109 protein-coding genes and 1 riboswitch (2 of these 110 running past the window's edge) are annotated in these 113065 nt (G+C 72.5%); of the genes, 51 read left to right on the top strand and 58 right to left on the bottom strand.

Going from position 1 to position 113065, the window contains the following annotated elements:
- Positions 1-457: the 3' end of a glycoside hydrolase family 15 protein gene (locus F1615_RS23905; protein WP_149551115.1), read on the top strand. It extends 1325 nt beyond the left edge of the window; 457 of the gene's 1782 nt are visible here — the last part of the coding sequence; the start codon falls outside the window, past its left edge; the stop codon is at positions 455-457.
- A 4-nt stretch (positions 458-461) separates the two neighbouring features.
- On the top strand, positions 462-1217 hold the full coding sequence (locus F1615_RS23900; protein ID WP_149551114.1) for an SDR family oxidoreductase: 756 nt from the start codon (positions 462-464) through the stop codon (positions 1215-1217).
- An 8-nt stretch (positions 1218-1225) separates the two neighbouring features.
- Here the strand turns inward: F1615_RS23900 and amaP are convergent, their stop codons facing one another.
- The 5 genes from amaP to F1615_RS23875 are packed head-to-tail and all read right to left on the bottom strand — an operon-like array spanning position 1226 to position 3518.
- A complete protein-coding gene (gene amaP, locus F1615_RS23895) occupies positions 1226-1804 on the bottom strand; it encodes an alkaline shock response membrane anchor protein AmaP (RefSeq protein ID WP_208818388.1) in 579 nt (192 codons plus the stop codon).
- A gap of 2 nt (positions 1805-1806) precedes the next feature.
- Positions 1807-2436, bottom strand: a complete 630-nt coding sequence (locus F1615_RS23890; RefSeq protein ID WP_149551112.1) for a DUF6286 domain-containing protein — start codon at positions 2434-2436, stop codon at positions 1807-1809.
- Positions 2433-2816 carry a hypothetical protein gene (locus tag F1615_RS23885; protein WP_149551111.1) on the bottom strand — a complete coding sequence of 128 codons (384 nt, stop codon included), beginning with the start codon at positions 2814-2816 and terminating at the stop codon, positions 2433-2435. The genes F1615_RS23890 and F1615_RS23885 overlap by 4 nt, the downstream gene beginning before the upstream one ends.
- Positions 2813-2998, bottom strand: a complete 186-nt coding sequence (locus F1615_RS23880) for a hypothetical protein (protein WP_149551110.1) — start codon at positions 2996-2998, stop codon at positions 2813-2815. Before F1615_RS23880 ends, F1615_RS23885 begins: the two co-directional genes overlap by 4 nt.
- Before the next feature lie 25 nt (positions 2999-3023).
- A complete protein-coding gene (locus tag F1615_RS23875) occupies positions 3024-3518 on the bottom strand; it encodes an Asp23/Gls24 family envelope stress response protein (RefSeq protein WP_149551109.1) in 495 nt (164 codons plus the stop codon).
- Between the two features lie 86 nt (positions 3519-3604).
- Here F1615_RS23875 and F1615_RS23870 point away from each other — a divergent pair, with 86 nt between their 5' ends.
- Positions 3605-4327: a nucleopolyhedrovirus P10 family protein gene (locus F1615_RS23870; protein WP_149551108.1), complete on the top strand. Its 723-nt coding sequence runs from the start codon at positions 3605-3607 to the stop codon at positions 4325-4327.
- A 258-nt stretch (positions 4328-4585) separates the two neighbouring features.
- Here the strand turns inward: F1615_RS23870 and F1615_RS23865 are convergent, their stop codons facing one another.
- From F1615_RS23865 to F1615_RS23855, 3 genes are all read right to left on the bottom strand, one after another.
- Entirely contained in the window at positions 4586-5389 is an 804-nt protein-coding gene (locus F1615_RS23865; protein WP_149551107.1) for an enoyl-CoA hydratase/isomerase family protein, read from the bottom strand.
- A gap of 106 nt (positions 5390-5495) precedes the next feature.
- Complete coding sequence (locus F1615_RS23860; protein WP_029385158.1) at positions 5496-5717, bottom strand: helix-turn-helix domain-containing protein; 222 nt, start codon at positions 5715-5717, stop codon at positions 5496-5498.
- A gap of 362 nt (positions 5718-6079) precedes the next feature.
- Entirely contained in the window at positions 6080-7678 is a 1599-nt protein-coding gene (locus F1615_RS23855) for an ABC-F family ATP-binding cassette domain-containing protein (protein ID WP_149551106.1), read from the bottom strand.
- Between the two features lie 214 nt (positions 7679-7892).
- Here F1615_RS23855 and F1615_RS23850 point away from each other — a divergent pair, with 214 nt between their 5' ends.
- Positions 7893-8306 (top strand): VOC family protein, encoded by a 414-nt coding sequence (locus tag F1615_RS23850; protein ID WP_149551105.1) that lies wholly within the window; start codon positions 7893-7895, stop codon positions 8304-8306.
- Between the two features lie 18 nt (positions 8307-8324).
- Here F1615_RS23850 and F1615_RS23845 read toward each other — a convergent pair whose 3' ends face one another.
- The 3 genes from F1615_RS23845 to F1615_RS23835 form a co-directional block, all read right to left on the bottom strand.
- Positions 8325-9785: a hypothetical protein gene (locus F1615_RS23845; protein WP_167533835.1), complete on the bottom strand. Its 1461-nt coding sequence runs from the start codon at positions 9783-9785 to the stop codon at positions 8325-8327.
- 147 nt (positions 9786-9932) lie between these two features.
- On the bottom strand, positions 9933-11060 hold the full coding sequence (locus F1615_RS23840) for an alpha/beta hydrolase (protein WP_167533834.1): 1128 nt from the start codon (positions 11058-11060) through the stop codon (positions 9933-9935).
- A 121-nt stretch (positions 11061-11181) separates the two neighbouring features.
- A complete protein-coding gene (locus F1615_RS23835; protein WP_244328822.1) occupies positions 11182-11913 on the bottom strand; it encodes a class II aldolase/adducin family protein in 732 nt (243 codons plus the stop codon).
- 229 nt (positions 11914-12142) lie between these two features.
- On the opposite strand from F1615_RS23835, the gene F1615_RS23830 reads away from it, so the two are divergent.
- The 9 genes from F1615_RS23830 (at position 12143) to cobI (ending at position 25014) form a co-directional block, all read left to right on the top strand.
- Positions 12143-13387 carry an inorganic phosphate transporter gene (locus F1615_RS23830; protein ID WP_149551103.1) on the top strand — a complete coding sequence of 415 codons (1245 nt, stop codon included), beginning with the start codon at positions 12143-12145 and terminating at the stop codon, positions 13385-13387.
- Between the two features lie 34 nt (positions 13388-13421).
- A complete protein-coding gene (locus F1615_RS23825; protein WP_037938007.1) occupies positions 13422-13643 on the top strand; it encodes a hypothetical protein in 222 nt (73 codons plus the stop codon).
- 146 nt (positions 13644-13789) lie between these two features.
- Positions 13790-13927, top strand: a riboswitch (cobalamin riboswitch).
- A 122-nt stretch (positions 13928-14049) separates the two neighbouring features.
- Positions 14050-14991 carry a cobalamin biosynthesis protein gene (locus F1615_RS23820; protein WP_149551102.1) on the top strand — a complete coding sequence of 314 codons (942 nt, stop codon included), beginning with the start codon at positions 14050-14052 and terminating at the stop codon, positions 14989-14991.
- Positions 14988-16523 carry a cobyric acid synthase gene (locus F1615_RS23815; protein WP_149551101.1) on the top strand — a complete coding sequence of 512 codons (1536 nt, stop codon included), beginning with the start codon at positions 14988-14990 and terminating at the stop codon, positions 16521-16523. Before F1615_RS23820 ends, F1615_RS23815 begins: the two co-directional genes overlap by 4 nt.
- Positions 16520-20173 (top strand): cobaltochelatase subunit CobN, encoded by a 3654-nt coding sequence (gene cobN, locus F1615_RS23810; RefSeq protein WP_149551100.1) that lies wholly within the window; start codon positions 16520-16522, stop codon positions 20171-20173. Before F1615_RS23815 ends, cobN begins: the two co-directional genes overlap by 4 nt.
- Positions 20170-22197, top strand: a complete 2028-nt coding sequence (locus F1615_RS23805) for a putative cobaltochelatase (protein ID WP_149551099.1) — start codon at positions 20170-20172, stop codon at positions 22195-22197. Before cobN ends, F1615_RS23805 begins: the two co-directional genes overlap by 4 nt.
- Entirely contained in the window at positions 22197-22796 is a 600-nt protein-coding gene (gene cobO, locus F1615_RS23800) for a cob(I)yrinic acid a,c-diamide adenosyltransferase (RefSeq protein WP_149551098.1), read from the top strand. The genes F1615_RS23805 and cobO overlap by 1 nt, the downstream gene beginning before the upstream one ends.
- Positions 22790-24286, top strand: coding sequence for a cobyrinate a,c-diamide synthase (locus F1615_RS23795; RefSeq protein WP_149551097.1), 1497 nt, complete (start codon positions 22790-22792; stop codon positions 24284-24286). The genes cobO and F1615_RS23795 overlap by 7 nt, the downstream gene beginning before the upstream one ends.
- On the top strand, positions 24283-25014 hold the full coding sequence (cobI, locus tag F1615_RS23790; RefSeq protein ID WP_149551096.1) for a precorrin-2 C(20)-methyltransferase: 732 nt from the start codon (positions 24283-24285) through the stop codon (positions 25012-25014). Before F1615_RS23795 ends, cobI begins: the two co-directional genes overlap by 4 nt.
- Before the next feature lie 17 nt (positions 25015-25031).
- Here the strand turns inward: cobI and F1615_RS23785 are convergent, their stop codons facing one another.
- Positions 25032-25799 (bottom strand): ZIP family metal transporter, encoded by a 768-nt coding sequence (locus tag F1615_RS23785; protein ID WP_149551095.1) that lies wholly within the window; start codon positions 25797-25799, stop codon positions 25032-25034.
- Between the two features lie 95 nt (positions 25800-25894).
- Here F1615_RS23785 and cobM point away from each other — a divergent pair, with 95 nt between their 5' ends.
- From cobM to cobC, 6 genes are read left to right on the top strand one after another with little or no spacing between them, the layout of a single operon-like run.
- Complete coding sequence (gene cobM, locus F1615_RS23780; RefSeq protein WP_149551094.1) at positions 25895-26713, top strand: precorrin-4 C(11)-methyltransferase; 819 nt, start codon at positions 25895-25897, stop codon at positions 26711-26713.
- Complete coding sequence (gene cbiE, locus F1615_RS23775; RefSeq protein ID WP_149551093.1) at positions 26710-27945, top strand: precorrin-6y C5,15-methyltransferase (decarboxylating) subunit CbiE; 1236 nt, start codon at positions 26710-26712, stop codon at positions 27943-27945. The genes cobM and cbiE overlap by 4 nt, the downstream gene beginning before the upstream one ends.
- Complete coding sequence (gene cobJ / locus F1615_RS23770) at positions 27942-29624, top strand: precorrin-3B C(17)-methyltransferase (RefSeq protein ID WP_149551092.1); 1683 nt, start codon at positions 27942-27944, stop codon at positions 29622-29624. Before cbiE ends, cobJ begins: the two co-directional genes overlap by 4 nt.
- Entirely contained in the window at positions 29621-30208 is a 588-nt protein-coding gene (locus tag F1615_RS23765; protein ID WP_149551091.1) for a precorrin-8X methylmutase, read from the top strand. Before cobJ ends, F1615_RS23765 begins: the two co-directional genes overlap by 4 nt.
- Positions 30205-31110: a sirohydrochlorin chelatase gene (locus F1615_RS23760; RefSeq protein ID WP_149551090.1), complete on the top strand. Its 906-nt coding sequence runs from the start codon at positions 30205-30207 to the stop codon at positions 31108-31110. Before F1615_RS23765 ends, F1615_RS23760 begins: the two co-directional genes overlap by 4 nt.
- Positions 31100-32164: an Rv2231c family pyridoxal phosphate-dependent protein CobC gene (gene cobC, locus F1615_RS23755; protein WP_149551089.1), complete on the top strand. Its 1065-nt coding sequence runs from the start codon at positions 31100-31102 to the stop codon at positions 32162-32164. Before F1615_RS23760 ends, cobC begins: the two co-directional genes overlap by 11 nt.
- Before the next feature lie 21 nt (positions 32165-32185).
- On the opposite strand, the gene F1615_RS23750 is transcribed toward cobC, so the two are convergent.
- The 5 genes from F1615_RS23750 to F1615_RS23730 form a co-directional block, all read right to left on the bottom strand.
- Complete coding sequence (locus F1615_RS23750) at positions 32186-33124, bottom strand: SCO1860 family LAETG-anchored protein (RefSeq protein ID WP_149551088.1); 939 nt, start codon at positions 33122-33124, stop codon at positions 32186-32188.
- Between the two features lie 164 nt (positions 33125-33288).
- Positions 33289-34380, bottom strand: a complete 1092-nt coding sequence (locus tag F1615_RS23745; RefSeq protein ID WP_149551087.1) for an amidohydrolase family protein — start codon at positions 34378-34380, stop codon at positions 33289-33291.
- Between the two features lie 21 nt (positions 34381-34401).
- Entirely contained in the window at positions 34402-35193 is a 792-nt protein-coding gene (locus F1615_RS23740) for an amino acid ABC transporter ATP-binding protein (RefSeq protein WP_149551086.1), read from the bottom strand.
- A complete protein-coding gene (locus F1615_RS23735; RefSeq protein WP_149551085.1) occupies positions 35190-36026 on the bottom strand; it encodes an amino acid ABC transporter permease in 837 nt (278 codons plus the stop codon). The genes F1615_RS23740 and F1615_RS23735 overlap by 4 nt, the downstream gene beginning before the upstream one ends.
- Before the next feature lie 4 nt (positions 36027-36030).
- Positions 36031-36882 carry an ABC transporter substrate-binding protein gene (locus F1615_RS23730; protein ID WP_149551084.1) on the bottom strand — a complete coding sequence of 284 codons (852 nt, stop codon included), beginning with the start codon at positions 36880-36882 and terminating at the stop codon, positions 36031-36033.
- Positions 36883-37068: 186 nt separating this feature from the next.
- On the opposite strand from F1615_RS23730, the gene F1615_RS23725 reads away from it, so the two are divergent.
- From F1615_RS23725 to thpD, 5 genes are all read left to right on the top strand, one after another.
- Positions 37069-38169, top strand: coding sequence for an aminotransferase class V-fold PLP-dependent enzyme (locus tag F1615_RS23725; protein ID WP_149551083.1), 1101 nt, complete (start codon positions 37069-37071; stop codon positions 38167-38169).
- Positions 38170-38575: 406 nt separating this feature from the next.
- Entirely contained in the window at positions 38576-39082 is a 507-nt protein-coding gene (gene ectA, locus F1615_RS23720) for a diaminobutyrate acetyltransferase (RefSeq protein ID WP_149551082.1), read from the top strand.
- A 70-nt stretch (positions 39083-39152) separates the two neighbouring features.
- The gene (gene ectB, locus F1615_RS23715; protein ID WP_149551081.1) at positions 39153-40424 is read left to right on the top strand and encodes a diaminobutyrate--2-oxoglutarate transaminase; all 1272 of its coding nucleotides are present in this window, start codon (positions 39153-39155) and stop codon (positions 40422-40424) included.
- Positions 40425-40459: 35 nt separating this feature from the next.
- Positions 40460-40858, top strand: coding sequence for an ectoine synthase (locus F1615_RS23710; protein ID WP_149551080.1), 399 nt, complete (start codon positions 40460-40462; stop codon positions 40856-40858).
- Between the two features lie 6 nt (positions 40859-40864).
- Positions 40865-41764 carry an ectoine hydroxylase gene (thpD, locus tag F1615_RS23705; RefSeq protein ID WP_208818387.1) on the top strand — a complete coding sequence of 300 codons (900 nt, stop codon included), beginning with the start codon at positions 40865-40867 and terminating at the stop codon, positions 41762-41764.
- 80 nt (positions 41765-41844) lie between these two features.
- Here the strand turns inward: thpD and F1615_RS23700 are convergent, their stop codons facing one another.
- From F1615_RS23700 to F1615_RS23690, 3 genes are all read right to left on the bottom strand, one after another.
- Complete coding sequence (locus F1615_RS23700) at positions 41845-42897, bottom strand: aminotransferase class V-fold PLP-dependent enzyme (protein ID WP_149551079.1); 1053 nt, start codon at positions 42895-42897, stop codon at positions 41845-41847.
- Positions 42898-42993: 96 nt separating this feature from the next.
- Entirely contained in the window at positions 42994-43710 is a 717-nt protein-coding gene (locus F1615_RS23695) for a DsbA family oxidoreductase (RefSeq protein WP_149551078.1), read from the bottom strand.
- A gap of 81 nt (positions 43711-43791) precedes the next feature.
- The gene (locus F1615_RS23690) at positions 43792-44400 is read right to left on the bottom strand and encodes a DUF1349 domain-containing protein (protein WP_149551077.1); all 609 of its coding nucleotides are present in this window, start codon (positions 44398-44400) and stop codon (positions 43792-43794) included.
- 374 nt (positions 44401-44774) lie between these two features.
- On the opposite strand from F1615_RS23690, the gene F1615_RS23685 reads away from it, so the two are divergent.
- A complete protein-coding gene (locus tag F1615_RS23685) occupies positions 44775-46499 on the top strand; it encodes a histidine kinase (RefSeq protein ID WP_149551076.1) in 1725 nt (574 codons plus the stop codon).
- 161 nt (positions 46500-46660) lie between these two features.
- A complete protein-coding gene (locus F1615_RS23680) occupies positions 46661-47323 on the top strand; it encodes a response regulator transcription factor (protein WP_149551075.1) in 663 nt (220 codons plus the stop codon).
- 6 nt (positions 47324-47329) lie between these two features.
- Here the strand turns inward: F1615_RS23680 and F1615_RS23675 are convergent, their stop codons facing one another.
- Positions 47330-48859 (bottom strand): aldehyde dehydrogenase (NADP(+)), encoded by a 1530-nt coding sequence (locus tag F1615_RS23675; RefSeq protein ID WP_149551074.1) that lies wholly within the window; start codon positions 48857-48859, stop codon positions 47330-47332.
- Between the two features lie 141 nt (positions 48860-49000).
- Here F1615_RS23675 and F1615_RS23670 point away from each other — a divergent pair, with 141 nt between their 5' ends.
- The 9 genes from F1615_RS23670 to F1615_RS23630 all read left to right on the top strand — a co-directional run bounded on the left by F1615_RS23670 (position 49001) and on the right by F1615_RS23630 (position 57506).
- On the top strand, positions 49001-49774 hold the full coding sequence (locus F1615_RS23670; protein ID WP_149551073.1) for an IclR family transcriptional regulator: 774 nt from the start codon (positions 49001-49003) through the stop codon (positions 49772-49774).
- A gap of 3 nt (positions 49775-49777) precedes the next feature.
- On the top strand, positions 49778-50251 hold the full coding sequence (locus F1615_RS23665) for a GNAT family N-acetyltransferase (protein WP_149551072.1): 474 nt from the start codon (positions 49778-49780) through the stop codon (positions 50249-50251).
- 81 nt (positions 50252-50332) lie between these two features.
- On the top strand, positions 50333-51337 hold the full coding sequence (locus F1615_RS23660) for a hypothetical protein (RefSeq protein ID WP_149551071.1): 1005 nt from the start codon (positions 50333-50335) through the stop codon (positions 51335-51337).
- Positions 51334-52632 carry a sensor histidine kinase gene (locus F1615_RS23655; RefSeq protein ID WP_149551070.1) on the top strand — a complete coding sequence of 433 codons (1299 nt, stop codon included), beginning with the start codon at positions 51334-51336 and terminating at the stop codon, positions 52630-52632. Before F1615_RS23660 ends, F1615_RS23655 begins: the two co-directional genes overlap by 4 nt.
- Complete coding sequence (locus F1615_RS23650) at positions 52629-53291, top strand: response regulator transcription factor (protein WP_149551069.1); 663 nt, start codon at positions 52629-52631, stop codon at positions 53289-53291. Before F1615_RS23655 ends, F1615_RS23650 begins: the two co-directional genes overlap by 4 nt.
- Positions 53292-53384: 93 nt before the next feature.
- Positions 53385-54842, top strand: coding sequence for a penicillin-binding transpeptidase domain-containing protein (locus F1615_RS23645; protein WP_149551068.1), 1458 nt, complete (start codon positions 53385-53387; stop codon positions 54840-54842).
- Positions 54843-55154: 312 nt separating this feature from the next.
- Positions 55155-55730 carry a SigE family RNA polymerase sigma factor gene (locus F1615_RS23640; RefSeq protein WP_149551067.1) on the top strand — a complete coding sequence of 192 codons (576 nt, stop codon included), beginning with the start codon at positions 55155-55157 and terminating at the stop codon, positions 55728-55730.
- Positions 55727-56587 (top strand): hypothetical protein, encoded by an 861-nt coding sequence (locus tag F1615_RS23635; RefSeq protein ID WP_149551066.1) that lies wholly within the window; start codon positions 55727-55729, stop codon positions 56585-56587. The genes F1615_RS23640 and F1615_RS23635 overlap by 4 nt, the downstream gene beginning before the upstream one ends.
- An 85-nt stretch (positions 56588-56672) precedes the next feature.
- Entirely contained in the window at positions 56673-57506 is an 834-nt protein-coding gene (locus tag F1615_RS23630) for a pectate lyase (protein ID WP_149551065.1), read from the top strand.
- A gap of 169 nt (positions 57507-57675) precedes the next feature.
- Here the strand turns inward: F1615_RS23630 and F1615_RS23625 are convergent, their stop codons facing one another.
- The 14 genes from F1615_RS23625 to F1615_RS23560 all read right to left on the bottom strand — a co-directional run bounded on the left by F1615_RS23625 (position 57676) and on the right by F1615_RS23560 (position 73300).
- A complete protein-coding gene (locus F1615_RS23625) occupies positions 57676-58740 on the bottom strand; it encodes a dienelactone hydrolase family protein (RefSeq protein ID WP_149551064.1) in 1065 nt (354 codons plus the stop codon).
- Positions 58737-59849: a pectinesterase family protein gene (locus F1615_RS36415; protein ID WP_149551063.1), complete on the bottom strand. Its 1113-nt coding sequence runs from the start codon at positions 59847-59849 to the stop codon at positions 58737-58739. The genes F1615_RS23625 and F1615_RS36415 overlap by 4 nt, the downstream gene beginning before the upstream one ends.
- An 82-nt stretch (positions 59850-59931) precedes the next feature.
- Positions 59932-61266 carry a pectate lyase family protein gene (locus tag F1615_RS23615; RefSeq protein WP_149551062.1) on the bottom strand — a complete coding sequence of 445 codons (1335 nt, stop codon included), beginning with the start codon at positions 61264-61266 and terminating at the stop codon, positions 59932-59934.
- Positions 61267-61300: 34 nt separating this feature from the next.
- On the bottom strand, positions 61301-62092 hold the full coding sequence (locus F1615_RS23610) for a rhamnogalacturonan acetylesterase (protein ID WP_149551061.1): 792 nt from the start codon (positions 62090-62092) through the stop codon (positions 61301-61303).
- Positions 62093-62233: 141 nt separating this feature from the next.
- Positions 62234-63592 carry an ABC transporter substrate-binding protein gene (locus F1615_RS23605; RefSeq protein WP_149551060.1) on the bottom strand — a complete coding sequence of 453 codons (1359 nt, stop codon included), beginning with the start codon at positions 63590-63592 and terminating at the stop codon, positions 62234-62236.
- A complete protein-coding gene (locus F1615_RS23600; RefSeq protein WP_149551059.1) occupies positions 63589-65127 on the bottom strand; it encodes a glycoside hydrolase family 43 protein in 1539 nt (512 codons plus the stop codon). Before F1615_RS23600 ends, F1615_RS23605 begins: the two co-directional genes overlap by 4 nt.
- Complete coding sequence (locus tag F1615_RS23595) at positions 65124-65969, bottom strand: PmoA family protein (protein ID WP_149551058.1); 846 nt, start codon at positions 65967-65969, stop codon at positions 65124-65126. The genes F1615_RS23600 and F1615_RS23595 overlap by 4 nt, the downstream gene beginning before the upstream one ends.
- A complete protein-coding gene (locus tag F1615_RS23590; RefSeq protein ID WP_149551057.1) occupies positions 65966-67132 on the bottom strand; it encodes a Gfo/Idh/MocA family protein in 1167 nt (388 codons plus the stop codon). Before F1615_RS23590 ends, F1615_RS23595 begins: the two co-directional genes overlap by 4 nt.
- Entirely contained in the window at positions 67129-68025 is an 897-nt protein-coding gene (locus tag F1615_RS23585; RefSeq protein WP_149551056.1) for a carbohydrate ABC transporter permease, read from the bottom strand. The genes F1615_RS23590 and F1615_RS23585 overlap by 4 nt, the downstream gene beginning before the upstream one ends.
- Entirely contained in the window at positions 68022-68954 is a 933-nt protein-coding gene (locus F1615_RS23580; RefSeq protein WP_149551055.1) for a carbohydrate ABC transporter permease, read from the bottom strand. The genes F1615_RS23585 and F1615_RS23580 overlap by 4 nt, the downstream gene beginning before the upstream one ends.
- A gap of 96 nt (positions 68955-69050) precedes the next feature.
- Positions 69051-70781, bottom strand: coding sequence for an L-arabinonate dehydratase (gene araD, locus F1615_RS23575; RefSeq protein ID WP_149551054.1), 1731 nt, complete (start codon positions 70779-70781; stop codon positions 69051-69053).
- The gene (locus F1615_RS23570; protein ID WP_149551053.1) at positions 70769-71677 is read right to left on the bottom strand and encodes a dihydrodipicolinate synthase family protein; all 909 of its coding nucleotides are present in this window, start codon (positions 71675-71677) and stop codon (positions 70769-70771) included. The genes araD and F1615_RS23570 overlap by 13 nt, the downstream gene beginning before the upstream one ends.
- Positions 71674-72354: a GntR family transcriptional regulator gene (locus F1615_RS23565; protein WP_149551052.1), complete on the bottom strand. Its 681-nt coding sequence runs from the start codon at positions 72352-72354 to the stop codon at positions 71674-71676. The genes F1615_RS23570 and F1615_RS23565 overlap by 4 nt, the downstream gene beginning before the upstream one ends.
- A 352-nt stretch (positions 72355-72706) precedes the next feature.
- Complete coding sequence (locus F1615_RS23560; protein ID WP_149551051.1) at positions 72707-73300, bottom strand: TIGR03086 family metal-binding protein; 594 nt, start codon at positions 73298-73300, stop codon at positions 72707-72709.
- 132 nt (positions 73301-73432) lie between these two features.
- Here F1615_RS23560 and F1615_RS23555 point away from each other — a divergent pair, with 132 nt between their 5' ends.
- On the top strand, positions 73433-74668 hold the full coding sequence (locus F1615_RS23555) for an MFS transporter (protein WP_208818386.1): 1236 nt from the start codon (positions 73433-73435) through the stop codon (positions 74666-74668).
- Here the strand turns inward: F1615_RS23555 and F1615_RS23550 are convergent.
- Both F1615_RS23550 and F1615_RS23545 read right to left on the bottom strand, forming a co-directional pair.
- Positions 74605-75768, bottom strand: coding sequence for a hypothetical protein (locus tag F1615_RS23550; RefSeq protein WP_149551050.1), 1164 nt, complete (start codon positions 75766-75768; stop codon positions 74605-74607). The two genes, F1615_RS23555 and F1615_RS23550, sit on opposite strands and share 64 nt — an antisense overlap.
- Positions 75765-76724, bottom strand: a complete 960-nt coding sequence (locus F1615_RS23545; RefSeq protein ID WP_149551049.1) for a 5-dehydro-4-deoxyglucarate dehydratase — start codon at positions 76722-76724, stop codon at positions 75765-75767. Before F1615_RS23545 ends, F1615_RS23550 begins: the two co-directional genes overlap by 4 nt.
- A gap of 224 nt (positions 76725-76948) precedes the next feature.
- Between F1615_RS23545 and F1615_RS23540 the strand changes: the two genes are divergently transcribed.
- The 7 genes from F1615_RS23540 (at position 76949) to F1615_RS23510 (ending at position 84563) form a co-directional block, all read left to right on the top strand.
- Entirely contained in the window at positions 76949-77758 is an 810-nt protein-coding gene (locus tag F1615_RS23540; protein WP_149551048.1) for an NAD-dependent epimerase/dehydratase family protein, read from the top strand.
- A 322-nt stretch (positions 77759-78080) separates the two neighbouring features.
- Positions 78081-78863 (top strand): DeoR/GlpR family DNA-binding transcription regulator, encoded by a 783-nt coding sequence (locus F1615_RS23535; RefSeq protein WP_149551047.1) that lies wholly within the window; start codon positions 78081-78083, stop codon positions 78861-78863.
- A 117-nt stretch (positions 78864-78980) separates the two neighbouring features.
- Positions 78981-80348, top strand: a complete 1368-nt coding sequence (locus F1615_RS23530) for an ABC transporter substrate-binding protein (protein WP_149551046.1) — start codon at positions 78981-78983, stop codon at positions 80346-80348.
- Entirely contained in the window at positions 80345-81289 is a 945-nt protein-coding gene (locus F1615_RS23525) for a carbohydrate ABC transporter permease (protein ID WP_149551045.1), read from the top strand. Before F1615_RS23530 ends, F1615_RS23525 begins: the two co-directional genes overlap by 4 nt.
- Positions 81289-82167: a carbohydrate ABC transporter permease gene (locus F1615_RS23520; RefSeq protein ID WP_208818385.1), complete on the top strand. Its 879-nt coding sequence runs from the start codon at positions 81289-81291 to the stop codon at positions 82165-82167. The genes F1615_RS23525 and F1615_RS23520 overlap by 1 nt, the downstream gene beginning before the upstream one ends.
- A complete protein-coding gene (locus tag F1615_RS23515; protein WP_149551044.1) occupies positions 82164-83153 on the top strand; it encodes a zinc-dependent alcohol dehydrogenase family protein in 990 nt (329 codons plus the stop codon). Before F1615_RS23520 ends, F1615_RS23515 begins: the two co-directional genes overlap by 4 nt.
- Before the next feature lie 201 nt (positions 83154-83354).
- On the top strand, positions 83355-84563 hold the full coding sequence (locus tag F1615_RS23510; RefSeq protein ID WP_149551158.1) for a TerD family protein: 1209 nt from the start codon (positions 83355-83357) through the stop codon (positions 84561-84563).
- 52 nt (positions 84564-84615) lie between these two features.
- Here the strand turns inward: F1615_RS23510 and F1615_RS23505 are convergent, their stop codons facing one another.
- From F1615_RS23505 to F1615_RS23495, 3 genes are all read right to left on the bottom strand, one after another.
- The gene (locus F1615_RS23505; protein WP_149551043.1) at positions 84616-86199 is read right to left on the bottom strand and encodes a TROVE domain-containing protein; all 1584 of its coding nucleotides are present in this window, start codon (positions 86197-86199) and stop codon (positions 84616-84618) included.
- Between the two features lie 479 nt (positions 86200-86678).
- Entirely contained in the window at positions 86679-88118 is a 1440-nt protein-coding gene (locus tag F1615_RS23500) for an alkaline phosphatase PhoX (protein WP_149551042.1), read from the bottom strand.
- Between the two features lie 113 nt (positions 88119-88231).
- Entirely contained in the window at positions 88232-89662 is a 1431-nt protein-coding gene (locus F1615_RS23495; protein WP_149551041.1) for a hypothetical protein, read from the bottom strand.
- 212 nt (positions 89663-89874) lie between these two features.
- Here F1615_RS23495 and F1615_RS23490 point away from each other — a divergent pair, with 212 nt between their 5' ends.
- Positions 89875-91683: an endonuclease/exonuclease/phosphatase family protein gene (locus F1615_RS23490; RefSeq protein WP_149551040.1), complete on the top strand. Its 1809-nt coding sequence runs from the start codon at positions 89875-89877 to the stop codon at positions 91681-91683.
- A gap of 77 nt (positions 91684-91760) precedes the next feature.
- Here the strand turns inward: F1615_RS23490 and F1615_RS23485 are convergent, their stop codons facing one another.
- Both F1615_RS23485 and F1615_RS23480 read right to left on the bottom strand, forming a co-directional pair.
- Complete coding sequence (locus tag F1615_RS23485) at positions 91761-92111, bottom strand: DUF3618 domain-containing protein (RefSeq protein WP_149551039.1); 351 nt, start codon at positions 92109-92111, stop codon at positions 91761-91763.
- Positions 92108-92524, bottom strand: a complete 417-nt coding sequence (locus F1615_RS23480; RefSeq protein ID WP_149551038.1) for a phage holin family protein — start codon at positions 92522-92524, stop codon at positions 92108-92110. The genes F1615_RS23485 and F1615_RS23480 overlap by 4 nt, the downstream gene beginning before the upstream one ends.
- A gap of 131 nt (positions 92525-92655) precedes the next feature.
- Between F1615_RS23480 and dapA the strand changes: the two genes are divergently transcribed.
- Entirely contained in the window at positions 92656-93534 is an 879-nt protein-coding gene (gene dapA / locus F1615_RS23475; RefSeq protein WP_149551037.1) for a 4-hydroxy-tetrahydrodipicolinate synthase, read from the top strand.
- An 84-nt stretch (positions 93535-93618) separates the two neighbouring features.
- Here the strand turns inward: dapA and F1615_RS23470 are convergent, their stop codons facing one another.
- From F1615_RS23470 to F1615_RS23415, 12 genes are all read right to left on the bottom strand, one after another.
- On the bottom strand, positions 93619-93858 hold the full coding sequence (locus F1615_RS23470; RefSeq protein WP_149551036.1) for a hypothetical protein: 240 nt from the start codon (positions 93856-93858) through the stop codon (positions 93619-93621).
- A 124-nt stretch (positions 93859-93982) separates the two neighbouring features.
- Positions 93983-94972 (bottom strand): 2,3,4,5-tetrahydropyridine-2,6-dicarboxylate N-succinyltransferase, encoded by a 990-nt coding sequence (gene dapD, locus F1615_RS23465; RefSeq protein WP_149551035.1) that lies wholly within the window; start codon positions 94970-94972, stop codon positions 93983-93985.
- A gap of 53 nt (positions 94973-95025) precedes the next feature.
- Entirely contained in the window at positions 95026-95604 is a 579-nt protein-coding gene (locus F1615_RS23460) for a TetR/AcrR family transcriptional regulator (RefSeq protein ID WP_149551034.1), read from the bottom strand.
- Positions 95604-95924, bottom strand: a complete 321-nt coding sequence (locus F1615_RS23455; protein ID WP_149551033.1) for a DMT family transporter — start codon at positions 95922-95924, stop codon at positions 95604-95606. The genes F1615_RS23460 and F1615_RS23455 overlap by 1 nt, the downstream gene beginning before the upstream one ends.
- An 84-nt stretch (positions 95925-96008) precedes the next feature.
- The gene (locus F1615_RS23450; RefSeq protein ID WP_004932827.1) at positions 96009-96341 is read right to left on the bottom strand and encodes a metal-sulfur cluster assembly factor; all 333 of its coding nucleotides are present in this window, start codon (positions 96339-96341) and stop codon (positions 96009-96011) included.
- Complete coding sequence (gene sufU / locus F1615_RS23445; protein WP_149551032.1) at positions 96338-96802, bottom strand: Fe-S cluster assembly sulfur transfer protein SufU; 465 nt, start codon at positions 96800-96802, stop codon at positions 96338-96340. Before sufU ends, F1615_RS23450 begins: the two co-directional genes overlap by 4 nt.
- 10 nt (positions 96803-96812) lie before the next feature.
- On the bottom strand, positions 96813-98069 hold the full coding sequence (locus F1615_RS23440) for a cysteine desulfurase (protein ID WP_149551031.1): 1257 nt from the start codon (positions 98067-98069) through the stop codon (positions 96813-96815).
- Complete coding sequence (sufC, locus tag F1615_RS23435; RefSeq protein WP_149551030.1) at positions 98066-98857, bottom strand: Fe-S cluster assembly ATPase SufC; 792 nt, start codon at positions 98855-98857, stop codon at positions 98066-98068. Before sufC ends, F1615_RS23440 begins: the two co-directional genes overlap by 4 nt.
- A 7-nt stretch (positions 98858-98864) precedes the next feature.
- On the bottom strand, positions 98865-99182 hold the full coding sequence (locus F1615_RS23430; protein WP_149551029.1) for a non-heme iron oxygenase ferredoxin subunit: 318 nt from the start codon (positions 99180-99182) through the stop codon (positions 98865-98867).
- A complete protein-coding gene (gene sufD, locus F1615_RS23425; protein WP_149551028.1) occupies positions 99179-100399 on the bottom strand; it encodes a Fe-S cluster assembly protein SufD in 1221 nt (406 codons plus the stop codon). The genes F1615_RS23430 and sufD overlap by 4 nt, the downstream gene beginning before the upstream one ends.
- A 57-nt stretch (positions 100400-100456) precedes the next feature.
- Positions 100457-101878, bottom strand: a complete 1422-nt coding sequence (gene sufB / locus F1615_RS23420) for a Fe-S cluster assembly protein SufB (RefSeq protein ID WP_037938665.1) — start codon at positions 101876-101878, stop codon at positions 100457-100459.
- Positions 101875-102597, bottom strand: a complete 723-nt coding sequence (locus F1615_RS23415; protein WP_149551027.1) for a helix-turn-helix transcriptional regulator — start codon at positions 102595-102597, stop codon at positions 101875-101877. Before F1615_RS23415 ends, sufB begins: the two co-directional genes overlap by 4 nt.
- 426 nt (positions 102598-103023) lie before the next feature.
- On the opposite strand from F1615_RS23415, the gene F1615_RS23410 reads away from it, so the two are divergent.
- The 3 genes from F1615_RS23410 (at position 103024) to F1615_RS23400 (ending at position 105963) form a co-directional block, all read left to right on the top strand.
- Positions 103024-103932 (top strand): ABC transporter ATP-binding protein, encoded by a 909-nt coding sequence (locus F1615_RS23410; protein WP_167533838.1) that lies wholly within the window; start codon positions 103024-103026, stop codon positions 103930-103932.
- A gap of 181 nt (positions 103933-104113) precedes the next feature.
- The gene (locus F1615_RS23405; RefSeq protein WP_149551025.1) at positions 104114-104884 is read left to right on the top strand and encodes an ABC transporter permease; all 771 of its coding nucleotides are present in this window, start codon (positions 104114-104116) and stop codon (positions 104882-104884) included.
- A gap of 53 nt (positions 104885-104937) precedes the next feature.
- A complete protein-coding gene (locus F1615_RS23400; RefSeq protein WP_208818384.1) occupies positions 104938-105963 on the top strand; it encodes a COX15/CtaA family protein in 1026 nt (341 codons plus the stop codon).
- Here the strand turns inward: F1615_RS23400 and F1615_RS23395 are convergent.
- From F1615_RS23395 to F1615_RS23380, 4 genes are all read right to left on the bottom strand, one after another.
- Positions 105921-106655 (bottom strand): nucleotidyltransferase domain-containing protein, encoded by a 735-nt coding sequence (locus tag F1615_RS23395; protein WP_149551023.1) that lies wholly within the window; start codon positions 106653-106655, stop codon positions 105921-105923. The genes F1615_RS23400 and F1615_RS23395 overlap by 43 nt on opposite strands.
- 18 nt (positions 106656-106673) lie before the next feature.
- Positions 106674-107777, bottom strand: coding sequence for an amidohydrolase family protein (locus F1615_RS23390; protein WP_149551022.1), 1104 nt, complete (start codon positions 107775-107777; stop codon positions 106674-106676).
- Positions 107778-107876: 99 nt separating this feature from the next.
- Positions 107877-108197 (bottom strand): hypothetical protein, encoded by a 321-nt coding sequence (locus F1615_RS23385; RefSeq protein WP_167533829.1) that lies wholly within the window; start codon positions 108195-108197, stop codon positions 107877-107879.
- Between the two features lie 93 nt (positions 108198-108290).
- Positions 108291-109244 carry a heme o synthase gene (locus tag F1615_RS23380; protein ID WP_167533828.1) on the bottom strand — a complete coding sequence of 318 codons (954 nt, stop codon included), beginning with the start codon at positions 109242-109244 and terminating at the stop codon, positions 108291-108293.
- A gap of 344 nt (positions 109245-109588) precedes the next feature.
- Here F1615_RS23380 and tkt point away from each other — a divergent pair, with 344 nt between their 5' ends.
- The 3 genes in view from tkt to zwf are tightly spaced (at most 34 nt apart) and all read left to right on the top strand, a layout consistent with a single transcriptional unit that may run on beyond the window.
- Positions 109589-111676, top strand: a complete 2088-nt coding sequence (gene tkt, locus F1615_RS23375; RefSeq protein ID WP_149551019.1) for a transketolase — start codon at positions 109589-109591, stop codon at positions 111674-111676.
- Between the two features lie 34 nt (positions 111677-111710).
- On the top strand, positions 111711-112829 hold the full coding sequence (tal, locus tag F1615_RS23370; RefSeq protein WP_149551018.1) for a transaldolase: 1119 nt from the start codon (positions 111711-111713) through the stop codon (positions 112827-112829).
- Between the two features lie 4 nt (positions 112830-112833).
- Positions 112834-113065, top strand: partial view of a glucose-6-phosphate dehydrogenase gene (zwf, locus tag F1615_RS23365; RefSeq protein WP_149551017.1) — the beginning only. It continues 1292 nt past the right edge of the window; the window shows 232 of its 1524 coding nt (coding positions 1-232); its start codon is at positions 112834-112836; its stop codon lies beyond the right edge, outside the window.

Here is a 113065-nt window from a genome sequence, read left to right as displayed (position 1 = left end):
GAAGGGGTACGACCCCGAGCGGAACACCTTCACGCAGTCCTACGGCTCGCGCGAACTCGACGCCGCGCTGCTGCTGATCCCCCGGGTGGGGTTCCTGCCGCCCGACGATACCCGGGTGCTCGGCACCATCGAGGCGGTCCGTGCGGAACTGGGGCAGGACGGGCTGGTGCGCCGCTACACCACGGACGCCACCGCCGTCGACGGGCTGCCCGGTCAGGAGGGCACGTTCCTGGTGTGCTCCTTCTGGCTGGCGGACGCCCTGCACATGACCGGGCGGACGAAGGAGGCGCGCGATCTGTTCGAACGGCTGCTGGGCCTCGCCAACGACGTGGGTCTGCTGGCGGAGGAGTACGACCCGGTCGGCGGCCGGCTGCTGGGCAACTTCCCGCAGGCGTTCAGTCACATCGGCCTGGTGAACACCGCCCTCGCCCTGTTCGCGGACGAGGAGGCAGGATAGGGACATGGATCTTGGACTGAAGGACCGGGTGTACGTCGTCACCGGGGCGACCCGCGGGCTGGGCCACGCCTCGGCGCGGGAGCTCGTCGCCGACGGCGCGAAGGTGGTCGTCACGGGGCGGGAGGAGGAGGCCGTCGCTCAGGCGGCGTCCGCGCTGGGCCCGGACGCGGTCGGGGTGGCCGTCGACAACGCCGATCCGGAGGCGCCGGCGCTGCTGATCGCGACCGCCCGGGAGCGGTTCGGACGCTTCGACGGCGTCCTCGTCAGCGTCGGCGGGCCGCCGCCGGGCTTCGTCGCCGACACCACGGACGAGCAGTGGCAGTCGGCGTTCGAGACGGTGTTCCTGGGCGCGGTGCGGATGGCCCGGGCGGCCGCGGCGGAGCTGCGCGAGGGAGGTGTCATCGGGTTCGTGCTGTCGGGGTCGGTGCACGAGCCGATCCCCGGGCTGACCATTTCCAACGGGCTGCGGCCCGGGCTGGCCGGGTTCGCCAAGTCGTTGGCGGACGAGCTGGGGCCCCGGGGGGTGCGGGTGGTGGGGCTGCTGCCCGGACGGGTCGACACCGACCGGGTGCGGCAGCTGGACGCGCTGTCCGCGGACCCCGAGGCCACGCGGCAGGCCGCCGAGTCACGCATTCCGCTGCGGCGGTACGGGACGCCGGAGGAGTTCGGGCGGACGGCGGCGTTCCTGCTGTCGCCGGCGGCGTCCTACGTGACCGGCGTGATGCTGCCGGTGGACGGCGGTTTCCGGCACGGGTTCTGATCGGCGGGTCAGCTGACTCGTTCGGGGCGGTGTTTCACCGCGCGCAGCCGGGCCTCGGCCGGGAGGGTGGTCAGGCCCGCCGAGTCCCGGGCGTGGGTCAGGGCACCCGTGGTGAGGCCGTGCAGGGCGGTGCCCGGGTCGACGTGGGGTTCCAGGGTGAGGCGTACCCGGGTTCTCGGACTGCCGCGGCGGCCGGTGAGCAGGACGTGGGCCTGCGCCACGCCGTCCAGCCGGTCCGCCTCCTCGGCGAGGACGTGTTCCAGGGCCCGGCCGCGCACTGCGGCGCCCTCCCCGTCGCCCGTGTCGACCAGGATCTCGGCCAGTCGCCGCCGGCGCAGCACCGCGACCAGCCACCACAGACAGAGCAGGACCAGTACCGCGAGGACGGCGAGGACGACCGGCCACCACCAGCCGTCGTCCCGCCATCGGGTCCGCTCGGCCTCGTTCAGCAGGACGTCGTGCCGCCCGTGGTGCAGCCACCAGGAGGGCGCCGGCGCCCCGAGCCCGATCGCCAGCACGGACCCGCCGAGGGCGATCAGCACCAGGCCCGCGATCGCGAGCAGCACGCGGTTGACACCTCTGAGCACCGCTATCGCCCCTTCCTGCCGGGTCGCCGCACGCGCAGCGACAGTCTGGGCGGCCGGGCCAGGCCCAGCCGTTCGACCGCGTCCTCGAGCACCGTGGTCATGTCCGCCCGTACGTCGTCCAGTTCACGGAAGTGCGCCGCCGCGCGGACGTCGGCGCGGGCGCGCGTCATCCTGACCCGCACCGACTGGACGCCGGCCACCTCCATGGCCCGGTCCCGCAGCACCATCGCGGCGGCGTCGCGGTCCAGTCCGGCGCGTACGTCGGGACGGGTGCGGCGCATCGGGAGCAGGGAACGCAGGCCGGGCGTCACCGCGAGCAGGAACAGCCAGAGTCCGAGCGCGGCGGCGACAGCGGCGCCGGTCAGCACCCAGACGTCGTCCAGGGGCCGTTCGGCCAGTTGCCGGGCCAGTTCCCGGCGCCAGCTCATCCCGGCGCGGTCGGCGCGCACCGCGGCGATGTCGTACAGGAACGCGCCCGCGATCACCAGGGTCACCAGCGCGAGCAGGCCCGCGGGGACCCGGCGGGCCGACCAGAAGCGCCGGTGCCCTCCGTCGCTCCCGCCGGCCCCGTCGGCTCCGTCCCCGACAGGCGGGGGACTCTTCTCCAGGACTGTGCCCCGGGGGTCGCTCATCGCGTCCTCCCGTGCGCCGCGCCGGACGCGGCCGCCAGGTGCAGCCGCTCCACCTGGACGACGACCTCCGGCACGGCCATGCCCGCCAGGGAACGCACCCGGTCGACCACCTGGCGCCGTACCTGTGCGCACCGGCCGCCGATGTCGCCCGGGTAGGCCAGTTCGACGTGCACGCGCACCCGGGCGGTGTCGTGGTGCACGGCCACGCTCGCGTGCGGTGGCGCGGCGCCCGGCGGCAGGGTGCCCACCGCCTCACGGGCGGCCTGCGAGGCGATCTTCGCGACCACCCGGTCGGCGATCCTGGTCGCCCCGCGCCCGCCCGGTGCGACGGCGGCCGGGCTCCCGCCGGGTCCGACGGCCCCCGTGCTCACCGGCGTCACCTCCGCCGCTCGTCACGGGGACGGAAGAAGTCGCCGAGTTCCAGGTCCCCCTCGAGGAACCGTCCAACGACGAAACCGACGGCGCCCAGGGCCGCCACCAGCAGGAAGGCCCCGAATCCGCCGAAGTATCCGGCGAAGCCCAGCGCCATGCCGACGATCATGCCGACCACGGCTGTGTTCATGATGCGCTCCTCCGCTCAGCGAGCCTCACTGGAGGCGGCTCTCCGGCTCCTCGTCCTCCTCGTCGGGGAGCTTCACGTCGCTCACCGCGATGTTGACCTCGACCACTTCCAGGCCGGTCATCCGCTCGACCGCGGCGATCACGTTCTCCCGGACGTCCCTGGCGACGTCGGCGATGGACACGCCGTAGACGACGACGATCTCCAGGTCGAGCGCGGTCTGCACCTCGCCGACCTCGGCCTTCACGCCGCGCGCCACCGACTTGGAGCCGCCGGGCACGCGGTCGCGTACGGCTCCGAAGGTCCGCGACAGCCCGCTGCCCATCGCGTGGACGCCGAACACGTCCCGGGCCGCCAGTCCGGCGATCTTCTCCACCACACCGTCGGAGATGGTGGTGCGGCCGCGGGTGGCGGGGTCACCGCCGCCGCGCCGGGTTCCCTGGCCCTTGCGCGAGGTGGTCTCCACGGGGTTCTTCTCGGCGTCGGGGGCCCGTACCGGGCCTGGCTCGGTCATGTCGGTCATCGCCGTACGTCCCTTCGGTCGTCCTCCTGCGACAACCGTATGCATGGTTGCGCCGCACCGCGCCAGGAATACGGCAGGCTGGAGGAGTGACGGCGGACCGGTGGACGCGAGCGGTACGGCAACAGGTGGGGCTTGGCAGGATCGTGCCCCTGGGGGGACCGCGCGACGGCGCGTGGATCGCGGAGCGGGCAGCGGCTGTGCCGCTGCGCCGCGCGGCGGCGCGGGCCGTGCCCGGCGTACGCCTGGACGGCCTGCGGATCGGGCCGGCGGAAGGCCCGCGGGAGGCGGTGGGCGAGCCGGTCGTACCGGCCCCGCCGAGCGCGCTGCCGCCGGGCCCGCTGCGGCTGGCCGCGGAGTTCGCGGCCACGGCGTCCCGGCCGCTGCCGGTGACGGCGTCGCTGCTGCGTACGGCGCTGGCCGAGGCGGCGGAACGGATCGGCCTGGCCGTCATCCAGGTGGACCTGCGGGTGACGGAGTTGCTGGACACGGAGCCGCCGGCGCGGCCCGGGGCGCCGGCTCGGGAACCCGCCTCCGGGCCGCCGGGGCCCGGCGGCCCGGAGGCCGGCCGGATCGCGGCAGCCGCGCTCGCCGTCCCGGGGGTGACCCGGCTGACGGGGACACCGGGCCGCCCCGTCCACCTGTCCGAGCACCCGGGCGGGGCGGCCCTGCCCCACCGCCACGCGCGCGTGGACCTCGCCGTCCGGTCGGATCACCACCCCCTGGAGGTGGCCCGGGCGGTCCGCACGGCCGTGGCGGCGTCACTGCCGGACCGGCCGACGGTCACCGTCCTGGTGACGGCACTCGACTGACCGGCCGCGCACCGGCACGGGCGAGCGGGGTCGCCGGCCCCACGCGCGTCGGGCGGGCGCCCTGTTCAGCGGGGCGGGTCACGACGTACCGTCCAGGCGACGCCGTGGCCGGCCCCGACCACCAGCCACCCACCCCGCCCCGCCCGCTGCTCTCGTCCGGCCACCGCCGGGATCCGGGCATCCCCGGGTGCCGGTCCGGCCACCGCCGGACATCGGGCACCGCCACGTCCGGTGCCGGGTCCGGGCATCGCCCGTCTGCTATTCGCCCATGCCGGCCAGGTCGCGCAGGCGGCGGGCCTGGGCCGCGCGTTCCGCGGCGCGCTGCTCCTCGTAGGTGCGGTCCTGTGCGCCGCGCAGGAGGGCCTTGGTCTCGATCACGGCGTCCCGGGGCGCCGCCAGCAGCGCCGCGGCGAGGTCCTGGACGGTCGCGTCCAGGTCGGCGGCGGGCACGGCGAGGTTGGCCAGGCCGGTGTTCACGGACTCCTCGGCCGTGACGAAGCGTCCGGTCGCGCAGATCTCCAGGGCGCGGGCGTAGCCGACGAGGCTCACCAAGGGGTGCGTGCCGGTCAGGTCGGGGACGAGGCCGAGGCTGGTCTCGCGCATGGCGAACTGCACATCGTCCGCGACGACGCGCAGGTCACAGGCGAGGGCCAGCTGGAAACCGGCCCCGATGGCGTGTCCCTGCACAGCGGCGATGGACACGATGTCGCTGCGCCGCCACCAGGTGAACGCCTCCTGGTAGACGGCGATGGTGGCGTCCAGCTCGGCGTCGTCACCGCGCGCGAGGTCGATGAACGACGGCTCGCCCTCGATTCCCTGGGGCGTGAGCATCTGCCGGTCGAGCCCGGCGGAGAAGGACTTGCCCTCCCCGCGCAGCACCACGACCCGGACCGAGCCGGGCAGCAGCCGGCCGGCCTCGGTCAGGGCCCGCCACAGAGCGGGGCTCTGCGCGTTGCGCTTGGCCGGATTGGTCAGCGTCACCGTGGCGATCGCGTCGTCGACGGTGAGCCGTACGCCGTCCTTGTCGAGTACCGGACCGAGGTCCTGGGCGGACGAAGCCATGGGGCGCCTCCGATGGGTGCGGTCATCTAAGTGACTGCACAGTAACCACCCGGCCGACCGGTTGTCCGACCGGGTGGCCACCATCGGGGTTCCCGTGGTGCCGGGGTCAGGCCGAAGGGGCCTTTTTGCCCCGTGTCGCCCCGCCACGCCCTCGGAGCGTGACACCCGACTCGCTGAGCATGCGGTGCACAAAGCCATACGAGCGGCCGGTCTCCTCGGCCAACGCCCGGATGCTCGCACCGGCGTCGTACTTCTTCTTCAGGTCTGCCGCGAGCTTGTCGCGCGCGGCGCCGGTCACCCGGCTGCCCTTCTTCAGAGTCTCGGCCACCCGTGCCTCCTCATGGGAAGTGCGCTCTGGTCTCCTCATGATCACCCCTCCCGGCCCTCATGGCCACCCATTCGGCAAGGTCGATGAGACAAGGTTGTGACGACGGGAGTGCGTCCCCACATGCGGAATTGGATATTCCGGCAGGTGCCGCCGATACCTCCAATCGGGTTCCTCCGCGAAGTGCCAGGTCAGAAAGGGGTGGGTGCCGAGCACCGGCCGACCGGGGGCGCGGCCGCGGCATCGGTGTAGGACACACCTCGGGGTGAGGAGATCTCACACGAATGATGGATCACCGATGGGCCGAATGATCCATGCGCAGTGGATCACGCATTCGGTCACCCCCGGCTGACGGCCGCGCCGGTTCAGGCGAGGGCGACCAGGTCCGCGTAGTCGGCGCCCCACAGGTCCTCGACACCGTCCGGCAGCAGGATGATCCGCTCCGGCTGGAGCGCCTCGACCGCGCCCTCGTCGTGGGTGACGAGGACGACCGCGCCCTTGTAGGTGCGCAGGGCGCCGAGGATCTCCTCCCGGCTGGCCGGGTCGAGGTTGTTGGTCGGTTCGTCGAGGAGCAGCACGTTCGCCGAGGACACCACGAGGGTGGCGAGCGCCAGACGGGTCTTCTCACCACCGGAGAGGACACCGGCCGGCTTGTCCACGTCGTCGCCGGAGAACAGGAACGAGCCGAGCACCTTGCGGACCTCGACCAGGTCCATGTCGGGCGCGGCGGAGCGCATGTTCTCCAGGACGGTGCGGTCGGGGTCGAGGGTCTCGTGCTCCTGGGCGTAGTAGCCGAGCTTGAGGCCGTGACCGGGGACGACGGCACCGGTGTCCGGCTGTTCGACACCGCCGAGGAGCCGCAGCAGGGTGGTCTTGCCGGCGCCGTTGAGGCCGAGGATGACGACCCGGGAGCCCTTGTCGATGGCCAGGCTGACGTCGGTGAAGATCTCCAGGGAGCCGTACGACTTCGACAGGCCCTCGGCCATCAGCGGGGTCTTGCCGCAGGGCGAGGGCTCGGGGAAGCGCAGCTTGGCGACCTTGTCGGACTGGCGGACGTCCTCCAGACCGGACAGCAGGCGCTCCGCGCGGCGGGCCATGTTCTGCGCGGCGACCGTCTTGGTGGCCTTGGCGCGCATCTTGTCGGCCTGCGCGTTGAGGGCGGCGGCCTTCTTCTCGGCGTTCTGCCGCTCGCGCCGGCGGCGCTTCTCGTCGGCCTCGCGCTGCTGCTGGTAGAGCTTCCAGCCCATGTTGTAGACGTCGATGGTGGCGCGGTTGGCGTCCAGGTAGAACACCTTGTTGACGACCGTCTCGACCAGGTCCACGTCGTGGGAGATGACGATGAAGCCGCCGCGGTAGGTCTTGAGGTAGTCGCGCAGCCAGACGATCGAGTCGGCGTCGAGGTGGTTGGTCGGCTCGTCGAGGAGCAGGGTGTCCGCGTCGGAGAACAGGATCCTGGCGAGCTCCACCCGGCGCCGCTGACCGCCGGAGAGGGTGTGCAGGGGCTGGCCGAGCACGCGGTCGGGCAGGTTGAGCGCGGCGGCGATCGTGGCGGCCTCGGCCTCGGCGGCGTATCCGCCCTTGGTGAGGAACTCGGTCTCCTGGCGCTCGTACTGCTTGAGCGCCTTCTCCCGCGTGGCACCCTGGCCGCTCGCGATGCGCTGCTCGTTGTCGCGCATCTTGCGGATCAGTACGTCGAGGCCGCGGGCGGAGAGGATGCGGTCGCGGGCGAGAATGTCGAGGTCGCCGGTGCGGGGGTCCTGGGGGAGGTAGCCGACCTCGCCGGAGCGGGTGACGTTGCCGGCGGCGGGGATGCCCTGGCCGGCGAGGACCTTGGTGAGGGTGGTCTTGCCCGCGCCGTTGCGGCCGACCAGGCCGATGCGATCGCCCTTGGCGACGCGGAAGGTGGCGCTTTCGATGAGGACGCGGGCACCGGCGCGCAGCTCGATGCCGGAGGCGGAGATCACGGACAGACTCCTGGGCGGTGGGGAGGATGGCGGTGGGCGGCTGAGGACGTTCCCGCCGTCTAATGCGCGAGGAGAATGGCCATGGGAGCCATTCTAACGGGGCCGTGCAAGCGCTTTTCCGCGTGCGGGCGTCCCGGAGGTTGTCGATGCCCGGTGTCAGACTGGGCGGCACGTGGACATTCCGGTGCACGCGAGACACAGGGAAGTGATCGCCATGGCAGGCACGGGCGGCGGGCGTCCGAGCGTCGTTCCGACGCTGCTGTACGGGGACGCGAAGGCGGCGATCCGGCAGCTCACGGAGGCCTTCGGCTTCACGGAGCTGTCGGTGTACGAGGGCGAGGACGGCACGGTGATGCACGCCGAGCTGGCGCAGGGCAACGGCGTGGTGATGCTGGGCTCGAAGGGCCGCGGCGGGGTGTTCGACACGGCGATGAAGGGCGCGGGCCCGGCCGGGGTGTACATCGTCGTGGACGACGTCGACGCACACCACCGGCGCGCGGTGGAGCAGGGCGCGGAGATCCTGATGCCCCCGACGGACCAGGACTACGGCTCCCGGGACTACATGGCCCGGGACCTCGGGGGCAACGTCTGGACCTTCGGCACGTACGCCCCGGAGACCGGGGCCTGAGCGCGCCCCGGGCCGGTGTCAGCCGCCGGTGTGGACCTGGAAGGCGGCCCGGCGGACCGCCTTGGCCAGGGCCGGGTCGGGGTGGGCGGCGGCGAGGGCGACCAGGACCTGCACGGTCCGCGGGTGGCCGACGGCGCGCACCTCGCTGAGCAGCGTGGGCACGGTCGGCTGCACCGCCGACTCCAGGTGCCTCACCAGCAGCGGGGCCTCGCCGTGGTCGGCGACGGCGGCGGCGGTGTCCACCCAGAGCCAGGTGGCCTCCTCGCGGGTGAGGACCTCGTGGGCGTCCTCGGGGTCGGCGCCCTCGTGCTCGGCCAGCCACAGCAGGGCGTACGGCCGCAGCGCCGGCTCGTCGAGCACGGTGCGGACCTCGGGCTCGGCGGGGGCGCCGACCACGCGCAGCGCCTCGAAGGCGAGGCCGCGCAGCAGGGCGTCCTCGCCGCGGGCGGCGTCGATCAGCTCGGTGACGGCGCTTCCGACCGGCCGGGCGGCGAGCCAGGCGCGGTATTCGGCGCGGGCCGCGTTGGGGCGCAGCCGGGCGCAGCCGCGCAGCATGTCCTCGGCGCCCTGCTCGATGTTGCCGGCGGGGCTCTGCGCGGCGACGCAGATCTGCTCCAGCTTGACCCACACCGCCCAGCTGCCCAGCGGGGTGAGCGTGGCCTGCCCGTCTCCGTAGGTGAGGGCGCCGACGGAGGCGAGGGCACGCAGCGCCCAGTCGAGCAGCGGTTCGAGCGGGGCGTCGGCGGCGGCCGGCTCGGCGAGCGCGGGGCGGGGCCGCTGGAGTCCGCCACCGGTTCCGGTCCGGTCCCCGCAGGCCGCTGACGCGTCGTCGGCCTGCGGCGCGTAGTCGACCTCGCAGCGCTCCGTGCGCAGCTCGGTGACGCGCTGCTGCAGAAGGTCGAGGAGCTGCGGCACGGGGACGGGGCCGGCGGACAGCTGGAGGAAGGAGAGCACCTGCGGCATGGCCGTGACGACCTCGGCGACGGCGGCGGGCTCGTACTCCTCGGGCTCCGGGTGGGCGAGCGACCAGGCGTCGCAGAGGGCGACCCAGCCGCGCAGTACGGCGCTGTCGTCGCGGTCCCAGGCGCGCAGCCGCCAGCCGGGGCGGGCGGTGTCGCCGTGCACCTCGACGAGGCCGGCCAGGCGGGCGGTGTCCCAGTCGGCGCGGACCTGAGCGGGGGTCAGGCCCAGGGCACGGGCCGCGTGTTCGGCGGACGCGTCGGAGAGGGTGGCCTTGCCGTCGGCGGTGGCGGCGTTCCGGCCGGGGCCGAGGGCGGCGTCGGCCCAGCGGGCGACGCGGGCCGCCGCGGCCAGGTGGGAGCGCGCCATTCTGGCCAGCTCCGCCGGTGCGGGGGTGCCCTCCGGAGGGCGGGGCGCGGGGCGGCGCGGGCGTCGCTGGTTGATCGCTGTGGGGGCGGCGGCCAGGGGTCGGGGGCGGACGAGTCGAAGCCTGGAGTCGCGCGGGATACGGGACGTCACGGGTGCAGTCTTCCGGTTGACGGTCCGAAAACCCAAACGGAATGCCGACGGGGGCCCTGGGACGGCCCGCGGACCGGACCCGGAAGCGGCAGAAGGGAGCACATCAGGCCAGTGGTACGACGCTAAACGGAATCCTCGTGAGCCGCTTCACATCAAGGGGGTGAGGAACCGCCGCAGGGTCTCCTCGTACGCCTGCGGGTCGACGTTCCACATGGCGGCGTGCGGAGCGCCCCTGACGGTGTGAAGGGTGATGGTGTTGGGGTGGGCGGCGGCGAGGCGGCGGGAGAACCGCCAGGGGGCCACCGTGTCGTCGGGACCGTGGAAGATCTGCGTGGGGACGGCGATGCGGTCCAGGTGGACGGCGCCGGGCCTGCGGTCCCCGTACAGGCCGGTGCGGCCCTGTGCGGCGCGGACGGCGAGGGGCAGCAGGGCACCCGGGGTGCGGTGGGCGGCGGCGAGGGCGCGCAGGGTCGCCTCCCAGTTGAGCACCGGGGAGTCGAGGATGAGGCCGGCGACGCGTGCCCGCACGTCGGAGCGGGCGGCGGCGCGCAGCGCCATGGTCGCGCCGATGGACCAGCCGTACAGGACGACCTGCCGGGCGCCGGAGTCCACCGCGTGCCGGAGCACCGCGTCGAGATCACGCCACTCGGTCTCGCCGAGGTGGTTGAGGCGGTCGGGGGAGCCCGGCGCGCCCGGGTCGCCCCGGTGGGCGGGGGCGAGCACCGGGAAGCGGTGGCGGTGCAGGAACTCCATGACGTTCATGGTGTGTTCCCGGGTGGTGCCCAGTCCGTGGACGGCGATCACCCAGGTGTCCCGGTCGCCCGGCACGTACCAGACGGGCAGCGGGCCGAGGTCGCCGGGGACGTCCAGACCGGTGAAGTCCAGACCGAGGGCGGTGCCGGGGTCGCCGGCGTGCACGGCCGGGGTGAACCAGACCCGGTCGCCGGGCTCGAGGGTGCCGTACGTGACGCGTTCCAGCCGGCGTACGACGGTGTCGACGGGGGTCGCGGTGCCGGTCAGCACGGGTCCGACGACCGCGTGGGAGCCGTCGCCTGCGAGACCGTGGCGGCCGGGCCGCAGCGCGGCGAGGTCCCGGGTGAGGGTGACCTGTCCCGCGGCCGTGGCGTGGACGGTGAGCACGGGTTCGGTGGGCAGGGGCCCGTCCGGCGGGATCCTGAGGGCGGCATCGCTGGCGAACCGGCCGGCGGCCACCGCGGCGGCGCCGGCCCCTATCACGGCGGTGACGGCAGCGGCCGTCGCTCTGACAGTGCGCACGCTCTCCAGTGTCATGTCGGAACGTGTACCCGGCCAGTGGGCGGATGCGCCCGCGCGGGGCCCGGGGGTGGTGCTCCCGCCCCCCACCGCCCCGGCGGGGGGGACTGCCGCCCCGCCCGGCTCAGTCCCGCTGCCCGTACCCCCGCAGGCGTTCGCCCACCTCCCCCACCTGCTCCGGGGTCAGCAGATGCGGGGACAGGCCGGGGACCGACGAGGCGGTCAGCCAGACGCGGCACATCCACTCCAGCTGGGCCGTGCGGTCGTAGGCCTGGGAGAGGGTCGCCCCGTACGTGACCGTGCCGTGGTTCCGCAGGAGGCATCCGGTGCGGCCGTCGAGGGCCTCGAGCATGTTCGCGGCCAGTTCGTCGGTGCCGTACGTGGCGTAGCGGGCGACCCGGACGGGGCCGCCCAGCGCCGCGGCCATGTAGTGGATCAGCGGCAGCTCGTCGACGAGCGTGGAGACCGCCGTGGCGTGCACGGCGTGCGTGTGCACGACGGCACGCGCGCCGGTGGTGCGGTACACCGCGAGATGCATGGGCAGCTCGCTGGTCGGGACCAGTGTGCCGAGCACCTGCCGGCCGCCGAGGTCGACACCTGTCACGTCGCCCGGCCCCAGCCGGTCGTACGGCACTCCCGACGGCGTGACCAGGACCGTCCCGCCGACCCGCACCGAGACATTGCCCGAGGTCCCGACCACGAGCCCGTCGGCCACGCTCCGGCGCGCGGTCTCCACCAGCTCCGCCCAGGCGCGCGCCTCCTCCTCGGCGGCGCCCGAGGCCCGCGGGCCGCCGCCACCCCGGGCGCCGTCCGCGGCGCTCCCCGTTCCCCGACCGTCCCACCGCTGCTCAGCCATGCCGCGATCCTGCCAGGCGGGCCACCGGCCGGCGGCGGGTCCCCGGGAGTGACCGACGTCTCTTCACCGGCTCCCCCGGCCCGCGGAGCCCGTACGGCGGCGGCCCCGCCATCCGGCGGAGCGCCCACCCCCTCTTACGGTCACCACGATGCCCATTCCAGTTCATCTTCCGTTCACCCTGGTTACCTACGTTCGACCAGCCAATGACCTCGAACGATTGCCTGGGTAAATGGAAAGCTTCTCGCTGATCCTCGCGATTGTGGTGGTAACCGCACTCGCGTTCGATTTCACGAACGGTTTCCACGACACCGCGAACGCGATGGCAACGACCATTTCGACCGGTGCGCTCAAGCCCAAGGTCGCGGTGGCCATGTCCGCCGTGCTGAACCTTGTAGGCGCATTCCTCTCGGTGGAGGTCGCCAACACGATCTCCAAGGGCCTCGTCGACGAGGCCGGCATCCGCCCCGAGGTCATCTTCGCCGCGTTGGTCGGCGCGATCCTCTGGAATCTCCTGACCTGGCTGGTCGGTCTGCCGTCCAGCTCCTCGCACGCCCTCATGGGCGGTCTGATCGGCGCGACCGTCGCCTCCGCCGGCTTCGGCGCGGTGCACGGCGACGTCCTCGTCACCAAGGTGCTGATCCCCGCGATCGCCGCCCCGCTGGTGGCCGGCCTCGCCGCGATGCTCGCGACCCGGCTCACCTACCGCATGGGCAAGAAGGCCGACGGCAAGGCCTCCGAGAAGGGCTACCGCGCCGGGCAGATCGCCTCCGCCGGCCTGGTCTCCCTGGCCCACGGCACCAACGACGCCCAGAAGACGATGGGCATCATCACCCTGGCCCTGGTGGCCGGCGGCACCCTCGCCCCCGACTCGGACCCGCCCATGTGGGTCATCCTCTCGGCGGGCATCGCCATCGCGCTCGGCACCTACCTCGGCGGCTGGCGCATCATCCGCACCATGGGCAAGGGCCTGACCGACCTCCAGCCGCAGCAGGGCTTCGCCGCCCAGACCAGCGCCGCGACGGTCATCCTGGCCTCCTCCCACCTGGGCTTCTCCCTCTCCACCACGCATTCCGTTTCCGGTTCCGTGATGGGCGCCGGCCTGGGCCGCAAGGGCGGTGTCGTCCGCTGGTCGACCGCCACCCGGATGTTCGTCGCCTGGGGTCTGACGCTGCCGGCGGCGGCCCTCGTCGCGGCGCTCGCCGAGTGGGTCTGCGGCTTCGGCGACTGGGGCACCGCCGTCGTGGCCGTCTTCCTGGTCGTCTCCAGCGCGGCGATCTGGAAGATCTCCCGGCGCGAGGTCATCGACCACACCAACGTCAACGACCACGAGGCCCCGGGCGCGGAGCCGTCCGGCGTGGTGACGCAGGCGATGGCCGCGGTGACCCCGCCCCCGGCGGGCACCGTGAGCGAGGAACTCGCCGCCACGATCCCGGCCCCCAACGACCCGGCATCGCCGGCCAGGACCACCGTCTGACCGCGACGGCCCGGAACGAAGGAAGAAGAGCACCATGAAGATCGACTGGGCGGCCCTCGGTTCCGTCTTCGGCGTCAGCCTCGTGGTCACCGTGGCCCTGGTGGCCCTGTTCACCCTCGGCATCACCGGCCTGTCCCGCCGCGAGCGGGCCGCCGCCCAGGGCCAGTCCGCGGCCCTGGCGGTCACCGGCGCCTACGCCTGCTTCGCGGCGTGCGCGGCGGCGGTGGGCTACGGGATCTACCTGATCATGGCCTGATCGCAGATCGTCTCCGTCCGGCGGGCGGTGCGGGAGCTCCCGCACCGCCCGCCGGCGTGCGCGCGTCCGCCCGCCGGTTCACCCACCGGCGCCCCTCTGTGGGCCTCAGCACACTTCAGCCTCGCAGGTCAACGGCAAGTTGACGGCCCTTCCGGGGCCGTGGTGGACTGCCTCCGCCACTACGGCGGCAGGAGAGGAAGCCGGTGCGATTCCGGCGCGGTCCCGCCACTGTCACCGGGGAGAACACCCCGGGAGCCAGGAACTCTCACCGCCGGTCTCGTCGAACCAGGGCGTGGACACCCTGAGTGAGGACATATCGCCATGCGCGGCTGCCTGCCGAGGTCGACCAGCGACACCCCACCCCGCTCCGGGGCCCGTCCCTGCGGATCCTTCACCGGCTGAACCCATGGGTGCCGATCGCGTGTTCGCGTACGGCGCCGCCGCCGGCCTCCTCGGCGACCTGCTGCTCGGCGATCCCCGCCGCGGTCATCCGGTCGCCGCCTTCGGGCGGGCCGCGGCTGCCGTGGAACGAGTGCTGTGGCGGGACGACCGGGGCCGGGGCGCCGTGCACACCGCCGTGTGCGTCGGCGGGACCGTCGCCCTCGGCGGCCTCGCCGCCCGGTGCGTACGCTCCTCCCCCGCCGCCTCCACCGCGCTGACCGCCGCGGCGACCTGGGCCGTCGTCGGCGGCACCTCGCTGGCACGGGAGGCCCGCGCCGTCGCGCGGGCGCTGGAGGCCGGGGACGTGGAGGCGGCCCGGGCCCGGCTCCCCCACCTGTGCGGCCGGGACCCGCAGGCGCTGGACGCCGACGGCATCGCCCGCGCGGTGGTCGAGTCGGTCGCCGAGAACACCTCCGACGCCGTGGTCGGCGCCCTGGTGTGGGGCGCCGTCGCCGGAGTGCCGGGACTGCTCGGCTTCCGGGCCGTCAACACCCTGGACGCCATGGTCGGCCACACGTCCCCCCGCTACCGCCGTTACGGCTGGGCCTCCGCCCGCCTGGACGACGTCGCCGGGTGGCCGGGGGCGCGGCTGACCGCCGTACTCGCCGCGCTCGCCGGACCGGACCCGCGCGGTGCCGTACGGGCGTGGCGCGCGGACGCGGCGAAGCACCCGAGCCCCAACGCCGGGCCCGTGGAGGCGTCCTTCGCCGGCGCGCTCGGCGTGCGGCTCGGCGGGACCCTCTCCTACGGCGGGCGGGTCGAGCACCGGCCCGTGCTGGGCCGCGGCGGGCGTGCCGTGGCCGTGTCCGACATCGACCGGGCGGTACGGCTCTCGCGGCGGGTCGGCTGGCTCGCGCTCGGGGCCGGCGTCCTCGCGCGGAGCGTCATGAAGGGACGCAGATCATGAGCGGTGGAGGACTGCTGGTCGCCGGGACCACCTCGGACGCCGGCAAGAGCGTGGTGACCGCCGGGATCTGCCGGTGGCTGGTGCGGCAGGGCGTCAAGGTCGCGCCGTTCAAGGCGCAGAACATGTCGCTGAACTCGTTCGTGACCCGGGAGGGCGCCGAGATCGGGCGGGCGCAGGCCATGCAGGCCCAGGCCTGCCGGGTCGAACCGACCGCGCTGATGAACCCTGTGCTGCTCAAGCCGGGCGGCGAGCAGTCCAGCCAGGTGGTGCTGCTGGGCAGGCCGGTCGGCGAGCTGAGCGCCCGCGGCTACCACGGCGGGCGCCAGCAGAGGCTGCTCGGCACGGTGCTGGACTGTCTGGAGCAGTTGCGGGGCACGTATGACGCGGTGATCTGTGAGGGGGCCGGCAGCCCGGCCGAGATCAACCTGCGGCGCACGGACATCGTGAACATGGGCATCGCCCGGGGTGCCGGACTGCCGGTCCTGGTGGTGGGCGACATCGACCGGGGTGGCGTCTTCGCGTCCTTCTTCGGCACCGTCGCGCTGCTCTCCCCCGAGGACCAGGAGCTGGTCGCCGGATTCCTGGTGAACAAGTTCCGCGGCGACGTGTCGCTGCTGGAACCGGGCCTCGACATGCTGCACGGCCTGACCGGGCGGCGGACCTACGGCGTGCTGCCGTTCCGGCACGGGCTCGGCATCGACGAGGAGGACGGACTGCGGGTGTCGCTGCGCGGCGCCGTACGGGAGTCCGTGGTCGCCCCGCCGGCCGGCGAGGACGTGCTGCGGGTCGCCGTGTGCGCGGTGCCGCTGATGTCCAACTTCACCGACGTGGACGCGCTCGCCGCCGAACCCGGTGTCGTGGTGCGGTTCGTGGACCGTCCCGAGGAGCTGTCCGACGCCGACCTCGTCGTGGTGCCGGGGACGCGCGGGACCGTACGGGCCCTGGAGTGGCTGCGGGAGCGCGGGCTGGCGGACGCGCTGCGGCGCCGGGCGGCCGAGGGGCGGCCCGTGCTCGGCGTCTGCGGGGGTTTCCAGATCCTCGGCGAGCACATCGAGGACGAGGTCGAGAGCCGCGCGGGACACGTCGACGGGCTCGGCGTCCTGCCCGTACGGGTGCGCTTCGCCCGCGAGAAGACGCTCACGCGGCCCGTCGGCCGGGCCCTCGGGGAGCCCGTCGAGGGGTACGAGATCCATCACGGGGTCGCCGACGTCCTCGGAGGGGAGGCGTTCTTCTCCGACGACCGAGGACACGGCCTGGACGGCTGCCGGGTCGGGCAGACCTGGGGCACGCACTGGCACGGCTCCCTGGAGTCGGACGGTTTCCGGCGCGCCTTCCTGCGCGAGGTGGCAGCCGCCGCGGGACGCCGCTTCGTCCCGGCGCCCGGCACCTCGTTCGCCGCGCTGCGCGAGGAGCAGCTCGACCGGCTCGGCGACCTGATCGAACAGCACGCGGACACGGACGCGCTGTGGCGGCTCATCGAGTCCGGCGCGCCGCAAGGACTGCCCTTCATTCCACCGGGAGCGCCCGCATGAGCACTGTGTTGTTGTTGTCGACCGCCGACACGGACCTGCTGGCGGCCCGTGCCTCCGGCGCCTCCTACCGGATCGGCAACCCGACCCGCGTGGACGTGGCGGACGAGCTGCCCGCGCTGCTGGACGGGGCGGACCTCGCCGTCGTACGGCTGCTGGGCGGCAAGCGCGCCTGGGAGGACGGGCTCGCGGCGCTGAAGGCGTCCGGGATCCCGGCGGTGCTGCTCGGCGGGGAGGCCGTGCCCGACGCCGAGCTGATGGCCGAGTCGACGGTGCCGGCCGGTGTGGTGGCTCAGGCACTGCGGTACCTCGTCGAGGGCGGCCCGGACAACCTCACCGAACTGGCCCGGTTCCTGTCGGACACCGTGCTGCTGACCGGCGAGGGGTTCGAGGAGCCCCGGAAGATGCCGGAGTACGGCGTCCACGGCGCACGCGCCCTGGAAGACGGCCGCCCGACGGTCGGCGTGCTCTTCTACCGGGCGCACGAACTGAGCGGCAACACCGCCTTCGTGGACACGCTGTGCGACGCCATCGAGGCGCGGGGTGCGAACGCCCTGCCCGTGTACTGCGGTTCGCTGCGCGGCGCCGACCCGGAGCTGTACGGGCTGCTGGCCAAGGCCGACGCCCTGGTCGCCACCGTGCTGGCGGCCGGCGGCACGCACGCCTCGCAGGCGTCGGCGGGCGGTGACGAGGAGGCCTGGGACGTCGGGGCGCTCGCCGACCTGGACGTGCCGGTGCTGCAGGGGCTGTGCCTGACCTCGTCGCGCGCCGCCTGGGAGGAGTCCGACGCCGCGCTGTCCCCCATGGACGCGGCGATGCAGGTCGCCATCCCGGAGTTCGACGGCCGGCTGATCACGGTCCCGTTCTCCTTCAAGGAGCAGGGCCCGGACGACGTCCCGGTGTACGCCGCCGACCCGGAGCGTGCGTCGCGGGTCGCCGGGATCGCCGTACGGCACGCCCGGCTCGGGCACAGGCCGAACGCCGCGAAGAAGGTCGCGCTGGTCTTCACCGCGTACCCGACGAAGCACTCGCGGGTCGGCAACGCGGTCGGCCTGGACACCCCGGCGTCCGCGGTACGGGTGCTGGACGCGCTGCGGGACGCCGGGTACTCCCTCACCGAGTACCCCGACAACGGCGACGAGTTGATCCACCGGCTCATCGAGGCCGGCGGGCACGACGTCGAGTGGCTCACGGAGGAGCAGCTGGCCGCCGCGCCCGCGCGGGTGCCGCTGGCGGACTACCGGGCGTGGTTCGAGAAGCTGGACCCGCGGCTGCGGGACGGGATGCGTGAGGCGTGGGGCGAGCCGCCGGGGTCGCTGTACGTCGACGGGGACGACATCGTGCTCGCGTCCCTGCGGTTCGGGAACGTCGTCGTCATGATCCAGCCGCCGCGCGGCTTCGGGGAGAACCCGATCGCGATCTACCACGACCCCGACATGCCGCCGTCGCACCACTACATGGCGGCCTACCGGTGGCTGGAGAACAGTTTCGGCGCCGACGCGATCGTGCACATGGGCAAGCACGGCACGATGGAGTGGCTGCCGGGCAAGGGCCTGGGGCTGGGCGCCGGGTGCGCGCCGGACGCGGTGCTCGGTGACCTGCCGCTGATCTACCCGTTCATCGTCAACGACCCGGGCGAGGGCACCCAGGCCAAGCGGCGCGGACACGCCACGGTGGTCGATCACCTGGTGCCGCCGATGGCGCGGGCCGACACCTACGGCGACCTGGCGAAGCTGGAACAGCTCCTCGACGAGTACGCGCTCGTCTCCGACCTGGACCCGGCGAAGGCACCGGCGGTGCGCGCGCAGATCTGGACGCTGGTGAAGGCCGCCGAGCTGCACCACGACCTGCATGTGGACGACCAGCCGGACGACGACGCCTTCGACGAGTTCGTCATGCACATCGACGGCTATCTGTGCGAGATCAAGGACGTGCAGATCAGGGACGGCCTGCACATTCTCGGCGGCGGCCCGGTCGGCGAGCCGCGCGTGAACCTCGTCCTCGCGGTGCTCCGCGCCTCGCAGGTGTGGGGCGGGCAGGCGAACGCGCTGCCGGGTCTGCGGGCCGCGCTGGCCGCGCACTTCGGGCTGGTGGAGAAGGAACTGCTGGCCGAGCCCGGCGCGCCGGTGAAGGCGCCGGTGGAGCTGACGGACCTGGTGGACGGTCCGGCGCGCACGGGTGCCGACGTGATCGACCTGCTGGAGCAGCTGTGCCGGCGGTTCGCGGAGGGGATGGAGGAGCGCGGCTGGGCGGCCGGCTCGGTTCCCTCACTGGTGCGGGAGGTGCTGGGCACGGAACTGCCCGACGCGGTGGCCGTGTTGCGGTTCGCGTGCGAGGAGGTCGTGCCCCGGCTGGCCCGCACCACGGACGAGATCGGGCACATCCTGCGGGCGCTGGACGGCGGTTACGTCCCGGCGGGACCGTCGGGGTCGCCCACGCGCGGGCTGGTCAACGTGCTGCCGACCGGGCGGAACTTCTACTCCGTCGACCCCAAGGCGATTCCCTCACGGCTGAGCTGGGAGGTCGGGCAGTCCCTCGCGGACTCGCTGGTGCAGCGGTACCTGCAGGACACGGGTGACTATCCGAAGTCCGTCGGCCTCACCGTGTGGGGCACGTCCGCGATGCGCACCCAGGGCGACGACATCGCCGAGATCCTGGCGCTGCTCGGGTGCCGTCCGGTGTGGGACGACGCGTCGAGGCGGGTGACCGGGTTCGAGGTGGTCGGCCTGGAGGAGATCGGCCGGCCGCGCATCGACGTCACGGTGCGCATCTCCGGGTTCTTCCGGGACGCGTTCCCGCACGTGGTGGGGCTGATCGACGACGCGGTGCGGGCGGTGGCGGAACTGGACGAGCCCGCCGATTCCAACTACGTGCGGGCGCACGCCGACGAGGACACCGCCCGGCACGGCGACCGGCGGCGGGCCACCGCGCGCGTCTTCGGCTCGAAGCCGGGAGCGTACGGTGCCGGTCTGCTGCCGCTGATCGACGCGCGGAACTGGCGGTCGGACGCGGACCTCGCCGAGGTGTACGCCGTCTGGGGCGGCTACGCCTACGGGCGCGGGCTCGACGGACGGGCCGCGCGCGGGGACATGGAGACGGCGTTCCGGCGGATCGCGGTGGCGGCGAAGAACGTGGACACGCGCGAGCACGACCTCGTCGACGCCGACGACTACTTCCAGTACCACGGCGGCATGGTCGCCATGGTGCGGCACCTGACGGGGGCCAGCCCCGAGGCGTACGTGGGCGACTCGGCCACACCGGACCAGGTGAGGACCCGCACGCTGGGCGAGGAGACACACCGGGTCTTCCGGGCCCGCGTGGTCAACCCGCGCTGGATGGCGGCGATGCGGCGCCACGGCTACAAGGGCGCCTTCGAGATGGCGGCGACCGTGGACTACCTCTTCGGGTACGACGCCACGGCCGGGGTCGTGGACGACTGGATGTACGAGCGGCTCAGCGCGGAGTACGTCTTCGACGCGGAGAACCAGGACTTCATGAAGAAGTCCAACCCGTGGGCGCTGCGCGGCATCACCGAACGGCTGCTCGAGGCCGCCGACCGCGGACTGTGGGCAGAACCCGACGCGGACACGCTGGAGCGGCTGCGCGCCACCTATCTCGAACTCGAAGGCGATCTGGAGGGCGACGACCAGTGACCACCCCCTTTCCGTTCACGGCCGTCGTCGGGCAGGACGACCTGCGGCTCGCGCTGCTGCTGAACGCCGTCTCCCCCGCGGTCGGCGGTGTGCTGGTGCGCGGCGAGAAGGGCACCGCCAAGTCGACCGCGGTGCGCGCGCTGTCGGCACTGCTGCCGGAGGTCGCCGTGGTGCCCGGCTGCCGGTTCTCCTGCGACCCCTCGGCCCCGGACCCGGCCTGTCCGGACGGACCGCACGGGACCGGGGGCGGTGCCGCACGGCCCGCGCGGATGGTCGAGCTGCCCGTGGGCGCCTCGGAGGACCGGCTGGTCGGGGCGCTCGACATCGAGCGGGCCCTTTCGGAGGGCGTGAAGGCCTTCGAGCCGGGACTGCTCGCCGACGCGCACCGGGGGATCCTGTACGTCGACGAGGTCAACCTCCTCCACGACCATCTGGTGGACCTGCTGCTGGACGCGGCGGCGATGGGCGCCTCGTACGTCGAGCGCGAGGGTGTCTCCGTACGGCACGCGGCGCGGTTCCTGCTGGTCGGGACGATGAATCCCGAGGAGGGCGAGCTGCGGCCGCAGCTGCTCGACCGGTTCGGGCTGACCGTCGAGGTGGCCGCCTCGCGCGAGCCCGACCAGCGGGTGGAGGTCGTACGGCGGCGGCTGGCGTACGACGACGATCCCGCCGCCTTCGCCACGCGGTGGGCCGGGGAGGAGGCCGCCGTACGGGCGCGGATCGTGGCGGCGCGGGAGCTGCTGCCGTCGGTGCGGCTGGGCGACGGGGCGCTGCGGCAGATCGCGGCGACCTGTGCGGCGTTCGAGGTGGACGGCATGCGGGCCGACATCGTGATGGCGCGCACGGCGACCGCGCTGGCGGCCTGGGCGGGGCGGACGGACGTGCTCGCCGAGGACGTGCGGCAGGCCGCGCTGCTGGCCCTCCCCCACCGGCGGAGGCGGAACCCCTTCGACGCGCCGGGCCTCGACGAGGACAAGCTCGACGAGACGCTGGAGGAGTTCGGGGGCGACGACGGTCCCGACACCGATCCGGACGGACCCGACGGGGGTGGCGGGCAGCCGCCCGCGGAAGGCCCCGAGGGTCCGGAGGGTCCGGAGGGTCCGGAGGGTCCGGAGGGCGGTGGTGACGCGGGGGCGCCGGCCGAGGCCGGGGAGGCCGGGCAGCCCGCGGGGGGCGGTTCCGGTGAGCGGTCCCCGGTGGGTGCCGCCGAGCCCTTCCGCACCAAGGTGCTGAGCGTGCCCGGGATCGGTGAGGGCGCCGCCGGGCGGCGGTCACGGGCGCGGACCGAGCACGGACGGACGACGGGCGCACGGCGGCCGAACGGTGCGCTGACGAAGGTGCACCTGGCGGCGACCGTCCAGGCGGCGGCTCCGCACCAGCGGGCACGGGGCCGGTCCGGTCCTGGGCTGGTGGTGCGCCGGGACGATCTGCGGCAGGCCACGCGCGAGGGGCGTGAGGCGAACCTCGTGCTGTTCGTCGTGGACGCCTCCGGGTCCATGGCGGCGCGGCAGCGGATGAGTGCCGTGAAGGGCGCCGTGGTGTCGCTGCTGCTCGACGCCTACCAGCGACGGGACAAAGTGGGTCTGGTGACCTTCCGGGGGGCGGCGGCCGACGTCGCCCTGCCGCCCACGTCGTCGGTGGACGCGGCGGCGGCCCGGCTGGAGTCGCTGCCGACCGGTGGGCGGACCCCACTGGCGGCGGGGCTGCTCAGGGCGCACGACGTGCTGCGTGTGGAGCGGCTGCGCGATCCGGCGCGGCGGCCGCTGGTCGTCGTGGTGACGGACGGGCGGGCGACCGGTGGTCCCGAGCCGGTCGCGCTGGCCTCGCGTGCGGCGCGGCTGTTCGCCGCCGAGGGGGTCGCGTCGGTGGTGGTGGACTGCGAGTCGGGGCCGGTGCGGCTGGGGCTCGCCGGACGGCTGGCCGGTGAGCTGGGCGGCAGCGCCGTGACGCTGGACGAGCTGCGGGCCGACTCGATCGCCGGTCTGGTCAGGGACGTGCAGGGGACTTCGAGGAGGGCCGCGTAGTGCCGAAGGGGCAGCCGAGTGTCGTACCCGATGACGGTCTGACGACCCGCCAGCGGCGCAATCGTCCGCTGGTCGTCGTGCACACCGGTGTGGGGAAGGGAAAGTCCACCGCCGCCTTCGGGCTGGCGTTGCGGGCCTGGAACCAGGGGTGGCCGATCGGGGTGTTCCAGTTCGTCAAGTCGGCGAAGTGGAAGGTCGGCGAGGAGAACGCGCTGCGGGTGCTCGGCGCCTCCGGCGAGGGCGGGACCGTCGACTGGCACAAGATGGGCGAGGGCTGGTCGTGGGTGCAGCGCGACGCCCAGATGGACAACGAGGAGAAGGCCCGGGAGGGCTGGGAGCAGGTCAAGCGGGACCTCGCCGCCGAGACCTACAAGCTGTACGTGCTGGACGAGTTCGCCTACCCGATGCACTGGGGGTGGGTCGACACCGATGAGGTGGTGTCCGTGCTGCGGCAGCGGCCGGGGACGCAGCACGTGGTGATCACGGGGCGGAACGCGCCGGAGAAGCTGGTCGGGTTCGCCGACCTCGTCACCGACATGTCGAAGGTCAAGCACCCGATGGACGCGGGGCAGAAGGGGCAGAGGGGCATCGAGTGGTGAACTCCGTTCCCCGGCTGGTGATCGCCGCGCCCTCGTCGGGGAGCGGCAAGACCACCGTCGCCACGGGACTGATGGCCGCGCTGTCCGCGCGGGGGTTCGCCGTGTCCCCGCACAAGGTGGGACCCGACTACATCGATCCCGGGTACCACGCGCTCGCCACCGGGCGGACCGGGCGGAACCTCGACGCGTACCTGTGCGGGCCGGAGCTGGTCGCTCCGCTGTTCGCGCACGGTGCGCGGGGGTGTGACATCGCCGTGGTCGAGGGTGTGATGGGGCTGTACGACGGGGCGGCGGGTGAGGGCGAGCTGGCGTCCACCGCGCAGGTCGCCAAGCTGTTGCGGGCGCCGGTGGTGCTGGTGGTCGACGCGTCGTCGCAGTCCCGGTCGGTGGCGGCGCTGGTGCACGGGTTCGTGAGCTGGGATCCGGAGGTGCGGGTCGGGGGGGTGATCCTGAACAAGGTCGCCTCGGATCGGCACGAGGGGCTGTTGCGGGAATCGCTGGACTCCGTCGGGGTGCCGGTGCTGGGGGTGTTGCGGCGGGCCGCTCAGGTCGAGACGCCGGCTCGGCATCTGGGGCTGGTGCCGGTCGCCGAGCGGCGCGGCGCGGCCGTGGATGCGGTCGCGGCGATGGCGGCTCAGGTGGCGGCGGGCTGCGACCTGGAGGGGCTTGTCGCGCTGGCGCGGAGTGCGGGTCCCTTGGCGGGTGCGGCGTGGGATGCGGGTGAGGCCTTGGTTTCCTCGCCCCCGCCGCCCCTTCCCTCCCCCACTCCCGGCTCCGCTCGAGCGGGAGGACCCCCGTCGTCCCCGGGGGCTCTGCCCCCGGACCCCCGTTCGGCCCTGGACGGGCCTCGTCCTCGAACGCCGGACGGGCTGGTGGATGCCGGACGGACCACAAGGGTTGCCGTCGCGGGTGGGAGCGCCTTCACCTTCTCGTACGCCGAGCATGCCGAGCTGCTGACCGCCGCCGGGGCCGAGGTCGTCACCTTCGATCCGTTGCGGGACGAGGAACTGCCCGAGGGAACCGCCGGGCTGGTCATCGGTGGGGGGTTTCCCGAGGTGTACGCCTCCGAGCTGTCCGCCAACGAGGCGCTGCGCAAGGCCGCCCGCGACCTCGCCCTCAGCGGGGCTCCCGTGGCGGCCGAGTGTGCCGGGTTGCTGTATCTGTGCCGGGAGCTCGACGGGCTGCCCATGTGCGGGGTGCTGGACGCCTCCGCGCGGATGTCGGACCGGCTGACCCTGGGCTACCGGGACGCGGTGGCCGTGAGCGACAGCGTGCTGGCCGCCGCCGGCACGCGGATGCGGGGGCACGAGTTCCACCGGACCCTCGTCGAGCCGGGGGCCGGGGACGAGCCCGCCTGGGGGACGCGGGTGCCCGAGCGGCGTGTCGAGGGATTCGTACAGCGCGGTGTGCACGCGAGCTATCTGCACACGCACTGGGCGTCCGAGCCCGGTGTCGCCCGTCGGTTCGTGGAGAGGTGCCGGACGTCATGAGCAGCAGGCTGATCGGGGTCGGGGTGGGGCCCGGGGACCCGGAGCTGGTGACCGTCAAGGGGGTCAACGCGCTGCGGGCCGCGGACGTCGTCGTCGTACCCGTCATGGACACCGGTGAGCGCGGGCGGGCCGAGGCGACCGTGCTGCACTACGTGCCCGCCGAGAAGGTCGTCCGGGTGGTGTTCGCGCTGAACGAGCGGACCGACCGGGCGCGCCGTGAGGCGGCCTGGGACGCCGCCGGCGGGCGGGTCGTCGAACTGCTGCGGGAGCGCGGGACCGTCGCCTTCGCGACGATCGGGGATCCCAACGTGTACTCGACGTTCACGTATCTCGCCCAGACCGTCACCGAGTCCGTGCCGGACACGGTCGTCGAGACCGTGCCCGGGATCACGGCCATGCAGGATCTCGCGGCGCGGTCCGGGGCCGTGCTGGCCGAGGGGACCGAGCCGCTCACGCTGGTGCCGGTGACCGCCGGGGCCGCCGTGCTCAAGGACGCCCTGGCCGGGCCCGGGACCGTCGTCGCGTACAAGTTCGGGCGGCAGGCCGGTGAGGTCGCCGAGGCGCTGCGGGAGACCGGGCGGATGGGTGACGCGGTCTGGGGGTCCGCGCTCGGGCTGCCGGAGGAGTCGGTACGGCCGGCCGCGGAACTCGGCGGGGCACCGCTGCCGTACCTGTCGACGCTCATCGCACCGCCGCGGCGCGACGGCGGGCGGGGCGGCAAGCTGTGAACCGGGTCGCGTCCCGCTCAGTGCGCGGCGCCCACCACCAGCCAGATGAACAGCGCCCCCGCGACCGTGCACAGCAGTGTGGTGCGGGCCGGGTGCTCGTGGTGGGCCTCGGGCAGGATCTCGGCCGCCGCGAGGTACAGCAGGGCGCCGCCGAACAGGCCGAGATAGCCGCCGAGCAGGGGTTCCGGGATCGTGAAGAACAGCGTCGACGCGGCTCCGGCGACCGGTGCCGCGGCGTCCGCGAACAGCATCGTCAGCGCGCGGCGGCGGGCGTTTCCGTAGACGCGTGTGAGGGTGTACGTGTTGAAGCCGTCGGCGAAGTCGTGAGCGATCACGGCCACCGCGACGGCGGCGCCCATGCCCCCGTCGACCTGGAAGGCGGCGCCGATCGCCACACCGTCCATGGCGCTGTGACCGACCATCGCGGCGGCGGCCGTCAGACCCACCTCGGGCGTACGGCCGTTCCTCTCCCCGGCGCCGTGCACGGCCATGGGGGTCCCCCCGGCTCGAGCGGGGTCGAGAGACCGGGGGCGCTGGGCGAGCAGTCGTTCCACCAGGTGGGCGAGCAGAAAGCCCGCGACGAAGAGCAGCAGGGCCACGGGGACCCCGTGCACCTCGGTGCCGGCCGCATCCAGGGACTCCGGGAGGAGTTCCAGGCCCACGACGCCCAGCATCAGCCCGCCGGCCAGGCCCAGCACCAGATGGCGGCGGTCGGTCACGCGGTGTGCCGACCAGCCGCCGGCCAGCGTCATCAGGAACGCGCCGAGCGCGACGAGGACCGCCATGTGCTCTTCGTATCCGATCGGCGGCCGGTCACGCACGCGTGACAGCCGCTCACCACCCACCGACTTCCACCACTCGCAGGAGAGGACCCATTCCCATGGCCGACGCCCCCACCGGCAAGGTGACCTTCGTCGGGGCCGGCCCCGGCGCCGCCGATCTGCTGACGTTCCGTGCCGCGCGGGCCATCGCCGAGGCCGATGTCGTCATCTGGGCCGCCAGCCTGGTCCAGGAGGACGTCCTCCGGCACGCGCGCGAGGACGCCGAGATCCTCGACTCGGCGACGATGTCCCTGGAGGACGTCGTGGCCGTGTACGGGCGGGCCCGCGCGGAGGGGCTGAAGGTCGCGCGGATCCACTCGGGCGACCCCGCGCTGTGGGGCGGCACGCAGGAGCAGGTCGACCGGTGCGCGGAGCTCGGCATCGCGACCGAGATCGTGCCCGGGGTGTCGTCCTTCTCGGCCGTCGCGGCGCTCGCACAGCGCGAGCTGACCATTCCCGAGGTGGCGCAGTCGGTCGTGCTGACCCGGCTCGGCGGCGGCAAGACGCCGATGCCGCCGGGTGAGGAGGTCCGCGAGTTCGCACGGCACGGCACCACCATGGCGATCTTCCTGTCGGCCGCCCGCAGCGGGCAGCTGGTGCGGGAGCTGCTGGAGGGCGGCTACCCGACGTCCACGCCGGTCGTCGTCGCGTACCAGGCGACCTGGCCGGAGGAACTGGTCGTGAAGTGCACGATCGGCACGCTGGAGGAGACGGTCAAGGAGCACAAGCTGTGGAAGCACACGCTGTTCCTGGTCGGTCCGGCGCTCGACGCGCACGGCACCCGCTCGCACCTGTACCACCCCGGTCACTTCCACGGCTTCCGCAAGGCCGACCCCGAGGCGCGCCGGGAGCTGCGTTCGCGGGGTGCGAGTACATGATCACCGTCGTCGGGATGGGGGCCGGGGCGCCGGTCGACGCAGGGGTGACGGACGGGGCGGAGCTGGTGGTCGGCGGCCGGCGGCACCTGGACGCCGTGCGGCTGCCGGACGGGGCCGAGCGGATCGTGCTCGGGCCGCTGGCGCCGGCCCTCGACACCGTGGAGAGGTACGTCGCCGGGGAGCGGCCGGTCGTGGTGCTGGCGTCCGGGGATCCCGGGTTCTTCGGCATCGTGCGGGTGCTGGCCGAGCGGTTCGGGGCCGAGCGGCTCGACGTCCGGCCCGGTGTCCCGTCCGTGGCCGCCGCGTTCGCGCGGATCGGGCTGCCGTGGGACGACGCCGTGGTGGTCAGCGCGCACGGCAGGGATCCGCGGACGGCGGTCAACCTGTGCCGGGCGCTGCCGAAGGTCGCCGTGCTGACCGGACCGGGGGCCGGTCCGGCCGAGCTGGGGGCGGCGCTGCGGGGCCACGACCGTGTGCTGGTCGTCGCCTCCGCGCTCGGCTGCGCCGGGGAGCGGGTGGAGCGGGTGACGCCCGCCGAGGCCGCCGCCCGGGACTGGGGCACGGCGGTGAGCGTGGTGCTGTGCCTGGACGAGGCGCGGGCCCTCGGGCCGGTGCGGACCGTGGCGGGCGGGGGCCGGGAGCCCGCGGGCTGGGCGCTGGACGAGGCCGGGTTCGACCACCGTGACTCCATGATCACCAAGTTCGAGGTGCGGGCGCTGGCGCTGGCCCGGCTCGGACCGCGTCCCGGGGAGCTGGTGTGGGACGTGGGAGCGGGGTCGGGATCCGTCGCCGTGGAGTGCGCGCGGCTCGGCGCCGCCGTCACGGCCGTGGAGAAGACCGAGGACGGGGTGGAGCGCGTCCGGGCGAACGCCGCCGCGCACGGGGTCGACGTTCAGGTGGTGCACGGGGCGGCGCCGGACGTACTGGCCGGCCTCGACGGCGATCCCGACGCGGTGTTCGTCGGCGGGGGCGGTCGGGAGCTGCCGGCCGTCGTCACCGCGTGCGCGCGGCGGGCCCGGCGGACCGTGGTGGTCGCCCTGGCCGCCCTCGACCGGGTGCCGGCCGTGCGCGAGGCGCTGACGGGCGCCGGGTTCGGCTGCGACGGGGTGCTGCTGCAGTCGTCGCGGCTGGCGCCGCTGCCCGGGGACGTCACCCGGCTGGCGGCCACCAATCCCGTTTTCCTGCTGTGGGGCGTCCGGTCCCACGGCCGTACCGAAGGAGACGACCAGTGATCGGCCTCATCTCCGCCACCGCGGCGGGAGCGGCAGCGCGGGACCGGCTGGCCGCCGCGTGGCCGGACCGTACGCGCGTGTACGAGGGTTCCGTCGCGGACGCCGTACGCGCCGCGTTCGCCGAGTGCGAGCAGCTCGTGTGCTTCCTCGCCACGGGCGCCGTGGTGCGGCTGGTGGCACCCCTGCTGGACGACAAGCGGACCGACCCGGGCGTGGTCTGTGTCGACGAGGGCGGACGGTTCGCGGTGTCGCTGGTCGGCGGACACGGCGGCGGGGCGAACGGACTGGCCCGTGAGGTCGCCGAGGTGCTGGGCGCCGAGCCGGTGGTGACCACGGCGACCGACGCGGTCCGCCTCCCCGGCCTGGACACCCTCGGTCTGCCCGTGGAGGGGAACGTCGCCGCCGTGTCGCGGGCCCTGCTGGACGGTGAGGCGGTGGCGCTGCGCGCCGAGGTGACCTGGCCGCTGCCTCCGCTGCCGGTCGCCGACGACGGGCCGTACACGATCCGGGTCACGGACCGTCTGGCCGAGCCGGGCGAGCGGGAGGCGGTGCTCCGGCCGCCCACCCTCGTCGTCGGCGTCGGCGCCTCCAAGGGCGCCCCCGTCGAGGAGGTGCTCGGGCTGATCGAGGAGGCGCTGCGCGGGGCGGGACTGTCGGCGGCGTCGCTCGCCGAGCTCGCCACCGTGGACGCCAAGGCCGGGGAGCGGGGCATCGTGGAGGCGGCCCGGCGGCTCGGGGTGCCCCTGGTGACGTACGGCGCCGAGGAGTTGGCGCGCGTCGAGGTGCCCAATCCGTCGGACGCGCCGCTGGCCGCCGTCGGCACCCCGTCGGTGGCGGAGGCCGCGGCGCTGGTGGGCGGGGGCGAACTGCTCGTGCCCAAAAGAAAGTCGGCGGCCCGGCCCGCGATGGCGACCTGTGCCGTCGTACGGCGTCCGGGGCGCGGGCGGCTCGCGGTGGTGGGGCTGGGGCCCGGCGCACGGGATCTGCTCACCCCGCGGGCGAAGGCCGAGCTGCGCCGCGCCAGTGTCCTGGTGGGCCTGGACCAGTACGTCGACCAGATCCGCGATCTGCTGCGGCCCGGCACGCGCGTGCTTCAGTCCGGTCTCGGCGCGGAGGAGGAGCGGGCCCGTACGGCCGTCGCCGAGGCCCGGCGCGGGCAGGCGGTCGCGCTGATCGGGAGCGGGGACGCCGGCGTGTACGCCATGGCCTCCCCGGCGCTCGCGGAGGCGTCCGACGACATCGACGTGGTCGGGGTGCCGGGGGTGACGGCGGCGCTGGCGGCCGGGGCGCTCCTGGGGGCGCCGCTGGGCCACGACCACGTGTCGATCAGCCTGTCCGACCTGCACACCCCCTGGGAGGTCATCGAGCGGCGGGTGCGGGCGGCGGCCGAGGCGGACCTCGTGGTGACGTTCTACAACCCGCGCAGCCGGGGCCGTGACTGGCAGCTGCCGAAGGCCCTCGCGATCCTCGCGGGGCACCGGGAGCCGGCGACGCCCGTCGGGGTCGTGCGCAACGCGTCCCGCGCGGACGAGTCGAGCCGGCTGACCACGCTGGCCGCCCTCGATCCGGCGTGGGTCGACATGATGACGGTCGTGACCGTGGGCAACACGGCGACCCGTGAGATCGCGGGGCGCATGGTCACCCCGCGTGGCTACCGCTGGCAGGAGGAGTCACGGTGAACCGTGTGGTGCACCCCATCGAGCAGGAGTCCTTCCGGCGGCTGCGCGCCCGGCTGGACACCTCCCACTTCCCGCCGCTGACCCGGGCCGTGGTGGAGCGGGTCGTCCACTCCGCCGCCGACCTGGAGTACGCCTCCGATCTCGTCATGGACGAGGGCGAGTTGGTGAAGGCCCACGCCGCGCTGCACGCCGGGGCGCCGGTCGTGGCGGACGTGGAGATGGTCGCGGCCGGGATCACCCGCCGGGAGACCGTGTGCCGGCTCGCGGACGCCGTGTCCGGGCCCGGGCTCACGCGTTCCGCGCACGCCGTGCGGCTGGCGTACGAGGAGGTCGGGCCCGGTGCCCTGTGGGTGATCGGCTGCGCGCCGACCGCCCTGGAGGAACTGCTGATCCTGGACGCCTCTCCCGCGCTCGTCATCGGTCTGCCCGTCGGTTTCGTCGGCGCGGCCGAGTCCAAGGCCGCGTTGCGGGAGAGCGGACTGCCCGCCGTGAGCAACGTGTCCGAGAAGGGCGGGTCGGCGGTCGCCGCCGCCGCGCTCAACGCCCTGCTGTACCACCCGATCCCATCCGAGGAGAACCTGTGACCACCCCGCCCGCCCTGCTCATCGCCGGCCACGGCACCCGGGACGACGCCGGAGCGGAGGCGTTCCGGGACTTCGTGCGGGAGCTGGGTCGCCGCCACCCCGGGCTGCCCGTCGCGGGCGGTTTCATCGAGCTGTCCCCGCCGCCGCTGGGCGAGGCCGTCGGCGAGCTGGTGGAGCGGGGCGTGCGGCGGTTCGCCGCCGTGCCGCTGATGCTGGTGTCCGCCGGGCACGCCAAGGGCGACATCCCGGCCGCGCTGGCCCGCGAGAAGGAGCGTCACCCGGGCATCTCGTACACCTACGGCCGTCCGCTGGGCCCGCACCCGGCGCTGCTGAGCGTGCTGGAGCGGCGGCTGGCCCAGGCGGTCGACCCCTCCTGGGACCCGGCGGAGGTGACCGTGCTCCTGGTGGGGCGCGGGTCGACGGACCCGGACGCCAACGCCGAGGTGTGCAAGGCGGCGCGGCTGCTGTGGGAGGGCCGCGGGTACGCGGGCGTGGAGACGGCGTTCGTGTCGCTGGCGGCGCCGGACGTGCCGAGCGGGCTGGACCGCTGCGCACGGCTGGGGGCGCGCAGGGTCGTCGTCCTGCCGTACTTCCTGTTCACCGGGATCCTGCCGGACCGGGTGCGGCGGCAGACGGAGGAGTGGGCGGCGGCGCACCCTGAGACCCAGGTGCGGTCGGCGGACGTCATCGGTCCGGAGCCGGAGCTGCTGGATCTTGTGATGGAGCGGTACGAGGAGGCCGTGAAGGGTGACCTGCGGATGAACTGCGACTCGTGTGTGTACCGGATCGCGCTGCCGGGCTTCGAGGACAAGGTGGGGCAGCCGCAGCAGCCGCACTTCCACCCCGACGACGACGGCCACCACCACCACGGGCACGGCCACGCGCACTCCCATGCGCACTGATCAGGGGAGCGGCCACGACCTGCGCCACCACGGCGACGCCGAGGTCCGCGACGACGGTTCCGCGCTGGTGGACCTCGCGGTGAACGTCCGCGCGGACACGCCTCCGGGGTGGCTGCGGGAGCACATCGCCGGGTCGCTGTCCGCACTGGCCGCCTACCCGGACGGGCGGGCGGCGCGGGCGGCGGTGGCGGCGCGGCACGGGCTGCCGGTGGACCGGGTGCTGTTGACGGCCGGGGCGGCGGAGGCGTTCGTGCTGCTGGCGCGGGCGCTGAAGGTGCGCAGGCCGGTGGTGGTGCATCCGCAGTTCACGGAGCCGGAGGCGGCGCTGCGGGACGCCGGGCACACGGTGGACCGGGTGCTGCTGCGGGAGGCGGACGGTTTCCGGCTGGACCCGGCGGCGGTGCCCGAGGACGCGGACCTGGTGGTGATCGGCAACCCGACGAACCCGACGTCGGTGCTCCACCCGGCCGCCGCCGTCGCCGGGCTGGCCCGCCCCGGGCGGACGCTGGTGGTGGACGAGGCGTTCATGGACGCGGTGCCGGGCGAGCGCGAGGCACTGGCCGGGCGCACCGGCGTCCCCGGTCTGGTCGTCCTGCGCAGCCTCACGAAGACGTGGGGGCTGGCGGGACTGCGGATCGGCTATGTGCTGGCCGCCCCGGAGACCGTCGCGGAGCTGGAGCGCGCCCAGCCGCTGTGGCCGGTGTCCACCCCGGCCCTGGCGGCGGCGGAGGCGTGCGTGGGGCCCCGGGCATGCGCGGAGGCGGCCGACGCGGCCCACCGTGTCGTGGCGGACCGCGCGCATCTGATCGCGGGGCTGCGGGACTTCTCCGGTCACGGGCTCCGGGTCGTGGAGCCCGCCGAGGGCCCGTTCGTCCTGGTCCGGCTGCCGGGCGCGGCGACGGTACGGCACCGTCTGCGCGCCCTCGGCTACGCGGTGCGCCGCGGGGACACGTTCCCGGGGCTGGGTGAGGAGTGGCTGCGCCTGGCGGTGCGGGACGGGGGGACGGTGGACGGGTTCCTCGATGCGCTGGGCCGGGCCCTGAGAGCGGCTTGATCCGCCCCCGGCGAGGAACCGTCAGTCCCCCCGGCCCCGGCGGGACAGGGCCACCGCGCCGCCGCCCGCCGCCAGGAGGGCGACCGCGGCGCCCGCGACGTAGGGCGTCATCGAGTCGCCGCCCGTCTCGGCCAGGTTGGCCTCCTGCGGCGCCGCCCGCTCCGCCCGCGCTCCTTGCGGCTGGACGTCGGCGGCCTCCTCCCGGGCCTCAGGGGCGTCAGGGGTCTCGCACTTGGCCTCCGCCAGGGTGAGCGTGCCCTCGACCTCGGCGACGTTCAGTTTCAACGGATTGACGGAAACCCTGAGTCGGAGGGCGGTCGCCGCGGCCGTGGTCGACGTGGTCCCGGTCTTCGACAGGTCCAGGTGGACCTCGCCCACGCCCGGCACCTCCACGTGGGTGGGACCGCCCGAGGTCAGGGTGACGCGTTTGCCGAGGACCGTCACCGAGGCGGGCAGGGTCGCCGAGGCGTGCGGCGGCCTCCCGGCCTCACAGACCGCCTTGGAGGTGATGGTCTCGAGCTCGATGACCGACAGCAGCGGCAGACCGGGGACATGGAGCCGGGCCTTGGCGAGGGTGGTGGACGCCTCGGCCCGCCCGCCGTTCACCGTCGCCCCGGCGTCGGCCACCTCCGCCCGCAGCACGGTGAAGGGCCTGCCGCCGTCGACGCCGTCCAGGCCGGCGGTGAGGGCCGTCTTCCGCGCGCTCCGCGGTGCCCGGACCTCGTTGAGGGTGACGGCGAGCGGGGCGTGCACGGTCCTGTTGAGCAGGGACACGTCGAGCCCGGTGCGCAGCACGACGGCGCTCGCGGTGCCGTGCTCCCCGGTGGCGTGCGCGGTGCCCGCGCCGGCCAGGGCGGCGGGACCCGCGGTGAGGGCGGTGGCCGCGGCGACGACGGCCCAACGACGTGCGGGCACGCGGACGTTGATGGTGAACAAGGTGGTGGGACCCCCATGAGACATGACTGGGACCCGGCAAGAATGTCCGCACGCGCAGCGGGACGTCAGCGATCCGCCGACGCTTCACCCCTTCGGGGAGAATCGGCGGACACGTTCGAATCACGGGGCACGGCTGTTCCCCACCGTCACCCTCGTGTGTCCCACCGGGGGCGCGTTGGGGCGCCTTCCTACGCGACCACGCGCCCGTTCAGCACCACCCGGCGCGGATCCGCCAGCACGCGCAGGTCCGCGCGCGGGTCGGAGCCGTAGACGACCAGGTCCGCGGGGGCTCCCTCCTCCAGGCCGGGGCGGCCGAGCCACTTCCGGGCCGCCCAGGTACCGGCGGCCAGGGCCTCGACCGCCGGGATGCCGGCCCTGGCCAGCTCCGCCACCTCGTCGGCCGCCAGGCCGTGCGGGAGTGTCCCGCCGGCGTCCGTGCCGACGAAGACGGGGATGCCGGCGTCGTAGGCGGAGCGCACGGTGTCGTAGCGGCGTTCGTGGAGCCGGCGCATATGGGCGGACCAGCGGGGGAACCTGGACTCGCCGCCGTCGGCGAGTGCGGGGAAGGTGGCGATGTTGACGAGGGTGGGGACGATCGCCACGCCCCGTTCGGCGAAGAGGGGGATGGTCTCGTCGGTCAGCCCCGTCGCGTGCTCCACGCAGTCGATGCCGGCCTCGACCAGGTCCCGCAGGGAGTCCTCGGCGAAGCAGTGCGCGGTGACGCGGGCGCCCAGCCGGTGCGCCTCGGCGATCGCCGCCTCGACGGCGCCGCGCGGCCAGCAGGCCGACAGGTCGCCCAGGTCGCGGTCGATCCAGTCGCCGACCAGCTTCACCCACCCGTCGCCGCGCCGCGCCTCCTGCGCGACGTACGCGGTGAGGTCCTCGGGTTCGACCTCCCAGGCGTAGTTGCGGATGTAGCGGCGGGTGCGGGCGATGTGCCGGCCGGCCCGGAGGATCTTCGGGAGGTCGTCGCGGTCGTCGATCCAGCGGGTGTCGGAGGGAGAGCCCGCGTCGCGCAGCAGCAGGGCGCCGGCGTCGCGGTCGGTGAGCGCCTGCTTCTCGGCGACGTCCTCGGGAACCGCGCCGTGCCGGTCGAGGCCGACGTGGCAGTGGGCGTCGACCAGCCCGGGCAGCACCCAGCCGTCGACGGTGCGGACGTCCCGGGCCCCGGCCGGGCGGTCGTAGGAGATCCGGCCGCCGACGACCCACAGCTCGTCGCGGACCTCGTCCGGGCCGACGAGGATCCGCCCCTTCATGTGCAGCACCGCGCGTTCGCTCATGCACCGCACCCTAGTCAGGCGCTACTCGGACTTCCCCACCTGGTCCGAGGTCTCCTCCTCCACCTCCGCCATGGCGGGGTCGAGCAGGCGGGAGAGGAAGTGCCGGGTACGTTCGTGCCGGGGGGCGCCGATGACCTGTCCGGGGGTGCCGTCCTCGACGATCACTCCGCCGTCCATGAAGACGACCCGGTCGGCGACCTCGCGGGCGAAGGTCATCTCGTGGGTGACGACCATCATCGTCATGCCCTCGGTCGCGAGCATCCGCATCACCGCGAGCACGTCGCCGACCAGCTCGGGGTCGAGCGCCGAGGTCGGCTCGTCGAACAGCATCACCTCGGGGCCCATGGCCAGCGCGCGGGCGATGGCGACGCGCTGCTGCTGGCCGCCGGAGAGGGAGGAGGGATAGGCGTCCGCCTTCTCGGCGAGGCCCACGCGCCGCAGGTTCTCGGCGGCGACCCCGGCGGCCTCCGCCTTGCCCCTGCGCAGCACCCTGCGCTGCGGCAGCGTGAGGTTCTCGGTCACCGTGAGGTGCGGGAAGAGGTTGAACTGCTGGAAGACCATGCCGATGCGGCGGCGCACGGCGTCGATGTCGACGTCCGGGTCGGTGAGTTCCGTACCGCCGACGAAGACCTGGCCCTTGGTGGGTTCCTCCAGGAGGTTCACGCAGCGCAGCAGGGTCGACTTGCCCGAGCCGGACGGGCCGATGACGCAGACGACCTCGCCCTGGCCGATCTCCAGGTCGATGCCGCGCAGCACCTGGTTGTCGCCGAAGGACTTGTGCAGACCGCTGACGCGGATCTCCGGTCGGCTCATTTCACGGCCTCCTGGGCCTTGGCCTCCATGCGGCGCACGACGAAGCCGAGCGGAATGGTGATCAGCAGGTAGCACAGGCCGGCCACCAGGATCGGGGTGGAGTTGGCGGTCTGGCTGGCCAGGTCGCGGCCGTACTTGGACAGCTCGCGCTCCTCCAGGGTGACGCCGAGGAACAGCACCAGCGAGGAGTCCTTGAAGAGCAGGACGAGTTCGTTGGTGAGCGGCGGCAGGATGATCCTGAAGGCCTGCGGGACGATGATGGAGACCATGGCCCGGGCGGGCGAGAAGCCCAGCGAACGGGCGGCCTCCATCTGCCCCTTGGGCACGGCCTGGATGCCGGCCCGGATCGTCTCCGCCATGTACGCGGCGGCCACCAGGCCGAGCGCGAGGGCGACCTTGCCGTAGGTGCCGCCGATGATCTCCGTGCCGGGGAAGGCGAGCGGCACGGCGACGCCGATGAAGATGAAGATCAGCAGGGCGGGCAGGCCGCGGAAGATCTCGATGTAGATGCCGGCCAGCCACCGGTAGGGCCCGACGGACGACAGCCGCATCAGGGCGATCACCATGCCGAGGGCGAGTCCGACGGCGAAGCCGGTGACGGTGTAGAGCACGGTGTTCTTCAGCGCCAGGGTGATGACGTCCGGGAACATCCGCTCGGCGATGTCGGCCTGCGCGAACTGGTTCTGCAGCCGGTCCCAGTCGGCCACGACCGCGAAGGCGGTCACGGCCGCGACGAACACGGCGTACTGGATGCCGCGCGACAGGCTGCGCCTCTGGCGCCGCGTCAGGCCCCTCTTCTTCGGCTGGAGTGGTGGTGTCTCCGTGTCGGTCATGGGATCAGGATGCGGCCGGCGAGGCGGCGGACTCGTCGTACGGGCCGATCCACTGCTCGTACAGCTTCTTGTACGTGCCGTCGGCCTTGGCGTCCGCGAGCGCCTTGTCGATGGCCTCGCTCAGCGCCGTGTTGCCCTTCTTCACCGTGAAGCCGTACTGCTCTCCGGTGTCGATCTGCTCGGCGACCTCGAAGGCGTCGGCGTTGGCCTTGTCCTTCAGCCAGCCCTGGACGACCGGGTAGTCGATGACGACGGCCTTGACCTGGCCGGTGCGCAGGCCGTTGAGGACGGCGTCGGAGGACTCGAAGGAGACCGGGTCGAAGCCCTGCTTCTTGGCGTAGTCCTCACCGGTGGTCTGCGCCTGCGCGCCGAGCCTGACGTTCTCGGACTCGACGTCGGCGAGGGAGGTGACGCCGCTGCCCTTGTCGACGAGGACGGCCTGGGTGGCGTTGAAGTACGGGTCGGAGAAGTCGACGTTCTTCTTCCGCTCCTCGGTGATGGTCATGCCGGCCGCGGCCAGGTCGCACTCGCCGGAGTTCAGGAAGGCGCCGGTCTTGAAGTTCTCGAAGGGCGTGTCGAGGATCTGCTGCTTCACGCCGAGGTCGTCGGCGACCAGGTCGATCAGCGCGACGTCGAAGCCCTGCACCTTGCCGTCGATCTCCGACTGGAAGGGCGGATACGGCAGGTGGGTGCAGGTGGTGAGCTGCCCCGCCTTGACGAGCTCGACGCCGCCGGCGGCGGTCCTGGAACCGCTGCCCCCGTCGTCGCTGGAGGTGCAGGCGGTCAGGAGGGCCAGCCCGGCCGTCGCGGTGGTGGCGGCCAGCATGCGGGTCCGGCGGCCGAGGAGCGTCTTCACGGGAGCCTCCTGTCGGGGAACTGTGGGTTCCGATTATAAGGAGATGTTTGAGCACCTCAAACCAAACCGATGGCAGCGGGGCCGTCCGGCCTGGGAACGCGGCGGTCGGTCCACCCTTCGGGCGAAGGTTTACCCTCGACTTCGTCGTACGTACCCGCGCAGTAGCGAAGCAGAGAGAGCACCGCCGTGACCCACCTCCTCCTCGACCTGCCTCCGCTGGGCGCCGCGCGCTTCGCCTCGATCGAGGACCGGGTGGCACGGCTGCTGGACACCCGGCAGGACGTAGTGATCATGCAGGGTGAGGCGCTGCTGCCGCTGGAGGGCGCGATCCGCGGGACCGCCGGACCCGGCACCACCGCGCTGAACGTCATCACGGGCCCCTATGGGCAGACCTTCGGCGACTGGCTGCGGGACTGCGGTGCCACCGTGATCGATCTGACGGTGCCCTTCCACACGGCGGTGACGGCCGGGCAGATCCGGGAGGCCCTCGCGGAGCACCCGGAGATCGACTTCGTCTCCCTGGTGCACGCGGAGGCCGCGACCGGGAACACCAACCCGGTCGCGGAGATCGGTGAGGCGGTGCGGGCGCACGGGGCGCTGTTCCACCTGGACGCGGTGGCGTCCATCGGGGCGGAGCCGGTGCTGCCCGACGTGTGGGGCGTGGACCTGTGCGTGATCGGGGCGCAGAAGGCGATGGGCGGTCCCGCCGGGGTGTCGGCGGTGTCGGTGAGCGAGCGCGCGTGGGCGCGGATGGCGGCGAACCCGCGGGCACCGCGCCGCTCCTACCTCTCGCTCCTCGACTGGAAGGAGCGCTGGATCGACGGCGGCCGCAAGGCGCTGCCGCACGCACCGGCCCAGCTGGAGATGTTGGCGCTGGAGGCGTGCGCGCAGCGGATCGAGGCGGCGGGCCCGCAGACGGTGATGGCACGGCACGCCTCCGCCGCGGCGGCGACGCGGGCGGGGGCGCTGGCACTGGGCGGCGGCCTCGAGCCGTACGTCCGTGACGCGGCGGAGGCGGCACCGGTCGCCACGACGCTGCGCGCGCCGTCCGGCACGGTGGCCGCGGACCTGGTGGCCCGCGCCCTGTCCGCCGATCCGGCCCTTCCGCTGGCCGCGGGCGGCGGCGCCCTCGCCGGGGAGATGATCCGCGTCAACCACTACGGCCCCGAGGCGAACCCGGGCGCCGTCCGCGCGAGCCTGACGGCGCTGGGGGCCGCGCTCGCGGAGAAGGGGCTCGGCGTGGACACCGCGGGCGCCCTGCGGGCCGCGGAAGCGGCCTGGCGCTGAACGGGGGCCGGGGGTCCCGGCCCCCCATCCCCGCCGCTCCGTGTCGAAGGAGTGACTGGGAGCTGAATTCCGGGGGTTTATCGGAATTCCTTGCACAGATTCTCCCGCGACATTCTTTCGCTTATTTCCCGATTACCTTGCGGAGTAGCTTCCCGTCTTCTCCTGCCCGCTTTCTCCGGCCCTAAACGCTACGATTCGGATCACGGGGAGCGGGGCGTCACGGGAGTTACACAGTTGTGACCGGTTCCACACCGCGCCCGATTTGCACCTTATCCACCAGTAGAATTAGGGCATATCGCCGAACTCTCGCGCGGACGTACCCGCGCGCCTGATAACACAGATCAAGCCCGGACGTAACCCCGACAGACGATGCAATTTTGAATTTACCTGGGTAAGTTCAATTCGCATGACTGCCGCACAAGCAGACCTGCAAATCGACCGCCCCACCGTGGCGGACGGAGCCGTGCTGTGGCGGATAGCCAGGGACTCGAAGGTCCTCGACCTGAACTCGTCGTACAGCTATCTGCTGTGGTGCCGTGACTTCGCCGCCACCTCGGCCGTCGCTCGCGACGAGCGCGGAGAGCCGATCGGCTTCGTCAGCGGATACCTGAGGCCGGACAGCCCGCGCACCCTGCTCGTCTGGCAGGTCGCGGTCGACGCGTCGTACCGCGGCCGCGGTCTGGCCGCCGCCCTGCTCGACGGCCTGGCCGCCCGGACCGCCGCCGAGCACGGGGTGGACACCGTCGAGACCACCATCGCGCCGGGCAACACCGCCTCCGAGCGCCTGTTCACCGCGTTCGCGGAGCGTCACGGCGCCCTGCTGGAGCGCGAGGTGCTGTTCGAGGCCGGCCAGTTCCCCGACGGGCCGCACGACCCCGAAGTCCTGTACCGCATCGGGCCGCTCGCGCACTGACCGGCCGGCCGCCCGCCCCCTGATCTTCCGACTCCCTCTGACCTCCCACGCCACCGAGGAGCGATTCGTCGTGACCATCACCCAGCCCGACCTCAGCGTCTTCGAGACCCTCGAGTCCGAGGTACGAAGCTACTGCCGCGGCTGGCCCGCCGTCTTCGACCGTGCGCACGGCAGCCGCATGTACGACGAGGACGGCCACGAGTACCTCGACTTCTTCGCCGGAGCCGGTTCACTCAACTACGGGCACAACAACCCCGTGCTGAAACGGGCGCTGATCGACTACCTGGAGCGGGACGGCGTCACCCACGGCCTCGACATGTCGACGACGGCCAAGCGCGCGTTCCTGGAGTCCTTCCAGAACTACGTCCTTCGCCCGCGTGACCTTCCGTACAAGGTCATGTTCCCGGGCCCGACGGGCACCAACGCCGTGGAGTCCGCGCTGAAGCTGGCGCGGAAGGTGAAGGGGCGCGAGGCCATCGTGTCGTTCACCAACGCCTTCCACGGCATGTCGCTGGGCTCGCTCGCCGTGACGGGCAACGCCTTCAAGCGGGCCGGCGCCGGCATCCCGCTGGTGCACGGCACGCCGATGCCGTTCGACAACTACTTCGACGGCCAGGTGCCGGACTTCCTGTGGTTCGAGCGGCTCCTGGAGGACCAGGGCTCCGGTCTCAACAAGCCCGCCGCCGTGATCGTCGAGACCGTGCAGGGCGAGGGCGGCATCAACGTCGCCCGGCCCGAGTGGCTGCGCGCCCTGGCCGACCTGTGCGAACGCCAGGACATGCTGCTCATCGTCGACGACATCCAGATGGGCTGCGGCCGTACCGGTGCCTTCTTCTCCTTCGAGGAGGCCGGCATCACGCCCGACATCGTCACCGTGTCCAAGTCGATCAGCGGCTACGGACTGCCGATGGCGCTGACCCTGTTCAAGCCCGAACTCGACGTCTGGGAGCCGGGCGAGCACAACGGCACCTTCCGCGGCAACAACCCCGCCTTCGTCACGGCCACCGCGACGCTGGAGGCGTACTGGGCCGACGGGTCCGCGATGGAGAAGCAGACCCGTTCGCGCGGCGAGCAGGTCGAGCAGGCGATGATCGCCATCGCCGAGGAGAACCTCGCCGACGTGAAGGAGTACCGCGGCCGCGGCCTGGTGTGGGGCATGGAGTTCCACGACAAGGAGCGCGCGGGACGGATCGCCCGGCGCGCCTTCGAACTCGGGCTGCTGATCGAGACGTCCGGCCCCGAGAGCGAGGTCGTCAAGCTGCTCCCGGCCCTGACCATCACCCCGGACGAGCTGGACGAGGGCCTCACCGTCCTCGCCCGCGCCGTCCGCGAAACCGCCTGAGACACGCACCCGAGCCGAGGAGGCATCGCACCACCGTGATCGTCCGTTCGTTCAAGGACCTCGAAGGCACCGACCGGCACGTGAAGTCGGCGTCCGGCACGTGGGAGAGCAAGCGCATCGTCCTCGCCAAGGAGAAGGTCGGCTTCTCCCTGCACGAGACGATCCTGTACGCGGGTACGGAGACGTCGATGTGGTACGCGAACCACATCGAGGCCGTCGTCTGCACCAAGGGCGACGCCGAGCTGACCGACCGCGAGACCGGGGAGACGTACCGCATCACCCCCGGCACTATGTACCTCCTCAACGGCCACGAGCGGCACACGCTCAAGGTCAAGGAGGACTTCCACTGCATCTGTGTCTTCAACCCGCCCGTCACCGGACGGGAGGACCACGACGAGAACGGCGTCTACCCGCTGCTCACCGAGGAGGTGTGAGTCACCGTGACCACCATGACCACGAACGTCACCGACCTCTATCCCACCCGTGGCGCCACCGAGGTGGCGACCCCCCGGCAGGACCCGGTCGTCTGGGGCTCCCCGGACGCGCCCGGTCCCGTCCCGCCCGGTGACCTGCGGGCCCTGGACCGCGACGGCTTCCTCGCCATCGACCAGCTCATCGGGCCGGACGAGGTCGCCGTGTACCGGCGCGAGCTGGAGCGGCTCGTCACCGACCCGGCCATCCGCGCGGACGAGCGCTCGATCGTCGAGCCGCAGTCCAAGGAGATCCGGTCCGTCTTCGAAGTGCACAAGATCAGCGAGGTCTTCGCGAACCTGGTGCGCGACGAGCGGGTCGTCGGGCGGGCCCGGCAGATCCTCGGCTCGGACGTCTACGTCCACCAGTCGCGGATCAACGTCAAGCCGGGCTTCGGGGCCAGCGGCTTCTACTGGCACTCGGACTTCGAGACCTGGCACGCCGAGGACGGCCTGCCGAACATGCGCACGATCTCGGTCTCGATCGCGCTCACCGAGAACTACGACACCAACGGCGGTCTCATGATCATGCCGGGGTCGCACAAGACGTTCCTCGGGTGCGCGGGGGCCACGCCGAAGGACAACTACAAGAAGTCCCTGCAGATGCAGGACGCGGGGACGCCGTCCGACGAGGCACTGACGAAGATGGCGTCGGAGTACGGCATCAAGCTGTTCACGGGCAAGGCGGGCTCCGCCACCTGGTTCGACTGCAACTGCATGCACGGTTCCGGCGACAACATCACGCCGTTCCCGCGCAGCAACGTGTTCATCGTGTTCAACAGCGTCGAGAACGCGGCGGTCGAGCCGTTCGCGGCGCCGATCCGGCGTCCCGAGTTCATCGGGGCGCGGGACTTCACCCCGGTGAAGTAGGCGCGTCACAGGACCGCGGGCCGGGCCTCCTCGTGTGGGACAGGGAGGCACCGGCCCGCTGCCGTGTTCCCGGGGTGCGGTCAGCCGGACAGCGCCTCCAGCAGCCGGTCCACGTCGTCGGCCGTGTTGTAGAGGTGGAAGGAGGCCCGCAGATGGCCCGCCCGGTTGGACACCTGGATGCCGGCCTCCGCCAACTCCGCCTGGAGACCCCCGAGTCCGGGCACGGACACGATCGGTGAACCGGGCGCGGGCACGGCTGTGCGGCCCAGGTTCGCGAGCCCCGCGCGGAAGCGGTCGGCGAGGGCCAGGTCGTGGGCGCGGACGGCGTCCACGCCGATCTCCTCGACGAGTTCGAGGGAGGCACGCAGCCCCACGTAGGTGAACAGGGCGGGGCTGGAGTCGAACCGCCGGGCCGAGTGGGCGAGTTCGGCGACCGGTCCGTAGCAGCTGGCCCAGGGGTGCTCCGCCGCGACCCAGCTCGCCTGCACCGGCGCCAGATCGCCGAGGTCCTCGGGCACGACGAGGAACGCCGCCCCGTGCGGGCCGAGCAGCCACTTGTAGGTGATGGAGACGGAGTAGTCGAACGCGCCGGCGTCCGCCGGCAGCCAGCCGGCCGCCTGGGAGAAGTCGACGTAGGTGCGCGCCCCGTGCGCCCGGGCCGCCTCACGCAGTGCGGGCAGGTCGGCGATCCGGCCGTCGGCGGACTGGGCGGCGCTGACCGCGACCAGCGCGGTGCCCGGCCGGACGGAGCCGGCGAGCCGCTCCAGCGGCACGGCCCGCACCTTGAGGTCGCCGCGCGTGTGGAACGGGTTGAGCACGGACGTGAAGTCGTCCTCGACGGTGAGGACCTCGGCGCCCGGCGGCAGCGAGGCCGCGATCAGCGAGGTGTGCAGGGCGGCCGTGGCCCCGGCGGCGACCCGCTCGACGGGAACGCCGGCCAGCCGGGCGTACGCGGCGCGGCAGGCCTCGACGTCGGCGAACAGCGGATCCAGCGAACGGCCCTCCGCGCGGAGCCGGGCGGCGTCCTGCAGCGCGGCCACGGTACGGGCGGGCAGGAGGGCGCTGCTCGCGGTGTTCAGATAGGTGTTCTTCGGGGTGAACTCGGCACGGACGAGGTTCTCGAAGGTCTCCATGGAAACCACTCTGCGGCCCCGGGAAGTCCCCGTCCATTGCCGAATTCTGCGCGGTACCCCGAAGGAAGGCTTATGCGTACGCGCTGACCTGGGCGTCTACCGCTGCGGCACCGCGCATCCGTCCGGGCCGCAGGCCTCGGCACCGGCACCGCCGTCGATCAGTTTCAGCGGCGGGCGCTCCCCCCAGGCCTGGGTCAGCGCTCGGGTGAACACCTCGGCGGGCTGGGCCCCGGAGACGCCGTACTTGCGGTCGAGCACAAAGAAGGGCACCCCGTTCGCGCCGAGCTCCGCGGCCTCGCGCTCGTCGGCGCGGACCTCGTCGGCGTACGCCTGCGGGTCGGCGAGGACCTTGCGTACGGCCCCGGTGTCGAGGCCGGCGGCGCCGGCGAGCCCGACGAGCCGTTCGTCGTCGCCGAAGACGGACCGCTCCTCGGCGAAGTTCGCCCGGTACAGCAGGTCGAGCAGCTCCGCCTGGCGGCCCTGCTCGCGGGCGAAGTGCAGCAGGCGGTGCATGTCGAAGGTGCTGCCGTGGTCGCGGCCGCGGGTGCGGTAGGGCAGGCCCTCGGCGGCGGCCTGGGTGCCCAGGTGGTCCTCGCCCGCCTCGGCCTGTGTCTCGCTCATGCCGTACTTCTTGGTCAGCATGGTGATCACCGGCTGGATGTCGTCCTTGGCGCGCCCCGGGTCCAGCTCGAAGGAGCGGTGCACCACCTCGACCTGCTCACGGTGCGGGAAGGAGGCCAGCGCCTTCTCGAAGCGGGCCTTTCCGACATAGCACCAGGGGCAGGCGATGTCGCTCCAGATCTCGACGCGCATGGGTCGGCTCTCTCCAGGTCGTACGGTTGCGGAGACTCCCTCCGCAACCGGATGAACCTTCAAGCAGCTGTTCCCATTCCCTCAGCTGCCGTCCCGCAGGTCGTGCGGCCAGTGGGGCCGGTACTCGAGGTGGTCGTACGTCACCACGCAGCCCTCCCCCATCGGGGACTGGGTCATGAAGCCGACCAGGGCGGCTCCGGTCTCCTTCTCGTCGCCGAGGGTGAAGAGCCGGACGAAGGTCCAGCGCTCGCCGTCGCGCGAGGCGTGGAAGGTGAAGGCACGGCCCGTGCGGCTCACCCGCAGCCAGACGGAAGTGCCGTCCACCGTGAAGGAGTTGGCGTCGTCGGAATGCCCCCGGGTGACCACCGTGCAGACGGTGGGCACGTCCGGGGAGTACTCCAGGCAGAGCTTGGCCCAGGCCCGCTCGCCGGAATGGACGTAGAGGACGCCTGCGTCGAAGGAGGCTGCGAAGCCGACCGTGACCCGGGCGATCAGCTGGAAGTCGCCCTCGGGCGCGCCCAGCAGACGCGGCGCGTCGGCGGCGGGGTCCAGGGCCTCGCCCGTGGGCGGCACGAAGCGGTCCTGCCGGGGTCCGGCCCATCCGGTGAGGACGCCGTCCTCGTAGGACCAGGAGCCGTCGGGGCCGTAGGTGCGCAGCGGGAAGGGGAGTTCGGCGATTTTCAGGTCCATGGCGGGATTGTCGCAGGAAGGACCCCGCGCCGGGACCCGGCCAGTGCACCGGTCAGCGGCCCGGAACGCGCCGCGGGGGTTCCCGGTGGCGTCCCGCACGTCGTAGCCGTCACCCGGCCGTCGGAGCCGTCACCCGGCCGTCGGAGCCGTCCGGCAGCAGTTCGGTCACCACGCACCGGTTGACCGTCGGGGCGGCCTTCTGAAGAAGGGTGAAGCGTCGGCCGTAACGGGAGGCGCCGGCCCGGCGCAGTCTCCGTGAGCCGACGGCCGCAAGGACCAGGGATGACGTCGGGGGCCGGTGTTCACTTTCGTCGACCGGTCCCGCGCCGAAGGAGGGATGCGGGCGTGCGGGGGTGGCCCTCTAGGGTCTGCGCGTGGACGTCAGCGAGATACCCCGTACCCGTCGGCCGCTCCGTTCCCGGCTGGCCGCCGCTTCCCCCTGGTCTCCTCGCCGCATCGCCGGGGAGGCGGTGCTCGCCCTGGTGCTCTCCGGGTGCGCGGCGCTCCTCCACACCACGGAGACCGGGTCCCCGGTGCGCGGCGGCGCCCTCGCCCTGGGCGTCGCCGTGCTGTCGCTCGTCCGCCGCGCGCTGCCGGCGACGGTGCTGATGGTCTCGTCGGCCCTGGCCGGGGCCGTCATCGGCACGGTTCCGCTGCTGATCTACGCGAGCTGGTCGGCGGGCAGCCGCATCAAGCGGCCGGGGCGCGCGCTGGGCGCGTACGCGGCCGGGCTGGTGCTCTACTTCGTCTTCGCCCTGGTCGGCACGGCCTCCGAGGACCCGGGGCTCTCGGTGCTGCTGACGGCCGTGCTGGCCGGAAGTCCGTTCCTGGTGCTTGCGGTCGTGCCGGGGCTCGCCTCCCGGTACCGCGCGCAGCGTCACGACCTGCTCGACGCGCTGCAGCGGCACAACGCCCAACTGGCGCGCGAGCAGGCCATGGTGGCACGTCAGTCCCGGCTGCTGGAGCGGCAGCGCATCGCCCAGGACATGCACGACAGCCTGGGCCACCAGCTGGCCCTGATCGCCGTGCACGCCGGGGCCCTGGAGGTGGACCCGCAGCTGAACGACCGTCAGCGGGAAGGGGTGGGCATCCTCCGGGAGGCCTCCAGGACGGCGATGCAGGAGCTGCGCGAGGCCGTGGGCATCCTGCGGGACGGCGTGGAGGGTCCGGAGCCGGACCCGGCGGACACCGCCGGACCCGCGCAGGCCCGCGTGGCGGCCTCCGTCGGCAAGCTGGTCGAGTCGTCGCGGGCCGCGGGCGTACCGGTGCGGCTGAACCGGTCCGGCACCGAACGGCCCCTGGCGCCCGCCGCGGACCACGCGGTGTACCGCATCGCCCAGGAGGGGCTGACCAACGCGCACAAACACGCGCCGGGTGCCCCGATCACCGTCGCGCTGCGCTACGAACCGGACAGCCTGGTGGTCGAGGTGGCCAACGGGCCGGTACCGGCCGGGGCGCCGGACGGGCCGCCCGCGATCAGCGGCGGCCAGGGTCTGACGGGCCTGCGGGAGCGGGCCCGGCTGGTGGGCGGCATGGTGCACTCCGGCCCCACCCCCGAGGGCGGGTTCCGCCTCGCCGGGGTGCTGCCCTACGACGGGGGCGAGGCCCCGTCCCGTGCGGACGGCGCGACGTCCGTCGCTGCGGGCGGCGACTTTCGGGGGCAGACCGGCGAGGGCCCCGCGGGCGACGGTGGAGCGGTCAACGAGCACCGCGCCGATCCGCAGAAGGAGTTCGCCGCCATCATGAGCAGCAGGAAGAACGTCGCCCTCGGGTGCGCCCTCACCGCCGTCGTCCTCGTCGTGGGCGTAGGCGCCCTGGTGGTGTGGGGGGTGTCGCAGCTGATCGACGAGGTCGAGAAGGGTGTCATCCCGGCGAGCGTGTACGAGTCGGCCCGGGTCGGCGACGCCGAGGCGGACCTCCGCGAGAAGTTCCCGGAGGGCGGCTCGCTGCTCACCGAGGGCGTGGAGAAGGACGGCCCGCCGCTGCCGGAGGACGCCACCTGCGAGCACTTCGTGGACGACGAGGACGACATCGTCTACCGGTTCTGCTTCCGCGACGGGAAACTGTCCTCCAAGGAGTCCTACGAGCACGAGATATGACCGACGGCAGATGGCCGCACCGGCGACCGGATCGGGCATGATGGGCGGGCTTCGACATCCGCGGGGCCCTGTCGCCGAACTCCCGTCCGCCGCGCGCCCTTCGGGCGGGCGACGGGGTCCGGCGGGAGACCTCGTCACACCGACACCGCGCAGGAGGCCGCGTGATCCGGGTCCTCGTCGCCGACGACGAGCCGCTCATCAGGGCCGGTATCAGGATGATCCTGACCTCGGCGGAGGACATCGATGTCGTCGCCGAGGCGTCCGACGGCCGGGAGGCGGTGGACACCGCCCGGAGCACCGCGGTCGACGTGGCCCTGCTGGACATCCAGATGCCCGTGATGGACGGGCTGACCGCGCTGGCCGAGCTGGGCCGGGTCGCGCCGGGGGTCCGGGTGCTGATCCTGACGACGTTCGGGGAACGCGACAACGTCCTGCGGGCGCTCGGCCACGGCAGCGCGGGCTTCCTGCTGAAGGACTCCGCGCCGCAGGAGCTGATCCACGCGGTCCGTGCCGCGGCGGCCGGCAACGCCTATCTGTCCCCGGCCGCCACCCGGCACGTGGTGGACACGCTCGCCTCCCCCGCCGCCACCACGCGCGGCGAGGAGGCACGCCGCCGCCTCGCCGGTCTGACGGAACGCGAGCGCGAGGTCCTGGCCCTGCTCGGCGAGGGCCTGTCCAACGCGGACGCCGGCGCCCGGCTGCACATGAGCGAGGCCACGGTGAAGACGTACGTCAGCCGCATCCTGACCAAGCTCGACTGCGACAACCGGGTGCAGGCGGCGCTCCTGGCCCGGGACGCGGGCCTGGAGCCGAGCGCGGGGTGAACCCCCTCAGCGCTCCAGCCTGCCGTTGAACCTCCGGGGCAGTCCCAGCGGGTTGGCGTCCTTGAGCTCGTCGGGCAGCAGCGCCTGCGGAGTCCCCTGGTAGACCACCGGCCGCAGCCACCGCTCGATGGCCGTGCCGCCCACCGACGTGGACGTGGAGGTCGTCGCCGGGTACGGGCCGCCGTGGTGCTGGGCCGGGGCGACCGCGACCCCCGTCGGCCAGCCGTTCACCAGCACGCGTCCTGCGAGCGGGGTCAGTTCCCGGACCAGTTCGGCCCCGCGGCCCGCTCCCGCCGCCTCCTCGGCGGACAGCTGCACGGTCGCCGTGAGGTTGCCCGGCAGCCGCGACAGCACGCCCCGCACCTCGGCGTCGTCCTCGTAGCGGGCCACCACGGTGACCGGCCCGAAGCACTCCTCCAGGAGCAGGTCGTGCTCGCCCTCCCGGGCCAGCCGGCTCGCCGGGACGGTCAGGAAGCCCGCGCTGACGGTGTGCTCGCCGCCCGCGCCCGGGGTCACCGGGGACTCCACCCCGGGCAGCTGCGCGCGCTCGGCGACGCCGGCCACGAAGTTGTCGCGCATGCGGTGGTCGAGCAGGACGCCCGCGTCGGTGTCGCTGACGGCGTCCGTCAGGGACTTCAGCAGCGCGTCGCCGGCCGGACCGGCCGGGGCGAGGACCAGACCCGGCTTGACGCAGAACTGGCCGACGCCCAGCGTCATCGAACCGGCGAGGCCGGCGCCGATCGCCTCGCCGCGCTCGGCGGCGGCGGCCTCGGTGACGACGACCGGGTTCAGCGAGCCCAGCTCACCGTGGAAGGGGATCGGGACGGGCCGGGCGGCTGCCGCGTCGAAGAGGGCCCGGCCCCCGCGGACGGAGCCGGTGAAACCGGCCGCAGCGACCAGCGGGTGCCTGATCAGCTCGATGCCTGCCTCGAAGCCGTGCACCAGGCCGAGCACGCCCTCGGCGATGTCGTGGCGGGCGGCGGCCCGGCGCAGCACCTTGGCGACCAGCTCGGACAGTCCGGGGTGGTCGGGGTGGGCCTTGACGACGACCGGGCAGCCCGCCGCGAGCGCGCTCGCGGTGTCGCCGCCGGCCACGGAGAAGGCGAAGGGGAAGTTGGACGCGGAGTAGACGGCGACGACGCCCAGCGGGATCTTGTAGCGGCGCAGGTCCGGGACGGGCGGGGTCGCGGTGTCGTCGGGGTGGTCGATGACGACGTCGAGGAAGGCGCCCTCGTCGACGATGCGCGCGAAGGCCCTCAGTTGGTAGCAGGTGCGGGCGAGTTCGCCGGTGAGCCGGACCGGGCCGAGCGCGGTCTCCGCGTCGGCGGCCTCGACGAGCCGGTCCCCGGCCGCCTCGAGCTCGTCGGCGGCCGTGCGCAGGAAGGCCGCGCGGACACCGCGGTCCGTCAGCGCGCCGCGCGCGTCGTGCGCGGCGCGGACGGCGGCGTCCACCTCCTGGGCTGTGGCCTCCACCGCAACCTGTTCACGCTGCTTCCCGGTTCGGGGGTCGACACTCCAGACTGGTGCTGCTGCCACCGCGGGTCCCTCCACTTGAATGCCGCATGCAATGCCGCAGTATGTACGTCACCCACCAGCGGTGTTCGATATACTGAACGCCGTCTGCGTAGATGAATGTGCTGGGAGACTATTTCCCGGCGAACGAAGGGGTCAAGGGCGATGTCGGCTGGCGAGACAGGCGGCGGGGCGCAGGTCAAGTCCGCGGTGCGGACCGTTGAACTGCTCGAATACTTCGCCGGGCGCCCCGGCATGCATTCCCTGGCGGCGGTCCAGGAGGCCGTCGGCTATCCCAAGTCGAGCCTGTACATGCTGCTGCGCACGCTCGTGGAACTCGGCTGGGTGGAGACGGACGCGACGGGCACGCGGTACGGCATCGGCGTCCGGGCGCTGCTCGTGGGCACGTCCTACATCGACGGGGACGAGGTCGTCGCGGCGGCCCGGCCCACGCTGGACCGGCTCTCCGACGACACCACCGAGACCATCCACCTCGCCCGGCTCGACGGCACCAACGTCGTCTACCTGGCCACCCGCCAGTCGCAGCACTACCTGCGGCCCTTCACCCGGGTCGGACGCCGGCTGCCCGCGCACTCGACATCGCTCGGCAAGGCGCTGCTGAGCACGTACTCCGACGAGCAGGTGCGCAAGATGCTCCCGGAGACGCTGCCCGCCCTGACCGAGCACACCATCACGGACCGGGAGAAGCTCATCGAGGAGCTGCGCCTGGTGCGGGAGCAGGGCTTCGCCGTGGACCGCGAGGAGAACACGCTGGGGCTGCGCTGCTTCGGTGTGGCGATCCCGTACCGCACCCCCGCGCGGGACGCGATCAGCTGCTCGGTGCCGGTGGCCCGGCTCACCCCCGCGCACGAGCAGATGGTCAAGGACGCCCTGTTCGACGCCCGCGACCGACTGGCCCTTGCCACCCGGAGGCTCTGACCCGTGGACATCGCCCTGCGACCGCTGCACGACAGCGATCTGCCCGTCTTCTACCGGCAGTTGAACGACCCGGAGTCGCTGCGCATGGCCGCCTTCACCCCCGAGGACCCGGCCGACCGGGACCGCTTCGACGCCCACTGGGCGCGCATCCGCAGCTCACCGGAGATCGTCGTGCGCACGGTGCTGGGCGACGGCGACGTGGTCGGTCACGTGTCGGTCTACGGGGAGCCGGGTGAGCGCGAGGTGACGTACTGGGTCGACCGCGCCCACTGGGGCAAGGGCATCGCCACGGCCGCGCTGCGCGGTCTGCTGGCCGAGGTGGCCGAACGCCCGCTGTACGCGCGCGTGGCCGCGGACAGCGCGGCCTCGCGGCGGGTGCTGGAGCGGTGCGGCTTCGAGGTCTCCGCGCGGGCCACCGGGTACGCGCCCGCGCGCGGTGCGGAGATCGACGAGCTGGTGCTCACGCTGGACGGCTGACCCGGCACTCCCCCGCACGGCGGAGGCGGATCGTCGCCGGGCAGGACGTGCCGGCGGGCCGCCGCACGGGAGTGTGGGGGCATGTCGCAGACACTCGCCTCCGCCGTCGTCACCGGCGGTCCCGCGCTTCCCCGCTCCCGCAGGCTGTTGCGCGCCGTCGCCGTCGTGGCCTGCCTGCCGTACCTCACGCTCAAGACCGCGTGGGTGGCGGGCAGCCGGGTCGGCATCCCGGCGGGCAGCCCGCTCCTCGACCACCCCACCGGGATGGCCGTCGCCAACGTCCTGACGATCCTGATGGACGGCGCGGTGATCGTGCTCGCGCTGCTGCTGACCCGGCCGTGGGGCCGCGCGGTGCCCGCGTGGCTGCTCGCGGTCCCGATGTGGATCGCGACGGGCCTGCTGGCGCCCATCATGGCCGGTTATCCGCTCCAGCTGCTGGTGCGCGCGTTCGGCGGGGACGCGGCGGGCACCTCGGGCGGCGAGGCCGAACCCTTCCTGCACGGGTGGGTGTTCGCCGTCGTCTACACCGGGTTCATCGTCCAGGGCCTCGCGCTCGGCACGCTGTTCGTGCTGTACGCCCGGGACCGCTGGGGCCATCTGTGGCGCGGCCGGACGGGGGACCTGCCCGCCCGACGGGCGGGGGCGGCGCAGCGCGTCCTGGCGGTGGCGGCCGCCGTGCTCGCGCTGTTCCCGCTGACCCTGCGGACGGTGTGGGCCTGCGGCGGCACCACCGGCCTGAACGAGGGCGTCGCCGCCGGCCGGGGCAGCGACTTCCACGTCCTTGAGTCCCTGTACGTCGTCTTCCTCCTGGCCGCGGTCGCCGGGGGCCTGGTGCTGGCCTTCCGGCGGGTTCCGGCGCTGCCGGCGCGGGTGCCGCTGACCGTGGCGGGGATCGCTTCCGGCGCGGTGGCCTGCTGGGGCGGCTGGATGGCCGCGGCCGCGCTGGTCCCCGGGGCGGATCCCGCCGACCGGCCGACGGCGCTGATGCTGCTGACCTACGCTGGCCAGATGATCGTCGGCCTCCTCGTCGCCACCGTCGGCGCCCGCATCCTCGCGGCGCGGTCCGCGGGGCACCCGGTGACGTGAGGGCGTTGCTGCGGCCGCTGTTCGGCCGGCGGGCGCGGCTGCGCTGGATCCACCTGATCCTGGGCGGGGCGCTCGCCATGCCGTACGTCCTGGTCGGCACGGTCGTCGTCGGTCCCGTGAGCGGCTCCACCGAGGTCTTCTCCTCGCTGGGCCTGCAGCTCGCGTCGTTCGGTGTGGGCCTGCCGCTCGCCGCCGTCACCTCGCTCTTCCCGCTGACCCGGCCGCTGGAGAGCGCCGCGGTGCGCTGGCTGTGCGGGGTGGACGCGGCCCTGCTCGCCGACGGTGCCGCCCGCGGCCGGGCGGCCAAGGCCCGTACGGCACTGTGGTTCACGCTGCACCTGGGGATCGGCGGGATCGTCGCCGGGATGTCGCTGGCGCTGCCGCCGTTCGCCGCCGTGCTCGTCGTGCTGCCGCTCGCCGCGGGGCTGCGGGACACCGGGCTCGGGCTGCCGGACGTCCTCCACCACGGCTGGGCACTGGCCCTCGCGCCGGTCGCGGGGGTGGCGTCACTCCTGGCGCTGGCGGGCTGCGCGGCGGGGGCGGGCGCGCTGCTGGCCCGCTGGGCGCCCGCGCTGCTCGGTCCGGCCCCCGAGGACCGGCTCGCCGCCGCCGAGGCACGCGCCGCCGACCTCGCCGTGCGCAACCGGCTGGCGCGCGAGCTGCACGACTCGGTGGGGCACGCGCTGAGCGCGGTGACCCTGCAGGCGAGCGCCGCCCGCCGGGTCCTCGACACCGACCCGGAGTTCGCCCGCGAGGCCCTGGCGGCGATCGAGGAGACCACCCGGCGCACGGTGGGCGAACTCGACGCGGTGCTCGGTGTGCTGCGCGACGGCGACGCGCCCGGTACGGCCCCGGCGCCGACGCTCGCCGCGGACCTGGACGGCCTGCTGCGCCGCACCCGGGCCGCCGGGCCGACGGTGGCGGCCACGATCGCGGCACCGCTGGAGACCCTGCCTCCGGTGCTCTCCCGCGAGGCCTACCGCATCGTCCAGGAGGGTCTGGCGAACGCCCTGAAGCACGCCGGTGAGCGGGTCACGGTGACCGTACGCGTCGAACTGCGCGCCGGGCACCTGGAGATCGGTGTCGAGAACCCCCTCACGGCCCCCTCCCCCACCCGCCCCGGCGGCGGTCACGGCCTGCCCGGCATCGAGTCCCGCGCCCGCCTGCTGGGCGGCACGGCACGGGCGGGCCCGGCGGACGGCACCTGGCGCCTGCGCGTTCGGCTGCCCCTGACGCCCCCGTCGGCCGCCCCCGGTCCCCACGGACCGCGGCACCCTCCCGAGGAGCCCTCATGACCGGTCCCGCCCCGATCCGTGTCGTCCTCGCCGACGACGAACGCATGGTGCGCACCGCGCTGCGGGCCATCCTGTCCGCCGAGCCGGACCTGGAGGTGGTCGGCGAGGCCGCCACGGGCGCCGAGGCGGTGGCCGTGGTGCGGGAACAGCGGCCGGACGTCGTGCTGATGGACGTACGGATGCCGGAGGTCGACGGCATCCGCGCCACCGAGCAGATCCTCGCCGGGCTCGCCGGGCCGCCCCGGATCGTCGTCGTCACCACCTTCGAGAACGACTCCTACGTGTACGACGCCCTGCGCGTCGGGGCCGCCGGGTTCCTCCTCAAGCGGGCGGAGCCCGACGCGCTGGTCGGGGCGGTGCGGCTGGTGGCCCGCAGCGACACGCTGCTGTTCCCGGCGGCGGTACGCGCCCTCGCCGCCGAGCACGCGCGCGCGGGGCGCACGCCCCCCGCGTGGGTGGGGCGGCTGACCGGACGCGAGAGCGAGGTGCTGCGGCACATGGCGGGCGGGCTGACCAACGCCGAGATCGCCCGGCGGATGGGGGTCGGCGCCGCGACGGTGAAGACGCACGTGGCGTCGGTGCTGGCCAAGACGGACGCCCGGGACCGTACCCAGGCCGTCATCGCGGCCTACGAGGCGGGCTTCCTGCGCGGCACATGACGGGCGCGACGTGGGGCGGGCTCGATGAACGTCCGATGAGAAAACGGCCGTAAGGGAACGTTTCGCCCCCTGCCGTTCGTCTGTCCGGGCGCGATGAACAAGACGATCAGGCGTGCCTCGGTCTTCACGCTGCTGCTGGTGTTCTCCCTGCTGATCAGGGCGACCTGGGTGCAGTTCTACGAGGGCCGGGCACTGGCGGACGACAAGGACAACCGGCGCAACGCGATCGAGACGTACGCGGAGCCGCTCGGGAACATCGTCGTGGCCGGGGAGCCGGTCACCGGCTCGGCCCGGACGGAGGGAGGCGACCTGGCGTACACACGCACGTACGAGAACGGCCCGCTGTACGCGGCGGTGACGGGCTATGCCTCGCAGGCCTACGCGCCGACACAGCTGGAGGGCATCTACGCGGATCTGCTCAACGGCACGGACCCCCGGCTGAGGACGGTGACGGACACCGTCACGGGCCGGCGGGCCGATCCGGGCACCGTGGTGACCACCATCGACCCGGCGGTGCAGAAGGCGGCGTACGAGGCGCTCGGCGGCAAGAAGGGCGCGGCGGTCGCGATCGACCCGGGGACGGGCCGGATCCTCGCGGTGGTGTCGACCCCGTCGTACGACCCGGCGTCGCTGACCGGCGCCGGCACCGCCGGTGCGGCCTGGAAGAGGCTCAACGCGGACCCGGACAAGCCGCTCATCAACCGGGCGCTGCGCCGGCCGCTGCCGCCGGGCTCGACGTTCAAGCTGGTGGTCGCGGCGGCCGCGCTGGAGGACGGGCTGTACCGGTCGGTGGACGAGAGGACCGACAGCCCCGACCCGTACCGGCTGCCGGGCACGGTCACGGACCTCACCAACGAGAACCCGGACGCGCCCTGTGAGAACGCCTCGATCCGGGTCGGGCTGCAGTACTCCTGCAACAACGTCTTCGCGAAGATGGCCGTCGACCTCGGTGAGGACAGGGTGCGGGCGATGGCCGAGAAGTTCGGTTTCAACGACGGGACGCAGGACGTGCCGGTGCGCGCCCACCCCAGCGTCTACCCCTCGGACATGGAGCCGTCGCAGACCGCGCTGACCGGCATCGGCCAGTTCGACGTGACCGCCACCCCGCTGCAGATGGCGATGGTGTCGGCGGCGATCGCGAACGGCGGGGAGCTGGCGAGGCCCCACATGGTCAGCCGGGTCACCGACAGCGGCGGCGACGTGCTGAGGGACTACGACGAGGAGGCCGGCTCGGAGCGGATCGTCAGCTCCTCGACCGCCGGGCAGCTCCGGTCGGCGATGGAGACGGTCGTCGACGAGGGCACCGGGTCGAACGCGCGGATCTCCGGCGCCGCGGTGGGCGGCAAGACGGGCACCGCGCAGCACGGCGAGAACAACAGCATGACGCCGTACGCCTGGTTCACCTCGTACGCGCGGTCGGACTCCTCGGACAAGGAGGTCGCCGTGGCGGTCGTGGTGGAGCAGTCCGACGCGGCCCGCTCGGAGGTCAGCGGCAACGGCCTGGCGGCCCCGGTCGCCAGGGCGGCGATGGAAGCGGCGCTGCGGGACTGAACCCGCCCGCCCGCACAGGCGTCTTCACGGACGGGCCGCCCCCTTCCCCCCGGGGGCGGCCCGTCCCCCGTCACCACGCGGCTGCGTGACGCCGAGGAGCTGCTCGATCGGGTCGCTCGCGAAGTACACCCGTCGGTCGGCCGTCTTCTGCGCACGCCGGCTGGATGGTGCCCGTGCGGGACATCGTTCAGGTGTGGTTCCTGTGACACGGATTCGCGTGCCGACCCGTCAGACGGCGTTCGACCCCCCGCACAGGTGTGCGATGATCACTGCTACGCTCCGGAACTCACGCCGTGCGAGGGGAGGTCGCCCGTGGGCACCGTCGTCGACGACGCCGCCTCCGTGGAGTTCCACGCCTTCTTCGAACGCCATTACGCCGAACTGTCCCGGCTGGCCCATCTGCTGACGGGTGAGGCGGACGCCGCCGACGATCTGGCGGCGGACGCGCTGCTGGCACTGTGGCACCGCTGGGACCGGGTGCGCGCCGCCGACCATCCGGTGGCGTACGCCCGGGGAGTGGTGGCCAATCTGGCCCGCACCCGGATCCGCGGCGCGGTGCGCGAGCGTCGCCGGATCGCGCTGTTCTGGTCGCCGCGCGAGGAACGGACCGAGAACCCCGACGTGCCGGGTGTGGTGGACGTGCAGGAGGCCCTGCGCCGGCTGCCGTTCCGCAAGCGGGCGTGTGTGGTGCTGCGGCACGCCTTCGACCTGTCGGAGAAGGACACCGCACTGGCCCTGGGCATCTCGGTGGGTACGGTGAAGAGCCAGACCTCGAAGGGGATGACCGAACTGCAGCGGCTGCTGGGCACACACGAGGTGCCGCGACGGGTGCACGCGGCGGTGGCGGCGTCCGCGCGCCCCGGCGAGGCGGCGGGAAGGGACCGATGACGATGCGGCGGGACGTGCACGAGGAACTGCGCGCCCGGCTGCACGAGGCGGCCGGGGCGCACGAGCCGGACCGCGAGCGCATCCTCGCCCGGGTGGAACGCGGCATGGCCGGCCCGGCCCGCCCGGAGCACCGGGCCACGCGCCCCGGGGTGTTCGGCTGGGTCCGGGTGGCGGGCGCTACGGCCGCGGTGGCCGGTGTGCTGGCGGTGGGCGGCTACGCGGTCGCCTCCGCGGTGAAGGGCGAGGAGGCGCCGCCGCACCGGCAGGTGGCCGTCTCGCCGACGCCCACGCCGTCCCCGGACGCGACGAGCAGGGCCCCGGAGCCGCCGGTAAGCCCCTCGACCGGCGCCCCGGACGGCCCCCGGAACACCGCCGCCCCGCCCGCCGGTACGCCGAGTTCGTCCACCGGCGTCTCACGTCCACCGGCCGGGGTCGAGGACGGCCCGCTGTGGTCGGACGGCTCGGTGGACCCGCACAGCAACGAGTTCTGGGCGCAGAGCAACGTGACGCTGAAGACGAAGGTCCCGCTGACCTCGCTCACCGTGGAACTGCGGATCGAGCAGACCGGCCGGGTGTCCTCCGCGGGCGCCTGGCGTTCGCTGCCCGAGGGCGACTTCGGCCTCGCGGTGGACGAGCGGGACGGCTTCCTCGTCTACACCTGGACGCTGAAGGCGGGCCGTACCGTCCCGGCGGGCGAGTGGGTCTTCGCGGGCCAGTACAACCACGAGCGCGGTGGCCGGGACGCCCGCGGCGACAGCTACGCGGCGTGGGCCGGCACCGGGTCCGAGGAACACGCCGTCGACGGCGACTTCGCGCCGCGGGAGGACAAGGACACGACGGACGACGACGGTTCGTAGAAAAAAAGATCGCCGGACGCGGCAACCCTTCCGGCGGCGGTGGCGACCAGGAGACGCAAAGACTCTCCCACGCAAGGAAACGGGCATGACTGCACGAGCCGAACAGCGCGTCTCCCACCGCCGCCGGACCACCAGGAGGCGGGCCGTGATCGCCGGGGTCTCCGCGCTCGGCATCACGGGTGCGGCGATCGTCACGACGACGATGCTGTCCACCGCGGGCGCCGCCTCGTCCTGGCCCTCCGACACCGGCAGCAAGCCGGTGTCCAAGACCGTGCCGGTATCCGGCGTCTACGACGGCGGCATGAAGAAGTTCTACGGCACCGGTGCCCTGGGCGGCGACAGCCAGGACGAGGGGCAGGACCCCATCTTCGAACTGGCCGACGGCGCCACGCTGAAGAACGTCGTCATCGGCACCCCCGCCGCCGACGGCGTCCACTGCAAGGGCAGTTGCACGCTGCAGAACGTGTGGTGGCTGGACGTCGGCGAGGACGCGGCCAGCTTCAAGGGCACGTCGTCGTCGGCGCAGTACAAGGTGATCGGCGGCGGGGCGAAGAAGGCCGACGACAAGGTGCTGCAGTTCAACGGCGCAGGCACGCTCACCGTGACCGGCTTCCGGGTCGAGGACTTCGGCAAGCTGGTGCGCTCCTGCGGCAACTGCAAGAAGCAGTACAAGCGCACGATCGTGCTGAGCGACATCGACGTGGTCGCGCCCGGCAAGTCGATCGTCGGCGTCAACGAGAACTACGGCGACACGGCGTCCCTGCGCAACGTCCGCATCCACGGCGACAGCAAGAAGAAGATCGAGATGTGCGTCCGCTTCACGGGCAACAACACCGGCAAGGAACCGAAGAAGCTCTCGCCGGCCGGCCCGTACGGCAAGGTCTGCAACTTCACCGCCTCGGACATCACCTACAAGTGACCGCCCGAGCCCTTCGAGCCGCCGGCCCGGCCCCCCGGGCCGGTGCGCGTCGTCCGAGCCCCCCTCGGACACGCGTCAGGAGGCCGTGACCGAGCTCCACTCGGCCGGCCGGCCGGACGCCCCCGCCCGTGACGACGGGCGGGGGCGTTCCGCTGCCTCCCCCGCGTCCTCACAGGACGCGGTCCAGCCAGGCGTACACCTCGTCCTGCATCACGGCGTTGAAGGTGTGGCCGTACTCGGGCCAGGTCCTCAGCCGCAGCCGCTCCTCGGCACCGTACGCCCGCCAGACGGCGCGCAGCTTGTCGTGGGCGGTCCGTACCCCGTCGGCGGGGAACAGGGCGTCGAGCCCGCCGTGAAGGAACAGCATCGGCCGGGGAGCGGCGATGCCCGCGACGTCGGGGATGTCGAGGTACCGGGCGAGCCCGGGGTGGAGCATGTGGAACGCCGACTGTCCGCGCAGCGTGTTGTTGCCCGGCACCAGCATCTCCTTGAGCCCCGTCATCCAGCACACGCTCGCCGCCGCCGCGACGTGGTCGCTGAGCGCGGCGGCCTGCCAGGCGCGGTAGCCGCCCATGGAGAAGCCGACGGCGGCGACCCGGCGGCCGTCCACCCGGTCCAGCCCCGCCAGGAAGGCCGCGGCCCGCTGGTCCTCACGGGCGTGGAGTCCGGCGAGGGAGGAGCCGAGGTGGAAGAGGGTGCTCGCCAGCGCCTGCTGCTGCTCGTAGGCCAGGGGCCCCCGCTCGCCCCAGCCGAGCGCGTCCGGGCAGAGCACCACGTAACCGCGCCGGGCGAGTTCGTCGCCGGTGAAGCGTCCGTCGGAGTACCGGCCTGCCCACTCCTCGGCGGAGGCGAGCCGGGTGTCGTCGTACCAGGGCCGGACGCACTTCTCCTTGCCGATGTCGAACCGGGACCCGTGGTCGTGCAGCAGCAGTACGGCCGGGAAGGGACCGGTGCCGTGCGGGGTGAGCAGGGCTCCGCGGACCCGGGTGTGGCGGGTGAGCGAGACGGTCACCAGTTCCCGGCTGTATCCGTCCGCCTCGGGCCCGGCCGTGTACTCGGGTGCGTACGGCGTTCCGTCCTGCCCCGGCACGATGAGCAGTTCCTCGACCTTGGCCCGGGCCGCCCGGCGCCAGCGCCGGACGTCGCGCACGGGTGAGGTTCCCCAGGCGAGCGGGAAGTACAGGTCGTCCTTGAGCGCCCGGTGCAGGCCGGGCGGGCCCGGGACGGAGGTCACCCGCGGAGCCGCCAGTCGCCGAGATGGGTCCTGCTGGTACGGGCGGCGGCCTCGGCGCGGGTGAGCTGGGGCCGGTTCCCGGGCACGGTGATCACCGCGCCGGGGCCGGTGTTGCGGTACTCGGCGAACCGCTGGTCCTGCCAGGGGTGGCCGCCGGCCATGGTGGCGTAGGGCGCGACCGCGTCGATGCCGGCGCCGAGGTGGGTCTCCCGGACGGTGAGCATGGGGCGGGCGGTGCGGTCGGAGCTGGGGACCCAGGGGCGGGCCAGCTTGTAGTAGCCGTCCGGGGCCTCGCTGCTGATCCTGCTCCGGGTGACCAGGTAGCCGCGCGGGTTGGCGCCGGCGGTGGAGGGCGCGAAGACGAAGCCGTACGGGGCGGCGGTGAGGTCGGGGCGGATCAGGGTGCGGAAGTGGCAGTGCTCGAAGACGGCGGTGGCGCGGCCGAAGACGAAGTCGACGTCGCCCTCGACGTAGCAGTGGGCGAAGTACTGGCGGGCGAAGGTGTTCACGGAGGCCGAGTCGGCGTACAGGGTGTCCTGGTGGCCGAGGAACCGGCAGTGGGTGAAGGCGCTGCGGTCGCCCTGCACCTTGAGGGCGACGGCCTGGGTGCCGCTGGTGCCGGGCAGGTCGCCGCGCAGCCAGTCGTTGGCGAAGGTGATCCAGCGGGCGGTGAAGCCGTCGGGGCGCACGGTGGTGGTGGCCGAGCCGGAGGTGCCGAGGGTGCCGGAGCCGTCCGGCTTGGGGGTGCCGGCCGCGTTGTCGTAGACGATGACGACGTCACGGGGGTTCTCGGAGGCACCGATCCAGGTCATGCCGGTGCGGTCGGCGTCGACCGAGACCGTCTCGCGGTAGACGCCGGGCGCGATGACCAGCGTGCGTCCGGTGCCGGTCGCGGCGGTCACGGCGGCCTGGACGCCGGTGAAGTCACCGGCGCCGCGCGGGTGGACGTACAGGGTCTGCGGGGTGAGCCGGTCGGACGGTGAGCCGAAGCGGCCGAACGGGGCGCGCGGCCGGCCGCCGGCCCTCGCCGGGGCGGCGGACAGGGCGAGCGCGGTGCCGGCCGCGGCGCCGGTGAGCAGGAAGGACCTTCGGGACGGGGCAGCGGGCATGCGGGTGCTCCTCGGGATGGCGGGGACGGGCCGGTGCGGGCCGTAGTGGGGGCGGACCGCACCGGCCGGCCGTGGGGCGGGGTCAGCGGATACGGCCGGCCCCCGCGCCGTGCTTGACCAGCACCGGGACCGCCCAGGCCGGGTGGACCGCGGTGCGCAGGGTGGGGGTCCAGCCGGCGCCGGACCGCAGGGGTGCGTCGGGGAGCTCCGCGTTGTGCGCGGCGATCAGGTCGACCCGTTCGCCGTTGACCAGGTTGTCCGCGGCGGTGAGCGGCGAGTCGTTCCAGCGCTTGAGGATCTTCGCCGGGCTGATGCCCTTCGGCAGGGTGAACGCGTTGTGCTCGGCGACGAGCTGGGACTCCTTGCCGATGCCGAAGCTGTAGGAGTAGCCGGCGTCCGCCACGAAGTGGTTGTTGTACACGTCGACCTGCCCGAAGCGGACGCGTGGCGCGCGCTCGACCAGGTTCGAGAACAGGTTGTGGTGGAAGGTCGCCTTGAGCTTGCCCCGGTCGCCGGCGGCGGTGGACTCGCTGTCGCTGTTGCCGATGAGGATCGTCTTGTCGTGCTCGGTGAAGACGTTCCAGGAGGCGGTGATGTGGTCGGCGCCCCGGACGATGTCCAGCTCCCCGTCGTGCTGCTGGTAGAGCATGCCGAAGTGGGTCGGGGCCTCGCTGTCGGGGTGCTCGCCGTCGGTGAAGGTGTTGTGGTCCAGCCACACGTGCGTGGAGCCGTACACGACGGCAGTGTCGTACTCGGAGTTCCAGTTGCCCCGGCTGCCGTCGGTGGGGTCCCACTGCGGGAAGCAGTCGATCGGGCTCTCGAGGGTGAGGTTGCGGACGATGACGTTGTCCACGCCCTTGATCTGCAGGCTGGCGCCCTTGATGCCGGCGTTCCTGCCGACGCCGATGATCGTGGTGTTGGAGGGGATGTTCGCCTTGATGGTCGCGTCCTGGTGGGCGGCGGACGCCCTGCGCAGCCCCTCCGGGCTGTCGTCCGGCTCGGCGCTCAGGTCGCGCTCCAGTCCCCAGGTCTCGGGCGCGTACTTCTCCAGGTAGGCGTCGAAGTCGTATCCGGGCGCGGCGAGAGCTTCGCAGCCCTCGGAGACCGCGTCGATGGTGCCCTTCACCTTGATGATCTTCGGCGCGTCGCCGCCGTCCGCCAGGGCGGCCTTGAACCCGGCCCAGTCCGTCACGGTGTACACGTGCTCGGCGTCGGCGGTGGCGCCCCCGGTGGTGCCGGTGCCGTGGGAGGCCCAGCCGTCGCCCGCGCCCAGTGTCTGCCGGGCGGGGTCACGGTGGTGGTGCGACGGGGAGTGGGCCTGGGCGCCGGTGCCGGTCAGGGTCAGCACGAGGGCGGCACAGCCGGCCACCGAGACGGCTCTCACTGTGGCATGCGCATGCCATTCAGCTGGGTGCATGGTGCGGCTCTCCTTCTTCCAGGGTTCGGGTGTGTTACGCGACGGACTCCGGCCAGGTGATCCATGACTCGGGGATCCGGTCGTCCAGCCGCCGCACGTCGCGCGGTGCGAGCACCCGGGTGCGCAGCAGCTCCCGGGCGACCAGCCGGGCCACGGCGATCGCGCCCGGCGGGTTGAAGTGCGTGTTGTCCTGCTCCGTCGCCGTCCAGTTGAAGTACGTCTTGGTCTTCTCGGCCCCGAGCTCCTGCCACAGCGCCAGCGACAGCGCCTGGACGTCGAGCAGCGGGACCCGCTCCTCGCGTGCCAGCGCCCGCATCGCCGCGGGGTACTCCCCGTGACTGGGCACGGCACGCCCGTCCGCGTCGAACCGCCGCCGCTCCACGGCGGTGGCCAGCACGGGCCGCGCGCCCCGCGCCCGGGCGCCGTCGACGTAAAGCCTCAGATACCGCTGGTACGTCGTCCACGGCTCGGTGTGACGGCTGGGATCGGCGGTCTTCTCGTCGTTGTGCGCGAACTGGACGAGGAGGAGGTCGCCGGGACGTATCGAGGAGAGGATCACCTCGAGCCGCCCCTCGTCGACGAAGCTCTTGGAGCTCCGCCCGTTGACGGCGTGATTGTCGACCGTGAGATGCCGGTGCAGCAGGAAGGGCAGCGCCATCCCCCACCCGGTCTCGGGCGCGGCGTCGGCGTACTTCTGGGCCGCGGTGGAATCACCGGCGATGTAGAGGGTGCGGCGGCGGCCGGAGGCCTCCGCAGGGCCGGTCAGGGCGAGGGCCAGCGGGGCTCCCAGCCCGGCAACGGAAACCTGCCTGCGCGTGAGTGACACGGGCCAAGCCTTTCGACAGGGGGCGGGAAGCACCCCGAAGGGCGCGGGACTTGATCGATGTGCGGCTCCGCCGCGTGGGCGATCGACCACGGACGGCCCGCAGCCCGAGGCAGACGGGCCGCCCCGCGGCGCCACAAGCCCTCAGCCCATCTGCTCGTCCCACTCGGCCTGCGCCTCGTTCAGCTGCTCGGCCAGGCCGTTCAGGAAGTCCTTCGCGCTCATGTCACCCAGCAGCACCTTCTGGAAGTTCGGCTCGTTCTCCGCCTTGGAGATCGTGTTCCAGTCCGGCAGGTAGTACGGCAGCTGCACGATGGTGGTGGACCCGTCGGTCAGCGCGTCCGCCGCCAGCTTCGTGGGCTCCGCCTTCGCGATCCACTCGGCCTTCGCGGCGTCCAGGTGCGCCGGCACCTGCCCGGCCGACTCGTTGAACTTCGAGCTGGACTCCGCCGACGTGGCGAACTCGATGAACTTCCAGGCGGCCTCCTTGTTCTTGGAGCTCTTGAACAGGCCGACGCCGTCGACCGGGTTGGAGACCTGGACCCGCTTGCCGTCGGGCCCCACGGGCTGCGGGATGCCCCGGAACTTGTCGGCGCCGAGGGCCTTCACGTGGTCCTGGTACGAACCGAGGTTGTGGTTCAGCATGCCGATCTCGCCGGAGTCCCACTGCGCGACCATCTTGGTGAAGTCGTTGTTGAGGTCGGCGGCGGGGGTGACCTTCTTGAACAGGGCCGCGTACTTCTCCAGGGCCTTGACGTTCTTCGGGTCGTTGACCGTGGTCTTCTTGCCCGTGGAATCCCAGAAGGAGGTGATGCCGGACTGGCCGTACATCGCGTCCAGGGCCTGGGCGATGGAGCCGGCGCCGCCGCGGATGGTGTAGCCGAACTTGTTGGCGCCCTTGTCGGTGAGCTCCTCGGCGGCCTCGAAGAACCGGGGCCAGGTGGTCGGCTCCTCCAGGCCCGCCTTCTCGAACAGGTCGGTGCGGTAGTACAGGACGCCGTTGTTCGCCGAGGTCGGGATCGAGTACAGCTTGTCGTCCCCGCCGCCCGCGGCGCGCAGCGACTCGATCATGTCCTTGTTGAGCTTGCCGTTCAGGGACGACCCGTCCAGCCGGTCGTCCAGCGGGTCGAGCGCGCCCTGGGCCGCGAAGCCCGCGAGCATCGACGCGCTGATGCCGCCGACGTCCGGCAGGCCGCCGCCCTGGATGGCGGTGTCGACCTTGGACTGGTACTCGGTGGAGGCGATGCCGACGTACTGGACGTCGATGTCCGGGTTCGCCTTCTCGAAGTCGGCGATGATCTCCTTCCAGATCTCGGTGCGGACACCGCCGTTGTTGTCCCAGAAGATGATCTTGCCCTTGCCGCTGCCCTCGCCGCCCTCGCCCGCGCCGCCGCCGTCGTCGCCGCAGGCGGTGGCGGTCAGGGCGAGCACGGCCCCCAGGGCGACGGCGGCCGACGTGCGGCGGCCTCTGCCGGTGCTGTTTCCGAGAATGCTGATCTTCATTGGTCGGCTCTCTTCTTCTGGATACTGATCCTGAACTGCGTGAACGTGGCGGTGCCGGCGTGCCCCTGACCGGAGGGCGCCAGGGCGACCAGGCCGAGCAGGGCACCGACCCAGCGCCAGGGCGTGGCGGCGAAAACCTGACCGGAGGAGCGGAAACCGTCCCCGGTGTCGTACGAGAAGCGGCAGCGCGCACCCGCACCGATGTCGATGCGCAGCCGCGCCCGGCCACCGGGGGCGGGCCGCGGGTGGTCGGCGTCCCGCTCGTGCTCGGCGACGGTCTCGGCGAACCGGTGCACCAGGTGCACCGTGCCGTCCGTGCCGCGCTGGAGCCCGATCCAGCGGTAGGCGTCCCCGAGGACCACGAGTCCGGCGCGTGCTCCGGGTTCCTCGCTGTCGAGCCGGAGCCCCACCTCGACGGTGCACGGGGTGCCGGGCAGCCGCTGGGTGAGGACGTTGGGCAGTGTGCGCAGGTCGTGCGCGTCGGCGGACCGGACGCAGGTCAGCCGCAGTCCGTCGGCGGAGTGCTGGGTGGCCCAGCCGTCCCTGGGGTTGGCGGTCCACTGCCACTGGCGGCCGTGGCGTCCGCCGGGGAAGTCGTCGTCGGCGGCGGGCGCGGCGGGCTGCTGCGCGGGCAGGTCCGGGCGGCGGTGCACGGCGACGGGGGCGCCGTCGTCCCCGAGCACCGGCCAGCCGTCCGGGCCCCAGCCCATCGGCTGCAGGTGCACGACCCGGCCGTACGCGCCGCGCTGCTGGAAGTGCAGGAACCAGTCCTGCCCCGACGGGGTGCGCACCCAGCCGCCCTGGTGGGGGCCGTTGACGTCGGTGTCCTTCTGCTCCAGGACCACCTTCTCCTCGTACGGCCCGAAGAACGCGCGTGAGCGGAAGGCGCCCTGCCAGCCGGTCTCCACTCCCCCGGCGGGGGCGAGGATCCAGAACCAGCCGTCGTGCCGGTAGAGCTTGGGCCCCTCCAGGGTGAACCAGCCGGGGATGCGGTCGGCGTCGACGATCACCTTGCCCTCGTCGAGGAGTTCGGTGCCGTGCGGGTGCATCCGGTGGCCGGTGAGGCGGTTCTTGACGCCGGAGCGGGACCTGGCCCAGGCGTGCACGAGGTACGCCTCGCCGGTCTCGTCGTCCCACAGGGGGCAGGGGTCGATCAGGCCCTTGCCGGCCTTCACCAGGTGCGGCCGGGTCCAGGGGCCCCGGATCTCGGGGGCGTTGACCTGGAAGATGCCCTGGTCGGGGTCGCCCCAGAAGATCCAGAAGCGGTCGTCGTGGTGGCGCAGGGCGGGGGCCCAGACCCCGCAGTCGTGCCGCGGCACGGCGAACTCGGCCTCGGGTTCGAGGCGTTCGAGAGCGTGGCCGACGAGGGTCCAGTTGACCAGGTCGCGGGAGTGCAGCAGGGGCAGTCCGGGGACGCGGCCGAAGCTGGAGGCGGTCAGGTAGAAGTCGTCGCCGACCCGGATCACGTCCGGGTCGGACCAGTCGGCGTCCAGGACCGGGTTGCGGTAGGTGAGGTCCGCCCGCTCGGCGCTCATGGGCCCACCGCCTTGCGGACCAGGGCGGCGGCCTCGTCCCGGCCGAGGCGGCCGTCGGCGACGACGGTGACGATCCGGCGGACGACGGTCCCGCCGGGCGGGACCGGCAGCCGGTCCGCGTGCGCGAGGGACGAGCCGACGCCCGGGTACTCGGCGGTGCGGACGAACCAGGGGTCGCGCCTGGTCTGTTCGGTCGCCCCGGCGAAGACCAGGGTCCAGGTGGATCCGGCGAGCGCCAGCCAGTCGGCGGTCCTGCCGTGGGCGTCGTTCTCTCCGTCGGTGCCGGCGGTGAAGACGTCCGGTGCCGTCTCCTCCTTGCGGGCCCGCCAGAAGAAGCCGCCGTAGGCGGCGCCGGGGCGGCCGTTGGTGGCGGGGCTGCCCAGGGAGAGCGGCCCCGACGTGATGTTGGTGAGGGAGAAGGTGAGGTCCAGCGCCCAGGCGGCGCCGGTGAGCGCGGTGGCGGCGACCGTGCGGCGCTCGCGCAGCAGCTCGCCCGGCGCGGCCGTCCAGCGCAGTTCCTCGACGAATCCGTCGGGGTCGCGCAGCTGGTAGGAGATGTGCCGCTGGGAGCCGTGGTTGTCCAGCTCGGTCGGTCCCCGGTCGCGGACGTAGGTGCGTCCGCCCCAGAAGTTGAACCCCTCGACGTCGGGAACGGCGACACCGACGCCGAGGTGGTGGGCGTGGTCGGCGGGGCTCAGCTCGGTGACCGCCGTGCCGGCCAGGGTGGTGACGGGGTGCAGACAGGGCCGCGGGGAGAGCCGCGCGGGCAGTTCGGGCCGGGTGACGTACCGGCCGACGGGCCGGCCCGCGACACGCAGCACCACGGAGTCGTTGCCGGTCATCGGGTGCTCACCTCTTTCGGCAGGTGGTGGGCGGGCAGCGCCCAGGGGGCGCCCAGCTCGGAGTAGAGGGACAGGGTGTCGGCGGCGGCCGCGACCAGGCCGTCGATGCCGGGCACGACCCGGCGGTCCTCGCCGGGAGCGCGGTGCCAGGCGCCGGCGGGCAGCGGGACCGGATCGGGGGCCCTGCGGATCGCCTCGACGACCTGCATGAAGGCTCCGGTCGCCTCCGGGGGGACGAGCAGCCCGGTGCCGTCGGTGAGGTGCGCGACGAGGTTCTCCAGCAGGTCGGTGCGGTCGTACCGCGTCTCCTCGGGGCCGTGGTCCGCGCGCTGGAGCAGGACGCGGTCCTGCTTGTACCAGAGGGTGATCCGGCCGCTGGTGCCGTGCACCATGACGTACGGCTCGTCCGCCCGCTCGGCGCAGAGCGTCGCGGCGACGGTGACGGAACCGCCCCGCGCGGTGGTGATCCGTACGCAGGAGGTGTCGTCGGACTCGATGTCGTTGGCGCGCAGCAGTTCGGTCTCGATGCCGGCGACGTCCTCGGCGCGGGTGCTGTCGCCGAGCGCGAGGGCGGTGGCGACGGCGTGGGCGAGCGGGTTGGTCAGCGCCCCGTCGATCACGTCGGCGCCGTCGAGCCGGCGCCGGCCCGCCCAGGGCGCCCGCCGGAAGTACGCCTCGGGCCGCACCCAGGCGCCGGCCGCGCCGATGCCCACCACCCGGCCGACGGCGCCCTCGGCGACCAGCTCGCGGATCGCGGGGACGGCGTGCGAGCCCAGCGACTGGAAGCCGATCTGGCAGGCGACCCCGGCCGCGGCGACCCCGTCGGCCATCCGGCGGAACTCGGCGTACGACGGTGCCGGCGGCTTCTCCAGCAGGATGTGCACGCCCCGTGAGGCCGCCGCGAGGGCGAGGTCGGTGTGGGTGGGGATCGGGGTGCAGATCACCGCGACCCGGGCGCCGGTCGAGTCGAGCAGCGCGCCGAAGTCGGCTGACTGTTCGGGGAGTTCCCCGCCGAACTCGTCCTTGGTGAGCGGGGTGAGCTCACAGACGCCGGCGAGCCGTACGACTCCCTTCTCCTGGAGCCGGCGGATGTTCTCCACGTGCCAGCGGCCGTGGCCGCGGGCACCGGCGAGGACGACGGGAACGGGCAGGGCGGACGTCATCCCTTCACCGCCCCCGCGCTGAACCCGGTGATCAGCCACTTCTGGATGAAGGCGAACACGATCACCACGGGGACGGCCGCGATGATTCCGCCCGCGGCGAGTGCGCCGAGGTCGACGCTGTCCGCGCTCATCAGGGTGTTGAGGCCGACCGGGATGGTCTGCTTCTCCTGGTTGTTGAGGAACATCAGGGCGAACAGGAAGTGGTTCCAGGAGTGGACGAAGGCGAAGGAGCCGACGGCGATCAGACCGGGCCGCAGCAGCGGCAGGACGACCACCCGGAAGGCCCTGAACCGGTTGCAGCCGTCGACCCAGGCGGCCTCCTCCAGGGAGTACGGCACGTTCTTGATGAAGTTGCTGATGAGGATCATCGACAGCGGCAGCTGGAAGACCGTCTCGGCGATGATGACGCTGCCGAGGGAGTTGATCATCTGCAGTTCGGCGAAGATCTCGAACAGCGGGACCAGGAGCAGCGCGCCGGGCACGAACTGGGAGCAGAGCAGGGCCAGCATGAACGCCCGCTTGATCCTGAAGTCGAACCGGGCGAGCGCGTAGCCGCCGGCCAGGGCGACCAGGGTCGTCATGATCAGGGTGGCGACGCCGACCAGCACGCTGTTGTAGAAGAAGGTGCCGAAGCTGCGGTCCGTCCAGACCTTCTCGAAGTGGACGGAGGTCATCGGCCAGGGCACCAGCGAGGTGGAGCCGGCCGGGCGCAGCGCGAAGAGCAGGATCCAGTAGAAGGGGATGAGGGTGAAGACGAGGTAGACGCCCAGGGGCAGGTAGATCTGCCAGCGGGGTGCCTCGTCCCAGGCCCGGTGCCCCTTCGCCGGCCGTGGCGGCTCAGGGGCGACGGCCACGGGGGCGGGGGCGGCCACGGTGGCCTCCTTGGTGATCACTTCTCGCCTCCGAACTTGCTCAGCCGCAGGTAGACCATCGAGCAGAAGAGCAGGATCACGAACGCGACCGTCGTGAGGGCCGACGCGTAGCCGAAGTCATGGGACTCGACCGAGGTGTTGGCGATGTACAGCGGCAGGGTCGTGGTCGCGCCCGCGGGTCCGCCGCCGGTCAGCGTGTAGAGCAGGTCGACGTTGTTGAACTCCCACACCGCGCGCAGCAGCGTGGACAGGATGATGGCGTCCTTCAGGTGCGGCAGCGTGATGTGCAGGAACTGCTTGAAGCGGCTGGCCCCGTCGACCTCGGCGGCCTCGTAGAGGTCCTTGGAGACGGACTGGAGGTCGGCGAGGATGAGGATCGCGAAGAAGGGGACACCGCGCCACAGGTCGGCGACGACCGCCGCCGGGAAGACGGTGGAGGTGTCCGACAGCCAGCTGACGCCGTAGTCGCCGATGCCCATGTCCGCGAGGTACCGGGTGATGCCGGTCTGGGAGTTGTAGAGGAGCACCCAGATCGCGGAGGTCAGCACGCCGGAGACGGCCCACGGCGAGAAGACGAGGGCGCGGCCCAGGGCGCGGCCGACGAAGGTCTGGTTGACGATGAGGGCGAGGGCCAGGCCGAACATCAACTGCAGTCCGACCTCGACGACGACCCACTTGGCGCTGAAGACGAGGGTGTCCCAGAACAGCGGGTCCTCGGTGAAGATGTGGGTGAAGTTGTCGAAGCCCGCGAAGCCGTTGCGCCACGGCTTGGTGGGGTTGTACTCCTGCAGGCTGTAGTAGAAGACGCTGAGGACCGGGTACGCGATGAAGCCCAGCATGAGCAGGGCGGCCGGTGCGATCAGCAGGTAGGGGAGCCTGCGGGGCGTGGCGGAGGCACGGCGCCGCCGGGGTGGCGCGGGCGGTTTCGCCACGGCTGCGGCTTGGGCCATGACTGTTCTCCGTTTCTCGGTACGTCGTGCTGTGTGGTGCGTGAGCGGGGGAAGCGCTTTCTTCGTAGGTGTGCGGGATCCGCCCGGGACGGCGGGTCAGCCCGCGTAGGGGTCCTGGACGGTGCCCGGGCGGGCGAGGAACTCGAAGTCGCAGCCGGTGTCGGCCTGCGTGATCTGGTCGTTGTAGAGCGCGCCGTAACCGCGCTCGTAGCGTGCGGGCGGCGGCGTCCACCGCGCCCTGCGACGCTCGAGCTCCTCGTCGTCGACGTCGAGCCGGAGCGTGCGGTTCTCGACGTCGAGCGTGATCGGATCCCCGGTGCGCACCAGGGCCAGCGGTCCGCCGACGTACGACTCGGGGGCGATGTGCAGGACGCACGCGCCGTAACTCGTCCCGCTCATCCGGGCGTCGGAGATCCGCACCATGTCCCGCACCCCCTGCTTGAGCAGGTGGTCGGGCAGGGGCAGCATCCCGTACTCGGGCATGCCCGGGCCGCCCTTGGGGCCGGCGTTGCGCAGCACCAGCACACTGTCCGCGGTGATGCCGAGCTCCGGGTCGTTGATGGTCCGCTGCATCTGCTTGTAGTCGTCGAAGACGACGGCGGGACCGGTGTGCCGGAGCAGGTGCCGCTCGGCGGAGATGTGCTTGATGACGGCGCCGTCCGGGCAGAGGTTGCCGCGCAGTACGGCGAGCCCGCCCTCGTCCGCGACCGGGTTGTGGCGGGGCCGGATGACGTCGTCGTCGTGCACCTGCGCGCCGGCGATCTGCTCGCGCAGGGTGTCGTGACAGACGGTGGGCCTCTCGAGGTGCAGCAGGTCGGGTATCCGGGAGAGGAACCCGGGCAGTCCGCCCGCGAAGTGGAAGTCCTCCATCAGGTACGTCTGTCCGCCGGGACGGACGTTGGCCAGCACCGGGACGGTGCGGGCGATGCGGTCGAAGTCGTCGAGGGTGAGCGTGACGCCGGCCCGGCCGGCCATGGCGATCAGGTGGATGACGGCGTTGGTGGAGCCGCCGAGTCCGAGGACCGTCGTGACCGCGTCCTCGAAGGCGTCCGCGGTGAGGATGTCGCTCAGCTTCCGGTCCCTGTGGACCAGGTCGACGATCGTCATGCCCGCCTTCGCGGCCATCCGGTCGTGCCCGGAGTCGACGGCCGGGATGCTGGACGCGCCCGGGACGGTGACGCCGAGCGCCTCGGCGGCGGCGGTCAGTGTGGACGCCGTACCCATCGTCATGCAGTGGCCCGGCGAACGGGCCAGGCCGCTCTCCAGCTCCTGCATCTCGCAGTCGCCGATGACGCCGGCCCGCTTGTCGTCCCAGTACTTCCACATGTCGGTGCCGGAGCCCAGGGTCTCGCCGCGCCAGTGGCCGGGCAGCATGGGCCCGGCGGGCACGAAGACGGTGGGCAGGTCGGCGCTGGCGGCCCCCATCAGCAGGGCGGGCGTGGACTTGTCGCAGCCGCCCATCAGCACGGCCCCGTCGACCGGGTACGACCGCAGCAGCTCCTCGGTCTCCATGGCGAGGAGGTTGCGGTAGAGCATGGGGGTCGGCTTCTGGAAGGTCTCACTGAGGGTGGAGACCGGGAATTCGAGGGGGAAGCCGCCCGCCTGCCACACCCCCCGCTTCACCGCCTGCGCGCGGTCGCGCAGATGGACGTGGCAGGGGTTGATGTCGGACCAGGTGTTGAGAACGGCGATGACGGGCTTGCCCAGGTGCTCCTCGGGCAGATAGCCGAGCTGCCGGGTGCGGGCGCGGTGGCTGAAGGAGCGCAGTCCGTCGGTGCCGTACCACTGGTGGCTGCGGAGCTGTTCGGGCGACTTCACAGGGACCACCCCGCGGCGATGGCGGCGACCTCGGCGCGCTCGCTCTCCGGCAGCGGCCTGCTCGGCGGGCGGACCTCGCGGCGGCACAGCCCCAGGGAGGCGAGGGCCTCCTTGACGACGGTGACGTTGTTGGCGGAGCCGTTGGCGGCGCGCATCTCCTCGAAGCGGCGGATCTGCTCCCACACCTTCATGGCGGTCGGGTAGTCGCCGGAGCGCAGCGCCTCGATCATGTTCAGCGAGACGGAGGGGGCGACGTTGACCAGCCCGGAGGTGAAACCGGTGGCGCCGGCCGAGAAGTAGGAGGGGGCGTACGGCTCGGCGAGCCCCGCGACCCACACGAACCGTTCGAGTCCCGCGTCCCGGGCGAAGGCGGCGAACCTCGCCGCGTCCGGCACGGCGTACTTCACGCCGATGACGTTGGGGCAGGTGTCGGCGAGTTCGGCGAGGCGGGCGCCGGTGAGCTGAGCGTTGCGGATGTAGGGGACGACGCCCAGGTCGGGCACGGCCTCGGCGATGGCGCGGTGGTAGTCCACCCAGCCGCTCTGGGAGACGTAGGGGTGGACCGGCTGGTGCACCATCACCATCTGCGCGCCCAGGTCACGAGCGTGCCGCGCGGAGTCGACGGCGGTGGGCACGTCGTGGCCCACTCCGACGAGGATCACCGAGCGGTCGCCGGCCTCCTCGACGGTCAACTCGGTGACCAGGCGGCGCTCTGCGGGGGTCAGGGCGTAGAACTCGCCGGTGTTGCCGTTGGGGGTGAGAGTCGTGATGCCACCGTCGAGGAGACGGCGCAGCAGGGCCCGGTAGGTCTCCGGGTCGATGGAGCCGTCCTCGGCGAACGGGGTCACCGGGATCGCCACCACGCCGGCCAGGGCCGCCCGCTGGGTCTCGAACGTCGTTGTCATGCCTGACCGTCCTCTGTCTGGGCCGCCGAGGCCGCCTCGAACTCCGCTTCGGGGAAGGCCCGTCGCACGAACGACGCGATGTGCGCGTGCAGGGCGCGCGCCGCGCCGTCCGCGTCCCCGCCGAGGGCGAGCCGCAGGATCTCCCGGTGCTCGCCGGCCTCCCGTTCCCAGGAGGGGTCGGCGGCCCAGGCGACGGCGGAGACGAGGGCGGCCTGGTCGCGGACCTCGTCGAGCATCCTGCCGAGCAGCGGGTTGCCGCACGGTACGTAGAGAGCGCGGTGGAACTCGCGGTTGGCGAGCGACCGTTCGGCCGTGTCGGTGGCCTCGTCGGCGCGGGTCAGCGCGTCGCGTGCGGCGTCGAGGGAGGCACCGCGGCGCACGGCGCGCTTGAGCGCCTCGGGCTCGAGGAGCAGGCGCACGTCGTAGACCTCCCGCGCCATGTCCGCGTCGACCATGCGCACCGTGACGCCCTTGTACTGGCTCATCACGACCAGACCGGTGCCGGCCAGGGTCTTGAGCGCCTCGCGCACCGGGGTCTTGGACACCCCGAACTGTGCGGCGAGGTCGGTCTCGACCAGGGCCTGGCCCGGTGTGAACCGGCCGGTGAGGATGCGGCGTTTGATCTCCTCCAGCACGTACTGCGTGCGGGAGGGGATCGGCGTGGGCACAGAGGTCATGCGCGCCTCTCGGATCTCGCGGATCGGATCTCGCGTATCGCGTCTCATATATGACGTACGAAGTACGACGCGGATGACCGTAAGAGCGGCCCAGGGTTTCGTCAATGCTTCTGACAAGGAAACGTGCTGTTGCCCCGCACGGTGTCCGTGGCCCGGCGGTGGTGCCCCAGGGGTGGTGCGGGTCAGGTGCCGGCGTTCGCTGCCGCGACGGCTGCCCGTGCCGGCCTCGGAGGAACAGAGCGGGATCGCGGTGGAGTCGACGCATGGACACAAGGAGGCCGGGGCGCCGTGAGGGTTTCCCCACGGCGCCCCGGCCCGGCCGGATCCGTGTGCCCGCGCAACGCGGCGAAGGTCACACGGGCCGTGTCCAGCCCGGGTCCCGGCCGCTGAGGCCGATCGTCCGGTCCAGGAGCGGGGCGTCGGGCGGAACGGGGACGACGGGGCCGAAGATGCCGTCGCCCCGGTCGCCCTCCTCGGCGGCGGCGAGCAGGAAGGCGTGCGCGCTCTCCAGCGCGGCGGGATCGGGCGCGTACGGCTGACCGGTCGCGCGGGCCAGGTCCCAGGCGTGGATCACCAGTTCGTCGGTGACGACGGCACCGGCGACCTCGCCCGGCAGGTCCACGCCCCCGGCGCGGGTCATACCGGTCCAGGCCGCGGGGTCCCGCCAGACCTCGGCGAGTTCGTCGAGCACCTTGGGCAGCTCCTCACGCCATCCGGGACCGATGTCCGGCAGGGCGGCATCCGGGCTGGTGTCGGTGTTCGCGCCCAGCTCCTTGCGGCCGGCGTCCCGGAAGGCGACGGCCAGTCCGAGGATGTGGCCGAGCATGTGGCGCACGGCGTACCGCGGACAGGGCGTCCCGTGCGCCAGCTGCTCGTCGGTGACGCCCTCGGCGAGACGCGCCACGACCTGGGTCTGCGGTCCCAGGTCGACAGTGGTGTCGGTCATCGGGTTTCTCCTCCTGACGGTGTTCCTGGGAGGTTGACCGACGCGGGCACCAGAACTCATCGCCGAACCGCCGTCCTCCTAGGGCATCCGCCCGATCCGCACCCCCCGTCCTCAGCCCCAGGATGACCGGGCATGACGAAGTCGACATGGACGGCGGCCCGTGTGGTGCGGGACCGCGACGCGCGCCTCTGCCTCACCGCGGTGGTGATCTCCGGGTTCGGCACCTCCGCGCTGTGGCTGGTCTCCGGCGTGTGGGTCAAGGACCTCACCGGCTCGGACGGTCTCGCGGCCCTGTGCATGCTGGCGATGTGGGCGCCGACCCTGGCCGGTCCGCTGCTGGGCACCCTCGCCGACCGGGTCCGGCGCAGACCGCTGCTGATCGGTACGAGCCTGCTGATGGCGATGCTGCTGCTCACTCTCTGCACCGTGGACTCACCGCGCGGCCTGTGGCTGCTGTACGCGGTGCTGTTCGTGTACGGCGCGGCCGGCGTGGTGAACGACGCGGCCGAGTCGGCGCTGATCGCCACCGCCGTGGACCGCTCCCTGCTCGGCGACTTCAACGGACTGCGGACGACCGCGGGCGAGGGCGTGAAGCTGCTGGCCCCGCCGGCGGGGGCGGGTCTCTACGCGGCCTGCGGCGGGGCGGGCGTCGCCGTCCTGGATGCGGTCACCTTCCTGCTGGCCACGGTGGTGTACGCGCTCCTGCGCGTCCGGGAGGAACGGCCGGCGCCGCCGGCGGGCGGCCGCCGGGAGCGGACGGCCGAGGGGGCCCGCCACCTGTGGGCCCATCCCGTGCTGCGCCCGCTGGTGGCGGCGGGCGGCGCGACGATGCTGTGCGCGGGTCTCAGCGGGGCACTGCTCTACGCCGTGGTGGAGGACCTCGGCCACTCCCCCGCCTACGCCGGTGCGCTGTACGCCGTCCAGGGCGCGGGGTCGGTGGCGGTCGGTCTGCTCTCCGGCCCGGCCCTGCGCCGCTTCGGCGCCCGGCGCTTCGCGGCGTACGGCATCGCCGTCCTGTCCGTGGCGGTGGCCCTGCGCGCGGTGCCGCACGACCCACTGGCGTGGGGGTGCAGCGCGGCGATCGGCGCGGGCCTGCCCGCCGTGCTGATCGCCACGCTGACCGCCGTGCAGCACGAGACCCCGCCACCTCTGCTGGGCAGGGTCACCGCCACGGCCAACACGCTGGTGTTCACCCCGAACGTCGTCGGCCTGGCGGCGGGCGCGGCCCTCGTCGAACTCCTGGACCACCGGCTGCTGCTGGCCGTGCTCGGGGCCGCCCTCGCGGTGACGGCGGCGGCGCTGCTTCAGAGGCCGGCGAGCGCCGAGCGCACCGCTTCCAGGTCGCCGTCCGACGCCAACCCGGCGTGATACAGCCGCAGTTCCGTCGCGCCCAGGCGGCGGGCCCCGGCCGCGTCGGCCGCGAGTGCGGCGGGGTTGCCGCCCATGCCGGCGACCACGGTGAGGTTGGCGGCGAGCACGGTGTCCGCGCGGGCCTCCCGTGCGAACGGGGTCAGCAGGCCGGCGCCTCCGGTGCAGGGCACGACCACGCCGTCGGCGACGGACAGGATGTGCACGGGGTCGACGCCGGCGTTCGCCCCGCAGTGGTAGGACACCGGGTCCGCGTGCAGCAGCACCTGGAACCCCCGGGGCGCGGCCCGCCGTACGGCCTCGACCGCCACCTCCTGGAGTGTGCGGGCCGCCTCGTCGCGCCAGGCGCGCGTGGCGTTCGCCGCCGTCTCGCCGAGGAGCTTCTCGACGCCCGCCCAGGCCCCGTCGGAGGGCGCCCCCCGCCACACCGGTTCCAGCGCCGCCCGCACGGCGGCGGCGAGCGCGTCGGCGTCCAGGCCGCGGGTGCCGTAGCCGTCGCGGCAGGCCGGGCAGAAGCACAGGGACATCAGGTACTGACCGGCGTCCCCGAGGCCGACCCCGGCGGTCTTGTCGTGGGCGTGCAGATGGGCCAGCCCGTACCAGCCGAGGGACTCCAGCTCGGTGCCGCGCGCGCCGGGACGCACCGCCGCCTCGGCGGCCAGGTCGGTCAGGTACGCGCGTGTGGCGGGCTGGGCGATGCACGGCGCCCAGGGGTAGCGGTCGCCGTAGGCGTTGACCACCGAGGTGCCGGGGTGTTCCGCGCCGAGGCGGGAGTTGTGCGCGAGGACCACCCAGGTGTGCACCTCGAGACCCGCGCCCGTGAGCGCCGCCGCGGCCTCGCCGAAGGCGTCGCCGGGCGCCCAGTCGCCGGCCGCGTACGGACGCGGGGTGCGGCCGGACCAGTGCTCCCCCGGCGGGTAGAGCACGGCCGCGTACTCGGCCGTGACGACGCGGTGGCGCGGGTGACGGGGGGTCAGCGCGCGGGTGGAATGGTAGGCGGAGGCGAGCGTCACCTGTGCCGTGCCGAGCGCGGCGATCCGCGCGGGTGCCTCCGGGTCCCCGTTGACGTCCCAGGGGTAGACGAACGCCGACGCCTTCACATGCCCTCCTCGAGCAGCGCGTGTCCCCGCTCGATCAGCTGAGCGAGCTGCTTGACATGATCCCCGGCGGGTTCGTGCAGCGGGGGGCGCACCTCCCCCACGTCGAGGCCGCGCATCCGCACGCCGGCCTTGACCAGGGAGACGGCGTAGCCGTGGCCCTTGGCGCGCAGTTCGGCGAACGGCCGGTAGAAGCCGTCGATCAGGCGGTTCGCGGTGGCCTCGTCGCCGGTGCGGAAGGCGGTGTGGCAGGCGAGGGCGATCTCGGGCGCGAAGCAGAACACCGCGGAGGAGTACAGGGTGATGCCGAGGCCCCGGTAGGCGGGCTGGGTGAGTTCGGCGGTGGGCAGCCCGTTGAAGTAGAGGAAGTCCCCGGGCTCCTCCGCGCGCACGGCGCTGACGGTCCGCTGCATCAGGTCGAGGTCGCCGAGGCCGTCCTTCAGGCCGATGATCCCGTCGGTGCGGGCCAGTCCGACGACGGTCCCGGGCGTGAGGACGGCGTTGTCGCGCTGGTAGACGATCACGGGCAGCGAGGTCGCCCCGGCCACCTCGCGGTAGTGCCGCAGCAGGCCCTCCTGACCCGCCCGGACCAGGTACGGGGGCATGGCGAGCAGCCCGTCGGCCCCGGCGCTCGCGGCGAGCCGCGCGTAGCGGACCGCCAGCGCGGTGCCGTAGCCGACGCCGGCGACGACCGGGACGCGGCCCTCCGCGGCCTCCACGGCGGCCCGGACGCAGGCGTCGAACTCCTCGGGCGTCAGCGCGTGGAACTCACCGGTGCCGCAGCAGGCGAACACCGCGGCGGCCCCGGCCTCCACCCCCCGCCGGACGTGGAGCCGGCAGGTGTCCGGATCGACGGCGCCGTCGGGCCCGTACGCGGTGACCGGGAAGAACAGCGGCCCGCTGGGGGCATCGAGTCGGGCGGCGAGAGGGGCTGACGTCACAAGCTCTCCCTGGTCCATATTCTTGATTGGCGTCCACATCTCTGAACATGCACTACGCTAAGCCGCCCCACGGAGGCCGGTCAAGCACCTCATCCCGTGCACACCGGCGGAGTCGCACGCGCCCCGAGAACATGGGGGATACTTGACGCGCCGCGCCCCACCTCCTTAGCGTGTCCACGAATATGAATGCCGTGCGCTCATATGTACGTGCGCCACGGCCGGCGCCGCAAGGAGACCCGAGGATGCCCGCTCCCCGCACCGTTCTGCTCACCGGCGCCGCCGGCGGCCTCGGCACCCTGATGCGGGGACTGCTCCCGGACCACGGCTACGCGCTGCGCCTGCTCGACCTGCGCCCCGTCGACGGCGAGCCGGAGGCGATCGTCGCGGACCTCGCCGACAGGGACGCCGTGCGGGAGGCGGTCCGCGGCGTCGACGCGATCGTCCACCTCGCGGGCATCTCCCTGGAAGCGTCCTTCGACAAGATCCTCAAGGCCAACATCGAGGGCACGTACAACCTGTACGAGGCGGCACGCGAGGAGGGCGTCGGACGCATCGTCTTCGCCTCCTCCAACCACGCCGTCGGCTACACCCCGCGCCCCCGGGGCGACGACCCCCTCATCCCGGTCGACACCCCGCGCCGCCCGGACACCTTCTACGGCCTGTCCAAGTGCTTCGGCGAGGACCTCGCGCAGCTCTACTGGGACAAGCACGGCCTGGAGACCGTCTCCGTGCGCATCGGCTCCTGCTTCCCCGAGCCGACCAGCGTGCGCATGCTCTCGGTGTGGATGAGTCCCGCCGACGGCGCCCGCCTCTTCCACGCCGCCCTGACCGCCGAGAACGTCGGCCACACCGTCGTCCACGGCTCCTCCGCCAACACCCGCCTGTGGTGGGACCTCACCTCGGCGCGTGCGCTCGGCTACGACCCGCAGGACAACTCCGAGCCGTACGCCGGGAAGCTGATCGCCGAGCAGGGCGAGCTGGACCCGGACGACCCGGCGCACGCCTGCCTGGGCGGCCACTTCGTCACCGACCCGCCCGTCTGGCCGTACTGACGAGGCAACACCCGCGCCAGGGCGGCGCGAAACAGTCGCATGCGGCGGCGGGCGGGCACCGAACGGGCCCGCCCGCCGCCGCATTCGGGCATCCGCACTGCCCGTTCTCACGTCCCGCCCCACGGTCGCGCAGGTCGAAGACGGGCAACCGGCAGGCCAAACGGGCACAAGCGGGCAGCATCGGATTCGCAACAGACCTGTTCAGCAGGCGAGCACCGCTGTAGAACTTCCCCCATGGACACCACCGGGCCCGAACGGGCAGCCCTGCCCGCCCCCCGGTGGCGATCAGGCAAGGAAGACCGTACGGAAGCGGGTGTCGGCGATGACGACGGCGAGAGCGGCGAGGACCGCCGAGGAGCGCCAGCGCGAGATCGTTCGTGTCGCGCGGGCCTCCGGCTCGGTCGAGGTCACCACGCTCGCCGCCGATCTGGGCGTGGCCAGGGAGACCGTCCGGCGTGACCTGCGCGTCCTGGAGGACCACGGACTGCTCCGCCGCACCCATGGCGGCGCCTGCCCGGTGGAGAGCGCCGGCTTCGAGACGACACTCGCCTTCCGCGCCACCAGCCATGTCCCCGAGAAACGCAGGATCGCGGCCACCGCGGCCGAGCTGCTCGGGGACGCCGAGACGGTTTTCGTCGACGAGGGCTTCACCCCGCAGCTCATCGCCGAGGCCCTTCCCCGGGACCGGCCGCTGACCGTGGTCACCGCCTCCCTGCCGACCGCCGGCGCGCTCGCCGAGGCCGAGAACGTCTCGGTCCTGCTGCTCGGCGGCCGGGTCCGGGCCGGCACGCTGGCGACCGTCGACCACTGGACCACGAAGATGCTGGCCGGATTCGTCATAGACCTGGCGTACATCGGCGCCAACGGCATCTCCCGCGAACACGGCCTGACCACGCCCGATCCCGCGGTCAGCGAGGTCAAGGCACAGGCCGTCCGGTCGGCGCGGCGCACCGTCTTCGCGGGGGTCCACACCAAGTTCGGGGCGGTCAGCTTCTGCCGTTTCGCCGAGATCGGCACGCTGGAAGCGATCGTCACCAGCACCCTGCTCCCCACCGCCGAAGCCCACCGCTATTCCCTGCTGGGGCCCCAGGTCATCCGCGCCTGACGGCCGAGCCGCCCTCCGGCGCGGCATCACGTCCCCGCACCACCAGGCCTGCCGCCCCCGTGCGGGCCGCCGTAACCCACAGCTCCCCTTTTGTCCCCATACGCACAGGAGTACCGCATGCGAACCGAGAGCCGACGCATACCCCGTACCCTCTTCGCCGTCGCCGCGGCAGGGGCACTGATCACTCCGCTCGCCGCCTGCTCGGGTGCCGGCGGGTCCGGGTCGTCCGACGGCCGCTCCATCAACGTCCTGATGGTCAACAACCCGCAGATGGTCGAGCTGCAGAAGCTCACCGAGGCCAACTTCACCAAGGACACCGGCATCAAGGTGAACTTCACGGTGCTGCCGGAGAACGATGTCAGGGACAAGATCAGCCAGGACTTCGCCAACCAGGCCGGCCAGTACGACATCGCGACACTCAGCAACTACGAGATCCCGATCTACGCCAAGAACGGCTGGCTCCACTCCCTGGACTCCTACGTCGAGGGCGACCCGGCCTTCGACCAGGACGACATCCTGCCGCCGATGACCAAGGCGCTCACCGCGGAGGACGGCAAGCTCTACGGCGAGCCGTTCTACGGCGAGTCCTCCTTCCTGATGTACCGCAAGGACGTCTTCGAGAAGGAAGGGCTGAGCATGCCGGAGAAGCCCACCTGGACGCAGGTCGCCGGCCTCGCCGCGAAGGTGGACGGCTCGAGCCCCGGGATGAAGGGCATCTGCCTGCGCGGCCTGCCCGGCTGGGGCGAGGTGACGGCCCCGCTCACCACGGTCGTCAACACCTTCGGCGGCACCTGGTTCGACGAGGACTGGACGGCCGGGCTGGACTCCAAGGAGTTCAAGGAGGCCACGCGTTTCTACGTCGACCTGGTCCGTGAGCACGGTGAGGCCGGCGCGGCACAGTCGGGCTACGCCGAGTGCCTGAACAACATGACCCAGGGCAAGACGGCCATGTGGTACGACGCCACGGCCGGCGCGGGCTCCCTGGAGGCGGACGGTTCGCCGGTCAAGGGCAAGATCGGATACGTCCCCGCCCCGGTCGAGAAGACGGAGAGCTCGGGCTGGCTCTACACCTGGGCGTGGGGCATCCAGAAAGCGTCCGACAACGCCGAGGACGCCTGGAAATTCATCTCGTGGGCGTCCGGCAAGGAGTACGAGAAGCTCGTCGGCGAGAAGATCGGCTGGGCGAACGTGCCGGCCGGCAAGCGCGCGTCGACCTACGACATCCCGGAGTACCGCGAGCAGGCCGCCGCCTTCGCCGACGTCACCCGGGACGCCATCGCGAACGCCAAGCCCGAGAACCCGGGCGTGCAGCCCCGGCCCGCGCCCGGCATCCAGTTCGTCGGCATCCCCGAGTTCACCGACCTGGGCACCAAGTTCTCCCAGGAGATCAGCGCCGCCATCGCCGGGCGCCAGTCGGTCGACAGCGCCCTGACGAAGGCCCAGAAGCTCGCCGAGGCCGTCGCCGAGAAGTACGAGGCATCATGACCCTGACCAGCCCGGCCCGCGCCGCCGCCGCTCCTGTGCGGCCGGCGGCCCCCCGGCCGAACCGCATGCGCGCCTGGGCCACCCGCGCGCCCCTCCTGCCCGCGCTGATCTTCATGATCGTCGTGACGCAGCTGCCGTTCGTGGCCACACTGGTGATCTCGTTCCTCGACTGGAACGCGCTCTACCCGGACGACCGCCGCTTCGCCGGCTTCGCCAACTACGGCGAGGTGCTGAGCGACCCGGCCCTGCGGAAGTCGATCTGGACGACCATCCTGCTGACCGTCACCGTGGTGCTGGTCAGCCTGCTCCTCGGGCTGCTGCTCGCACTGCTCCTCAACCGCCGCTTCCGCGGCCGGGCGGCGGTGCGCACCATGCTCATCGCACCGTTCCTGCTGGTCCCGGTCGCCGCCGCGCTGCTGTGGAAACACGTGCTGTTCAACCCGGAATACGGGCTGTTCAACGGCATCCTGCACGCGATCGGCGGGGACGGCGCGGCACAGCCGGACTGGATCTCCGAGATGCCGCTGGTGGCGGTGGAGGCCTCGCTGATCTGGCAGTGGACCCCGTTCATGATGCTGATCCTGCTCGCCGGACTGCAGAGCCGCGACCCCCAGCTGATCGAGGCGGCCCGGATGGACGGCGCGAGCGACTGGCAGGTGTTCGTCCACATCACGCTGCCGCATCTGCGCCGCTACCTCGAACTGGGCGTGCTGCTCGGCTCGATCTACATCGTGCAGAACTTCGACGCGGTGTTCACCATCACCTCCGGCGGCCTGGGCACCGCCAACCTGCCCTACACGATCTACCAGACCTTCTACCAGGCGCACGAGAACGGTCTCGCCTCCGCGGCCGGGGTCATCGTCGTGATCGGCTCGCTCATCCTGGCGACCTTCGCGCTGCGCGTGGTGTCGTCGCTCTTCCGCGAGGAGGTGTCCCGCTGATGGCCACCGTCGCCACCACCACCGCGACCGTCCAGGCCCGGCGGGCCCGGCCCGGCGGCAGGCTCCGGGCGGGCGCCCTGGGAATCGTCGCCTGGCTGGCCGGCCTCGTCTTCGTGCTGCCCCTGCTGTGGATGGTCCTCACGTCCTTCCACTCGGAGGCGGACGCGGCCACCAACCCACCCTCGGTGACCGCCCCGCTGACGCTGGACGGCTACCGCGAGTTCTTCGGCCTGACCGGCGGAGCCAGCCCCTGGCCCGCGCTGATCAACTCCATGACCGCCTCGGTGGTCTCCACGCTGCTGACGCTGCTCCTGGCCGTCCCCGCCGCGTACGCGCTGTCCATCCGGCCGGTGAAGAAGTGGACCGACGTCCTGTTCTTCTTCCTGTCCACCAAGATGCTGCCGCTGGTGGCCGGTCTGCTGCCCATCTATCTCTTCGCGAAGAACACGGGCCTGCTCGACAACATCTGGGCGCTGGTCATCCTCTACACGGCGATGAACCTGCCGATCGCGGTGTGGATGATGCAGTCCTTCCTCTCCGAGGTACCGGTCGCGATCATCGAGGCGGCCCAGATCGACGGCGCGAAACTGCCGACCGTGCTGACCCGCGTGGTCGCGCCGATCGCCCTGCCCGGCATCGCGGCGACAGCGCTGATCTGCTTCATCTTCAGCTGGAACGAACTGCTCTTCGCCCGGGTCCTGACGGGCGTGGTCGCCGAGACCGCCCCCGTCTTCCTGACCGGCTTCATCACCAGCCAGGGCCTGTTCCTGGCCAAGGTGTGCGCCGCGTCGCTCGTCATCTCCCTGCCGGTGCTCGCCGCGGGGTTCGCCGCCCAGGACAAACTCGTCCAGGGCCTGTCGTTGGGAGCCGTGAAATGAAGGCCGCCGTCATCGAGTCCGTGGGCAAGGCCGTCGTCGCCGAGGTCCCGGACCCGACGCCAGGGCCGCGCGACGTCGTCGTCGAGGTCGCGGCCTGCGGACTGTGCGGCACGGACCTGCACATCCTCCAGGGCGAGTTCGCCCCCAGGCTCCCGATCGTGCCGGGACACGAGTTCGCCGGCGAGGTGGTCGGCGTCGGCTCGCGCGTCACGGAGGTGTCGGTCGGCGACCAGGTCGCGGTGGACCCCTCCCTCTACTGCCACGAGTGCCGCTACTGCCGTACCGGCCACAACAACCTCTGCGAACGCTGGGCCGCGATCGGCGTCACCGCGGCGGGTGGCGCGGCCCAGTACGCGGTGGCGCCCGTGGCGAACTGCGTCAAGCTGCCCGAGCACGTCCGCACGCAGGACGCCGCGCTGATCGAGCCCCTCTCCTGCGCGGTCCGCGGCTACGACGTGCTCCAGTCCCGTCTCGGTGCCCACGTCCTGATCTACGGCTCCGGGACCATGGGGCTGATGATGCTGGAGCTGGCCAAGCGGACCGGGGCGGCGAGCGTGGACATGGTGGACCTGAACGCCGCGCGGCTGGAGACGGCGCGGCAGCTGGGGGTCTCCGCGGCGGCGGCGACGCCGGACGAGCTGGACCGGCCGCAGGGGTGGGACCTCGTCATCGACGCGACGGGGAACGCGGCGGCGATCCAGGACGGGCTGGACCGTGTCTCCAAAGCCGGTACGTTCCTGCAGTTCGGCGTCGCCGACTACGCGACGCGCGTGCAGATCGATCCGTACCGGATCTACAACCAGGAGATCACGATCACGGGTTCCATGGCTGTCCTGCACAGCTACGAACGCGCGGCGGAGCTTTTCGCCGGTGGCGTCCTGGACCCGGACGTCTTCATCAGCGACCGCCTCCCCCTGGACCAGTACCCCCAGGCCCTGGACCAGTTCGCGGCGGGCGTGGGCCGGAAGATCGTGGTGGTCCCCTAGGACTCCTCACGCCCCCGCCGCCCCTTCCCTTCCCGAAATCAGCCCCTCCGGCTTCTGAGGAGCGGGGGTCCGCGGGCAGCGCCCCCGGGGTGGGACGGGAAGGGGCGGCGGGGCGAACCACCCTCCCGGTCCCGCCGCCCCCGATCGGACCAGGTAAGGGAACGGTAAAGCGCCCCCGCTCGTTCACCCGGCATGACAGCTATGACCCCCGGCTCGAACATCCCTCTCCCCACCGCCCGAGTGACGGTGGACGTCGCCGCCCCCGTGCGGCTAGACGTATCGGGCCTGCTGCTCACCGCCGACGGCAAGGTGCGCTCCGACGACGACTTCATCTTCTACAACCAGCCCGCCGGCCCGGGCGTGACCTACCGCTCCGGCGGCGGCACCACCCCCGACGCCATCACGGTCGACACCACGGCCGTACCCCCCGGCATCGAGAAGATCGTCGTCACCGCGAGCCCCGACGCCGCCGGCCAGACGTTCCAGGGCATCGAGCCGACGGCCACCATCCGCAACGCGGACGACAACGCCGTCCTGGCCACCTTCACACCCCCGCGCCTCGGCGATGAGACGGCACTGGTGATCGTGGAGATCTACCTCCGCAACGGCGCCTGGAAGGCCCGTGCCGTCGGCCAGGGCTACGCCAACGGTCTGGCCGGCATCGCCACGGACTTCGGCGTCACGGTCGAGGAACCGGCCGCCCCCGCCCAGCCCGTGGCCCCGCCCGCGCCGCCGGCCGCCCCGCCCGCCCCGCCGATGTCCGCCCCGCAGGCACCCCCCGCCCCCGCCGCGCCCCCGGCACCGGCCCCGCCCGCCGCCGCCCCCGGCACCGGGAAGATCAACCTCGACAAGGGCCGGGTCAGCCTGCAGAAGAACCAGACCGTCTCCCTGATGAAGGGCGGCCGCCCGCTGCTCTCCCAGGTCAAGATGGGCCTCGGCTGGGAGCCGGCCTACCGCGGCAAGGACATCGACCTGGACGCCTCGGTCATCGCCTACGGCCCGCAGCGCAACCACATCGACAGCTGCTACTTCGGCAAGCTCCAGATCGTGAACGGCGCGATCCGCCACTCCGGCGACAACCTCACCGGCGAGGGCGGCGGTGACGACGAGGTGATCACCGTCGACCTCGGCCGTCTTCCCATGGAGGTCAGCGGCCTGGTCTTCACGGTCAACTCCTTCTCCGGCCAGAAGTTCACGGAGGTCGCCAAGGCCTACTGCCGCCTGCTGGACGCCACCACGGGCGAGGAACTGGTCCGCTTCGACCTCACCGGCGCCGAGCCGCAGACGGGCGTGATGATGGCGAAGCTGATCCGCCAGTTCTCCGGCGAGTGGGAGATGACCGCGATGGGCGACTTCGTGAAGTCCCGCACGGTCCGCGGCATGGTGAAACCGGCCGCCCAGGCACTGTAGTCACCCGTGCGCAGCGCCGGGCGCCCCCGACGGAGGGGGTGCCCGGCGTTCGTCACGCGGCCCACGGCCAGTCGGCGTCCCGTCCGGCCTCGAGCAGCGGAACCATCCGGAAGGCGGCGTCCGAAAGGCCTCCGAAGGTGTGCCGGTTCGCCGTGCCCGACGGGCCGTGGCCCGCCCGGTGTCCGGCGAGGTTCCAGGTGTAGACAGGCACCTCGGACGGCACCTGCTCGGTCGGGTCGCCGTGGTGGCTGTGCGCGTACTGCTCGTCGGTGACGATCAGCACCCGGTCGTGCCCCTTGTAGTGCCGCCGCACGGCCCCGGTCGTGTCGGTCCCGCCGAGGTCGCCGAAGCGGTCGAGGATCTTCAGCATGGACTCGCCCCGGCGGAACCGCACCGGCTTGCTCGTCGAGCCGAACTCGACGAGGTCCGCCTTCGCCGCCCGCAGCGCGAGCGCCGTGCCGAAGACCGCCGCCGCGTCCGCGCGGGTGAGTTCGGACCGGTCCGACATCCGCGAGTGGAACATCGAGCCCGAGCGGTCCACGAGGACCAGCGTCCGGCCCGGCAGCGCGGGCACGTGGCCCAGCGAGTGGCCGAGCGCCTGCTCCAGCGGGTACGACCAGCGCAGTGACGGCGCGTGCCGGTACGCGGCGAGGTAGCGGAAGGGGAACTGCCGCGACCGCGCGACCTCCACCGGGTCGGCGATGCGGGCGGCGACCCGGGCGGCGACCTCGTCACCGACCCCGGCCTCGTCGAAGTTCCGCAGGTTCCGCACCAGGGCCATCGTGCCCATGGACCCGATCACGGCCTCCCAGGCCGCCTTGTCCATCGGCCCCTGCAGCCATCCGGCCAGCGCCTCCCAGGTGATGCCCGCGGCCGCGAGCCGGTCGGCGCCGTCGGGCGCCGTGACGACCGCGCGCCGCTCCTCGACGGGCAGCGCCATCAGCTCGCGATGGGCGGTGAGGACGCGGACCGAGGCGGGCGGCTCCGCGGTGTCCGGGTGGTGCCGGCGGTCGAGGGCGTACCGGAACAGCTCGCCCTGCCACGGCTTGTCCGGGTCGGGGGCCGCGTGCACCAGGTTCAGGATGTCGCCGAAGCGGTAGCCCCTGGAGGCGGTGTCGTACTTCAGCAGGGCCTTGCCCCCGTACAGCCGGCGTACGGCGTCGGCGACTCCGCGCTTGACGGGCTTGGGGATGTTCCGGCCGTGGGTGGCGGTCCAGTAGGCGAGCAGTTCGCCGGGCTCGTCGGGGCGCCGCAGCACGGAGTCCACGACCTGCCGGTTCGACGGACCGCCGGTCGCGCCGGCGTCCAGGCGGGCCTTGACGTACTCGGCGGCGCCCACGATCGACGCGGTCCGCAGGTTGCCCTCGCCGCGCAGCCAGCCGAGCAGCCCGGCCGTCCAGGACGGGTCGGTCACGGCGAGCTCACGCACGAGCTTCGCGAACCGGTCGTCGCGAACGTCGCCGCGCTCGTAGAAGGTCCGCTGCGTCACGAAGTCGGACACCGCGAGGAGGAAGAGTTCCGAGCGTGCGTCCCGCTCGCGGCCACGGCCGCCCTCGTACGTGCGCAGCACACGGCCGGTCGACGTCACTCGCGACGTCGGCTGCGCCTTGGCGGCCCGGGTGTTGAATCGCGCCATGCCGAATTCCCCCGAATTCATGTCCGTTCCGGAGGGAGGCGCGGCAAAGGAGGGTGCCCGAGAACCGAGTCGGCGGCGGAACACATCAGGCGCGTCTTCCCTTTCCGCCACATCGACCGGGGGCCGACGACGGGATTCGAACCCGCAAGGAACCTGATCCCGGAAGTATCCGCTGCCTGCGCACCGGGCACCCACCAGTTGCCGCACCTCCCGAGATCAAGTCGGCGGCGGCCTGGATTCGTTTACAGCGAAGGAGCCGTCACCTGCGCACCGGGAGGTGCGTGAAGTTGTGGCGTCCAGAGATCGAGGCCGGCGGAACCGACGATGGCGCTCCAACCCCTGAGCTACACCGGCGCGTTGTGCCGGTGACGGGACTCGAACCCGTGACCGCCCCATGATGAGTGGAAGTAGGTCCTGCCTTCGCACCTGGACGTGCATCACTCTAAGAGGGCGGCCGTCGGTCGGGCGAGCGAATTTGGCTACCGCCGCTTCTGCCGCTTCCAGGGCCCCGTGACGGCGACCATGATGCCCGGTTCCTGGATGTTGGCGTACAGGGTCCGGCCGTCCGGTGAGAAGGTGACGCCGGTGAATTCGCTGAACTCCGGCTCGTCCTCGGTGCCGATGTTCAGTTCGTTGCGGGCGATGGGATACGTGCGTCCGCTGTCGGTGGCCCCGAACAGGTGCTGCGCGCCGTCTCCGTCCTCGGCGATGATCAGACCGCCGTACGGCGAGACGGTGATGTTGTCGGGTCCGTCGAAGGTGCCGTCCGCGCCCGGGTCCCGGTCGGCGCCGAGCAGCACCTTCAGGGTCAGGGTGCGGCGCCTGGGGTCGTAGAACCAGACCTGGCCGTCGTGCTGTACGGGGCTCTCCGCACGGGCGTAGGAGGAGACGATGTACGCCCCGCCGTCACCCCACCACATGCCCTCCAGTTTGCGGCCGCGGGTGACCTCGCCCGGTCCGAACTGCTCGCGGACCGCCACCTCGCGGGCGTCGCGGTCGGGCACGTCCACCCAGTCGACGCCGTACACGGTGCCGGTGCGCGTGGCGCGGGAGAGGTCGTCGACGTACCGGCCGCCGGAGTCGTAGCACTTGGGCGCCTGGAGGACACCCGCGTCGTCGGCGAGCGTGCGGAACACGCGGGGGCCGTGGCGGAAGTCCCGCGGCGGGGTCCAGCGGTAGAAGAGGCCGTTGGGCTCGTCGGCGTCCTCGGTGAGGTAGGCGTGGCCGCGCCGCGGGTCGATGACCACGGCCTCGTGGTCGTAGCGGCCGAAGAACTTCAGGGGCTTGGGGTCGCGGTTGGCGCGCCGGTCGGCGGGGTCGACCTCGAAGACGTAGCCGTGGTCCTTGGTCATGCCGTTCTCGCCGGCCCGGTCGGAGTTCTCCTCGCAGGTGAGCCAGGTGTTCCAGGGGGTGCTGCCGCCCGCGCAGTTGTTTGCGGTCCCGGAGATGCCGACCCATTCGGCGACGCCGCCGTCGGGGCGCACCTCGACGATGGTGCAGCCACCGGGTGCGGCCGGGTCGTAGACGAGGCCCTCGGTGAGCGGCACCGGGAACTCGGCCTCGTCGCGCGGGCCGTCCATCTCGTGGTTGTTCACCAGCAGGGTGCTGCCGCGCGGGCCGGGGAAGGCGGCCGTTCCGTCGTGCTCGGCGGGCGTGAACTCACCGGACTCCAGGCGGGTCCTCCCGGTGTGGGTGAGGACGCGGTAGGTGAACCCCGCGGGCAGGGCGAGGAGTCCCCGCGGGTCCGGGACGAGCGGCCCGTACCCCACCCCGCCGTGCCGGCCGGACGCCTCTTCGGCGATGTCGGCGGAGGCGAGGGCGTGGGGGGCCGAGGCGAGGGCGCCGGCCGTGCCCGCCAGCGCGACCCCGGCACCGGTGATGACGGACGTTCTGGCGAAGTCCCTGCGGGTGAGCGACATGCGGTCTCCAGGTGACGGTGGACGGACCGTGGACTGTGCGCCGTCACGCTTCCGCCCCCACCTGAACGCGGGTTGAACAGCGGGGGGCACGGCGCTCCTCGCTCCCGTGAAGCTCAGCCCCCGTGCTGCGACCGTGCCTTGAAGGCGGCCTTCCGTGCTTCCTTGGCGACCCTCTTGTCCGGGTGCAGGCGCCCCATGGCCTCCAGTACGTCCGCCGTGGCCGGGTGGTCCACCCGCCAGGCGGTGTCGAAGAAGCCGCCGTGCTGCCGTGCCAGCCCTTCCACGAGGGAGCGCAGCTCCTCGGAGTTGCCCTCCGCGGCGAGCTGGGCGGCGACCGTGTCGATGGTCAGCCAGAAGATCATGGCCTCGGACGGCGGCGGCACATCGGCGGCGCCGTGCTCGGCCAGCCACACCCGTGCGAGCCCGCCGAGTTCGGGATCGTCCAGCACCTCCCGCAGGGCGGGTTCGGCGGACGTGCCGACCAGCGACAGCGCCTGCTGGCACCGCAGCCGCCGCAGCGGCGCGCCCTCGTCGGTCCCGCGTGCCGCGGCCAGCAACTCCCTGGCGGAGGCCAGGGGTTCGCGCCGGGCGAGCCACTGCTCGGTCTCCGCGTGGGCCGCGACCGGCGGGAAGCCGGCCGTGCCGTCGAGCAGCGCGTCGGCGCCCTTGTCCGCGAGGTCCCCGACCGCCGGCGCCTGGAACCCGGCCTCCAGCAGCCGGGCGCGCAGCCCGTAGAGCCCGAGCGGGGTGAGCCGCACCATGCCGTAGCGGGAGACGTCGGTGTCGTCCCCCGGTGCCGCGGGCTCCTCGTCGGCGTCGGCCATGAGCGCCTCGTCGACCGGCTGGTACTCCACGAGTCCCACGGGCTCCAGCATGCGGAACTGGTCGTCGAGCCGCATCATCGCGTCGGACACCTGCTCGAGGACGTCATTGGTGGGCTCCGCCATGTCGCCGGGCACGATGACCGACGCGGCCAGCGCGGGCAGCGGCACGGGTGCCCCGCCGGACCCTTCCCCCCCGACCGTCAGCAGGTAGAGGTTGCCGAGCACTCCGTCCAGGAACTCGGCCTCGGCCTCGGGGTCCCAGTCCAGCGCGTCGAGGCCGAGCTCACCCTCCCCCTCGGCGATGGCGTCGACCAGCCCGCCCAGGTCGGGGACACTCGCGTCGCCGAGCAGCGTTTCCAGGGCGCCGAGCCAGACCTCCAGCACGTCGTGCGGCGATCCCCCGGTGAGCAGCGCGAGGTCCGCGCCCGCCGCGACGGTCCCCTCCTCCTCGTCGGCCACCTCGACGAGCCCGGTGTCCACGGCGACGCGCCAGGCCTCACTGGCGTGGGCCGCCGCGTCGTCCCCGGTCAGCCCGAGCTCGTCGGCCGCCGCCGGCAGTTGCTCCTCGACGAGCCCGCCACCGGCGTCCACCCGGGTTTCGGGCCCGGCCCAGCGGGCGAGCCGGGCGGCCCGGGACAGCACCGGGGTGGACAGGGCGTCGCGCGCCAGCTCCGCTTCGGGACGCAGCCGCACCGGCGGCAGGATGGAGCTGTCTGACATCGGCTTGTTTCTCCTAGGGCCTCTTACGACTCAGCCGCTCAGCCTAGACGGATTTCCACCCATGCCGCCCGCTTCATCTCCTCTTCGGCGACCGTACATGGCCGAAACCTTGACAAGTGGCTTGACCAGGCTGGAGATTGACGCGCGTAGACAGGGAGTGACCCACGCTCCACCCTCGTCCCGGCGTAGATCACATTCCCGGAGGGAATCCGTTGCCCAGCAAGTCGTCCGCGCGTCTCGCCGCGCTCACCGTCGCCGCCGTGTGCACCGCGGCGTCCACCGTCGTCCTCACCTCGCCCGCGCACGCGGACTCCGTGCGCATCCATGACATCCAGGGCGACACCCGCATATCGCCGTACGCGGGCGAGCAGGTCACCGATGTGACCGGAATCGTCACCGGCGTCCGCACCTACGGCTCGTCCCGCGGCTTCTGGATCCAGGACCCCGCCCCGGACGCGGACCCGGCCACCAGTGAGGGCGTCTTCGTCTTCACGGGCTCCACGCCGAAGGGCGTCGCGGTCGGCGACGCCGTCACCGTGTCCGGCACGGTGACCGAGTACGTCCCCGGCGGCACGTCCTCGGGCAACCAGTCCCTGACGGAGATCACCCGCCCCACCTTCACGGTCGTCTCCAGCGGCAACGAGGTCCCGGCCGCGACGCCGATCACCGCGAGGTCCGTCCCGGCGGCCTACACCCCCACGCCGAACGGCTCGGTCAACGACCTCCCCCTCCGCCCGTCCGCCTACGCCCTGGACCACTACGAGTCCCTCGAGGGCATGAACGTCCAGGTCTCCGACACCCGGGTGGTGGGCGCCACCGACCCGTACACGGAGCTGTGGGTCACGGTGAAGCCCTGGGAGCACCGCAACCTCCGCGGCGGCACGGTCTACGGCTCGTACGGCTCCCAGAACACCGGCCGTCTCCAGATCCAGTCGCTGGGCAGGGCGGCCGACTTCCCCGACGCGAACGTCGGCGACACCCTCACCGGGGACACCACGGGCCCTCTGGACTACAACCAGTACGGCGGCTACACCCTGGTGGCCGGGGACCTCGGCACCCTGGAGTCCTCGGGCCTGCGCCGCGAGGTCACGCGCGCCCAGCGCACCGGCGAACTGGCGATCGCGACCTACAACGTCGAGAACCTCGACCCCTCCGACGACACCTTCGCCGCCCACGCCGCCGCGATCGTGGACAACCTCAAGTCCCCCGACATCGTGTCCCTCGAGGAGATCCAGGACAACAACGGCGCGACCGACGACGGCACGGTCGCCGCCGACCGGACCCTGGCCGCGCTGATCGGGGCCATCGAGGCGGCGGGCGGCCCGCGCTACGACTGGCGCGCCATCGACCCGGCCGACAAGCAGGACGGCGGCCAGCCGGGCGGCAACATCCGCCAGGCGTTCCTCTTCAACCCGGCCCGGGTCTCCTTCACCGACCGCCCCGGCGGCGACGCCACCACCCCCACCGGCGTCACCGAGGTCCGCGGCAGGGCCGCCCTGACGAGCTCCCCCGGCCGGATCGACCCGGCGTCCGAGGCGTTCGAGGACAGCCGCAAGCCCCTGGCCGGCGAGTTCACCTTCCGCGGCCGCACGGTCATCGTCATCGCCAACCACTTCGCCTCCAAGGGCGGCGACCAGAGCCTGACCTCCCAGTACCAGCCCCCGTCCCGCGGCTCGGAGACCCAGCGCCACCTCCAGGCCCGGGCGGTCCACGACTTCACCGCGAAGATCCTCAAGGCACAGAAGAACGCCAAGGTCGTGGTCCTCGGCGACATCAACGACTTCGAGTTCTCGGAGACGACCGACATCCTCGAGGGCAGGGGCACCCTCTGGTCGGCGGTCAAGTCCCTGCCGAAGTCGGAGCGTTACTCCTACGTCTACCAGGGCAACAGCCAGGTCCTGGACCAGATCCTGATCACGCCGTCCATCCGCCGCTTCAGCTACGACAGCGTGCACATCAACGCGGAGTTCCACGACCAGATCAGCGACCACGACCCGCAGATCCTGCGTTTCCGCCCGTAGGGGGACCCGGTCGCCCGACGGCGATGAGGGGCCGGAGCGGGGACACCCGCGCCGGCCCCGCCCGACCCACCGACCGCTCAGCAGCGATGGCGCTGCACCATTACCGCGCCCACCACCACGGCGACCGCCGCACCCGCGATCATGACCGGCTTGCGGTGCCGCATGCCCACCTCACCGGCGTGCGCGGCGGTGCTGCGCATCTGCACGGTCATCGCCCCGGCCCGGTCGCGGAGATCGTCGGCCCGCGCCTTCGCCCGCCCCTTCACATCCATCTTCGCGGCCAGCTCCTCCACGGTGTCGCCGAGTTCGTGCCGCGTCCGCTCGATCTGCCGTCGCAGCTCATCGGGCCCCTTGGCCCCGCGCCCCGAAGCGGCGGCCTCCGCCTCGGCATCCACATGGGCCCCCGCCCGGCTCACATCGTGCGTCATCGGTGCGCCCTTCCCTTGATCTCCTCCACATCGGCCTTCACGCTGCCCAGCGTCCGCTCGGGCCTGGGCGGTGTGGCCCGGCGCAACTGCCCGCGGCCGGCGAGAGCCAGCACACCGGCGATGAGGAACAGCACGCCCGTGACGATCAGCGCCGCGGCCCACAGAGGCAGCACCAGGTCCAGCGCGGCGACACCCGTACCGGCCAGCGCAAGCAGCCCCGCGTAGCCGAAAGCGCCCGCCGCCCCCAGCATCCCGCCGCCACGCCCGGCACGACGGCCCTTCTCCGTCAGCTCCTCCTTGGCGAGTGCCACTTCCTGCCGCGCGAGCCGCGAGATCTGTTCGGTGGCCTGCCCGACGAGCTCGCCCACGCTGTGCTCGTCACGAACCGGCCGTCGCTCCATGGTTTCGGTCACGATGCGCCTCCTTCCAGGTCGGGCAACCCGAGTACCCCCGCCCACCTCGCCCTATCCATAAAGCAACGCTTACCGATACCGATCACCACATGTAAGTAGAACTTCACATCACGGCGGCCGACACTACTCCCATGACCCCTTTCGGCCGCACCCTGTGCGCGATGATCACCCCGTTCACCCCCGCCGGCTCGCTCGACCTCGACGGCGCCCAGCGGCTGGCCGACCACCTGGTCACCCAGGGCTGCGACGGCCTGGTCCTCTCCGGCACCACGGGCGAGTCCCCCACCACCACGGACGCCGAGAAGTCGGCCCTCGTCACGGCGGTACGCCAAGCCGTCGGCACCCGCGCGACGATCGTCGCGGGCGTCGGCACCCCCGACACGGCCCACACCGCCGAACTGGCCCGCACGGCCGAGAAGGCGGGCGCCGACGGCCTCCTGGTGACCGCCCCGTACTACAGCCTCCCCCCGCAGGACGCGATCGAGGCGCACTTCCTCGAGGTCGCGAACACGACGGGCCTCCCCCTGGTCCTGTACGACATCCCCTCCCGCACGGGCACCCGCATCGCACCGGACACCCTGCTCCGCCTCGCGGAGCATCCCGCGATCGTGGCGGTGAAGGACTGCTCGTACGACTTCCTGTCGGCGCAGAAGCTGATCTCCCGCACGGACCTCGCCTACTACGCGGGCTCCGACGAGCTCAACCTCGCCCTCTACGCGGTCGGCGGCGCCGGCTGCGTCAGCACGGTCGCCAACGTGGTCCCGGACCGCGTCCGCGCCGTCCTGGACGCCTTCGACGCGGGCGGGACGGCCCGCGCCGCACACCTCCAGCAGCAACTGACCGCCCTCATCGAGGCGATGAGGGCGGGCGGCCTCCCCGGCGCGGTCACCGCCAAGGCCCTCCTCCCGGCGCTGGGTCTCCCCGCGGGCCCGGTCCGCCCGCCCCTGCGGCCCGCCGGCCCCTCGGCGACGGCCCGGCTCACCCGGGTCCTCGACGGCCTGACGGCCTGACACCCGCCCCCGCGACGAGAAGCGGGCCGGATCCCCCCACCGCGTGGTGATCCGGCCCGCCCGGGCAGTGAACGACCCGGTGCCTCAGTCCCAGACGTACCCGTCGCCGAACAGCAGGAAGTGCTCCAGCACGTCCTCCGCGGGGTCGTCGATCTGCCCGACGTCGGCGTTGAGCAGGGCCACCCGGTGACCGTTGCCCGAGCCCGTGGAGGTCTCGTCCGCGTGGGCGGTGCCCGCCAGCGTGCCGCACAGCATCAGCACGGCCACGAGACCCATCACTCCGACCGCGCAACGCAGCACGCCCCGCACCCACTTGTTCGTCATCGCCCGTCCCCATCTCCTGTGTGTCAGTCGTCCCGGCGGCTGATCGGACCCTGTGTCCACCCGTTCATCTGCCAAAACGACCCCGAAGTCACGGGGAGTAACCCAAACGGACGTGACGCACGGGTCAGTTGTGGCTGTGGAGAACCTCGTTGAGACCGCCCCAGACCGCGTTGTTCGGGCGCGCCTCGACCGTGCCGGTGACGGAGTTGCGGCGGAAGAGGATGTTCGAGGCGCCGGACAGCTCACGCGCCTTGACGACCTGGCCGTCGGGCATGGTGACGCGGGTGCCGGCGGTGACGTACAGGCCCGCCTCGACCACGCACTCGTCACCGAGGGCGATGCCGACGCCCGCCTCGGCGCCGATCAGGCACCGCTCGCCGACGGAGATGCGCACGTTGCCGCCGCCCGAGAGGGTGCCCATCGTGGAGGCGCCGCCGCCGATGTCGGAGCCGTCGCCGATCACGACACCGGCCGAGATGCGGCCCTCGACCATCGACGTGCCGAGCGTGCCGGCGTTGAAGTTGACGAAGCCCTCGTGCATGACCGTGGTGCCCTCGGCGAGGTGCGCGCCGAGCCGCACCCGGTCGGCGTCGGCGATCCGGACGCCCTTGGGAGCGACGTAGTCCGTCATGCGCGGGAACTTGTCGACGGACGTCACGGCGAGGTGCAGACCCTCGGCGCGGGCGCCCAGCCGGACCTTCTCCAGGTCGTCCACCGCGACGGGACCGAGCGAGGTCCAGGCCACGTTGGCGAGGTGGGCGAAGATGCCGTCCAGGTTCTGGCCGTGCGGCCGGACCAGGCGGTGGGAGAGCAGGTGGAGGCGCAGGTAGACGTCGTGCGCGTCGACCGGCTTCTCGTCCAGCGACGCGATGACCGTGCGGACCGCGACGACCTCCACACCCCGGCGGGCGTCCGGGCCGACCGCCGCGGTGGCGCCGCCGCCCAGCAGTTCGGCGGCCCGCTCGGCGGAGAGCCGCTCGGTGCCGGAAGGGCCCGGCTCGGCGGCGAGTACGGGGGCGGGGAACCAGGTGTCGAGAACGGTGCCGTCGGCGGCGACGGTGGCGAGGCCGGCGGCCACTGCGCCGGTGGTGCTCTGAGCAGTCGTGTCGGTCATAAGGGCAACCTAACCGTCCGGCGGCCACGGACGCGAACCAGTGTCCCCGCATCTCACGCGCCGGACGTCCCGTCCCGGCCCGGCGCCTCGTCACCTCCCGCGATCACCCGCCCCAGCACCTCCCTGGCGTACCCCTCGTCATAGGGCGTGCCGGTCAGCAGCACCTGGAGGCAGATGCCGTCCATCAGCGCGACCAGGGCCCGGGCCGTGACCGGGTCCGTGCGCCGGGACAGGTGCTCGGCGACGCCCTCGCACCACTCCGCCGCGACGGGACGCAGGGCGGGGCGGCGCAGGGCGGCCAGATACAGCTCGTACTCCAGCTCCACGCCCGTGCGCTCTCCGGCGAGCCATTCGCCCATCAGGCCCGCCAGTCCGTCCGCCAGGCCGGTGCGCGGATCCTCCAGGCCGCCGCGCGCCGCGACCACCTTGGCGAAGCCCTCGTTGGCCTGGCGCAGTGCGGCGACCATCAGCTCGTCGAGGGTCTTGAAGTGGTACGTGGTGGAACCGAGCGGAACATCGGCCTCCGCGGCGACGCTGCGGTGGCTGAGACCGGCGATGCCGCTGCGGCCCACCACCCGGATCGCCGCGTCGATGATCCGCTGCCGCCGCTCGGGGTCGTGGCGCCGGGCCATCAGTGCGCTCCGCCCAGGTTCAGCACCACGACGCCGATGATGATCAGCGCGATGCCCGCGGCCCTGGCGGCGGTGAGCCCCTCCCCCAGGAAGAGGATGCCGATCGCGGCGATGGCCGCGGTGCCCACGCCGGCCCAGATCGCGTACGCGGTGCCGATGGCGACCGTGCGGAGCGTCTGGGCGAGGAGGGCGAAGGAGACCACGTAGCCGGCCACGGTCAGCAACGAGGGCCAGAGCCTGCTGAAGCCGTCGCTGTACTTCATGGCGGTGGTGGCGCACACCTCGGCGGCGATGGCCCCGGCCAGCAGCAGGTATCCCATGTGTACGAGCGTACACAACGGCGCGGGTCCGGACACGGAGAACGGCGGCGCCCGAAGGCGCCGCCGTTGCCGTCGAAGCGTGTCTCAGACGTTGAAGCCCAACGCCCGGAGCTGCTCACGACCGTCGTCCGTGATCTTGTCGGGACCCCACGGCGGCATCCACACCCAGTTGATGCGCAGCTCGCTGACCAGACCGTCCGTGGCGGACTTGGCCTGGTCCTCGATGACGTCCGTCAGCGGGCAGGCCGCGGAGGTCAGGGTCATGTCGATGGTCGCCACGTTGGAGTCGTCGATGTGGACCCCGTAGATCAGGCCGAGGTTGACGACGTCGATACCCAGTTCGGGGTCGACGACGTCGAGCAGGGCCTCGCGGACCTCCTCCTCGGAGGCCGGCTTCATCTCCACGGTCTCGCTCATGCCGTTGTCCTTTCGGCGTCGGCGCCCAGCGCCTGGGCCGTCGCGTCCTTCCACGCCATCCAGCTGAGGAGGGCGCACTTCACCCGCGCCGGATACTTGGACACCCCGGCGAACGCGACCGCGTCCTCCAGGATCTCCTCCATCGCGTCGTCGGGCTCGATCCTCCCCTTGGACTGCATCAGCTCCAGGAAGGTCCCCTGGATCTTCTGCGCCTCGGCGAGGTCCTTGCCGACCAGCAGGTCGTTCAGCACGGAGGCGGAGGCCTGGCTGATGGAACAGCCCTGCCCCTCGTAGCTGACGTCGCTGATCCTCGTGCCGTCGTACTTCACGCGCAGCGTGATCTCGTCACCGCACGTCGGGTTGACGTGGTGCACCTCGGCGTCGCCGTCCCGAAGACCCCGGCCGTGCGGGTTCTTGTAGTGGTCCAGGATGACGTCCTGGTACATGGAGTCCAGCTTCACGCTCAGCCCCTCATCCGAAGAAGTTCCGTACGTGCTCCAGGCCGTCGACCAGTGCGTCGATCTCGGCCGGCGTGGAGTACAGATAGAACGACGCTCGCGTGGTCGCGGGAATTCCGTACCGCAGGCAGACGGGGCGGGCGCAGTGGTGACCCACCCGTACCGCGATGCCCTGTTCGTCGAGCACCTGGCCGACGTCGTGCGGGTGGATGTCACCGAGCGTGAACGAGATCGCGGCGCCGCGGTCCTCGGCCGTGGCCGGGCCGATGATGCGCAGGTCCGGGACCTCGGTCAGCCGCTTGACCGCGTACTCGGTGATGGCGTGCTCGTGGGCGAGGATCTTGTCCATGCCGATGGCCGACAGGTAGTCGATCGCCGCGCCGAGACCGACCGCCTGGGCGATCGGCGGGGTGCCCGCCTCGAACTTGTGCGGGGCCGGGGCGTACGTCGACGAGCTCATCGACACGGTCTCGATCATCTCGCCGCCGCCGAGGAACGGGGGCAGGTCCTCCAGCAGCTCCTGGCGGCCCCACAGGATGCCGATGCCGGTCGGGCCGCACATCTTGTGGCCGGTGAAGGCCACGAAGTCGGCCTGGAGGGCCTGGACGTCCAGCGGCATGTGCGGCGCGGCCTGGGAGGCGTCGACGCAGACCAGGGCGCCGACCTCCTGGGCGCGGCGCACTATCGCCTCGACCGGGTTGACCGTGCCCAGGATGTTGGACACCAGCACGAAGGAGACGATCTTCGTCTTCTCGGTGATGACCTCGTCGATGTTGGACAGGTCGAGCCGGCCGTCGTCGGTGAGGCCGAACCACTTCAGCTTCGCGCCGGTGCGCTGCGCGAGCAGCTGCCACGGGACGATGTTGGAGTGGTGCTCCATCTCCGTGATGACGATCTCGGTCTCGTGGTCCACCCGGTAGGGCTCGTCGGCCCAGCCGAGCATGTTGGCCACGAGGTTGAGCGACTCGGAGGCGTTCTTGGTGAAGATCACCTCGTTGCGGCTCGGCGCGTTGACGAACTCCGCGACCTTGTCGCGCGCGCCCTCGTACAGCGCCGTGGCCTCCTCGGCGAGCACATGCACACCGCGATGGACGTTGGCGTTGTAGCGCTCGTAGTACTCGCCGAGTGCGTCCAGCACCTGGCGCGGCTTCTGGCTGGTCGCCGCGTTGTCCAGGTACACGAGCTTGCGCCCGTCGTGGACCTGCCGGTCCAGGATGGGGAAGTCCTTGCGGATCGCCTCGGTGTCGAGGAGGCCCGGCAGCTGTGTCACGCGACATCCTCCTTTGAGTGGCCTCCGGCCACGGGGCCACCCTTCACGTATGCCTCGTAGCCCTCGTTCTCCAGCTTGTCCGCGAGCTCGGGGCCGCCGGACTCGACGATGCGGCCACCGGCGAACACGTGGACGTGGTCGGGCTTGATGTAGCGCAGGATGCGCGTGTAGTGCGTGATCAGCAGGGTGCCGACCTCGCCGGACTCGCGGACGCGGTTGACGCCCTCGGAGACGATGCGCAGGGCGTCGACGTCGAGGCCGGAGTCGGTCTCGTCGAGGATCGCGACCCTCGGCTTGAGCAGCTCGAGCTGGAGGATCTCGTGGCGCTTCTTCTCACCGCCGGAGAAGCCCTCGTTGACGTTGCGCTCGGCGAAGGCGGGGTCCATGTTGAGGCGCTCCATGGCCTCCTTGACCTCCTTCACCCAGGTGCGCAGCTTGGGGGCCTCGCCGCGGACGGCGGTGGCGGAGGTGCGCAGGAAGTTGGAGACGGAGACGCCGGGGACCTCGACCGGGTACTGCATGGCGAGGAAGAGGCCGGCCCGGGCGCGCTCGTCGACGGACATCTCCAGGACGTCCTCGCCGTCCAGGGTGACGGTGCCGCCGGAGACGGTGTACTTGGGGTGACCGGCGAGCGCGTAGGCGAGGGTCGACTTGCCCGAGCCGTTGGGGCCCATGATGGCGTGCGTCTCGCCCTGCTTCACGGTGAGGTCGACGCCCTTGAGGATCTCCTTCGTGGCGTTCTCGGCCTCGACGGTGACGTGCAGGTCTCGGATTTCAAGCGTTGCCATGGGTGCCTCAGGACTCCTGGGTGAGGGAGACGAGCACGTCGTCCCCTTCGATCTTTACGGGGTATACGGGGACGGGGCGCGTCGCCGGAAGGGCGTCGGGCTTGCCGGAACGGAGGTCGAAACGCGAGCCGTGCAGCCAGCACTCGATGTGGCAGTCGTCCACCTCGCCCTCCGCGAGGGAGACGTTCGCGTGCGAGCAGATGTCGTGGATCGCGAACACCTCGCCCTCGGTCAGCACGAGGGAGACCGGCGTGCCGTCGAGTTCCACCCGCTTCGGGGTGTCCTCCTCCAGCTCGCCCAGTCCACAGACGCGTACGAAGGTCATGCGACCGCGGCCTCCAGCTCCTCCTCGATCTTGGCGATCAGGCGCTCCTCGATGTCGGGGAGGCCGATCTGCTGGACCAGCTCGGCGAAGAAGCCGCGGACCACCAGGCGGCGGGCGTCCTTCTCCGGGATGCCGCGGGCCATCAGGTAGAACAGCTGCTCGTCGTCGAAGCGGCCGGTCGCGGAGGCGTGGCCGGCGCCGACGATCTCGCCGGTCTCGATCTCCAGGTTGGGCACGGAGTCGACGCGGGCGCCGTCGGTGAGGACCAGGTTGCGGTTCATCTCGTAGGTGTCGGTGCCCTCGGCCCTGGCCTCGATGAGCACGTCACCGATCCACACGGCGTGCGCGCCGTCGCCCTGGAGCGCGCCCTTGTAGACGACGTTGGACTTGCAGTGCGGGACGTTGTGGTCGACCAGGAGGCGGTGCTCCTGGTGCTGGCCGGCGTCCGTGAGGTACAGGCCGAACAGTTCCGCCTCGCCGCCGGGGCCCGCGTAGGTGACGCGCGGGTGGAGGCGTACGACGTCGCCGCCGAAGGTGACGACGACCGACTTGAAGGAGGCGTCGCGGCCGACCAGGGCGTTGTGCTGGGCGACGTGCACCGCCTTGTCGTCCCAGTCCTGGACCGAGACGACGGTCAGCTTGGCGCCGTCGCCGAGGACGAAGTCGACGTTGGCGGCGAGCACCGCGTCACCGGTGTGGTCGAGGACCACGAGGGCCTCGGCGAAGGCGCCGAGCTCGATCACCTGGTGGCCGTAGGCGGTGCCGCCCTCGCCCCGCACCGCGATGCGGATCGGCTCGGTGAGGACGGTCTCCTTCGGCACGGTCACGACCGAGGCCTGTTCGAAGGCGGAGTACGCCTGGGCGGCGACGCGGTCCACCGGGATGCCCGCGCGGCCGATCCGCGCGTCGTCGCGGGCGACGCTCTCGACGGTGACGCCCTCGGGCGCCTCGACGACGACCTTGACGCCCCCGCCGGTGGCGGTGGCGGTGCCGTCGTGCAGACCGCGCAGCCGCTCCAGCGGAGTGAACCGCCACTCCTCCTCGCGGCCGTGGGGGACGGCGAAGTCCGCCACGTCGAAGGACGGGGGCGCGCTCATACGGGTGGCGACGGTCGACTCGGCGGCCACCGCGATCGAGCCGGCGGTGGTGGAGCCCACCGGTGGGGGTCCCCCCGCCGGAGCGTAGCCGGAGGTGGGGGAGTTCTGAGCCTCAGCCATGGCTGTCGTAGTGCTCGCTTTCCTTTACGTAAGGGGCTTGACGGAACGGCGTGGTGCTTAGCCGACCGCGCCTTCCATCTGCAGCTCGATCAGCCGGTTGAGCTCCAGCGCGTACTCCATCGGCAGTTCCTTGGCGATCGGCTCGACGAAGCCGCGCACGATCATCGCCATCGCCTCGAACTCGCTCAGGCCCCGGCTCATCAGGTAGAAGAGCTGGTCCTCGGAGACCTTGGAGACGGTCGCCTCGTGGCCCATGGACACGTCGTCCTCGCGGACGTCCACGTAGGGGTAGGTGTCCGAGCGGGAGATGGTGTCGACCAGCAGCGCGTCGCACAGCACGTTGGACTTGGCGCCCGGGGCGCCCTCGCCGATCTCGATCAGACCGCGGTAGGAGGTGCGGCCGCCGCCGCGTGCCACCGACTTGGAGACGATGTTGGACGAGGTGTTCGGGGCCATGTGGACCATCTTGGCGCCCGCGTCCTGGTGCTGGCCCTCGCCGGCGAAGGCGATGGACAGCGTCTCGCCCTTGGCGTGCTCGCCCATCAGGTAGACGGCCGGGTACTTCATCGTCACCTTGGAGCCGATGTTGCCGTCGACCCACTCCATGGTCGCGCCCTCGTAGGCCACGGCGCGCTTGGTGACCAGGTTGTAGACGTTGTTCGACCAGTTCTGGATGGTCGTGTACCGGCAGCGGGCGTTCTTCTTGACGATGATCTCGACGACCGCGGAGTGCAGCGAGTCCGACTTGTAGATCGGCGCGGTGCAGCCCTCGACGTAGTGCACGTAGGCACCCTCGTCGACGATGATCAGGGTCCGCTCGAACTGGCCCATGTTCTCGGTGTTGATCCGGAAGTAGGCCTGGAGCGGGATCTCGACGTGCACGCCCGGCGGGACGTAGATGAAGGAGCCGCCGGACCACACGGCGGAGTTCAGCGACGCGAACTTGTTGTCGCCGACCGGGATGACCGTCCCGAAGTACTCCTTGAAGAGCTCGGGGTGCTCCTTCAGGGCCGTGTCGGTGTCGAGGAAGATGACGCCCTGCTCCTCCAGGTCCTCACGGATCTGGTGGTAGACGACCTCCGACTCGTACTGGGCGGCGACACCGGCGACGAGGCGCTTCTTCTCGGCCTCGGGGATGCCCAGCTTGTCGTAGGTGTTCTTGATGTCCTCGGGCAGGTCCTCCCAGGACTCCGCCTGCTTCTCCGTGGACCGCACGAAGTACTTGATGTTGTCGAAGTCGATGCCGGAGAGGTCGGAGCCCCAGTTCGGCATGGGCTTCTTCTCGAACAGGCGCAGGCCCTTGAGACGGAGCTTGGTCATCCACTCCGGCTCGTCCTTCTTCGCGGAGATGTCCCGGACGACGTCCTCGTTCAGGCCCCGGCGCGCCGACGCACCGGCCTCGTCACGGTCGGCCCAGCCGTATTCGTAGGTGCCCAGACCCTCCAGCTCGGGGTGGGCAGTCTCCGTGGGGAGAGTCATGCGGGGTTCCTCCCGGACGTGCTTTCAGATGCGTGGTGGGAAATCTTGGGGATGAACGTCGTGCAGACGCCGTCGCCGTGCGCGATGGTCGCCAGTCGCTGCACATGCGTACCGAGAAGCTCGGCGAAGAATTCCGTCTCGGCCTCGCACAGCTGCGGGAACTCCTCGGCGGCGTGGGCGACCGGGCAGTGGTGCTGGCAGAGCTGCTCGCCGACCGGTGCGCTCCGCGCAGTCGCAGCGTACCCGTCCGCGCTCAGGGCCTTGGCCAGTGCCTCCGTCCGGTCCTCGGGCGCCGCGGCGGCGACCGCGCTGCGGTACGCCTGCGCCTGGGCGGCGATCCGGGCGCGGGCGAAGGCGGCGATCGCCTCGCTGCCGCCCTCCCTCTCGCCGATCCAGCGCAGGGCGTCCACGGCCAGCTTGTCGTAGGACTGGTCGAAGGCGTCGCGTCCGCAGTCCGTCAGGGCGAACACCTTGGCCGGGCGCCCGCGCGTGCGGGCGCCGTACACCCGCCGCTCACGGGCTTCCACGACGTTGTCGGCGGCCAGCGCGTCCAGGTGCCGGCGTACGGCCGCCTGGGTGAGTCCGAGTCGCCCGGCCAGCTCCGCGACGGTCGACGGTCCGTGGTCCAGGATGGAGCGGGCGACGCGGTTGCGGGTGGACCGCTCACCGGTTGCCAGTTCCTCGTGGGGAGGCCCCGTCGGATGCTCGCCGTTTTTCACAACGCCATTGTTGCGTAATTCATCCGAGCCGGGCAAGCCGCGCCCGGAGGCCCGAAGGTGCCCTGCATCACTTAGGCAAACCTAATCCGACCTGCGGAAACGATCTTTGATCGATCAGATCCGTGAGGTCGGTGAACCGCGTCCGGGACACTCACGAACCACGCCGGCACCCCCTCCGACCGGCCCTGTTGTCACCCGCGCCCCCCTCACCCGCGGCCGCGCGAGCTCGGTGTGCGGCCCGCAGAGATCCTCCTCGTGCCCCCGGTCCGGCCACCTCTCCGACCCGGCGCCGTGGCGGGGGGCCATCCGGGCGACCGTGCCCGCCGTGGCTCCCGGTGCACCGGCCCCGGGAGGAGGAGGTGCGGCACCCCGCGGTCCGGGGCCCCGGCCGCCTCCCTAGACTCGTGACCCATGCGAAGTGAGCCCGTGGTCCAGGTCCAGGCCCTGGTGAAGCGGTACGGCACGAAGACCGCGGTGAACGGCCTCGACCTGGTGGCCCGGCAGGGCGTGACCGCCGTGCTCGGCCCCAACGGGGCGGGCAAGACGACCACGGTCGAGACCTGCGAGGGTTACCGGCGCCCGGACTCCGGCACGGTGCGCGTCCTGGGCCTCGACCCGGTGCGGCAGTCGGCGCGGCTGCGGCCCCGGGTCGGGGTCATGCTCCAGTCCGGCGGCGTCTACTCGGGCGCGCGGGCCGACGAGATGCTGCGGCACGTGGCCCGGCTGCACGCGCATCCGCTGGACGTGGACGCGCTCATCGAACGCCTCGGGCTCGGCTCCTGCGGCCGGACCGGCTACCGGCGGCTCTCCGGCGGCCAGCAGCAGCGGCTCGCGCTGGCGATGGCCGTGGTCGGGCGCCCCGAGCTGGTCTTCCTGGACGAGCCGACGGCCGGCCTCGACCCGCAGGCCCGCCACGCCACCTGGGACCTGATCCGGGACCTGCGCTCCGACGGCGTCTCCGTCATCCTCACCACGCACTACATGGACGAGGCCGAACAGCTCGCCGACGACGTGGCGGTCATCGACGACGGCCGGGTCATCGCCCAGGGCTCGCCCGAGGAACTGTGCAGGGGCGGCGCCGAGAACACCCTGCGCTTCTCCGGCCGCCCGGGACTGGACGTGGCCTCGCTGCTGAAGGCCCTGCCCGACGGCACCACCGCCGCCGAGACGGCCCCGGGCTCGTACCGGGTCGTGGGCAAGGTCGACCCGCAACTGCTCGCCACGGTGACGTCCTGGTGCGCGCAGCACGGGGTGATGCCGGACCGGATCTCGGTGGAACGGCACACCCTAGAAGACGTCTTCCTGGAGCTCACCGGCAAGGAGCTGCGCTCATGACCCCGACCAGGACCGAGACCGGCCGGGGGTCCGGGGGTCGCCCCCCGGAAAGACACAGCCTGGAGCTCACCGGCAAGGAGCTGCGCTCATGATCCCGACCAGGACCGAGACCGGCCGGGGGTCCGGGGGTCGCCCCCCCGGAAAGACACAGCCTGGAGCTCACCGGCAAGGAGCTGCGCTCGTGACGGCCACCGGCACCTACTCACCGAAGCCCGGCGCGGCGCCCCTGCCCCGCATGATCGCCGCGCAGGCGGTGCTCGAGACGAAGATGCTGCTGCGCAACGGCGAGCAGCTGCTGCTGACGGTGATCATCCCCACGCTGCTGCTGGTGCTCTTCAGCACCGTGGACGTGGTGGACACCGGGGACGGCGAGGCGGTGGACTTCCTCGCCCCCGGCATCCTCGCGCTCGCGGTGATGTCGACGGCCTTCACCGGGCAGGCCATCGCCACCGGCTTCGAACGCCGCTACGGCGTGCTGAAGCGGCTGGCCGCGTCGCCGCTGCCACGCTGGGGTCTGATGACCGCGAAGACGCTGTCGGTCCTGGTCACCGAGGTGCTCCAGGTGATCCTCGTCACGGTGATCGCCCTCGCGCTCGGCTGGTCCCCGCAGGGCGACCCCTTCTCGGTGTTCCTGCTGCTGGTACTGGGCACGGCCGCCTTCTCCGGGCTCGGCCTGCTGATGGCGGGCACGCTCAGGGCCGAGGCGACGCTCGCCGCCGCCAACCTGGTGTTCCTGCTGCTGCTCGTCGGCGGCGGGGTGGTCGTACCGCTGGACAGGTTCCCGGAGGCGGCGCAGGACGTGCTCGGCCTGCTGCCCATCGCCGCGCTCTCCGAGGGTCTGCGGGACGTGCTCCAGCACGGGGCCGGGATGCCGTGGGGCAACCTCGGCATCCTCGCCGTGTGGGCGGTCGCGGGTCTCGCGGCGGCCGGCGCGTTCTTCCGCTGGGAGTAGACGCCGTGGCCGGGCAGGACCCTCGTGAAAGCGTGCACAAGCGGCCGCCTACGATGGAGCACGTGCCAAACGTGACCCGCGCCGACGCCCAGGCGGCCCTGCGCAACCCGCTCGCCTTCATCGCCGCACGCTGGACCCCGGATCCCCGGACCGTCCGGCGGGCGGCCCTCGCCGCGCTCGTCATGGCGGTGGTCATCGTGGTCACCGGCGGTGCCGTCCGGCTGACCGGCTCCGGCCTGGGCTGCCCGACCTGGCCCAAGTGCACCGACGACTCGATCACCAGCACCAGCGAGATGGGCCTGCACGGCGTCATCGAGTTCGGCAACCGCCTGCTGACGTACGTGCTGTGCGCCGCCGTGGGCTGGGCGATCATCGCCGCCCGCTCGGAGAAGCCCTACCGGCGCGGCCTGACCCGGCTGGGCTGGGCGCAGTTCTGGATCGTCATGGGCAACGCGATCCTCGGCGGCATCGTGGTCCTCGTGGGTCTCAACCCGTACACGGTCGCGGCGCACTTCCTGCTGTCCACGGCGCTGATCGCGGTCGCCACGGTGATGTGGCAGCGCACCCGCGAGGGCGACGCGGGGCCCCGGCCGCTGGTCGGCACGGCGGTGCGGCAGCTGGTGTGGTTCATGGTGGCCGCCTCCGTGCTGCTGATCGCGGTCGGTACGGTGGTCACGGGCGCGGGCCCGCACGCGGGTGACTCCAGCGAGGTCCCGCGGATGCCGCTGGACTGGGAGACGGTCAGCAAGGCGCACGCCGTGCTGGCGTGGATCGTGGTGACGCTGACGTTCGCCCTGTGGTTCGTCCTGAAGGCCGTCGACGCCCCCCGTGACCCCCTGGCCCGCACCCGCGAGCTGTTCCTGATCCTGCTCGCGCAGGGCGTCATCGGCTACGTCCAGTACTTCACGGATCTCCCCGAGGTCCTGGTCGGCCTGCACATGTTCGGCTCGTGCGTGATGTGGATCTGGGTGCTGCGGGTGCTGCTGTCGCTGCGCGAGCGCCCGGCGGCGGTGGCGGACGCGGCCGTACCGGCGGCTCAGGAGCCCGCCACGAGCGCGTCGATCGCCGGTCCCAGGTAGTCCCGGGTCAGCCGGGCCCGGCGCAGCGCCCACTCCTCGGTGGGCGGCGCGGCACCCTCGTAGCGCCTGCTCCTGATGTCGGCGACGACCTCGGCGGGGGCGCCGAGACCGGGCAGTACGTCCAGGGCCTCCCGCTTGGAGATCAGACGGCCCTCGCGGAGGGTGACGGTGGCCCGGGCGAAGGTCAGCAGGCCCAGGTCGACCCACACGTCCCGCGTCCAGTGGGCGGCGCGGTCCACCTCCCGGCGCCAGTAGTCGCGCTGGTCGCGCACCACGAAGCCGGCGAGTTCACCGGCCTGCACCGGTGGCAGCACGTCCGCGGGCGGCACCCCGCGCAGGACCCGGCCGACGGTGTGCAGCTCGGTCCGGGTGACCGGGGTGACGGGGCGCTTGAACAGCTGCTCGTGCGCCCAGGTGAGATGGCGCCGTCCGGCGCCCGCCGCGGTGTCCGGTGTCAGATAGGTGCAGTGGAGCAGGCCGGCGAGCGGTTCGCCGCGCAGCCGGGCGTGCAGCAGGGCCAGCCGCCACACCGTCCGGGTGCTGACGGGGTGGGGCAGGACCGCGATCAGGTCCAGGTCGCTGCGGCCCTCCACGTAGTCGCCTGCGGCCAGTGAGCCGTGCGCCCAGACGGCGACGGGCGCGAGCGGCGCCAGGCCGGTGAGGAAGCGGTCGAGCAGGGCATCGGTCGGCATCCGCCCAGTCTTCCCGTCTCAGTCCAGCCCGTACACCCTGCCCGCGTTGCCCGAGGCGATCAGGCCGGCCACCCGCCGGGCGTCGGCCGGCGACCACGCGCCCTCGGCCACCCAGGTGCCCAGCACCCGGCCGAGCGCCTCGCGGAACAGCTGGGCGCCCACCACATGCAGTTCGGGCAGGCCGCGGGCGCCGCTGGAGAAGAGGATCTTGCCGAAGGGGGCGACTTCCAGGACTTCGGCGAGGACGGTCGCCGCGCGTGCCCCGGTGCGGACCGGGGCGGCGCCGCAGTCGGCGTAGACGTGCGGGAAGACGCCGGCGAGGTGGGCGGCGTGGCGGTGGTACGGGTAGCCGTGCAGCAGCACGAGGTCGGTGCCGAGTCCCGCGGTGGCGCGGACGAAGTCGGTCAGCGGGACCGGGTCGGTCCGGTCGACGCGGGTGCCCGGGGCGCCGAGGCCGTGGAGCTGGAGGGGCAGACCCGAGGCGACCGCGATCCACAGCAGGTGGCGCAGCAGCACCGGGTCGCTCAGCTCGTCCCCGGCCCGGCGGCCGGCCAGCCAGCGCCCCGCCGCGCCGCGGACCTGTCCGGGACCGGGCGGCTCGGGGGCGAGCGCCTGCCCGTGCCGCAGCCCGGCGACGGAGGCGAAGGCGACCGCGTGCGCGGCGGCGCCGTGCACGGACTCGGCGAGGTTGGCGAGGAAGGACTCGACGGTGCCCGAGGTGTCGGCGACCTGCTCGGCGAGCTGCTCCAGACGGACGATCTCATGGGCCTCGGCGTCGCCCGCCCTGCCCAGCTCGGCCGGCCCGGTGAGGTCGTCGGGCAGGCCGGTGTCGACGAGGTAGGCGGTGATGCCGCTGCCCCGCAGCAGCCGGCGCCCGGCCTCGATCATGCCCAGTTCACGGCGCCGGGCGAGGTACCGGGCGGGCGGACAGTGCGGCTCCAGGCCGAGCAGGGGCGGGCACCAGCGGCGTACGGCGAACCCGGTCTGGGTGTCGAAGAGGGTGGTGCCGGGGGCGGGCGGACCCTCGGTACGGGCCAGCTGGGCCTCGAAGGTTCCGAGGCCCAGCTCCGTGCGGAGCACTCCGTGGCAGTGCTGGTCCACGAGTGCGGGCGTGTCGATCATCCGGGCTCCCCGGGACGGGACCGTGTGGTGACGCTTCACAGGTCCTAACGGGTGAACCCGGGGTGAGGTGGCGCCGGGGCGGCCGCCGGATGCCGGTGGTCAGCCGCCCACCTGGATGCCGGCCATCCTCTTCCACTCGTACGGGCCCGTCGTCACCTTCGCCGCGAACTCGCCGTCGAAGTCCTCGTGGACGGTGATGCCCGCCTTCTCGAGGGCCCTGCCGGCGATGTCCACGGAGGGGGCGAAGACGTCGCCCCACGCGCCGTCCTCGCCGACGAGGACGATCCGTGCGCCGCGCTGCCCGAGGTACGCGACCTGGCCCTCGGCGCCGCCGTGCGCCGTGGCGAAGCCGCCGATCTGCTTGGCGAGCCGGGCGGCCTTCTGCTCGGCCTTCGGGTCCACCTGCTGCGTGTCTGCCATGAACAGGATGCTACCGACGGGTAGATCAAACGGCGACGGGCGGGGTCCGTGGCCTTGACCACGTACCCCGCCCGACCGGAGCCCGACAGGGCGTCAGCGCAGGAACGGGTCCACCGCGACGGCCACGAAGAGCAGCGACACGTAGGTGATGGACCAGTGGAACAGGCGCATCTCCTTGAGCTTGCCGCCCGTCACCCCGGCCTTCGCGCGGTGCAGCAGCGCGTGCGCCTCCCACAGCCACCAGCCGCCCGCCACCAGGGCGACCGCCGTGTAGAACCAGCCGGTGTAGCCGAGCGGGGTGAGCAGCAGCGACACCAGAACCATGACCCAGCTGTAGGCCACGATCTGCTGGGCGACCGCCTTGTTCCCGGCGATGACCGGCAGCATCGGCACCCCGACGCGCGCGTAGTCCTCCTTCACCTTCATGGACAGCGGCCAGTAGTGCGGCGGCGTCCAGAAGAAGATGACGAGGAAGAGGATGACCGGCGCCCACGCCATCGAGTTGGTGACCGCGGACCAGCCGATCAGCACCGGCATGCAGCCGGCGATGCCGCCCCACACGATGTTCTGCGACGTACGCCGCTTGAGGATCATCGTGTAGACGACGACGTAGAAGAGGAGCGCGCCGAGGGAGAGCCAGGCGGACAGCCAGTTGACGGTGAGCCCGAACAGCAGCGTCGAGACGACCGCCAGGGAGACGCCGAAGACGAGGCACTCGCGTGGGCTGACCATCCCGGTGACCAGCGGCCGCTGCGAGGTGCGGTCCATCAGCGCGTCGATGTCCCGGTCGATGTACATGTTCAGCGCGTTGGCGCCGCCCGCGGACAGGTAGCCGCCGACACAGGTCAGCAGCACCAGCTTGAGGTCGGGCACGCCCTGCTGCGCCAGGAACATCACCGGGACGGTGGTGATGAGCAGCAGCTCGATGATCCGCGGCTTGGTGAGAGCCACGAATGCCATCACACGGGCCCCGAACGGCCGATGGGCAGGGCTCTGAGTCGTCCCCAGCAACCCGGCTGGACGGGATTCAACGGCCGTCACGCACACCCCTACAGAGACATCCCAGCAAGCCTCCCCAGGTGAAGTGGCGGTAAAGGCTCGCGCGTACCACGCCACTGTAGACGCTGCCCAGACCCGGACATTCGCGGGGGTCCGCTCGTGTTGGACGGCGCCCTCCGGGGTGCGCCTGCGAGCTCGATTGAGCACGCGGATGAGCGGCTCCGTATTCATCTGCCGAATGCGGTGACTTCCCTGTCAGGAAGCGGCTGCGAAGGAGTGCCCGCACTCTGGAACGACTCGGAAAAACGCACGTCCCTCGGGGGTAGGCTCGACCACGCCGGTGGGCAGTCACCGGCATCCGGAAATCATGTGGAGAGGAGCCCTGACTCAGGGTGAGCACAAAGCCGACCACCACAGACCTCGAGTGGACCGAGTTGGACCAGCGGGCCGTCGACACCGCCCGCGTCCTGGCCGCCGATGCCGTACAGAAGGTCGGCAACGGCCATCCGGGTACGGCGATGAGCCTGGCGCCTGCCGCGTACACCCTCTTCCAGAAGGTGATGCGGCACGACCCGGCGGACGCCGACTGGGTCGGGCGCGACCGTTTCGTGCTGTCCGCCGGCCACTCGTCCCTGACCCTGTACACCCAGCTGTACCTGGCGGGCTTCGGCCTGGAGCTGGACGACCTGAAGGCGTTCCGCACCTGGGGCTCGAAGACCCCAGGTCACCCGGAGTACGGCCACACCACGGGCGTGGAGACCACGACCGGCCCGCTGGGCCAGGGTGTCGCCAACGCGGTGGGCATGGCGATGGCCGCCCGCTACGAGCGCGGTCTGTTCGACCCGGAGGCCGCCGAGGGCGAGTCCCCCTTCGACCACTTCGTCTACTGCATCGCCGGTGACGGCTGCCTCCAGGAGGGCATCTCCGCGGAGGCGTCCTCGCTGGCCGGCCACCAGAAGCTGGGCAACCTGGTGCTGCTGTGGGACGACAACCACATCTCCATCGAGGGCGACACCGAGACGGCCGTCTCCGAGGACGTCGTCAAGCGGTACGAGGCCTACGGCTGGCACGTGCAGCGCGTGGCCCCGAAGCCGGACGGCGACCTGGACCCGAACGCGATCTACGACGCGATCCAGGAGGCGAAGAAGGTCACGGACAAGCCGTCCTTCATCGCCATGCGGTCGATCATCGCCTGGCCCGCCCCCAACGCGCAGAACACCGAGGCCGCGCACGGCTCGGCGCTCGGCGACGACGAGGTCGCGGCCACCAAGCGCGTCCTCGGCTTCGACCCGGAGCAGAGCTTCGAGGTCTCCGACGAGGTCATCGGCCACACCCGCAAGGCGCTGGAGCGGGGCCAGGCGGCCCGTGCGGTGTGGGAGAAGTCCTTCCAGCAGTGGCGGGACAACAACCCCGGGCGCGCCGCGGAGTACGACCGGATCGCCGCCGGCGAGCTGCCCGAGGGCTGGCAGGACGTCATCCCGGTCTTCGAGCCGGGCAAGGGCGTGGCCACCCGTGCCGCGTCCGGCAAGGTGCTGCAGGCGCTCGGCGCGGTGATCCCGGAGCTGTGGGGCGGCTCGGCCGACCTGGCGGGCTCCAACAACACCACGATCGACAAGACGTCCTCGTTCCTCCCGGCCGGCAACCCGCTGCCCGAGGCGAACCCGTACGGGCGCACGATCCACTTCGGCATCCGCGAGCACGCCATGGCCGCCGAGATGAACGGCATCGCGCTGCACGGCAACACCCGTGTCTACGGCGGCACCTTCCTGGTGTTCTCCGACTACATGCGCAACGCGGTGCGGCTGTCGGCGCTGATGCACCTGCCGGTGACGTACGTGTGGACGCACGACTCCGTCGGTCTGGGCGAGGACGGCCCGACGCACCAGCCCGTCGAGCACCTGGCCTCGCTGCGCGCCATCCCCGGTCTGAACGTCGTCCGTCCGGCGGACGCCAACGAGACCGCGATCGCCTGGCGGGAGATCCTCACCCGCTGGACGAAGGAGTTCGGCAAGGGCACCCCGCACGGTCTGGCGCTGACCCGGCAGGGCGTGCCGACGTACGAGCCGAACGAGGACGCGGCGAAGGGCGGCTACGTCCTGTTCGAGGCCGAGGGCGGTGAGCCGCAGGTCGTGCTGATCGCCACCGGTTCCGAGGTGCACGTCGCCGTCGAGGCGCGCGAGCGGCTCCAGGCCGACGGCGTGCCGACCCGCGTGGTGTCGATGCCGTCGGTGGAGTGGTTCGAGGAGCAGGACCAGGGGTACCGGGACAGCGTCCTGCCGCCCTCCGTGAAGGCCCGTGTGGCCGTCGAGGCGGGGATCGGCCTCACCTGGCACAAGTACGTGGGGGACGCCGGCCGCATCGTGTCCCTGGAGCACTTCGGGGCCTCCGCCGACGGCAAGGTGCTGTTCGAGGAGTTCGGCTTCACCGCGGAGAACGTGGCCGCCGTCGCCCGGGAATCGCTCGCCGCAGCCCAGCGCTGACGCCCATACACGACACGTAGGAGATGGAATTTCCATGACGGACGCACTGAAGCGCCTTTCCGAGGAAGGCGTCGCGATCTGGCTGGACGACCTGTCGCGCAAGCGGATCACGTCCGGCAACCTCGCCGAACTGATGGACCAGCAGCACGTCGTGGGCGTCACCACCAACCCGACGATCTTCCAGAAGGCGATCTCCGAGGGCGACGGCTACGACACGCAGCTGACCGACCTGGCCGCCCGCAAGGTCACCGTCGAAGAGGCCATCCGCATGATCACCACGGCGGACGTCCGGGACGCCGCCGACATCCTGCGCCCGGTCTACGACGCCACGGACGGCCGGGACGGCCGGGTCTCGATCGAGGTGGACCCGCGCCTGGCCCACAACACCAGGGCGACGGTCGCCGAGGCCAAGCAGCTGGCCTGGCTGGTGGACCGGCCCAACACCCTGATCAAGATCCCGGCGACCGAGGCCGGCATCCCGGCGATCGCCGAGACCATCGGGCTGGGCATCAGCGTCAACGTCACGCTGATCTTCTCCCTGGAGCGCTACCGCAAGGTCATGGACGCGTTCCTGACCGGTCTGGAGAAGGCCAGGGAGCGCGGTCTGGACCTGTCGAAGATCCACTCCGTGGCGTCCTTCTTCGTGTCCCGCGTGGACACCGAGATCGACAAGCGGATCGACGCGCTCGGCACCGACGAGGCCAGGGCCCTGCGCGGCAAGGCCGCGATCGCCAACGCGCGCCTGGCCTACCAGGCGTACGAGGAGGTCTTCGGCTCGGAGCGGTGGAGCGCGCTGGAGCGCGAGGGCGCCAACAAGCAGCGTCCGCTGTGGGCGTCGACCGGTGTGAAGGACAAGGCGTACAAGGCGACGATGTACGTCGACGAGCTGGTGGCGCCGAACACGGTGAACACCATGCCGGAGGCGACGCTGTTCGCCACCGAGGAGCAGGGCGAGATCCGGGGCGACGCCGTGGCCGGCACCTACGAGCAGGCCCGCGCCGACCTGGACGCGGTCGAGGCGCTCGGCATCGCGTACGACGACGTGGTGCGGCTCCTGGAGGACGAGGGCGTCGACAAGTTCGAGGCGTCCTGGAACGACCTGCTGAAGTCCACCGAGGCGGAGCTGCAGCGCCTCGCCCCGTCGGAGGGCTGACACCTTGTCGAGCAGCAACCCGCTGCGTGACCCCGCGGACCGACGGCTCCCGCGTATCGCGGGGCCGTCGGGCCTGGTCATCTTCGGTGTCACGGGCGACCTGTCGCGCAAGAAGCTGATGCCGGCCGTGTACGACCTGGCCAACCGGGGGCTGCTGCCGCCGGGCTTCTCGCTGGTGGGCTTCGCCCGCCGGGAGTGGGCGCACGAGGACTTCGCCCAGGAGGTCCACGACGCGG

This window comes from Streptomyces marokkonensis, assembly GCF_008312835.1.
GTDB lineage: Bacteria > Actinomycetota > Actinomycetes > Streptomycetales > Streptomycetaceae > Streptomyces > Streptomyces marokkonensis_A.
The sequence above is the reverse complement of the archived record's forward strand: the minus strand, read 5'-3'. Positions and strand labels throughout refer to the sequence as shown.

Bases quoted from the DNA above. Each gene is read 5' to 3' on its own strand.
- cobI (WP_149551096.1), top strand. From the start codon at position 24,283: ATGAGCAGCAGGCTGATCGGGGTCGGGGTGGGGCCCGGGGACCCGGAG.
- F1615_RS23385 (WP_167533829.1), bottom strand. From the start codon at position 108,197: ATGGCAGACACGCAGCAGGTGGACCCGAAGGCCGAGCAGAAGGCCGCC.
- F1615_RS23540 (WP_149551048.1), top strand. From the start codon at position 76,949: ATGCCCGCTCCCCGCACCGTTCTGCTCACCGGCGCCGCCGGCGGCCTC.
- cbiE (WP_149551093.1), top strand. From the start codon at position 26,710: ATGATCACCGTCGTCGGGATGGGGGCCGGGGCGCCGGTCGACGCAGGG.
- F1615_RS23455 (WP_149551033.1), bottom strand. From the start codon at position 95,924: ATGGGATACCTGCTGCTGGCCGGGGCCATCGCCGCCGAGGTGTGCGCC.
- F1615_RS23735 (WP_149551085.1), bottom strand. From the start codon at position 36,026: ATGACCGACACGGAGACACCACCACTCCAGCCGAAGAAGAGGGGCCTG.
- F1615_RS36415 (WP_149551063.1), bottom strand. From the start codon at position 59,849: ATGCCCGCTGCCCCGTCCCGAAGGTCCTTCCTGCTCACCGGCGCCGCG.
- F1615_RS23605 (WP_149551060.1), bottom strand. From the start codon at position 63,592: ATGAAGATCAGCATTCTCGGAAACAGCACCGGCAGAGGCCGCCGCACG.
- F1615_RS23815 (WP_149551101.1), top strand. From the start codon at position 14,988: ATGAGCGGTGGAGGACTGCTGGTCGCCGGGACCACCTCGGACGCCGGC.
- ectA (WP_149551082.1), top strand. From the start codon at position 38,576: ATGACTGCCGCACAAGCAGACCTGCAAATCGACCGCCCCACCGTGGCG.
- F1615_RS23525 (WP_149551045.1), top strand. From the start codon at position 80,345: ATGACCCTGACCAGCCCGGCCCGCGCCGCCGCCGCTCCTGTGCGGCCG.
- F1615_RS23615 (WP_149551062.1), bottom strand. From the start codon at position 61,266: ATGCACCCAGCTGAATGGCATGCGCATGCCACAGTGAGAGCCGTCTCG.
- F1615_RS23890 (WP_149551112.1), bottom strand. From the start codon at position 2,436: ATGAGCGACCCCCGGGGCACAGTCCTGGAGAAGAGTCCCCCGCCTGTC.
- F1615_RS23430 (WP_149551029.1), bottom strand. From the start codon at position 99,182: ATGACCTTCGTACGCGTCTGTGGACTGGGCGAGCTGGAGGAGGACACC.
- F1615_RS23535 (WP_149551047.1), top strand. From the start codon at position 78,081: ATGACGACGGCGAGAGCGGCGAGGACCGCCGAGGAGCGCCAGCGCGAG.
- F1615_RS23595 (WP_149551058.1), bottom strand. From the start codon at position 65,969: ATGACCGGCAACGACTCCGTGGTGCTGCGTGTCGCGGGCCGGCCCGTC.
- F1615_RS23470 (WP_149551036.1), bottom strand. From the start codon at position 93,858: ATGACGAACAAGTGGGTGCGGGGCGTGCTGCGTTGCGCGGTCGGAGTG.
- F1615_RS23660 (WP_149551071.1), top strand. From the start codon at position 50,333: ATGTCGCAGACACTCGCCTCCGCCGTCGTCACCGGCGGTCCCGCGCTT.
- F1615_RS23670 (WP_149551073.1), top strand. From the start codon at position 49,001: ATGTCGGCTGGCGAGACAGGCGGCGGGGCGCAGGTCAAGTCCGCGGTG.
- F1615_RS23510 (WP_149551158.1), top strand. From the start codon at position 83,355: ATGACCCCCGGCTCGAACATCCCTCTCCCCACCGCCCGAGTGACGGTG.
- F1615_RS23600 (WP_149551059.1), bottom strand. From the start codon at position 65,127: ATGAGCGCCGAGCGGGCGGACCTCACCTACCGCAACCCGGTCCTGGAC.
- cobN (WP_149551100.1), top strand. From the start codon at position 16,520: ATGAGCACTGTGTTGTTGTTGTCGACCGCCGACACGGACCTGCTGGCG.
- F1615_RS23635 (WP_149551066.1), top strand. From the start codon at position 55,727: ATGACGATGCGGCGGGACGTGCACGAGGAACTGCGCGCCCGGCTGCAC.
- F1615_RS23530 (WP_149551046.1), top strand. From the start codon at position 78,981: ATGCGAACCGAGAGCCGACGCATACCCCGTACCCTCTTCGCCGTCGCC.
- F1615_RS23785 (WP_149551095.1), bottom strand. From the start codon at position 25,799: ATGGCGGTCCTCGTCGCGCTCGGCGCGTTCCTGATGACGCTGGCCGGC.
- F1615_RS23820 (WP_149551102.1), top strand. From the start codon at position 14,050: ATGGGTGCCGATCGCGTGTTCGCGTACGGCGCCGCCGCCGGCCTCCTC.
- F1615_RS23565 (WP_149551052.1), bottom strand. From the start codon at position 72,354: ATGACCTCTGTGCCCACGCCGATCCCCTCCCGCACGCAGTACGTGCTG.
- F1615_RS23580 (WP_149551055.1), bottom strand. From the start codon at position 68,954: ATGGCCCAAGCCGCAGCCGTGGCGAAACCGCCCGCGCCACCCCGGCGG.
- F1615_RS23560 (WP_149551051.1), bottom strand. From the start codon at position 73,300: ATGACCGACACCACTGTCGACCTGGGACCGCAGACCCAGGTCGTGGCG.
- F1615_RS23750 (WP_149551088.1), bottom strand. From the start codon at position 33,124: ATGTCTCATGGGGGTCCCACCACCTTGTTCACCATCAACGTCCGCGTG.
- F1615_RS23700 (WP_149551079.1), bottom strand. From the start codon at position 42,897: ATGGAGACCTTCGAGAACCTCGTCCGTGCCGAGTTCACCCCGAAGAAC.
- F1615_RS23900 (WP_149551114.1), top strand. From the start codon at position 462: ATGGATCTTGGACTGAAGGACCGGGTGTACGTCGTCACCGGGGCGACC.
- cobC (WP_149551089.1), top strand. From the start codon at position 31,100: ATGCGCACTGATCAGGGGAGCGGCCACGACCTGCGCCACCACGGCGAC.
- F1615_RS23590 (WP_149551057.1), bottom strand. From the start codon at position 67,132: ATGACGTCCGCCCTGCCCGTTCCCGTCGTCCTCGCCGGTGCCCGCGGC.
- F1615_RS23505 (WP_149551043.1), bottom strand. From the start codon at position 86,199: ATGGCGCGATTCAACACCCGGGCCGCCAAGGCGCAGCCGACGTCGCGA.
- sufC (WP_149551030.1), bottom strand. From the start codon at position 98,857: ATGGCAACGCTTGAAATCCGAGACCTGCACGTCACCGTCGAGGCCGAG.
- F1615_RS23400 (WP_208818384.1), top strand. From the start codon at position 104,938: ATGGAGCACGTGCCAAACGTGACCCGCGCCGACGCCCAGGCGGCCCTG.
- cobM (WP_149551094.1), top strand. From the start codon at position 25,895: ATGGCCGACGCCCCCACCGGCAAGGTGACCTTCGTCGGGGCCGGCCCC.
- tal (WP_149551018.1), top strand. From the start codon at position 111,711: ATGACGGACGCACTGAAGCGCCTTTCCGAGGAAGGCGTCGCGATCTGG.
- F1615_RS23825 (WP_037938007.1), top strand. From the start codon at position 13,422: ATGAAGATCGACTGGGCGGCCCTCGGTTCCGTCTTCGGCGTCAGCCTC.
- sufD (WP_149551028.1), bottom strand. From the start codon at position 100,399: ATGGCTGAGGCTCAGAACTCCCCCACCTCCGGCTACGCTCCGGCGGGG.
- F1615_RS23520 (WP_208818385.1), top strand. From the start codon at position 81,289: ATGGCCACCGTCGCCACCACCACCGCGACCGTCCAGGCCCGGCGGGCC.
- F1615_RS23555 (WP_208818386.1), top strand. From the start codon at position 73,433: ATGACGAAGTCGACATGGACGGCGGCCCGTGTGGTGCGGGACCGCGAC.
- F1615_RS23485 (WP_149551039.1), bottom strand. From the start codon at position 92,111: ATGACGCACGATGTGAGCCGGGCGGGGGCCCATGTGGATGCCGAGGCG.
- F1615_RS23390 (WP_149551022.1), bottom strand. From the start codon at position 107,777: ATGATCGACACGCCCGCACTCGTGGACCAGCACTGCCACGGAGTGCTC.
- F1615_RS23745 (WP_149551087.1), bottom strand. From the start codon at position 34,380: ATGAGCGAACGCGCGGTGCTGCACATGAAGGGGCGGATCCTCGTCGGC.
- F1615_RS23650 (WP_149551069.1), top strand. From the start codon at position 52,629: ATGACCGGTCCCGCCCCGATCCGTGTCGTCCTCGCCGACGACGAACGC.
- F1615_RS23630 (WP_149551065.1), top strand. From the start codon at position 56,673: ATGACTGCACGAGCCGAACAGCGCGTCTCCCACCGCCGCCGGACCACC.
- sufB (WP_037938665.1), bottom strand. From the start codon at position 101,878: ATGACTCTCCCCACGGAGACTGCCCACCCCGAGCTGGAGGGTCTGGGC.
- F1615_RS23450 (WP_004932827.1), bottom strand. From the start codon at position 96,341: ATGAGCGAGACCGTGGAGATGAAGCCGGCCTCCGAGGAGGAGGTCCGC.
- dapD (WP_149551035.1), bottom strand. From the start codon at position 94,972: ATGACCGACACGACTGCTCAGAGCACCACCGGCGCAGTGGCCGCCGGC.
- F1615_RS23865 (WP_149551107.1), bottom strand. From the start codon at position 5,389: ATGGCTTCGTCCGCCCAGGACCTCGGTCCGGTACTCGACAAGGACGGC.
- dapA (WP_149551037.1), top strand. From the start codon at position 92,656: ATGACCCCTTTCGGCCGCACCCTGTGCGCGATGATCACCCCGTTCACC.
- F1615_RS23460 (WP_149551034.1), bottom strand. From the start codon at position 95,604: ATGGCCCGGCGCCACGACCCCGAGCGGCGGCAGCGGATCATCGACGCG.
- F1615_RS23500 (WP_149551042.1), bottom strand. From the start codon at position 88,118: ATGTCGCTCACCCGCAGGGACTTCGCCAGAACGTCCGTCATCACCGGT.
- F1615_RS23690 (WP_149551077.1), bottom strand. From the start codon at position 44,400: ATGGACCTGAAAATCGCCGAACTCCCCTTCCCGCTGCGCACCTACGGC.
- F1615_RS23495 (WP_149551041.1), bottom strand. From the start codon at position 89,662: ATGTCAGACAGCTCCATCCTGCCGCCGGTGCGGCTGCGTCCCGAAGCG.
- F1615_RS23395 (WP_149551023.1), bottom strand. From the start codon at position 106,655: ATGCCGACCGATGCCCTGCTCGACCGCTTCCTCACCGGCCTGGCGCCG.
- F1615_RS23830 (WP_149551103.1), top strand. From the start codon at position 12,143: ATGGAAAGCTTCTCGCTGATCCTCGCGATTGTGGTGGTAACCGCACTC.
- F1615_RS23850 (WP_149551105.1), top strand. From the start codon at position 7,893: ATGGCAGGCACGGGCGGCGGGCGTCCGAGCGTCGTTCCGACGCTGCTG.
- F1615_RS23545 (WP_149551049.1), bottom strand. From the start codon at position 76,724: ATGGACCAGGGAGAGCTTGTGACGTCAGCCCCTCTCGCCGCCCGACTC.
- F1615_RS23645 (WP_149551068.1), top strand. From the start codon at position 53,385: ATGAACAAGACGATCAGGCGTGCCTCGGTCTTCACGCTGCTGCTGGTG.
- F1615_RS23875 (WP_149551109.1), bottom strand. From the start codon at position 3,518: ATGACCGACATGACCGAGCCAGGCCCGGTACGGGCCCCCGACGCCGAG.
- F1615_RS23515 (WP_149551044.1), top strand. From the start codon at position 82,164: ATGAAGGCCGCCGTCATCGAGTCCGTGGGCAAGGCCGTCGTCGCCGAG.
- F1615_RS23880 (WP_149551110.1), bottom strand. From the start codon at position 2,998: ATGAACACAGCCGTGGTCGGCATGATCGTCGGCATGGCGCTGGGCTTC.
- F1615_RS23570 (WP_149551053.1), bottom strand. From the start codon at position 71,677: ATGACAACGACGTTCGAGACCCAGCGGGCGGCCCTGGCCGGCGTGGTG.
- F1615_RS23835 (WP_244328822.1), bottom strand. From the start codon at position 11,913: ATGGCTGAGCAGCGGTGGGACGGTCGGGGAACGGGGAGCGCCGCGGAC.
- F1615_RS23740 (WP_149551086.1), bottom strand. From the start codon at position 35,193: ATGAGCCGACCGGAGATCCGCGTCAGCGGTCTGCACAAGTCCTTCGGC.
- F1615_RS23695 (WP_149551078.1), bottom strand. From the start codon at position 43,710: ATGCGCGTCGAGATCTGGAGCGACATCGCCTGCCCCTGGTGCTATGTC.